The 115343-nt window shown below is 57.1% G+C and carries 103 protein-coding genes, 12 tRNA genes and 1 other RNA gene (2 of these 116 cut by a window edge); 60 read left to right on the top strand and 56 right to left on the bottom strand.

The features are described from left to right. The 7 genes from G9X48_RS10160 to G9X48_RS10130 all read left to right on the top strand — a co-directional run. A protein-coding gene (locus G9X48_RS10160; RefSeq protein ID WP_088275491.1) for an ABC transporter substrate-binding protein crosses the window boundary here: on the top strand, positions 1-792 show its 3' portion. The gene continues 474 nt to the left of window position 1, outside the view; the window shows 792 of its 1266 coding nt (coding positions 475-1266); its start codon lies beyond the left edge, outside the window; its stop codon occupies positions 790-792. Between the two features lie 217 nt (positions 793-1009). Then, positions 1010-1960 carry a sugar ABC transporter permease gene (locus G9X48_RS10155; RefSeq protein WP_014729339.1) on the top strand — a complete coding sequence of 317 codons (951 nt, stop codon included), beginning with the start codon at positions 1010-1012 and terminating at the stop codon, positions 1958-1960. Further along, on the top strand, positions 1960-2805 hold the full coding sequence (locus tag G9X48_RS10150; protein ID WP_097641197.1) for a carbohydrate ABC transporter permease: 846 nt from the start codon (positions 1960-1962) through the stop codon (positions 2803-2805). Before G9X48_RS10155 ends, G9X48_RS10150 begins: the two co-directional genes overlap by 1 nt. A gap of 3 nt (positions 2806-2808) precedes the next feature. Then, complete coding sequence (gene ugpC, locus G9X48_RS10145) at positions 2809-3924, top strand: sn-glycerol-3-phosphate ABC transporter ATP-binding protein UgpC (protein ID WP_007865553.1); 1116 nt, start codon at positions 2809-2811, stop codon at positions 3922-3924. Positions 3925-3933: 9 nt separating this feature from the next. Continuing rightward, a complete protein-coding gene (locus G9X48_RS10140; RefSeq protein WP_038881233.1) occupies positions 3934-5589 on the top strand; it encodes an alpha-glucosidase in 1656 nt (551 codons plus the stop codon). Then, positions 5589-7265 carry an alpha-glucosidase gene (locus tag G9X48_RS10135; RefSeq protein WP_097641198.1) on the top strand — a complete coding sequence of 559 codons (1677 nt, stop codon included), beginning with the start codon at positions 5589-5591 and terminating at the stop codon, positions 7263-7265. The genes G9X48_RS10140 and G9X48_RS10135 overlap by 1 nt, the downstream gene beginning before the upstream one ends. An 82-nt stretch (positions 7266-7347) precedes the next feature. After that, entirely contained in the window at positions 7348-7632 is a 285-nt protein-coding gene (locus G9X48_RS10130) for a hypothetical protein (RefSeq protein ID WP_007848204.1), read from the top strand. Positions 7633-7650: 18 nt separating this feature from the next. Here G9X48_RS10130 and rna read toward each other — a convergent pair whose 3' ends face one another. After that, entirely contained in the window at positions 7651-8457 is an 807-nt protein-coding gene (rna, locus tag G9X48_RS10125) for a ribonuclease I (protein ID WP_007897571.1), read from the bottom strand. Positions 8458-8564: 107 nt separating this feature from the next. Continuing rightward, the gene (dcuC, locus tag G9X48_RS10120) at positions 8565-9926 is read right to left on the bottom strand and encodes an anaerobic C4-dicarboxylate transporter DcuC (RefSeq protein ID WP_105629526.1); all 1362 of its coding nucleotides are present in this window, start codon (positions 9924-9926) and stop codon (positions 8565-8567) included. Between the two features lie 459 nt (positions 9927-10385). Here dcuC and pagP point away from each other — a divergent pair, with 459 nt between their 5' ends. Together pagP and cspE are read left to right on the top strand one after the other, a co-directional pair. Continuing rightward, positions 10386-10964: a lipid IV(A) palmitoyltransferase PagP gene (pagP, locus tag G9X48_RS10115; protein WP_004387216.1), complete on the top strand. Its 579-nt coding sequence runs from the start codon at positions 10386-10388 to the stop codon at positions 10962-10964. Positions 10965-11154: 190 nt separating this feature from the next. Beyond that, positions 11155-11364, top strand: coding sequence for a transcription antiterminator/RNA stability regulator CspE (gene cspE / locus G9X48_RS10110; RefSeq protein WP_002439184.1), 210 nt, complete (start codon positions 11155-11157; stop codon positions 11362-11364). A gap of 229 nt (positions 11365-11593) precedes the next feature. Here cspE and crcB read toward each other — a convergent pair whose 3' ends face one another. Further along, positions 11594-11977, bottom strand: coding sequence for a fluoride efflux transporter CrcB (crcB, locus tag G9X48_RS10105; protein ID WP_004387215.1), 384 nt, complete (start codon positions 11975-11977; stop codon positions 11594-11596). A gap of 82 nt (positions 11978-12059) precedes the next feature. Between crcB and G9X48_RS10100 the strand changes: the two genes are divergently transcribed. Then, complete coding sequence (locus G9X48_RS10100; RefSeq protein WP_105629527.1) at positions 12060-12848, top strand: deaminated glutathione amidase; 789 nt, start codon at positions 12060-12062, stop codon at positions 12846-12848. 126 nt (positions 12849-12974) lie between these two features. Then, on the top strand, positions 12975-13178 hold the full coding sequence (tatE, locus tag G9X48_RS10095) for a twin-arginine translocase subunit TatE (protein WP_007865585.1): 204 nt from the start codon (positions 12975-12977) through the stop codon (positions 13176-13178). A gap of 89 nt (positions 13179-13267) precedes the next feature. On the opposite strand, the gene lipA is transcribed toward tatE, so the two are convergent. From lipA to leuS, 14 genes are all read right to left on the bottom strand, one after another. Beyond that, complete coding sequence (lipA, locus tag G9X48_RS10090) at positions 13268-14233, bottom strand: lipoyl synthase (RefSeq protein ID WP_004387213.1); 966 nt, start codon at positions 14231-14233, stop codon at positions 13268-13270. 190 nt (positions 14234-14423) lie between these two features. After that, positions 14424-15419 (bottom strand): YbeF family transcriptional regulator, encoded by a 996-nt coding sequence (locus G9X48_RS10085; RefSeq protein WP_105536325.1) that lies wholly within the window; start codon positions 15417-15419, stop codon positions 14424-14426. Between the two features lie 320 nt (positions 15420-15739). Further along, a complete protein-coding gene (lipB, locus tag G9X48_RS10080; protein WP_097641202.1) occupies positions 15740-16381 on the bottom strand; it encodes a lipoyl(octanoyl) transferase LipB in 642 nt (213 codons plus the stop codon). 78 nt (positions 16382-16459) lie between these two features. Continuing rightward, a complete protein-coding gene (gene ybeD, locus G9X48_RS10075; protein WP_004387210.1) occupies positions 16460-16723 on the bottom strand; it encodes a DUF493 family protein YbeD in 264 nt (87 codons plus the stop codon). Positions 16724-16828: 105 nt separating this feature from the next. After that, positions 16829-18043, bottom strand: coding sequence for a D-alanyl-D-alanine carboxypeptidase DacA (gene dacA / locus G9X48_RS10070; protein ID WP_004387209.1), 1215 nt, complete (start codon positions 18041-18043; stop codon positions 16829-16831). A gap of 144 nt (positions 18044-18187) precedes the next feature. Continuing rightward, a complete protein-coding gene (rlpA, locus tag G9X48_RS10065; RefSeq protein WP_007902785.1) occupies positions 18188-19369 on the bottom strand; it encodes an endolytic peptidoglycan transglycosylase RlpA in 1182 nt (393 codons plus the stop codon). A 10-nt stretch (positions 19370-19379) separates the two neighbouring features. Continuing rightward, complete coding sequence (gene mrdB / locus G9X48_RS10060) at positions 19380-20492, bottom strand: peptidoglycan glycosyltransferase MrdB (RefSeq protein WP_007848231.1); 1113 nt, start codon at positions 20490-20492, stop codon at positions 19380-19382. Position 20493: 1 nt separating this feature from the next. Continuing rightward, a complete protein-coding gene (mrdA, locus tag G9X48_RS10055) occupies positions 20494-22395 on the bottom strand; it encodes a peptidoglycan DD-transpeptidase MrdA (protein ID WP_004387206.1) in 1902 nt (633 codons plus the stop codon). Positions 22396-22420: 25 nt separating this feature from the next. Continuing rightward, positions 22421-22888, bottom strand: a complete 468-nt coding sequence (rlmH, locus tag G9X48_RS10050; protein WP_085045870.1) for a 23S rRNA (pseudouridine(1915)-N(3))-methyltransferase RlmH — start codon at positions 22886-22888, stop codon at positions 22421-22423. Between the two features lie 3 nt (positions 22889-22891). Beyond that, complete coding sequence (gene rsfS, locus G9X48_RS10045) at positions 22892-23209, bottom strand: ribosome silencing factor (protein ID WP_004387204.1); 318 nt, start codon at positions 23207-23209, stop codon at positions 22892-22894. A gap of 303 nt (positions 23210-23512) precedes the next feature. Next, positions 23513-24172, bottom strand: a complete 660-nt coding sequence (gene nadD, locus G9X48_RS10040; RefSeq protein WP_007865657.1) for a nicotinate-nucleotide adenylyltransferase — start codon at positions 24170-24172, stop codon at positions 23513-23515. Next, the gene (gene holA, locus G9X48_RS10035) at positions 24165-25196 is read right to left on the bottom strand and encodes a DNA polymerase III subunit delta (protein WP_007900527.1); all 1032 of its coding nucleotides are present in this window, start codon (positions 25194-25196) and stop codon (positions 24165-24167) included. Before holA ends, nadD begins: the two co-directional genes overlap by 8 nt. After that, entirely contained in the window at positions 25196-25792 is a 597-nt protein-coding gene (gene lptE, locus G9X48_RS10030) for an LPS assembly lipoprotein LptE (RefSeq protein ID WP_041460574.1), read from the bottom strand. Before lptE ends, holA begins: the two co-directional genes overlap by 1 nt. A gap of 14 nt (positions 25793-25806) precedes the next feature. Continuing rightward, entirely contained in the window at positions 25807-28389 is a 2583-nt protein-coding gene (gene leuS, locus G9X48_RS10025) for a leucine--tRNA ligase (RefSeq protein WP_007848251.1), read from the bottom strand. Between the two features lie 227 nt (positions 28390-28616). Here leuS and G9X48_RS10020 point away from each other — a divergent pair, with 227 nt between their 5' ends. Beyond that, positions 28617-29099, top strand: coding sequence for a zinc ribbon-containing protein (locus G9X48_RS10020; protein ID WP_004387200.1), 483 nt, complete (start codon positions 28617-28619; stop codon positions 29097-29099). Between the two features lie 45 nt (positions 29100-29144). Here G9X48_RS10020 and G9X48_RS10015 read toward each other — a convergent pair whose 3' ends face one another. The 9 genes from G9X48_RS10015 to miaB form a co-directional block, all read right to left on the bottom strand. Then, positions 29145-29870, bottom strand: coding sequence for an amino acid ABC transporter ATP-binding protein (locus G9X48_RS10015; RefSeq protein ID WP_007848253.1), 726 nt, complete (start codon positions 29868-29870; stop codon positions 29145-29147). Then, positions 29870-30544 (bottom strand): glutamate/aspartate ABC transporter permease GltK, encoded by a 675-nt coding sequence (gene gltK, locus G9X48_RS10010; RefSeq protein WP_004387196.1) that lies wholly within the window; start codon positions 30542-30544, stop codon positions 29870-29872. The genes G9X48_RS10015 and gltK overlap by 1 nt, the downstream gene beginning before the upstream one ends. After that, positions 30544-31284: an amino acid ABC transporter permease gene (locus G9X48_RS10005; RefSeq protein WP_007781806.1), complete on the bottom strand. Its 741-nt coding sequence runs from the start codon at positions 31282-31284 to the stop codon at positions 30544-30546. The genes gltK and G9X48_RS10005 overlap by 1 nt, the downstream gene beginning before the upstream one ends. A gap of 162 nt (positions 31285-31446) precedes the next feature. After that, positions 31447-32352 carry an amino acid ABC transporter substrate-binding protein gene (locus G9X48_RS10000; protein WP_007900523.1) on the bottom strand — a complete coding sequence of 302 codons (906 nt, stop codon included), beginning with the start codon at positions 32350-32352 and terminating at the stop codon, positions 31447-31449. 361 nt (positions 32353-32713) lie between these two features. Next, positions 32714-34255 (bottom strand): apolipoprotein N-acyltransferase, encoded by a 1542-nt coding sequence (gene lnt / locus G9X48_RS09995; RefSeq protein WP_097641203.1) that lies wholly within the window; start codon positions 34253-34255, stop codon positions 32714-32716. A gap of 4 nt (positions 34256-34259) precedes the next feature. Continuing rightward, positions 34260-35135 (bottom strand): CNNM family magnesium/cobalt transport protein CorC, encoded by an 876-nt coding sequence (gene corC, locus G9X48_RS09990; protein WP_004387191.1) that lies wholly within the window; start codon positions 35133-35135, stop codon positions 34260-34262. Positions 35136-35237: 102 nt separating this feature from the next. Then, entirely contained in the window at positions 35238-35705 is a 468-nt protein-coding gene (gene ybeY / locus G9X48_RS09985) for an rRNA maturation RNase YbeY (RefSeq protein WP_097641204.1), read from the bottom strand. Beyond that, positions 35702-36763, bottom strand: coding sequence for a PhoH family protein (locus G9X48_RS09980; protein ID WP_038864133.1), 1062 nt, complete (start codon positions 36761-36763; stop codon positions 35702-35704). The genes ybeY and G9X48_RS09980 overlap by 4 nt, the downstream gene beginning before the upstream one ends. A gap of 204 nt (positions 36764-36967) precedes the next feature. Beyond that, the gene (gene miaB / locus G9X48_RS09975; protein ID WP_004387188.1) at positions 36968-38392 is read right to left on the bottom strand and encodes a tRNA (N6-isopentenyl adenosine(37)-C2)-methylthiotransferase MiaB; all 1425 of its coding nucleotides are present in this window, start codon (positions 38390-38392) and stop codon (positions 36968-36970) included. A 139-nt stretch (positions 38393-38531) separates the two neighbouring features. Here miaB and ubiF point away from each other — a divergent pair, with 139 nt between their 5' ends. Continuing rightward, positions 38532-39713, top strand: a complete 1182-nt coding sequence (gene ubiF, locus G9X48_RS09970; RefSeq protein WP_231081357.1) for a 3-demethoxyubiquinol 3-hydroxylase — start codon at positions 38532-38534, stop codon at positions 39711-39713. Positions 39714-39936: 223 nt separating this feature from the next. Here ubiF and G9X48_RS09965 read toward each other — a convergent pair. The 12 genes from G9X48_RS09965 to nagB form a co-directional block, all read right to left on the bottom strand. Continuing rightward, a tRNA-Gln gene (locus tag G9X48_RS09965) sits at positions 39937-40011 on the bottom strand. A gap of 91 nt (positions 40012-40102) precedes the next feature. Beyond that, positions 40103-40177: transfer RNA gene (locus G9X48_RS09960), tRNA-Gln, on the bottom strand. Positions 40178-40239: 62 nt separating this feature from the next. Beyond that, positions 40240-40316: transfer RNA gene (locus tag G9X48_RS09955), tRNA-Met, on the bottom strand. Positions 40317-40346: 30 nt separating this feature from the next. After that, positions 40347-40421 (bottom strand) — tRNA-Gln (locus tag G9X48_RS09950). A gap of 36 nt (positions 40422-40457) precedes the next feature. Next, a tRNA-Gln gene (locus G9X48_RS09945) sits at positions 40458-40532 on the bottom strand. Positions 40533-40554: 22 nt separating this feature from the next. Beyond that, a tRNA-Leu gene (locus tag G9X48_RS09940) sits at positions 40555-40639 on the bottom strand. 8 nt (positions 40640-40647) lie between these two features. Then, positions 40648-40724 (bottom strand) — tRNA-Met (locus tag G9X48_RS09935). A 247-nt stretch (positions 40725-40971) separates the two neighbouring features. Then, positions 40972-42636: an asparagine synthase B gene (asnB, locus tag G9X48_RS09930; RefSeq protein ID WP_007900511.1), complete on the bottom strand. Its 1665-nt coding sequence runs from the start codon at positions 42634-42636 to the stop codon at positions 40972-40974. A 296-nt stretch (positions 42637-42932) separates the two neighbouring features. After that, positions 42933-43685: an HAD-IIA family hydrolase gene (locus G9X48_RS09925; protein WP_004387185.1), complete on the bottom strand. Its 753-nt coding sequence runs from the start codon at positions 43683-43685 to the stop codon at positions 42933-42935. A 62-nt stretch (positions 43686-43747) separates the two neighbouring features. Beyond that, positions 43748-44968 (bottom strand): N-acetylglucosamine repressor, encoded by a 1221-nt coding sequence (locus G9X48_RS09920; RefSeq protein WP_004387184.1) that lies wholly within the window; start codon positions 44966-44968, stop codon positions 43748-43750. Between the two features lie 8 nt (positions 44969-44976). Next, positions 44977-46125, bottom strand: a complete 1149-nt coding sequence (nagA, locus tag G9X48_RS09915; RefSeq protein WP_004387183.1) for an N-acetylglucosamine-6-phosphate deacetylase — start codon at positions 46123-46125, stop codon at positions 44977-44979. A 21-nt stretch (positions 46126-46146) separates the two neighbouring features. Next, on the bottom strand, positions 46147-46947 hold the full coding sequence (nagB, locus tag G9X48_RS09910; RefSeq protein ID WP_097570207.1) for a glucosamine-6-phosphate deaminase: 801 nt from the start codon (positions 46945-46947) through the stop codon (positions 46147-46149). Between the two features lie 317 nt (positions 46948-47264). Here nagB and nagE point away from each other — a divergent pair, with 317 nt between their 5' ends. The 5 genes from nagE to G9X48_RS09885 all read left to right on the top strand — a co-directional run bounded on the left by nagE (position 47265) and on the right by G9X48_RS09885 (position 56153). Further along, positions 47265-49289, top strand: coding sequence for an N-acetylglucosamine-specific PTS transporter subunit IIBC (gene nagE, locus G9X48_RS09905; protein WP_097641206.1), 2025 nt, complete (start codon positions 47265-47267; stop codon positions 49287-49289). Between the two features lie 128 nt (positions 49290-49417). After that, positions 49418-49834, top strand: coding sequence for a lipoprotein (locus G9X48_RS09900; protein ID WP_085046864.1), 417 nt, complete (start codon positions 49418-49420; stop codon positions 49832-49834). Between the two features lie 106 nt (positions 49835-49940). Further along, the gene (gene glnS / locus G9X48_RS09895; protein WP_004387180.1) at positions 49941-51608 is read left to right on the top strand and encodes a glutamine--tRNA ligase; all 1668 of its coding nucleotides are present in this window, start codon (positions 49941-49943) and stop codon (positions 51606-51608) included. Between the two features lie 442 nt (positions 51609-52050). Next, positions 52051-53445: a chitoporin gene (gene chiP / locus G9X48_RS09890; RefSeq protein ID WP_007900502.1), complete on the top strand. Its 1395-nt coding sequence runs from the start codon at positions 52051-52053 to the stop codon at positions 53443-53445. Positions 53446-53501: 56 nt separating this feature from the next. After that, on the top strand, positions 53502-56153 hold the full coding sequence (locus tag G9X48_RS09885) for a beta-N-acetylhexosaminidase (RefSeq protein ID WP_097641207.1): 2652 nt from the start codon (positions 53502-53504) through the stop codon (positions 56151-56153). A gap of 50 nt (positions 56154-56203) precedes the next feature. Here the strand turns inward: G9X48_RS09885 and G9X48_RS09880 are convergent, their stop codons facing one another. The 5 genes from G9X48_RS09880 to ybfF all read right to left on the bottom strand — a co-directional run bounded on the left by G9X48_RS09880 (position 56204) and on the right by ybfF (position 59750). Then, on the bottom strand, positions 56204-56815 hold the full coding sequence (locus tag G9X48_RS09880) for a helix-turn-helix domain-containing protein (protein WP_007865711.1): 612 nt from the start codon (positions 56813-56815) through the stop codon (positions 56204-56206). A gap of 322 nt (positions 56816-57137) precedes the next feature. Further along, positions 57138-57590, bottom strand: coding sequence for a ferric iron uptake transcriptional regulator (gene fur / locus G9X48_RS09875; protein WP_004387176.1), 453 nt, complete (start codon positions 57588-57590; stop codon positions 57138-57140). Positions 57591-57880: 290 nt separating this feature from the next. Then, entirely contained in the window at positions 57881-58411 is a 531-nt protein-coding gene (fldA, locus tag G9X48_RS09870; RefSeq protein WP_004387175.1) for a flavodoxin FldA, read from the bottom strand. Positions 58412-58572: 161 nt separating this feature from the next. Next, a complete protein-coding gene (gene ybfE / locus G9X48_RS09865; RefSeq protein WP_004387174.1) occupies positions 58573-58854 on the bottom strand; it encodes a LexA regulated protein in 282 nt (93 codons plus the stop codon). A gap of 128 nt (positions 58855-58982) precedes the next feature. Further along, the gene (gene ybfF / locus G9X48_RS09860) at positions 58983-59750 is read right to left on the bottom strand and encodes an esterase (protein ID WP_097564527.1); all 768 of its coding nucleotides are present in this window, start codon (positions 59748-59750) and stop codon (positions 58983-58985) included. A gap of 183 nt (positions 59751-59933) precedes the next feature. Between ybfF and seqA the strand changes: the two genes are divergently transcribed. Together seqA and pgm are read left to right on the top strand one after the other, a co-directional pair. After that, entirely contained in the window at positions 59934-60485 is a 552-nt protein-coding gene (gene seqA / locus G9X48_RS09855; protein WP_004387172.1) for a replication initiation negative regulator SeqA, read from the top strand. A gap of 24 nt (positions 60486-60509) precedes the next feature. Then, entirely contained in the window at positions 60510-62150 is a 1641-nt protein-coding gene (gene pgm / locus G9X48_RS09850) for a phosphoglucomutase (alpha-D-glucose-1,6-bisphosphate-dependent) (RefSeq protein ID WP_097641208.1), read from the top strand. A 75-nt stretch (positions 62151-62225) separates the two neighbouring features. Here the strand turns inward: pgm and potE are convergent, their stop codons facing one another. The 9 genes from potE to kdpF form a co-directional block, all read right to left on the bottom strand. Continuing rightward, positions 62226-63539 (bottom strand): putrescine-ornithine antiporter, encoded by a 1314-nt coding sequence (gene potE, locus G9X48_RS09845; protein ID WP_015386890.1) that lies wholly within the window; start codon positions 63537-63539, stop codon positions 62226-62228. Beyond that, positions 63539-65734, bottom strand: coding sequence for an ornithine decarboxylase SpeF (gene speF, locus G9X48_RS09840; protein WP_097641209.1), 2196 nt, complete (start codon positions 65732-65734; stop codon positions 63539-63541). Before speF ends, potE begins: the two co-directional genes overlap by 1 nt. Positions 65735-66001: 267 nt before the next feature. Next, the gene (speFL, locus tag G9X48_RS09835; protein WP_015386889.1) at positions 66002-66106 is read right to left on the bottom strand and encodes a leader peptide SpeFL; all 105 of its coding nucleotides are present in this window, start codon (positions 66104-66106) and stop codon (positions 66002-66004) included. 322 nt (positions 66107-66428) lie between these two features. After that, the gene (gene kdpE / locus G9X48_RS09830) at positions 66429-67106 is read right to left on the bottom strand and encodes a two-component system response regulator KdpE (protein ID WP_004387168.1); all 678 of its coding nucleotides are present in this window, start codon (positions 67104-67106) and stop codon (positions 66429-66431) included. Next, positions 67103-69787 (bottom strand): two-component system sensor histidine kinase KdpD, encoded by a 2685-nt coding sequence (gene kdpD / locus G9X48_RS09825; RefSeq protein ID WP_097641210.1) that lies wholly within the window; start codon positions 69785-69787, stop codon positions 67103-67105. Before kdpD ends, kdpE begins: the two co-directional genes overlap by 4 nt. A 9-nt stretch (positions 69788-69796) precedes the next feature. Beyond that, on the bottom strand, positions 69797-70369 hold the full coding sequence (kdpC, locus tag G9X48_RS09820; protein ID WP_097641211.1) for a potassium-transporting ATPase subunit KdpC: 573 nt from the start codon (positions 70367-70369) through the stop codon (positions 69797-69799). Between the two features lie 11 nt (positions 70370-70380). Next, positions 70381-72429, bottom strand: coding sequence for a potassium-transporting ATPase subunit KdpB (gene kdpB / locus G9X48_RS09815; RefSeq protein ID WP_004387166.1), 2049 nt, complete (start codon positions 72427-72429; stop codon positions 70381-70383). Positions 72430-72449: 20 nt separating this feature from the next. Beyond that, entirely contained in the window at positions 72450-74132 is a 1683-nt protein-coding gene (gene kdpA, locus G9X48_RS09810) for a potassium-transporting ATPase subunit KdpA (RefSeq protein ID WP_097641212.1), read from the bottom strand. Next, on the bottom strand, positions 74132-74221 hold the full coding sequence (gene kdpF, locus G9X48_RS21465; RefSeq protein WP_015386886.1) for a K(+)-transporting ATPase subunit F: 90 nt from the start codon (positions 74219-74221) through the stop codon (positions 74132-74134). Before kdpF ends, kdpA begins: the two co-directional genes overlap by 1 nt. Before the next feature lie 315 nt (positions 74222-74536). Between kdpF and G9X48_RS09800 the strand changes: the two genes are divergently transcribed. The 7 genes from G9X48_RS09800 to pxpA all read left to right on the top strand — a co-directional run bounded on the left by G9X48_RS09800 (position 74537) and on the right by pxpA (position 80361). Then, positions 74537-74743, top strand: a complete 207-nt coding sequence (locus G9X48_RS09800) for a YbfA family protein (protein WP_004387164.1) — start codon at positions 74537-74539, stop codon at positions 74741-74743. A 149-nt stretch (positions 74744-74892) separates the two neighbouring features. Beyond that, complete coding sequence (locus tag G9X48_RS09795) at positions 74893-75846, top strand: DUF523 and DUF1722 domain-containing protein (protein ID WP_007781887.1); 954 nt, start codon at positions 74893-74895, stop codon at positions 75844-75846. A 12-nt stretch (positions 75847-75858) separates the two neighbouring features. Next, positions 75859-77280 carry a deoxyribodipyrimidine photo-lyase gene (gene phrB, locus G9X48_RS09790; protein WP_097641213.1) on the top strand — a complete coding sequence of 474 codons (1422 nt, stop codon included), beginning with the start codon at positions 75859-75861 and terminating at the stop codon, positions 77278-77280. Positions 77281-77290: 10 nt separating this feature from the next. After that, positions 77291-78034, top strand: a complete 744-nt coding sequence (locus G9X48_RS09785; RefSeq protein WP_014729309.1) for a type 2 GTP cyclohydrolase I — start codon at positions 77291-77293, stop codon at positions 78032-78034. Between the two features lie 20 nt (positions 78035-78054). Beyond that, on the top strand, positions 78055-78711 hold the full coding sequence (gene pxpB / locus G9X48_RS09780) for a 5-oxoprolinase subunit PxpB (protein WP_007900468.1): 657 nt from the start codon (positions 78055-78057) through the stop codon (positions 78709-78711). Then, positions 78705-79637 carry a 5-oxoprolinase subunit PxpC gene (pxpC, locus tag G9X48_RS09775; RefSeq protein ID WP_097582105.1) on the top strand — a complete coding sequence of 311 codons (933 nt, stop codon included), beginning with the start codon at positions 78705-78707 and terminating at the stop codon, positions 79635-79637. The genes pxpB and pxpC overlap by 7 nt, the downstream gene beginning before the upstream one ends. Continuing rightward, positions 79627-80361: a 5-oxoprolinase subunit PxpA gene (gene pxpA / locus G9X48_RS09770; protein WP_097641218.1), complete on the top strand. Its 735-nt coding sequence runs from the start codon at positions 79627-79629 to the stop codon at positions 80359-80361. The genes pxpC and pxpA overlap by 11 nt, the downstream gene beginning before the upstream one ends. A 1-nt stretch (position 80362) precedes the next feature. On the opposite strand, the gene G9X48_RS09765 is transcribed toward pxpA, so the two are convergent. Further along, a complete protein-coding gene (locus tag G9X48_RS09765; protein WP_004386658.1) occupies positions 80363-80911 on the bottom strand; it encodes a winged helix DNA-binding protein in 549 nt (182 codons plus the stop codon). A 244-nt stretch (positions 80912-81155) separates the two neighbouring features. Between G9X48_RS09765 and G9X48_RS09760 the strand changes: the two genes are divergently transcribed. The 4 genes from G9X48_RS09760 (at position 81156) to nei (ending at position 84773) form a co-directional block, all read left to right on the top strand. Beyond that, positions 81156-81878 carry a DUF969 domain-containing protein gene (locus G9X48_RS09760; RefSeq protein WP_004386657.1) on the top strand — a complete coding sequence of 241 codons (723 nt, stop codon included), beginning with the start codon at positions 81156-81158 and terminating at the stop codon, positions 81876-81878. Then, positions 81875-82861: a DUF979 domain-containing protein gene (locus G9X48_RS09755; protein ID WP_015386883.1), complete on the top strand. Its 987-nt coding sequence runs from the start codon at positions 81875-81877 to the stop codon at positions 82859-82861. Before G9X48_RS09760 ends, G9X48_RS09755 begins: the two co-directional genes overlap by 4 nt. Before the next feature lie 19 nt (positions 82862-82880). Beyond that, positions 82881-83876, top strand: coding sequence for a DUF2891 domain-containing protein (locus G9X48_RS09750; protein WP_097641214.1), 996 nt, complete (start codon positions 82881-82883; stop codon positions 83874-83876). A gap of 105 nt (positions 83877-83981) precedes the next feature. Beyond that, entirely contained in the window at positions 83982-84773 is a 792-nt protein-coding gene (nei, locus tag G9X48_RS09745) for an endonuclease VIII (RefSeq protein WP_097641215.1), read from the top strand. A 254-nt stretch (positions 84774-85027) separates the two neighbouring features. Here nei and G9X48_RS09740 read toward each other — a convergent pair whose 3' ends face one another. Further along, a complete protein-coding gene (locus G9X48_RS09740; protein ID WP_004387835.1) occupies positions 85028-86314 on the bottom strand; it encodes a citrate synthase in 1287 nt (428 codons plus the stop codon). Positions 86315-86967: 653 nt separating this feature from the next. On the opposite strand from G9X48_RS09740, the gene sdhC reads away from it, so the two are divergent. The 8 genes from sdhC (at position 86968) to sucD (ending at position 96839) form a co-directional block, all read left to right on the top strand. Further along, a complete protein-coding gene (gene sdhC / locus G9X48_RS09735; protein WP_004387834.1) occupies positions 86968-87357 on the top strand; it encodes a succinate dehydrogenase cytochrome b556 subunit in 390 nt (129 codons plus the stop codon). Continuing rightward, the gene (gene sdhD, locus G9X48_RS09730) at positions 87351-87698 is read left to right on the top strand and encodes a succinate dehydrogenase membrane anchor subunit (RefSeq protein ID WP_012125336.1); all 348 of its coding nucleotides are present in this window, start codon (positions 87351-87353) and stop codon (positions 87696-87698) included. Before sdhC ends, sdhD begins: the two co-directional genes overlap by 7 nt. Further along, positions 87699-89465, top strand: a complete 1767-nt coding sequence (sdhA, locus tag G9X48_RS09725; protein WP_007781922.1) for a succinate dehydrogenase flavoprotein subunit — start codon at positions 87699-87701, stop codon at positions 89463-89465. It begins immediately after the preceding gene. A 15-nt stretch (positions 89466-89480) separates the two neighbouring features. Beyond that, positions 89481-90197 carry a succinate dehydrogenase iron-sulfur subunit gene (locus tag G9X48_RS09720; RefSeq protein WP_004387831.1) on the top strand — a complete coding sequence of 239 codons (717 nt, stop codon included), beginning with the start codon at positions 89481-89483 and terminating at the stop codon, positions 90195-90197. A gap of 450 nt (positions 90198-90647) precedes the next feature. Beyond that, positions 90648-93455, top strand: coding sequence for a 2-oxoglutarate dehydrogenase E1 component (gene sucA / locus G9X48_RS09715; protein WP_007848384.1), 2808 nt, complete (start codon positions 90648-90650; stop codon positions 93453-93455). A gap of 14 nt (positions 93456-93469) precedes the next feature. Next, complete coding sequence (gene odhB, locus G9X48_RS09710) at positions 93470-94693, top strand: 2-oxoglutarate dehydrogenase complex dihydrolipoyllysine-residue succinyltransferase (RefSeq protein ID WP_007900435.1); 1224 nt, start codon at positions 93470-93472, stop codon at positions 94691-94693. A 110-nt stretch (positions 94694-94803) separates the two neighbouring features. Continuing rightward, positions 94804-95970, top strand: coding sequence for an ADP-forming succinate--CoA ligase subunit beta (gene sucC / locus G9X48_RS09705; RefSeq protein WP_004385341.1), 1167 nt, complete (start codon positions 94804-94806; stop codon positions 95968-95970). Beyond that, positions 95970-96839: a succinate--CoA ligase subunit alpha gene (gene sucD / locus G9X48_RS09700; protein ID WP_004385340.1), complete on the top strand. Its 870-nt coding sequence runs from the start codon at positions 95970-95972 to the stop codon at positions 96837-96839. Before sucC ends, sucD begins: the two co-directional genes overlap by 1 nt. An 81-nt stretch (positions 96840-96920) precedes the next feature. Here sucD and G9X48_RS09695 read toward each other — a convergent pair whose 3' ends face one another. Beyond that, the gene (locus G9X48_RS09695; protein WP_097640663.1) at positions 96921-97637 is read right to left on the bottom strand and encodes a GntR family transcriptional regulator; all 717 of its coding nucleotides are present in this window, start codon (positions 97635-97637) and stop codon (positions 96921-96923) included. Between the two features lie 181 nt (positions 97638-97818). On the opposite strand from G9X48_RS09695, the gene mngA reads away from it, so the two are divergent. From mngA to pnuC, 21 genes are all read left to right on the top strand, one after another. Beyond that, entirely contained in the window at positions 97819-99735 is a 1917-nt protein-coding gene (gene mngA, locus G9X48_RS09690) for a PTS 2-O-a-mannosyl-D-glycerate transporter subunit IIABC (RefSeq protein ID WP_097640664.1), read from the top strand. A 24-nt stretch (positions 99736-99759) separates the two neighbouring features. After that, positions 99760-102402: a mannosylglycerate hydrolase gene (mngB, locus tag G9X48_RS09685; RefSeq protein ID WP_097640665.1), complete on the top strand. Its 2643-nt coding sequence runs from the start codon at positions 99760-99762 to the stop codon at positions 102400-102402. A 683-nt stretch (positions 102403-103085) separates the two neighbouring features. Further along, complete coding sequence (gene cydA, locus G9X48_RS09680) at positions 103086-104654, top strand: cytochrome ubiquinol oxidase subunit I (RefSeq protein ID WP_004387907.1); 1569 nt, start codon at positions 103086-103088, stop codon at positions 104652-104654. Positions 104655-104669: 15 nt separating this feature from the next. Further along, on the top strand, positions 104670-105809 hold the full coding sequence (cydB, locus tag G9X48_RS09675; RefSeq protein ID WP_007848415.1) for a cytochrome d ubiquinol oxidase subunit II: 1140 nt from the start codon (positions 104670-104672) through the stop codon (positions 105807-105809). Between the two features lie 13 nt (positions 105810-105822). Further along, positions 105823-105936, top strand: coding sequence for a cytochrome bd-I oxidase subunit CydX (gene cydX, locus G9X48_RS09670; protein ID WP_004387905.1), 114 nt, complete (start codon positions 105823-105825; stop codon positions 105934-105936). Then, positions 105936-106229: a cyd operon protein YbgE gene (gene ybgE / locus G9X48_RS09665; protein WP_004387904.1), complete on the top strand. Its 294-nt coding sequence runs from the start codon at positions 105936-105938 to the stop codon at positions 106227-106229. Before cydX ends, ybgE begins: the two co-directional genes overlap by 1 nt. A 133-nt stretch (positions 106230-106362) precedes the next feature. Next, positions 106363-106767 carry a tol-pal system-associated acyl-CoA thioesterase gene (ybgC, locus tag G9X48_RS09660; protein WP_004387903.1) on the top strand — a complete coding sequence of 135 codons (405 nt, stop codon included), beginning with the start codon at positions 106363-106365 and terminating at the stop codon, positions 106765-106767. Then, positions 106764-107462, top strand: coding sequence for a Tol-Pal system protein TolQ (gene tolQ / locus G9X48_RS09655; RefSeq protein ID WP_004387902.1), 699 nt, complete (start codon positions 106764-106766; stop codon positions 107460-107462). The genes ybgC and tolQ overlap by 4 nt, the downstream gene beginning before the upstream one ends. Before the next feature lie 3 nt (positions 107463-107465). Continuing rightward, positions 107466-107894: a colicin uptake protein TolR gene (tolR, locus tag G9X48_RS09650; protein WP_004387901.1), complete on the top strand. Its 429-nt coding sequence runs from the start codon at positions 107466-107468 to the stop codon at positions 107892-107894. Between the two features lie 39 nt (positions 107895-107933). Then, complete coding sequence (gene tolA / locus G9X48_RS09645) at positions 107934-109202, top strand: cell envelope integrity protein TolA (RefSeq protein WP_032990131.1); 1269 nt, start codon at positions 107934-107936, stop codon at positions 109200-109202. 124 nt (positions 109203-109326) lie between these two features. Then, complete coding sequence (gene tolB, locus G9X48_RS09640; protein ID WP_004386752.1) at positions 109327-110619, top strand: Tol-Pal system beta propeller repeat protein TolB; 1293 nt, start codon at positions 109327-109329, stop codon at positions 110617-110619. 34 nt (positions 110620-110653) lie between these two features. Then, positions 110654-111172, top strand: coding sequence for a peptidoglycan-associated lipoprotein Pal (gene pal, locus G9X48_RS09635; protein ID WP_004386751.1), 519 nt, complete (start codon positions 110654-110656; stop codon positions 111170-111172). Between the two features lie 9 nt (positions 111173-111181). Continuing rightward, the gene (gene cpoB / locus G9X48_RS09630) at positions 111182-111979 is read left to right on the top strand and encodes a cell division protein CpoB (protein ID WP_097640666.1); all 798 of its coding nucleotides are present in this window, start codon (positions 111182-111184) and stop codon (positions 111977-111979) included. A gap of 164 nt (positions 111980-112143) precedes the next feature. Continuing rightward, positions 112144-112219: transfer RNA gene (locus G9X48_RS09625), tRNA-Lys, on the top strand. A 107-nt stretch (positions 112220-112326) separates the two neighbouring features. Next, positions 112327-112402 (top strand) — tRNA-Val (locus G9X48_RS09620). Positions 112403-112405: 3 nt separating this feature from the next. After that, a tRNA-Lys gene (locus tag G9X48_RS09615) sits at positions 112406-112481 on the top strand. 78 nt (positions 112482-112559) lie between these two features. Further along, positions 112560-112635: transfer RNA gene (locus G9X48_RS09610), tRNA-Lys, on the top strand. A 96-nt stretch (positions 112636-112731) separates the two neighbouring features. Beyond that, a tRNA-Lys gene (locus G9X48_RS09605) sits at positions 112732-112807 on the top strand. 32 nt (positions 112808-112839) lie between these two features. After that, a non-coding RNA gene (locus G9X48_RS09600) (RtT sRNA) lies at positions 112840-112969 on the top strand. 260 nt (positions 112970-113229) lie between these two features. Further along, positions 113230-114291: a quinolinate synthase NadA gene (gene nadA / locus G9X48_RS09595; protein ID WP_004386749.1), complete on the top strand. Its 1062-nt coding sequence runs from the start codon at positions 113230-113232 to the stop codon at positions 114289-114291. Between the two features lie 21 nt (positions 114292-114312). Next, a complete protein-coding gene (gene pnuC, locus G9X48_RS09590; protein ID WP_007888558.1) occupies positions 114313-115032 on the top strand; it encodes a nicotinamide riboside transporter PnuC in 720 nt (239 codons plus the stop codon). On the opposite strand, the gene zitB is transcribed toward pnuC, so the two are convergent. Continuing rightward, positions 115029-115343, bottom strand: the 3' portion of a protein-coding gene (zitB, locus tag G9X48_RS09585) for a CDF family zinc transporter ZitB (protein WP_012125322.1). Its footprint extends 648 nt past the window's final position; the window shows 315 of its 963 coding nt (coding positions 649-963); its start codon lies off the right edge, out of view; its stop codon occupies positions 115029-115031. The genes pnuC and zitB overlap by 4 nt on opposite strands.

The following is a 115343-nucleotide window of genomic DNA, read 5'->3' as shown; positions in this document are numbered from 1 at the left end:
GAAATGACGCGCATCGCCACGAAAATTCAGGCCGAAGAGCGCAAAGCGGGGCATAAAAACTTTTGGGGATACATCTTCCAGGGCAAATCTTATGAAGGGCTGACCTGTAACGCGCTGGAGTGGATCGACTCATACGGCGGCGGCACGTTTGTCGATGAAAAAGGGAACGTGACCATTAATAACCCGAAAGCGGCGCAGGCGCTGGATATGGCGCGCGGCTGGATGGGCAAGATTACGCCGAAGGGCGTGCTGGGCTACAAAGAGGAAGAGTCGCGCACCGTGTTCCAGAACGGTGACGCGCTGTTTATGCGCAACTGGCCCTATGTCTGGCAGCTGTCACAGGCCGATGACAGCCCGCTCAAAGGCAAAGTGGGCGTGATGCAGCTTCCCGCCGGGCCGGAAGGGCGTCAGGCGACGACGCTCGGCGGCTGGCAGTGGTCGATTAACGCCAATACAAAAAACCCGGAGGCCGCCATCGCGCTGCTGAAAATCTTAAGCGATGACGATTCGCAAATCACACGCCTGAAAATGCTCGGCCATGCGCCGACCCGCGTTGCGCTCTATGAGAACAAAGATGTGCTGGCCGTTGCGCCGGAGCTGACGCAGTTCCGCGATATTTTCGCCCAGGCGGTGCCACGCCCGGCGACGGTGACCAAAGCGCAGTATCCGCGCGTGTCGAATGCCATTTTCAACGTGACGTTTAGCGTGCTGAACGGCAAAGAGGATGGCAAGAAAGCGACGGAAGATTTGCAAAAGCGTCTGACCCGCGCGAAGGGGACTGGCTGGCGGTAAGCGCTGGATGACATTGTGGCTGGCGGGTGCCTCCTGGCAATAACAAACCTGGCCCCTATGGCGGGTGCGCTTTGCTTACCCGCCCTACGAACTCGAAACAGGTTTTTGTAGGGCGGGTAAGCGGAGCGCACCCGCCGTGCGGCGTTAATCCCGAGACTCGCTCGTCGGGGGGAAGGGCAACATCATCGTGTCCGTCAACATACTCAACGGAGCGCCTATGAAATCCGATAGCCTTACGCCGCCGTCTCCCCGGCGGCATAACGCCTCCTGGCATCAGCGCCGTCGGCGCGTGGCGTGGGGGCTGGTGCTGCCCTCGCTGCTCCTGCTGGCGCTGGCGGCGGGCTGGCCGCTGGTTCGCACCATCTGGTTTAGCTTCACCAACGCCATGCTCGACGCGCCTCAGGATTACCAGATGGTGGGTATCGCGAACTACTTTGCGCGCAAGGATGGTGTGAGCATCGGCGTGCTAAGCGACCCGCTCTGGTGGCAGGCGGTCGGCAACACACTCTGGTTCACGTTCACCTCGGTGGCGCTGGAGCTGCTGCTCGGTATGCTGCTGGCGCTGCTGATGAACGAGAAATTCCGCGGGCAGGGGCTGGTGCGCACCGCCATTCTCATCCCGTGGGCGATCCCGACGATTGTCAGCGCCAAAATGTGGGGCTGGATGTTCCACGATCAGTACGGCGTGGTGAACGATCTGCTCGGCAAAATCGGCCTGCCGTCGCATCTCGCGTGGATTGCCGAGCCGTCGCTTTCCATGTGGGCGGTGGTGATCGCCGACGTCTGGAAAACCACGCCGTTTATGGCGCTGATGCTGCTGGCGGCGCTACAGCTGATTCCGGCAGATCTTTACGAGGCCGCGAAAGTGGACGGCGCCAGCCCCTGGCAGCGCTTTAAGCGCATCACGCTGCCGCTGATTATGCCCGCGCTGGTGGTGGCACTGATTTTCCGCGTGATGGATTCGATGCGTATCTTCGATCTCATCTATGTGCTGACCTCCAACAGCGAAGCGACGATGTCGATTTCCGGCTACGCCCGCGAACAGATCGTCTCTTATCAGGACATGGGCATGGGCTCCGCGGCCTCGGTGCTGGTCTTTATGATGGTGGCGGGCATCGCGGCCTGCTTTATCCGCGTCGCGCGCTTAAACGACAAGGAGAAAAGCTGATGAAAACCACGCGCTGGCAACGCAGGATGGGGCATAAAGCGGTGATTTATATCGGCGCGCTGATGGCCTGTCTGTTCTGCGTTTTTCCTTTCTATTACGCCATTATCAGCTCGCTGCGCGCGGGCCAGGAGCTGTTTACGCCCGCCTATTTCCCGAACAGCTGGCACTGGGATAACTATGTGGTCGCGCTGGTAGATAACGGCATCGCCCGCAGTCTGCTGAACTCGGTGCTGGTGGCGGTGGTGACAGTGGGGCTGTGTCTGCTGGTGTCGGTGACGGCCGCCTTTGCGCTGGCGCGCGTGCCGTTTCGCGGGCGTCGCGTACTGCTTTTTACCATTCTCTGCGTCTCGATGTTTCCGCAGGTGGCGGTGCTGACGGGCATGTTTGAACTGGTGCGCTTTCTCGGGCTTTACGATTCGCTCGGCGCGCTGGTTATCTCCTACACCACATTTTCGCTGCCGTTCACCGTCTGGGTGCTGACGACGTTTATGAAGTCGATTCCGGTGGAGCTGGAAGAGGCGGCGATCGTTGATGGCGCGAAAACGGGCACCATTATTCGCCGTGTCTTTGCGCCGGTGTTGGCGCCTGCGCTGGTGACCACCGGGTTGCTGGCGTTTATCGGCGCCTGGAATGAATTCATGTTCGCGCTGACGTTTATTATTTCCGGCGACAAACGCACCGTACCGGTCGCCATCAGCATGTTCAGCGGCGCGTCGAGCTACGAGCTGCCCTGGGGCAGCATTATGGCCGCGTCGGTGGTGGTGACGCTGCCCATTATTGTTCTGGTGCTTATCTTCCAGAAACGCATCGTCAGCGGGCTGACCAGCGGGGCGATTAAGGGGTAAATCATGGCGCAACTTCGTTTAGAGAAAGTCCAGAAACGCTACGGCACCCATGCCGAAGTGATTAAGCCGCTCGATTTACAGATCAACAGCGGCGAATTTGTGGTGGTGGTTGGCCCGTCCGGCTGCGGCAAATCGACGCTGCTGCGCCTGGTGGCGGGGCTTGAGGAGATAACCGACGGCGATATGTATATCGATGACCTGCGGGTTAACGACGATTCGCCATCCGAGCGCGGCATCGGCATGGTGTTTCAGTCCTATGCGCTCTATCCGCATATGACGGTCTACCAGAATATGGCGTTTGCGCTTGAAATGGCGAAGGTGCCCGAGAAGGAGATTGACGAGCGGGTGCGCGAAAGCGCGCGGATTTTACAGCTGGAGCATCTGCTGGATCGCCGCCCGAAAGATCTCTCCGGCGGCCAGCGCCAGCGCGTGGCCATAGGCCGCGCGATTGTGCGCGAGCCGAGCCTGTTTCTCTTCGACGAACCGCTCTCTAACCTCGACGCCTCGCTGCGCGTGCAGATGCGCATGGAGATAGCGGCGCTACACAGGCGTATTCACGCCACCATTCTGTATGTGACCCACGATCAGGTGGAGGCGATGACGCTCGCCGACCGCATCGTTGTGTTAAACCAGGGCCAGATTGAACAGGTCGGTACACCGCTTGAGCTTTACGACACCCCGGCCAACGTGTTTGTCGCGCAGTTTATCGGCTCGCCGAAAATGAACCTGATCCCCGGCAAAATGCTCCGCGTGATGGAGCACGCCTGCGAGGTGGAGCTGGAAAACGGCCTGCGCCTGACGCTGCCGGTGCAGGCCGCCGCCGGGCAGGAGGGCGACACGGTGCAGCTTGGCATTCGTCCGGAGCACGTGGAGGTCATGGCGCTTGCGAAAGCGGACGTGGAGGGCGAAGTGTTATTCGTTGAGCATATGGGCAATGAAACCCTGGTTTATGTGAACGGCGGTTATGGCGCAGAACCGCTGGTCATGCGCCATACTGAGAGGCTGGAAGTCCGGCCGGAGCATCATCTGGGGCTGAAACTGCCAGTGGAACACTGTTACCTTTTTGACAGCGCGGGCAACGCGTTTGCGCGCTTAAGCGGCCCGAAAACCCAGCATTAAGGGAGCGTGATGAAAGCAATCGACAAGAAGTGGTGGCACAACGCGGTGGTCTATCAGATCTACCCGCGCAGCTTTATGGACGCCAACGGCGACGGCGTGGGCGATCTGGCAGGCATTATCAGCAAGCTCGACTATCTGCAACAGCTTGGCATCAACCTTATCTGGCTCTCGCCGGTCTACAAATCGCCGATGGACGACAATGGCTACGATATCTCCGACTACGACGATATCGCCGCGGAGTTCGGCACGATGGCGGAAATGGAACAGCTGATTCAGGAAGCGAAGGCGCGTGATATCTATATCCTGATGGATCTGGTGGTGAACCATACCTCTGACGAGCATCCGTGGTTTATCGAGGCGAAAAAGGGCAAAGATAACCCGTACCGCGATTTCTATATCTGGCGCAAACCGGCGCCGGACGGCGGCCCGCCGAATGACTACCGCTCGCATTTTGGCGGCAGCGGCTGGGCGTATGACGAGGCGAGCGGCGAATATTATCTGCACCAGTTTTCGGTGCGCCAGCCGGATCTCAACTGGGAAAACCCGCGCGTGCAGGAGGAGATCCACGCGATGATGAACCGCTGGCTGGATAAGGGCATCGGCGGTTTCCGCATGGACGTTATCGATTTAATCGGCAAAGAGGTCGACCGGCAGATCATGGCGAACGGCAAACATCTGCATGTGCTGCTGCGCCAGATGAACGAGGCGACGTTCGGCCCGCGCGATTCGCTGACCGTGGGCGAAGCCTGGAGCGCCACGCCGGAAGACGCGCTGCTCTACAGCGACCCGGAACGCCGGGAACTCTCGATGGTGTTTCAGTTTGAACATATTAAACAGACCTGGGATGAAAAAGCCGGCAAGTGGCGCAGCAGACCGTTCGAACTGCCGCGCTTTAAGGCGGTGATTGATAAGTGGCAGACGGCGCTGGCCGACCGCGGCTGGAACTCGCTGTTCTGGAGTAATCATGACCTGCCGCGCGCGGTGTCGAAATTTGGTAATGACGGCGAGTTTCGTGAGGTCTCGGCGAAAATGCTCGCCACCGCGCTCCACTGCCTGCGCGGCACGCCCTATATTTATCAGGGCGAGGAAATCGGTATGACCAACGTGCGTTACTCCACCATTGAAGAGTATCGCGACATCGAGAGCCTCAATTTTTACCGGGAACTCATCGCAGGCGGCCTGACGCATGACGAGATGATGACCGGTATCTACGCCAACGGCCGCGACAACGCCCGCACGCCGATGCAGTGGGATGACAGCCCGAATGGCGGTTTTACCACTGGCATGCCGTGGCTTGGTGTTAACCCCAATTACCGCGAGATTAACGTGGCGCAGGCGCTGGCCGAGCCTGACTCTATTCTCTGGCACTATCAAAAGCTGGTGGCGCTGCGTAAACAGTATCCGATTCTGGTGTATGGCGATTATCAGATGCTCTTTGCCGAGCACCCGGAAGTGTTCGCCTGGGTGCGCCGCTACGAGGGCGACACGCTGCTGGTGATAAATAACTTTTTTGGCAACGCCATTACGTTGCCCATTCCGGAAGCGATGCAGGCGTGGCACGGCGAATGCCTTATCAGTAACTATGCGCCGCGTGACCAGCTGGCTGTGAGCCTGGAGCTGCAACCTTATGAATCTTTTGCGCTGTTAATTCATCAGGAGGGGTAATGAGTGAAGCACCGACGCAGGTAAAAGGCCGCTGGTGGAAAGAGGCAACGGCCTACCAGATTTATCCGCGCAGCTTTAAAGACAGCAACGGCGACGGCATTGGCGATCTCAACGGGATTATCGAAAAGCTCGATTACCTGAAAGATTTAGGTATCGATCTTATCTGGATCTGCCCGATGTACCCGTCGCCCAACGACGATAACGGTTATGACATCAGCGACTATCAGGGGATCATGGCGGAATTTGGCACGATGGCCGATTTCGACCGGCTGCTGGAGGGCGTGCATCAGCGCGGCATGCGGCTGATCCTCGACCTGGTGGTGAACCATACGTCCGACGAACATCCGTGGTTTCTTGAATCGCGCTCCTCAAAGGATAACCCCAAACGCGACTGGTATATCTGGCGCGACGGCAAAAACGGGGCGGAGCCGAATAACTGGGAATCGATTTTCAGCGGCTCGGCCTGGAAGCGGGATGACGTGACCGGCCAGTATTTCATGCACCTGTTCAGCAGCCGTCAGCCCGATCTCAACTGGGAAAATCATGAGATGCGCGCCGCCGTCTACGACATGATGCGCTGGTGGCTGGATAAGGGCATTGACGGGTTTCGCATCGACGCCATCGCGCATATGAAAAAGGAGCCGACGTTAAGCGACGTGCCGAACCCCGAAAAACTGCCCTACGCGCCGTCGATGGTGTCGCACCTCAATTACGACGGTCTGCTCGATTATGTGGACGATATCTGTCGCAATGTCTTTAACCACTACGACATCGTCACGGTGGGCGAGATGAACGGGCTGGACGCCGCCCACGCGGAAGAGTGGGTGGGCGAAAACCGCGGGCGGCTCAATATGGTGTTTCAGTTCGAGCATGTCCGGCTCTGGGAGCCGCAGGCGGGACTGCGCCCGACGCCCGCCGTGCTGCGCAACATTTTCACCGCCTGGCAGCAGGCGCTGGAGGGCAAAGGCTGGAACGCGCTCTATGTGGAAAACCACGATGTGACGCGCGTGGTCTCGCGCTGGGGCGATACCGAGCATCACTGGCGCGAAAGCGCGACCTGCATCGCGGCGATGTATTTTCTGATGCAGGGCACGCCGTTTATCTATCAGGGCCAGGAGATCGGCATGACCAATACGCGCTTTGCGAGCCTGGACGATTTTGACGACGTCTCGGCCCATAACAAAGCGCGCGATTTGCGGGATCAGGGAATGCGCGAGGAGGAGATTGTCGAATTCCTGACGCGCACCGGGCGCGATAACTCCCGCACGCCGATGCAGTGGGACGCGTCGCCGTATGCAGGCTTCAGCACCCATGAGCCCTGGCTGAAGGTGAACCCGAATTACGAGATGATCAACGTCGAAAGCCAGCAGCACGATCCGCATTCGGTGCTCAATTTTTACCGGCGGATGATCCACCTGCGAAAACGCGAGCCGGCGCTGATTTACGGGCGCTACGAGACGGTGCTTGACGATCACGAGCAGATCTACGCCTACCGCCGCGTGCTGGGTGATGAACAACTGGTGGTGCTGTGTAACTTCTCCGGCAAAGCGGCGGAATGGGACGCCGCAGCGCTGTCGCTCAACGGCGCGTTCTGCGTGCTGGCGAACCTTGACGAGACGCAGGAGCCGCACCGGTTACGCGCCTGGGAGACACGGGTTTATAAACTGACGTCGTGAAGCGTCAAAACCTGTGACGTAACAGTCTTTTTTGCGAGACAGATCGCGCCACAATGGCGCGATTTTTTTTACATGGACGCAAATGATGATTCGTAAAACAGGTATAGCAGCGCTGGCGCTGCTCGCCGTGTGGTATGCGGCACCCGCCATGGCGGCGCTCAGCGACGATCAAGTTAAAGAACAAATTATCCAGGAATCGATAGACAATTATTCCGGCAACTGTCCGTGCCCCTATAACGCGATGCGTAATGGCCGTGCCTGCGGCGGGCGCAGCGCCTGGAGCCGGGCCGGAGGGTATTCACCCATCTGCTATAAACGTGAGGTGACGGTGGAGATGATCCGCGAATGGCGCGAGCGCAACGAGTGATTGCGCCCGCGTAGTTGATCAGTATCCGACGTTATCGAGAATAAAATTTTTACCGCAATTACCCGGATGCGGCTGCGGCGCAAAAGAATCGGCGGTGAGCGGCTCGTTGATCTTCGCGGCATTCAGTGAAATCTGCATCTCGGTGAGGTAAGCCGGATTGCCGTTACAGGTGAGTTTCACCGCCCGCACGTTCTGGCGGCCAAACGCTTTAGCGACGGCGGTATCGAACGCCTGGCGGCTGACCGCTTTACCGTAGTTAGCGGCAAGAAACGCGCCGACTGGGCTCTGCTTCACTTCGTTGTTCATACGCACCATCGTGCCGAAATAGGCGTCCGGGTCGAATCCGAAGCAGACGCCATGCTTGGCGTATTCATAACGCTCAAGGCAGGAGTCACCGCCAGCGCCCGGCATGGTCTCGCTGAGCTTCTCGGCAGTCTCCAGCGACAGGCCGGTTTCCGCCGCCTGGCATTTTTTATCGGCGCGGGCGAGCGGCATATTCGGGATGGGGCGGGTGGCGCAGCCAAAACGCATCCAGCGTTTTTCATCGACGCCGCGTAAAGCGATGGATTTCGGCAGCCCCGGCCACAGACCATGCACCGTCAGGTAATTGCGTTTATCGTCTTCTTCTTTTTGCAGCGCGCACTCGGCAGGCTCATCGCGCTGCCGCTCATGCATGCTCTGGCAAAAGCCGGTTTGCCATGAGAGCGCCAGCACGTAGCGATCGAAATCGCCATACTGCTTCGCTTCCAGCGGCTGCGCGCTCGCAGTCGTCGCCGCCATCGCCAGCAGCGCGCCTGCGGCGAGTAAAACTTTCCTGTTAACCATAGTATGGGTCCGAAATCGACGGGATAAATCACAAGGGTGTGTCATTTAACCATAAAAAAAGCGCCACGAGGGCGCTTTTCGGACAGATTCCGCTTAAGGACAGCAGATTATGCCGCAACCAGCAGTTGCGTCGCCAGGATCACGACGATTAATCCAACCAGCACCGGCACCGAGGTGCGTTTAACGACTTCAAACGGTGAGATTTTCGCCATCCCGGCGACCGCCACCACCACGCCGGAAACCGGCGAAATGGTGCGTCCCAGGTTGGACGCCTGCAGCATCGGGATCGTCAGATAGGCCGGATTCACCCCGGCGCTGTGCGCGAGTTTTGGGATCATCTCCACGAAAGCGTAAAACGGCGCGTTGCCGGAGCCGGTCGTCATCGCTGCAAGCATGGTGAGTGTGACCAACACCAGCAACAGGATAATGCTGGCCGAGCCAAACGAGGTGGCGATAGAGATAAGGCTCTCGATAAAGCCTATCGCGCTGAGCCCCTGAGCGAAAACGCCGGCGGCCACCAGCAGGATCACCACGCCTGCAAACGCGTCCGCCATGCCGCGGTACGCCACTTCCAGCCCGGCAAACACCGTTTTACTGTTAAAGCTGCGGATAAATTCAATCACGGCGGTCAGCACCATGCAGATCACCAGAATGGTGATGATATGCAGTTGCGGCCCCCATTTGCCGTCGAAAATCAGCACGCCAATGATTGGGCTGAACGGCAGAATCGCGTAAAAAGCGGGCGCGCTGGTGGTGATTTCTTTTACCTCCAGCGTTTCGTGATAGATGTGCTCTTTTTTATCCAGAAAGCGCTGCCAGAAGAAGTGGGCGACAGCCATGCAGATAATGGCCGCGATGGAAATCGGCAGTGTGGTTTTAAACGCAAAATTGATGAGCGGCATTTCAGAGGCCTGCGCGGCCAGCACCACATCGCCAGAGGTTGGGGAGAGAATAATCGCCGCCGGAGAGGCGCAGATGGCCGCTGCCGCGCCGCGGCTGATACCGACGTTGACCATGACCGGGAACAGCGTCGCCATCAGCAACACGCCAAGGCCGGTCGCGGACGAGACGGCAAGCGACATCAGGCAGGCGACGAAATAGGCGGCAATCATCAGTAAATAAGGTGAATTGATATAACGCAGCGGGCGGGAGGCGAGTTTGACCACCATATCGTTGGCACCGGTATGCGTCATATACGCCGCGAAACCACACAGCATCATAATCATCATGCCGAGATCGCCGCCGCGGCTCATCAGCAGAATTTTAATATATTCAAAAATATCGCTGATAGCGTAACCGGTACTCGTTTCTTTCGCGGGCAATATGGCGTGACCCATTAGCGCGCTAATCATTAACAGGGTAATACCGCCAACAAAAAGTACGCCCGTGGCGGAATAACCTTTAATGATATAACGCGCGACCCCCACAATAACCACGGCTCCCGTGAGGAGTTCCAGAATTGTTCCCATAATTGCCTCTGTTAAGCGACTGCAAAAATAACCTGCGACGTCAGGCGCGTGGCGCAGGCAAGCTGTGGGGGAATGTGCCTGAATTACTCTGAGCGTTATCTGATACACATCAATAAACCTTCTGCTTACCAGAAAGATGAAATTCAGATAAATAAATCTATTTTAAATTAATGGCTTGCATGGAAGCGCCATACTGTTAGTGCAAAGAGAATGGTGTGAAAGCGCAGGATGGACGGAATTTACGTTAGGGGGCGGCACAGGGCGTGGTTATTGACGCGCATTATTTCGCAAGAGGGGTTAATACGTTTTCAGCGCGGTGGGACAGGGGAGAAGCGTCTGAAAAAAACGCCTGACAGAGGCGTGCGGGCGCGCTTTAGGAATTAACTGGCAGTCGGTTAAGTCTTCATTGAGGCAGGATCGCCCAGAATATGACTTCATACTAACAGTGGTAATTAAGACGTGACCGTAGTTAACAAATCCTTTCTGACAATCCTTATCTTTTTCTGCCAGATATTATTTCCCCTGAATGCCTCGGCGCTGGAAGCGCCACGCACCGTAAAAGCGTGGGCTTCTGTGCTTGGCGATAATATCGCCGAAACCTGGAACGAGCCGCAGCATGTCGATCTCTATGTGCCGGCCATCACCTGGCATGCGCGGTTCGCGTATGACAAAGAGAAAACCGATCGCTATAACGAACGTCCGTGGGGCGCGGGTATGGGTAAATCGCGCTGGGATGAAAAAGGCAACTGGCATGGCCTGTATGTGATGGCGTTTAAAGATTCCTACAACAAATGGGAGCCTATCGCCGGTTACGGCTGGGAAGCGACGTGGCGCCCGCTGCCTGACGACGCGTTCCATGTGGGGCTGGGTTATACCGTGGGCGTAACAGCGCGTGATAACTGGGACTATATCCCGATTCCGCTGGTGCTGCCGCTGGCGTCGGTGGGTTACGGACCGGCGACATTCCAGATGACGTACATCCCCGGCACCTACAACAACGGAAACGTTTACTTCGCCTGGCTGCGCTTGCAGTTTTAAGCACAAAATATTTTCTGACATAAGAAAATGCGCTAAGCCAGAGAAGACAAGGCTCGCAAGCCCAACGGCAAAAAAAGTTCGCGACTTTTATCACTTTTTCTAAAAGTTCGACTGGACAAAAGCCACCACAATTGATGTACTGATATCCGACACAGCATTTGTGTCGATTTTTCATGTAAAGGTAATTTTGATGTCTAAGATTAAAGGTAACGTTAAGTGGTTTAATGAATCCAAAGGATTCGGTTTCATTACTCCGGAAGATGGCAGCAAAGACGTGTTCGTACACTTCTCTGCGATCCAGAGCAATGGTTTCAAAACTCTGGCTGAAGGTCAGCGTGTAGAGTTCGAAATCACTAACGGTGCCAAAGGCCCTTCTGCTGCTAACGTAATCGCTCTGTAATTACATACAGCAAGAATTTCAAAACCCGCTGATTCAGCGGGTTTTTTTATGCCTGTCGTTTTACTTTTTCTCAGTAAAACAGAAAGCTTTTCAGAAAAAAGGCGACGACCAGAATACTGAACAACACGGCCAGACCGCTCATCATTTGCGCTTTCATAAGCCCCTCCCGACACAGACGACAGGCCGATAGTGGCAGAGAAAAATTAAGCTAACATTAACGAGGCGTCGCTTAGCGCACGCTGAGGGAAGAAAAAAGCCAGAATGCGAGCGCCGTCATCATAAACGAGCCAAACAGATTTAGCGCCATGTTCAGCCCCGCCCAGCCGATGCGCCCTTCCTGCAGTAAAAACACCACTTCTGCAGAGAAAGTCGAGAAAGTCGTCAGGCCACCGCACAGGCCGGTGGTGATAAGCAGCTTCCACATCGGGTCCAGATGCGTCATACGGTTAAACCACGCCAGCCCCGCGCCGATGATAAACGCTCCGGCAAGGTTGGCAGTCAGCGTACCAACGGGAATCGCGTGATGCACAGGGTTCAGACGCAGACCAAGCCACCAGCGCAATACGCTGCCGGTGCCGCCGCCGAGAAATACTGCGAGCATGATTTTCAACATGGGCGTTTGTCATAATGTTATTTGCAAGGCGAATAGTTTACCGTCAGCACAGGCACGCTGGCTACCGTAAGGGGGATGTGACATGAAAGTAGCGGTTGGACAGTTTGCAGTGACGCCTGACGCGCAACAGAACGCGCAAACCTGTGTGGAGCTGATGGCGAATGCCGCCAGTCAGAATGCCGCATTGCTGGTGCTTCCGGAGGCGCTGCTGGCGCGTAGCGACAGCGACCCGGATATGTCGGTAAAATCGGCCCAGCCGCTCAATGGCGATTACGTGCAGCGGTTGCGCGAGGAGAGCGCCAGAAACCGTCTGACAACGCTTCTGACGATTCATACTCCCACCCGTGAGGGCCGGGCGGCGAATACGCTCATCGCGCTGCGCGGCGGCGAGATTATCGCGCAGTATCAGAAGATCCATCTGTATGACGCCTTCGCGATGCAGGAGTCGCGGCTGGTGGACGCGGGCAGCGCGCTGCCGCCGTTGATTGAGGTGGAAGGCATGAAGGTCGGGCTGATGACGTGCTATGACTTACGCTTCCCGGAGATGGCGCTGAGCCTGGCGCTTGCGGGCGCAGAGATACTGGCGCTCCCGGCCGCGTGGGTGTGCGGGCCGCTCAAAGAGCATCACTGGGCCACGCTGCTCGCAGCTCGCGCGCTGGACACCACCTGCTATATGGTGGCGAGCGGCGAGTGCGGCAACCGTAATATTGGTCAGAGCCGCGTCGTGGATCCGCTCGGCGTGACGATTGCGGCGGCGGGTGAATGCCCGGATCTCATTTTTGCTGAGATTTCAGCGCATCGCGTAGAGCAGGTTCGCGAACAGCTGCCGGTGCTCAAAAATCGCCGTTTCGCTGCCCCGCAATTATTTTGATGTTTTTTTATCCAGCGCTTGATTCATCTCGTTACAGATTGCTATTGTGTGTCGGGCTTAAATGACCGTTAATAAGTGCGGTCTTTGACATCGCCGTCTGGCGCCAGATTTTCTAAGAAGGTAAGTATGGGTGAAATTAGTATTACCAAACTGCTCGTGATCGCCGCACTGGTTGTTCTGCTGTTTGGTACCAAAAAACTGCGTACGCTTGGGGGAGACCTGGGTGCTGCGATTAAAGGCTTCAAGAAAGCGATGAACGACGACGACACTGGCGCGAAAACGCCTGCGGCGTCCGAAGCGCCGGCAGAACGCCTTTCTCATAAAGAATAATTTCCGGCCCTTGCGGCATAAAAAAACCGGCTCATCAGAGGCCGGTTTTTTTGTGGGCGATGCTGCGATCGTAACAAGCTGTTACGTGTTTATTTGACTTCTTCGCCTTTTGCCTGGAGATCGGCATGATAAGAAGAGCGAACGAACGGGCCGCAGGCGGCGTGGGTAAAGCCCATCGCCATCGCTTCCGCTTTCATCTCTTCAAACTCGTCCGGGCTTACGTAGCGCTGCACCGGCAGGTGGTGACGGCTCGGTTGCAGGTACTGGCCGAGCGTCAGCATGGTCACGCCGTGCGCACGCAGATCGCGCATTACCTCGATGATTTCCGCATTGGTCTCGCCCAGGCCAACCATCAGACCGGATTTAGTCGGGATCTCCGGGTGCGCTTCTTTAAAGCGCTCCAGCAGCTTCAGCGACCAGTTATAATCCGCGCCCGGACGCACCTGACGATAAAGACGCGGCACGTTTTCCAGGTTGTGGTTGAACACATCCGGCGGCGTGGCGGTCAGGATCTCCAGCGCTCTGTCCATACGACCACGGAAATCAGGTACCAGCGTCTCGATTTTGATAGACGGGCTCTTTTCGCGAATAGCCGTAATGCAGTCAGCAAAATGCTGAGCACCGCCATCACGCAGGTCGTCGCGATCCACCGAGGTGATAACCACGTAGCGCAGCGCCATATCGGCGATGGTTTGCGCCAGCTTCTGCGGCTCGTTGGCGTCCGGGGCAACCGGGCGACCGTGGGCCACGTCGCAGAACGGGCAGCGACGGGTACAGATAGCGCCGAGGATCATAAAGGTCGCGGTGCCGTGGTTGAAACACTCCGCAAGGTTCGGGCAGGAGGCCTCTTCACAGACAGAGTGGAGGCCATTTTTGCGCATCGCCGCTTTGATACCCTGGATGCGGGTAGAGTCGGCAGGGAGTTTGATTTTCATCCACTCCGGCTTTCTTAACAAAGCCTCCCGCTCTGTCGCCACATTCTTAACCGGGATAAGGGCCATTTTATCGGCATCGCGGTATTTCACACCGCGTTCCATCACAATGGGTTTACTCATAGCGTGCGTGTTCCAGTTGCGGATAACGAAGGAAAGCGTTTAAATTCAAGCTTGTGTTGTATTTATCAACTATTTTTGAATTAACGGCACGCAGTATAACATTACTGACACACAGAATCAGCCTGAGGGCACCCGAAACGACAAAGAATTTGTAAAATAGTTGTTATTTGGTGCCCTTAAGCCGCTGCTCTTATGAAGGCGACGCACCAGCCGACACGGCGTGGTGATTAAATCCCTCCACTATCGCTTCAATCACATTTTGCACGACAGGATCACGCAGGCTGAATTTATTGTAATGTAATGAAATGTCGATGGTTTCTTTTATAACGACATCGCTTTCCACTTCAATAAGTCCAAAGCTGTCTTTAAATAACGTGAATATTCGTGCGGGCATAAAGCCGATTAAATCGCTGCTGCCGATGATAGACGCAATCGTCACCATATTGTAACTACTAAACGAAACGTTTCGATCTGGCAGTAGCGTATTAATTTGCTTGCGCACGCCGTTCACCATTCCGCCCGGCAGCATAATGAAAGTGTGCTCCCATTGTTGTAAATCGTCAGACGTGACCGGCTTGCCGGTACGAGAGCACGGATGCCCGCGACGACACACGACCGCGACGCGATCTTTAAAGAGCAGGTGAGAGCTAAGGGTTCGCGAGGACCACGAGCCACTGTCGACCACCAGATCGGTCTGGAACTGGCTCAACTGGGTTTCGGTGTCCTGCAGGGGGACATTACGAATTTGCAGGTGCGGGTTTACTGCACGGATCTGCTGGTAAATCTGCGGGATCACCAGTGCGCCCAGCGAGGCGGACGTAGCGATGGTAATCGTGCGCTGCTTTTCGTGCTCGCCCTGTAAATCCAGCGCGCCGAGAATAGATTCCAGTCCCTGACTGATATATTCATGCATATGAGTCGCATAAGCAGTCGGCGTTACTCCTTGTCCTTTGCGAATAAACAACGGATCGGGAAATATCAGGCGCAGTTTCTGAATAGACTGGCTGATAGCCGATGGCGTCAGGTTCAGTACTCTTGCCGCGTTTACAATGCCTTTATGCACGTATACGGCTTCGAAAATCGTCAGTAGATTTAGATCGATATTTCGCAGAGTCTGGAATATTTGCGGTCTACTGTCATCTTCCTGTTTGGCTGAAGGTTTTTCAGGGGGATGGTTCAATTCCACGCTACGCTCCAACTGTATAGATAAATCAAATAATAGAGAGGTTCTATTTATAATAACTGTGAACAGGTCCCTTAGCCGACAATAAAACGCTCCGGGGATCATACCCGCATAAAGTGAACAGGACTTTACATGGACGGCATAGGGGCGGGTGGCGTTTTCAGATAAATCCCGCTTATCTTCTCGTGCCGTTAATCCATTGATGAGATTAAGGAAAATCTATTCAGGCGCAGAGAAAATAAATAATCCGTTATGGAATGTAAAGCGGCAAATTGCATAACGATTAAAGGCCGCCACAAGAAGGGCGGCGAACAAGGAAAGTCTTAAGCGCTGATATATTCCGCCGGGGGATTATTAAGTAGCGCTAAAAAGTGATGCACCAGTCGGGGTTGTACCGCTTCGAGGTTTGCGCCAGCAGAAAGGGCGCTAACCTGCGTCATTTCCATTCCGGCGTACCCGCAAGGATTAATTCGTAAAAACGGACGTAAATCCATATTAATATTAAGTGCAAGCCCGTGAAACGAGCAGCCTTTACGAATACGCAGCCCCAGCGAACAGATTTTTTTACCGTCGACATAAACGCCAGGCGCGTCTGGCCGAGGGTAGGCGTTAATATCCCACTCTGCAAGCGTATTAACCACGGTCTGTTCCAGCAGCGTGACCAACTCACGCACGCCGAGCTTACGGCGTCTGAGATCCAGCATTATATACATGACCTGCTGTCCGGGCCCGTGATACGTCACCTGACCGCCGCGATCGCTCTGGATGACGGGGATGTCGCCCGGCATCAGCACATGCTCTGCCTTGCCGGCCTGCCCCTGTGTAAAAACCGGGGTATGCTCGACCAGCCAGATCTCATCCGGGGTGGTTTCAGCGCGTTCGTCGGTAAACTGATGCATTGCCTGCGAAACGGGTTCATACGGTTGAAGCCCGAGCTGGCGAACGATGATTTTTTCCTGAAGCAAAACGGCGTCTCCGAAGAGAGAAGGTGCGGGGAGTATATCACGAAGAGACGTTACCCGGACGCGGCCGGGTAACGGGGATCACAGTACCATACGCACGATGTCGATATCACCGAGTTCTTCATAGAGCGTTTCCACCTGCTCGATATGCGTCGCGTTGATAGTGATAGAAACGGAGTGGTAATTACCTTTGCTGCTCGGTTTGACCTGCGGCGTGTAGTCGCCAGGAGCGTGGCGCTGCACTACCTCGACGACCAGATCGACCAACTCAGGCTTCGCCAGGCCCATCACTTTGTAAGTAAAGGGGGTCGGGAACTCAAGCAGTTCGTTAAGTTTGGTTTTCATGTCAGCTCCAGCGTTACGTCAAAAAATAATAACTCCCGCCGAAGCGGGAGTTGCATTGATGCTTAGTATATGGGGATGAAAGTCAGGCTTTCAAGTGGTCAGTAATTAACCAAACCAGTGGTGGAACATCAGCTTGATGTAATCGATGATGCGACCAAAGAAATTGCCTTCCTGAATCTCTTCCAGCACGACCAGCGGGCGCTGCTCGATGGTTTTACCGTCCAGCTGGAAGTTAATGGTGCCGACCACCTGGTTTTTCGCGAGCGGCGCGTGCAGCTCGGAAGTGTTCAGCACGTAGCTCGCTTTCAGATCTTTCATGCGACCGCGCGGGATGGTCAGATAGATATCTTTATCCACGCCCAACGAGGCGCGGTCGTTATCGCCAAACCACGCCGGCTCAGACGCAAACTCTTTCCCGGCTTTCAGTGGGTTCACGGTTTCGAAGAAGCGGAAGCCCCAGGTAAGCAGTTTTTTACTTTCGGCTTCGCGGCCTTTGAACGTGCGACCGCCCATCACGGCGGAGATAAGGCGCATCTGGCCTTCGGTAGCGGACGCGACCAGGTTATAGCCCGCTTTATCAGTGTGGCCGGTTTTAATGCCGTCCACGTTCAGGCTGTTATCCCACAGCAAGCCGTTACGGTTGGTCTGGCGGATGCCGTTAAAAGTGAACTCTTTCTCTTTATAAATAGAGTATTCGTTCGGCACGTCGCGGATCAGCGCCTGGCCAATCAGCGCCATGTCGCGCGCCGAGCTGTACTGGCCATCCGCATCAAGACCATGTACGGTCTGGAAATGGGTATTTTTCAGGCCAAGCGCGGTGACGTAGCTGTTCATCAGGCCCACAAACGCGTCCTGGCTGCCCGCCACGTAATCGGCCATCGCCACGCAGGCGTCGTTACCGGACTGCAGGTTAATGCCGCGGATCAGCTGCGAGACCGGCACCTGCATACCTGGCTTCAGGAACATCAGGGATGAGCCTTTAAAGACCGGGTTGCCGGTGGCCCAGGCGTCATTGCCGATAGTCACCAGATCGGACTCTTTAAATTTACCTGCTTTCATCGCCTGACCGATGACGTAGCTGGTCATCATTTTGGTCAGGCTCGCCGGATCGCGGCGCGCGTCAGCGTTCTGCTCCGCCAGCACTTTCCCTGAGTTGTAATCGATGAGGATGTAAGCTTCCGCGTCGATCTGCGGCACGCCTGGGATCATCGTTTTGATATTGAGGTCGTCGGCATGGGCGGCGGTGGAAAGGGCTGCGACAGAAAGCGCCGTGGTAACGGCGAGACGCTGCATAAAACGAACGGAGAAAGTGGTCTTCATGGTCTGAACAACGACATCCGTGATGAGTGAAAAAAAGTGCCTTACTATAGCAAATGCCTTATGGGCTGGCATCCGACTTTGCGCATGACTTTGTTAACGGTCTTTACCGTAACTGACAAAGCGGCAGGCCAGCCCGGCCTGCAATTATTGGGCGACAGTAATGAACGATTGTACCTGGGCTTCGCTCTGCAAACGCTGCTGGAGCGAGGCTGCCTGCGTTTTGCTGGCGAACGGCCCTAACTGAACGCGATAGACCGCGCCGTTCTGGCTGACGCGTCCTGGCACGGAAAACTGCTGGCTCAGCTTTTGCTGCCACTGCGCGGCGCGCGCGCTGTCGCTGACGGCTCCAACCTGGACGACGTAATTACCAGCCGCACTCGCAGGGGCGCTGGCGGCGGGTGCAACGCTACCCTGCACGGAGCCTGGCGCGGTTACCGGCGCGTTACGGGTAGCTGGCGCGGCAAGCTGTGCGGGTTCAGATGCGGGTTGCGCGGCGGTACTGTCAGTGGTCGGCTGTGCCGTGGCGGCAGGCGGTGTCGCTTCCGGCGTTGCGCTTTCCAGCACGCCCGAGGCCAGCGTCGTCGGCGCGCCTAAAAAGCCGCCGCTTTTCACCGGCGCGCCGGTGGCGTCATCGCTTTGCAGCGTATCGTTGCTCACCGGGCGAATATCGCCCTGCGGCGCGGCAGGCTGGGGGGCAGAAGAGACGCTGCCGAGGCCGCCGCTTAAATCCGGACGTGCCGGGAGCGCATACGTCTGTTTCGCGACCGTCGTACAGGCCATGCCTGGCCCGGAGAGCGAACCATCCGGCGCGACAATAATCGGGTCGATACGTACTTTGGTGTTGTTTGAGGTATTCAGACGATCCGCCGCCGCGCGGGAGAGCGAAATCACGCGGTCGTTGCCGTAAGGGCCGCGGTCGTTAATACGCACGACAATCATGCGGCCGTTGGCGAGGTTAGTAATGCGCGCGTAGCTCGGCACCGGCAGGGTGGGATGCGCGGCGGTGAGCTGCATCGGGTCGAACGGTTCGCCCGAGGCGGTCAGGTTGCTGTCTGGCTCCGCGTCATAGATAGCGGCAAGGCCCGCCTGGCTGAAGCGCGAGAGATCCTGAACGATGGTGTAACGCTTACCGTCACGCTCATAATCGCTGTTTACGGAAGGATTCAGCTGTTCGTAGCGAGGCTCCGCGCCGCTTATCTCAACGACGGGGCCGTTGCAGACCGGCTGCTGTGGCGCTACGCTCGCCTGTTGTTGCCCTTCGTTATTGACGCCGCAGGCGGTTAATAACCCTGCGGCGATGCAGACGCCAATCCACTGCTTACGCATTGCGAACCTCTTATACGCTCTTCGACAACATTTTCCTGTGGGTATGGATCGACATGACGATGCCAAACCCTGCCATGAGTACAATGAGGGCGGAGCCCCCGTAGCTGACCAGCGGCAGCGGAACGCCCACCACCGGTAAGATACCACTCACCATACCAATATTCACAAACACATAAACGAACAGAATCAGCATCAGGCCGCCGGCCATGACGCGCCCGAAAGTCGTCTGGGCGCGCGCGGCAATCCACAGCCCGCGCATAATCAGCAGGACATAGAGCGCCAGCAGCACCAGTACGCCAACAAGCCCCAGTTCTTCAGCAAGAACCGCGAAGATAAAGTCGGTATGGCGTTCCGGCAGGAATTCCAGCTGCGACTGGGTGCCATGCAGCCAGCCCTTGCCACGCAGGCCGCCTGAGCCAATGGCGATTTTCGACTGAATAATATGATAGCCCGCGCCCAGCGGATCGCTCTCCGGATCCAGCAGCATCATGACGCGCTGGCGCTGATAGTCATGCATCAGGAAGAACCAGAGAATGGGGATAAACGCCGCGATAAGCACCACCGCGATGCCGATCACACGCCAGCTTAAGCCGGAGAGGAACAGCACAAACAGGCCGGAGGCGGCGATAAGAATCGAGGTGCCGAGGTCAGGCTGCGCGGCCACCAGCAGCGTCGGCATGAAAATCAGCACCAGCGCGATACCGGTGTTTTTAAGCGTTGGCGGGCAGACGTCGCGGTTAATAAAGCGCGCCACCATCAGCGGGACGGCGATTTTGGCGATTTCCGAGGGCTGGAAACGCACCACGCCGAGATCGAGCCAGCGCTGCGCCCCTTTGGATATCGCCCCGAAGGCATCTACCGCCACCAGTAAAATGATACAGACGATGTACAGATAGGGCGCCCAGCCTTCATAGACGCGCGGCGGGATCTGCGCCAGCACGATCATAATCACCAGGCCCATCATAATCTGGCCGATTTTGCGCTCCATCATGCCGATATCCTGGCCGCTGGCGCTCCAGATTACCATCGCGCTGTAGAAGCAGAGCGCCAGGATTATCAGCATCAAGGTTGGGTCGAGGTGGATTTTATCCCACAGCGACTTTTTATTCGGATTGTCGGTCATCTTATCGATCCTCCGCCGCCGCTGTGGCGGGGTTTTCCGTCGGCAGTTCGGTGTTATTGTCCCCGAGCATAATGTGGTCGAGGATTTGACGCATGATGGTCCCCACCGCCGGGCCCGCGCCGCCGTTTTCCAGGATCATCGCCACCGCCACCTGCGGGTTATCGTAAGGCGCGAAGGCGGTCATCAGCTTGTGGTCGCGCAGACGTTCAGCAATGCGGTGCGCATTATAGGTTTCGTTGGCTTTCAGCCCGAAGACCTGCGCAGTACCGGATTTCGCGGCGATTTTATACGGCGCGCCAGCGAAATATTTGTGGCCGGTGCCGTTGGCGCGGTTGGCGACGCCATACATGCCGTCTTTGGCGATTTCCCAGTAGCCTGAATGAATATCGCCGACCGGCGGCTGTTCCGGCTGTTTCCACGGCACTTTCTGACCGTTCACCACCGTCGTCATCAGCAGGTGCGGCACTTTGACTACGCCGTCGTTTATCAGGATCATCATGGCTTTGTTCATCTGTACCGGCGTGGCGGTCCAGTAGCCCTGGCCGATCCCGACCGGAATAGTGTCGCCCTGATACCACGGTTTTTTGAAGCGTTTCATCTTCCATTCGCGCGTCGGCATGTTGCCGGAGCGCTCCTCGGAGAGATCGATACCCGTCAGGCTGCCGTAGCCGAACTTGCGCATCCACTCAGAAAGCCGGTCGATGCCCATGTCGTAAGCGACCTGATAGAAGAAGGTATCTGCAGATTCTTCCAGTGATTTCGTGACGTTAAGCCGCCCGTGGCCCCATTTTTTCCAGTCGCGGTAGCGCTTCTCAGAGCCTGGCAGTTGCCACCAGCCGGGGTCGAACAGCGACGTGTTGCGGTTAATAACGCCCGCGCTTAACGCGGAAACCGCCACATACGGCTTCACGGTAGATGCCGGCGGGTAGACGCCCTGCGTGGCGCGGTTAATCAGCGGCGTGTTCGGATCGTTAAGCAAGCCGGAGTAATCTTTGCTTGAGATACCATCCACGAACAGGTTCGGGTTGTAGCTTGGCATCGACACCATCGCCAGAATACCGCCGGTACGCGGATCGGTGACAACCACCGCGGCGCGGCTGCCCTGAAGCAGCGTTTCGATATAGGTTTGAAGCTTGAGATCGAGCGTCAGGTAGATGTCGTGGCCCGCCTGCGGCGGCACTTCTTTCAGCTGGCGAATGACGCGCCCGCGGTTGTTAACTTCAACCTCTTCATAACCGGTCTGGCCATGCAGGACATCTTCGTAGTAACGCTCAATGCCGAGCTTGCCGATATCGTGCGTGGCGGCGTAGTTGGCGAGCTTGCCGTCTTTATCGAGGCGTTCGACGTCTTTATCGTTAATCTTCGAGACGTAGCCGATAACGTGCGTCAGCGCCGCGCCGTAAGGGTAATAGCGACGCTTATAGCCTTTGACTTCCACGCCGGGGAAGCGGTACTGATTCACGGCAAAGCGCGCCACCTGTACTTCCGTCAGGTTGGTTTTTACGGGAATCGACGTAAAGCGGTGCGAGCGCGCGCGCTCTTTTTTGAAGTTGGCGATGTCGTCATCGTTGAGATCGACCACCGAGCGCAGCGCCTCCAGCGTATCCTGCACGCTGTCTACCTTCTCAGGCATCATTTCTATCTGGTAGATGGTGCGGTTCAGGGCGAGCGGCGTGCCGTTGCGATCGTAGATAATCCCGCGGCTTGGCGGGATCGGCACCAGTTTGATGCGGTTTTCGTTGGATCGGGTCTGATAGTCGTTAAAACGCAGGATCTGTAAGTGATAGAGGTTGACGATCAGAATCCCGGTCAGCACCAGGATGCCGGCAAAAGCGACCAGCGCCCGACGCACAAAGAGCGCTGACTCAGCCGTATAATCGCGAAAGGAATCCTTGAGTTTCATCCGCTGCTTAACTTACCTGTGGTGGTTATTCACGATGATACGGGTGATTAGTGGTAATACTCCAGGCGCGGTAGAGACTCTCCGCGACAATCACACGTACCAGCGGATGGGGCAGGGTGAGCGCGGAAAGCGACCAGCTCTGTTCCGCCGCCGCTTTGCAGGCATCGGAAAGCCCTTCCGGCCCGCCGATAAGCAGGCTCACATCGCGGCCGTCTTGCTTCCAGCGCTCAAGCTCGCGGGCCAGCTGCGGCGTATCCCACGGGCGCCCCGGAATATCGAGCGTGACGATGCGGTTTTTCCCCGCCGCTGCCAGCATCATTTCGCCTTCTTTATCCAGAATGCGTTTGATGTCAGCGTTTTTGCCACGCTTCCCCGCCGGGATCTCAATGAGCTCAAACGGCATATCTTTAGGGAAGCGGCGCAGATATTCGCTGAAACCTGTCTGCACCCATTCGGGCATTTTTGTGCCAACGGCGACCAGCTGAAGCTTCACGCCTTAACCCCAGAGCTTTTCCAGCTCATACAGGTGACGGCTCTCTTCCTGCATGACGTGCACAATCACATCGCCGAGATCGACGACGATCCAGTCGGCGGCGTTTTCGCCTTCTACGCCGAGCGGCATCATGCCCGCCTTGCGGGACTCCTGAACAACATGATCGGCGATAGACATCACGTGACGGCTGGAGGTGCCGGTGCAGATAATCATACAATCTGTAATGCTGGATTTGCCCTTAACATCAATGGCGATGATATCCTGGCCTTTAAGATCGTCGATTTTATCAATGACAAAATCCTGGAGTGCTTTACCCTGCAAGTTTTCCCCCTGGGAATATGAACCACAGATGACGCCGTATGCGCCATCGGATAATCGATACGAGTACAGCGCCGCGTAATGCGGGCGGGCTGCGCTCAGAAGTGGGCTATCATCCCACCGCAGGCAAGAGTTTGCATCGCCATTTTTGTAAAACAATTTCAGAAAGGCGGCTTGCGGCGGGAAATATCTGGCAGCGGAGGATAACAGTATCGCCCGTTGTGTCAATGCCTGTGCCACAATCGGTTCAGCATGCGTCAGCAGAAGCGCGCCACGGGACGTATGAGTTCATTATCTTTCTTTATATTACGCCGGACGATAAAGCGCGTGCCGCTGGATGTACGCCAGTACCGCAGGCGGCAGCAGGTCGTCGCACGATTGATGGCTGGCAAGACGCGCGCGGATGTCCGTCGCGGAAATCGGGTAGAGCGGGGTGTCCGCAAGATAGATTTTCCCGGCGGGCTCGCGGTGAAGCTCATCGACATGGCGGGCGAGGCGAGGCGCTAACCAGCGCTGATCTTCGTCGGTTTTCATCTCAACCGGATAGCCAGGACGACGACAGACCAGCAGGTGGCAGCACGCCAGCAGCGCCTCGTAGTTATGCCATGTGCGCAGCGTCAGCAGAGAATCCTGGCCGATGATAAACGCCAGCGGCGCGTCCGGGCCTGCCTCAAGGCGCAACTGCGCCATCGTTTCGCTGGTCCAGGAGGGCGTGGCGCGCTGCAGCTCACGGGTATCCAGGCGAAACAGCGGATGACCGGCAATCGCCAGCTCCACCATCGCTTTACGCTGAAGGCTGCTGGCGCCAGGCTGCGGGCGATGCGGCGGCACATTATTTGGCAGTATCGTCACCTGCGTCAGTTTCACTTCTCTGGCGAGCGCTTCTACGGCGCGCAGATGACCGTAATGAATGGGGTCGAACGTACCGCCATACCAGGCCTGAAGTGCAGGGATGCGGTCAGTCATCGATAAACACTCCGGCCAGCGCTTTATGGCACAGCACCAGCGAGAGGCTTTCCAGCTCCGGCCAGACATTCTGACCATAATCCTGTTTGAGCGTGATCTCGCACTGTGTCAGCAGGCGCACCGCCTGCCAGAGCCTGTCGTCGCTCAGGCGCGAGAGCGCCTCGCTGATAAGCGCGCGACGGTTCTGCCAGACGCGATGTTGATCGAAGAGCGCGCGCAGCGGTGTGTTTGCCGACTGGCGTTTGAGCGTGACCAGCGTCAACAGCTCGCGCTGTAAAGTGCGCAGCAGAATCACCGGCTCGGCACCTTCCTGCCGTAACTGCTGAAGAATATGCAGCGCGCGTTTGCTTTTCCCCGCCAGCAGGGCATCAACCCAGTGGAACGGCGTAAAATGCGCGGCGTCGTTAACCGCCTGTTCAACGCGCGGCAGCGTCAGTTTGCCATCCGGCCAGATAAGCGACAGCCGCTCCAGCGCCTGGGCAAGCGCCAGCAGGTTGCCTTCGTAGCAGTAGCACAGCAGCTGACAGGCGGCGTCATCGAGTTGCAGATTCATCTGCTTGGCCCGGTTTGCGACCCAGCGCGGCAGTTGCGCCTGCTCCGGCGTCTGGCAGGTTATCTGCACGGCGCGGTCGGAGAGGGCCGTTATCCAGGCAGCGTTTTCCTGGGCTTTTGTAAGCTTATTGCCGCGCACGATCAGCAGCAGATCGTCATGCAGCAGGCTGACCAGCGTGGCGAGCTGTTCGTTAATGGCCGCGTTAGGGCCGTTCTCCGGCAGCGCCAGCAAAAGCGTCTGGCGACTTGCGAACAGACTCATCGCCTGACAGAGCGAGAAAATCGCCTGCCAGTCGGTGCTGACATCAATAATAAAGCGGTGATGCTCCTCAAATCCGTGGGCCTGCGCCTGCTGATGAATGGCGTCCTGGCTTTCTTGGAGCAGCAACGGGTCGTTGCCGAGCACTAAATAGGCCGCGCGCAGCCCTTCGTTGAGCTGCGCGCGGAGTTGTTCAGGGTAAAGCCGTAGCATTACTGAACGGGGAGCGTGGTGGAAACGCGACCGCTGTCTGGCGTCGCTGCACTGGAGGGCGCGCTGGTCACCTGCGACGCATCGCGGGTTTGCGACTCATCGCGTGCGTGAACCGCCACCAGTTTGCGGATCAACTGTTCAGCGGCTTTGTCATACATCTCCTGAACGATGATACTGCGTTCAGCCGACTTCGCCAGCGCCGTCAGCGGGTTATCAAAGAACGAGCGATACACGCGGGCGTTGATCGGATAGATATCATGGCCCGGGATCAGCACGGTGGCGTTAACTGTCATCACCATCTGATACTCCGCGGTACGACCGTTCTGGAAGACCGAAGCGGTATCCTGAGAAATGCTCGAGCTGCCGATACGCAGCGACGGAATATCCTGACGAACCGAGCTCGCCTCGACAATCTCGACGCCATTCAGACGCAGCTGGTTACGCACCGCGCGCGTCAGTGGGCCGTTCGGATCGCCGGAATTAAGGATCAATGTATGCATTTGCTCCGGCACCTGCGTGGTATTGCGCAGATGCCAGCCGCAACCGGCGGTGAGCATCACCGCCAGGCCTACAAACAGAGTAATCAGATGTCGCACGCTTCCTCCTGCGCTTAGCCCACAACCAGGTTAAGCAGTTTACCCGGTACGTAAATCACTTTACGCACGGTCACGCCGGCGAGGTATTTCGCCACCAGATGTTCCTGAGCGGCGCGCTCGCGCACCTGCTCTTCGGTCGCGTCAGCCGCCACGGTGATTTTACCGCGCACTTTACCGTTGACCTGAACGACGACCAGCGTCGTATCTTCCACCATCGCGCTGTCGTCAGCCTGCGGCCACGGCGCGTTGTCGATATCGCCTTCGCCTTTCAGCTCCTGCCAGAGCGTAAAGCTGACGTGCGGGGTGAACGGGTTGAGCATACGCACCACGGCCAGCAGCGCTTCACGCATTAAGGCACGATCCTGCTCGCCTTCCTGCGGCGCTTTCGCCAGTTTGTTCATCAGTTCCATGATGGCGGCGATAGCGGTGTTAAAGGTCTGACGGCGGCCGATATCATCGGATACTTTCGCGATGGTTTTATGAACGTCGCGACGCAGCGCTTTCTGATCGTCGTTCAGCGCATCGACATTCAGCGCTGGCGCGTCACCGAGCGACGTGTGCTCGTACACCAGACGCCAGACGCGCTTCAGGAAGCGGTTTGCGCCTTCCACGCCGGACTCCTGCCATTCGAGCGTCATATCCGCCGGAGAGGCGAACATCATGAACAGACGCACGGTATCCGCACCGTAACGCTCAACCATCTCCTGCGGGTCGATGCCGTTGTTTTTGGACTTCGACATTTTGCTCATGCCGGTATACACCAGCTCATGGCCCGCGGCGTCGCTCGCTTTCACGATGCGGCCTTTTTCGTCGCGTTCGACGATGGCGTCTTTCGGGGAAACCCAGTTACGTTCGCCATTCGCGCCCACGTAGTAGAACGCGTCCGCCAGCACCATTCCCTGACACAGCAGCTGTTTCGCCGGTTCGTCAGAGTTCACCATGCCCGCGTCACGCATCAGCTTGTGGAAGAAGCGGAAGTAGAGGAGGTGCATGATGGCGTGTTCGATGCCGCCGATATAAATATCGACCGGCAGCCAGTAGTTGGCGGCTTTTTCGTCCAGCATACCTTCTTTGTACTGCGGGCAGGTGTAGCGCGCGTAGTACCAGGAGGATTCCATGAAGGTGTCGAAGGTGTCGGTTTCACGCAGCGCAGGCTGACCGTTAACGGTGGTTTTCGCCCATTCCGGGTCTGCTTTAATCGGGCTGGTGATACCGTCCATGACCACATCTTCCGGCAGGATAACCGGCAGTTGATCGGCAGGCGTCGGCATAACGGTGCCGTCTTCCAGGGTCACCATCGGGATTGGCGCGCCCCAGTAACGCTGGCGGGAAACCCCCCAGTCGCGCAGGCGATAGTTCACTTTGCGCTCGCCCACGCCTTTCGCGGCGAGTTTGTCGGCAATGGCGTTAAAGGCGGCTTCAAAATCAAGACCGTCAAACTCACCAGAGTTGAACAGCACGCCTTTTTCAGTGAGCGCTTGTTCGCTCAGATCCGGCGCGGTGCCTTCTGCGGTCAGGATAACCGGCTTAATCGGCAGGCTGTATTTGGTCGCGAATTCATAGTCGCGCTGGTCGTGGCCCGGAACGGCCATAACCGCGCCGGTGCCATATTCCATCAGCACGAAGTTCGCCGCCCATACCGGGATAGCTTCGCCGGTCAGCGGGTGAATCGCTTTCAGGCCCGTATCGACGCCTTTTTTCTCCATCGTCGCCATATCGGCTTCAGCAACTTTGGTGTTGCGGCATTCGGCAATGAAATCGCCCAGCGCCGGGTTAGCGGCTGCCGCGGCCTGCGCCAGCGGATGACCCGCCGCCACGGCCAGATAGGTGACGCCCATAAAGGTGTCCGGACGGGTGGTATAAACCGTCAGCTTTTCGTCGCTGTTCTGGACGTCAAAGGTGATTTCCACACCTTCAGAGCGACCAATCCAGTTACGCTGCATGGTTTTAACGGTATCCGGCCAGTGATCGAGCTTATCGAGATCGTTTAACAGCTCGTCGGCATAGGCGGTGATTTTAATAAACCACTGCGGGATCTCTTTACGCTCGACTTTGGTGTCGCAGCGCCAGCAGCAGCCGTCGATAACCTGTTCGTTGGCAAGCACGGTCTGGTCGTTCGGGCACCAGTTCACCGCAGAGGTTTTCTTATACACCAGGCCTTTTTTGTAGAGCTCGGTGAAGAACTGCTGTTCCCAGCGGTAATATTCCGGCGTACAGGTCGCCAGCTCGCGGCTCCAGTCATAGCCGAAGCCCAGCATTTTGAGCTGGTTCTTCATGTAGTTGATGTTGTCATAAGTCCACGGGGCCGGCGCGGTGTTGTTTTTCACCGCCGCACCTTCCGCCGGCAGGCCGAAGGCGTCCCAGCCGATGGGCTGCAGCACGTTTTTACCGAGCATACGCTGGTAGCGCGCAATCACATCGCCGATGGTGTAGTTACGAACGTGGCCCATGTGTAGTCGGCCAGAAGGATAGGGAAGCATCGACAGGCAGTAATACTTCTCTTTGCTCTCGTCTTCGGTCACTTCAAATGTGCGCTTCTCTTCCCAGTGAAGCTGTACTTTGGATTCTATCTCTTCCGGGCGATATTGCTCTTGCATGGCAGCCAGTAGTCCTGTTTTCAATACAGCTACAAATGTAGCCTTAACGTGTGTTATTTCAGATCCGCATAGCATAGCCGATTAGACCGCCGCACAACAGCCTTTCAGCGGAGGGGGCGCGAATAAGGAAATACAGGCTTTTACACGGCGCTGTGCGCTGGCTGACAAAGCGCTGCGGGATTAACGTCTACAATAAGAAGAGGTTACCCATTCAGGAGGAAAAGGCGATGAACAAGGTTGCGCAATATTACCGTGAACTGGTGGCCTCGCTCACCGAACGCGTCCGCAACGGGGAGCGGGATATCGATGCGCTGGTGGAGAGTGCAAGACGGCATATTGCCCGCACCGGCGAACTTACCCGCACGGAAGAAGAGGAAGTCACCCGCGCGGTGCGACGCGATCTGGAAGAGTTCGCCCGCAGCTATAAGGAAAGCCAGGAAGAACTGACAGACAGCGTCTTTTTCCGGGTAATCAAAGAGAGTGTCTGGCAGGAGCTGGCGGATATTACCGATAAAACCCAGCTGGAGTGGCGCGAAGTGTTCCAGGATCTCAACCATCACGGTGTTTATCACAGCGGCGAGGTAGTGGGCCTTGGCAACCTGGTGTGCGAAAACTGCCATCACCATCTGGCCTTTTACACCCCGGAAGTGCTGCCGGTTTGCCCGAAATGCGGCCATAACCAGTTCCAGCGTCGGCCGTTTGAGCCTTAATAAAACAACGCGCGGGCCGAAGCCCGCGCATTATTTTGGCAGTAATTAGTGAAGGATTTTCGCGAGAAAGTCTTTCGCACGTTCTGACTTCGGGTTTGCGAAGAACTCTTCTTTTGGCGAATCTTCCACAATTTTGCCTTCATCCATAAAGATAACGCGGTGCGCCACTTTACGCGCAAAGCCCATCTCGTGCGTTACCACCATCATCGTCATCCCTTCCTGCGCCAGTTCAACCATCACGTCCAGCACTTCGTTGATCATTTCCGGATCGAGCGCGGAGGTGGGTTCGTCAAACAGCATCGCGACCGGGTCCATGCAGAGTGCGCGGGCAATCGCCACACGCTGCTGCTGGCCGCCGGAAAGCTGCGCCGGATATTTATTGGCGTGCGCGGATAGCCCGACGCGCTCCAGCAGTTTCAGCCCTTTTTCACGGGCGGCGGCTTTGTCGCGCTTGAGCACTTTGACCTGCGCGAGCGTCAGGTTTTCGATAATAGAGAGGTGCGGGAACAGCTCGAAGTGCTGGAACACCATGCCGACGTGTGAGCGAAGCTGCGCCAGATTGGTTTTTCTGTCGTTAACCTTCGTGCCGTTGACGACAATTTCGCCCTGCTGAACGGGTTCAAGGCCGTTGACGGTTTTAATCAGCGTCGATTTGCCGGAGCCGGAAGGGCCGCACACCACCACGACTTCGCCTTTTTTCACCGCCGTGGAGCAGTCGGTAAGCACCTGAAAGTGACCATACCATTTTGAAACGTTTTTCAGGGTAATCATTATACCGTCCTTTTCTTCAGCCAGCTGACCAACAGCGATGCACTTAAACTAATGACAAAATAAACGGCGCCTGCAAACAGGATCATCTCCACCTGAGTGCCGTCGCGCTCGCCGATAGTGGACGCGGTGCGGAAGAAATCCGCAAGGCTAAGCACATAAACGAGCGAGGTATCCTGAAAGAGCACGATGCCCTGAGTGAGCAACAGCGGCACCATGGCGCGAAACGCCTGCGGCAGGATAATTAGCTTCATGGATTGCCAGTGCGTCATCCCGAGCGCCAGCGCGGCACTCGACTGGCCGCGGGAGATGCTCTGAATACCGGCGCGGATAATCTCCGAATAATAGGCGGCTTCAAACATCGAGAACGCCACCATCGCGGAGATCAGACGGATATCGGTTTTCGGCGAAATCCCCAGCACGTCCTGTAACAGCCCCGGCACAATCAGGTAAAACCACAGCAGCACCATGACCAGCGGAATAGAACGAAACACGTTCACGTAGGCGGTGGCAAACCAGGCCAGTGGCTTAAACGCCGAAAGCCGCATCACGGCAAGCAACGTGCCCCAGACGATGCCGAAGATAACGGCAGTGACGGTGATTTTTAAGGTAATGACCAGGCCCGCCAGCAGATAAGGCATGGAGGGAACAATGGAGCTCCAGTCAAATTCGTACATTATTTGCTCCCCATGTTGCCCGGCAGGCGAACCTTACGTTCCACCAGATTCATCACCAGCATAATGACCGCGTTGATAAAAACATAAGCGAGGGTGATGGCCGTAAAAGACTCCCAGGCGTGCGCGGAGTAGTCGAGCAGCTTGCCAGCCTGCGCCGCCATATCCACCAGACCGATGGTTGAAGCGATGGCCGAGTTTTTCACCAGGTTCATCATCTCTGAGGTCATTGGTGGCACAATCACGCGGTAGGCGTTGGGCAGCAGCACATAGCGGTAGGTTTGCGGCAGCGTCAGCCCCATCGCGAGACCGGCGTTTTTCTGGCCGCGCGGCAGCGACTGGATAGCGGCGCGCACCTGCTCGCAGACGCGGGCGGCCGTAAAAAGCCCGAGGCAGATCATTGAGGAGAGGAAAAACTGCACGTTCGGATCGAGCTCCGCTTTAAACCACATGCCGAGATTTTCCGGCAGCAATTCCGGCACGACCAGATACCAGGTAAAGAACTGGACGATCAGCGGAACGTTACGGAAAAGCTCGACGTAGCAGGTGCCGATGCCGGAGAGAAAACGGTTCGGTACGGTGCGCAGAATGCCGAACAGGGAGCCAACGAGGAAGGCGATTATCCAGGCGCTTATCGACAGCGCGACGGTCACCTGGAAGCCACTCCATAGCCAGCCTAAATAGGTGGTGTTGCCGAACGGCGCATCCTGCAGAAAGATGCCCCAGTTCCAGTCTATAGACATAACGTACTCCGAAAAAAAAGAAGGGTAGCAGCGCTACCCCCTAAGATTGATGAGAAGCCTCTTTGTTCGCGCCGGTTGGGGAACGGCCAACCGACGTATAGTCTGTCCGGGCTTGCTTCTTCAATCATGAGGGCAGGGTGACCCGCCCCTTAATGGTTGTAATTAGTTAAGCGCTTTATCGTTAGGCTCTTTGAACAGGGCTTTCATGTCGTCAGAAAGCTCAAAGTTCAGGTTAAGGTTTTTCGGTGGGATCGGGTTTTTAAACCATTTATCAAACCACTTTTCCGCGTCGCCAGAGGTCTGTGCTTTGGCGATGGTCTCGTCTACCAGCTTTTTGAAAGACTCGTCGCCTTTACGCAGCATGCAGCCATAGGCTTCTTTAGACTGCGGCGTGCCGACGATTTCCCAGTTATCCGGTTTCTTCGCCTTCGCGCGCTCGCCAGCCAGCAGGGCATCATCCATCATAAACGCCACCGCGCGGCCGCTTTCCAGGGTACGGAAGGAGTCGCCGTGATCTTTGGCGCTGATGATGCGCATGTCCATTTTCTTCTCGTCGTTCAGCTTATGCAGCAGCACTTCTGACGTCGTGCCGGAAGTTACAACGACCGCTTTGCCTTTCAGATCCGGGAAATCTTTAATCGGGCCGCCTTTTTTCACCAGCAGGCGAGTACCTACGACGAAAATGGTGTCAGAGAAAGCCGCCTGTTTCTGGCGCTCCAGGTTGTTGGTGGTGGAGCCGCATTCGAAATCAAAGGTGCCGTTTTGCAGCAGCGGGATACGGTTCTGCGAGGTAATGGGGATCATTTTGACCTGCAGATCCGGCTTGTTGAGCTGTTTCTTCACGGCTTCAACGATAGCGTTGGAGTAATCCTGCGAATAGCCGACCACTTTTTGCTGGTTGTCGTAATAGGAGAAAGGAACTGAGGATTCGCGATGGCCGACAACAATAACGCCGTTCGCTTTGATTTTATCCAGCGTGCTTTGACCGCCGCTTGCGTCTTCCGCATGGGCCAGACCTGCGCTCAGACCCATTACCAGCATTGCTGCGGTCAGTTTACGTAACTGCATATCCAACTCCTTTATCGCGGCGCCAGAAACGCCATTGATACCCAATTGTGAATGTGTGTTGTTATATCCTGCCGTCCCGCCAGCAGCGTTAGTACCGTGTTGGTACCATTTAGCCTGGCTGGATGTAAATAATTTGCTGTGAATTTGTTTATTTTTGCGAAGCGCGCCGCACCAATGAGAGGCAAAAATGCGGTGTTGCACTAAAGTGGTGCCGCAAAAGATCGCTGCTGGTGCATCTAACGCGCCTGCGTCGCCCGATTAGGCGTTTCAGCTAAATCATTGGGTTAACTAAAGCAAAGGGTGTGCCAGAAAAGGAAAAGGCCAGCATAGCTGACCTTTTTAGGGGAAATGGAGCGGTAATTTACGAACGTCTGCGTCTGCCGAGGCTCATCAGCACGGAGACGAAACCACCCAGCGCAACGATTATCCAGATAATCGCGTTGCCAAAACGGGCATACGGCGTCAGCCCGCTGGTGGGCGTAACGGAGGCATTTAACACCTCGCGGGTGAACTGCGGGATGATCGACTGAACATTACCGTTAGCGTCAATGACCGCCGTCACGCCGTTATTGGTGCTGCGAAGCAGCGGACGCGCCAGCTCCAGCGCACGCATACGCGCCATCTGAAAGTGCTGCCACGGGCCGATAGAGTGGCCAAACCAGGCGTCGTTCGAGATAGTCAGCAGGAAGTCAGTATCCGGGCGGAAGTTATCGCGCACCTGTTCGCCGAGAATAATTTCATAGCAGATCGCCGCCGTGAGCTTCATGCCGTGCGCCTGTAACTGCGGCTGCATATACGGGCCGCGGCTGAAAGAGGACATCGGCAGATCGAAGAACGGCGCGAGCGGGCGCAGAATCGATTCCAGCGGCACGAACTCGCCAAACGGCACCAGATGGTTTTTATGGTAGCGGTTGGCGGAGTTGTAGCTGTATGGCGTACCGGCACCGAGCGTAATGATGGTGTTGTAGGTGTCGTAACGGTTTTTCTCGTTAAGACGCGCATCCACCACGCCGGTAATCAGCGTCGCGTCGTTATCGCGAAGCACAGTGTCCAGATCGTGCAGGAACGGTTGCTGATTGCTCTCTAAATCGGGAATGGCGGATTCCGGCCAGATAATCAACCCGGCTTTACCGAGCTGCTCGCGCGTGGCGTTAAAGTAAATCCGCAGCGTGTTCATCAACTCGCGCTCATCCCATTTCATCGACTGCGGAATATTGCCCTGCACCAGCGCGACGTTTATTGCGCGTTCGGCATGCGGCTGATACCACTGGATATAGCGCAGCGGGAAGGGCAGCGCGAACAGCACGAGCGCGCAAACGGCAGGCTTCCAGGCGCGATGCACGATCGCCAGCACCAGCAGGCCGCTCACTGCCATCAGTAAAAAGGTGATGGCTTCAACGCCCATCACTGGCGCCAGGCCTTTCAGCGGGCCGTCTATCTGGCTGTAGCCAAACTGCAGCCACGGGAAGCCGGTCAGCACCCAGCCGCGTAAAAACTCGGTGAGATGCCAGAAGACGGGCGCGGCAATCGCAAGGCGCAGCCAGCTGGTTTTCGGCCACAGGCGCGAGAGGACGCCTGCGAAAAGACCGGTATAGAGTGAAAGATACGCGGCAAGCAGGACGACCAGCGCCACGTTGACCGGCCCCGGCATGCCGCCGAACTGGGCGATGCTGACATAGACCCAGTTCACGCCGCTGCCAAACAGGCCAAGCCCCCAGAAGAAACCAATCCAGGCGCTTTGCATCGGGCGACGATTAAGCGTAAGCCCCTGTAAGCCCATCAGCGAAATAAGGGCGGCGGGCCAGAAATCGTAAGGGGAAAAGGCCAGCGTTCCGCTGGCACCAAAAAGCAGCGCCAGCAGCAGACGCACGCGCTGGCGTTCAATCATTGAGGCAAGAGCCATTCCATTAGTCTTCCAGTTTAGGCTGCGGCGAGTTTTCCGGCATTCTGACGTGGACCTGGATAATACGACGGCTGTCCGCCATGGCAACTTTAAACTGGTAACCATCGATGTCGATGGTTTCTCCGCGCGCAGGCAGATGACCGAACGCCTGCATCACCAGACCGCCGATGGTGTCGACTTCTTCATCGCTGAACTGGGTGCCGAAGGTATCGTTAAAATCTTCAATGGACGCCAGTGCGCGCACGGTCCAGGTGTGGCGGCTGAGCTGACGGAAATCGATATCTTCTTCGTCGTCGTATTCATCTTCGATTTCGCCGACGATGAGCTCAAGAATATCTTCGATAGTCACAAGCCCGGATACGCCGCCGAATTCATCAATCACGATAGCCATGTGATAACGCTGGGAGCGGAACTCTTTCAGCATCCGGTCAACCCGTTTGCTTTCCGGCACGACAACCGCCGGGCGCAGCACTTTATCCATGCTGAAGGCTTCGGCATCGCTGCGCATAAACGGCAGCAGATCCTTGGCCATCAGGATCCCTTCAATGTGATCTTTATCTTCGCTGATCACCGGGAAACGTGAATGCGCCGATTCGATAATGACGTCAAGACATTCATCAAGGCTCTGGTTGCGTTTCAGGGTGACCATCTGGGAGCGGGGGATCATGATGTCGCGCACGCGCTGGTCGGCGATATCCATTACCCCTTCAAGCATGTCGCGCGTATCCTGGTCGATAAGCTCGTTCTGCTCGGAATCACGGATAAGCTCTAGCAGTTCGTCACGGTTTTTGGGTTCACCGTGGAACAGCTGGCTTAAGAGGAGGGAGAAAAATCCCTTTTTGTTAAGTGAGTCGCTACTGTGTGAGTTGTCGTCGCTCATGGCGTTAATTCAGGGTTCTCATGTTGGTTTATGTCTCGCTCGTGGCGGAAAACTCACGCCACGGCGGTAGAAATCACTGGCGGCAGCGGGCTGCCGCACAGATTACGCTTTCTCGGCAATGTACGGATCGTCAAAGCCCAGGGCAAGCATTATCTCGGTTTCGATGCCTTCCATCTCTTCGGCTTCGTCATCCTCAATATGGTCATAGCCCAGAAGATGCAGACTGCCGTGCACCACCATATGCGCCCAGTGGGCTTCCAGCGGCTTTTCCTGTTCCCGCGCTTCGCGCTCGACCACCTGACGACAGATGATCAAATCGCCAAGCAGCGGCATGTCGATGCCGGGCGGCGCTTCGAACGGGAACGACAGCACGTTGGTCGGTTTATCTTTTCCGCGATAAGTCAGGTTTAAATCATGGCTTTCCGCTTCATCCACCAGACGCACCGTGACTTCTGATTCTTCCTGAAACTGCGGCACAACGGCATTCAGCCATGTCTGAAACTGCGCCTCGTCCGGTAATCCCGTGGTGTCTTCGCAGGCAATCTGCAAATCAAGAATGACCTGACTCATTTGCTCTCCTGCGTGCCCGCGGCCAGCGCCTGGGCTTCACGTTTACGTTCCGCGGCCTGTTCGGCTTTGCGTTTCTGGTCAGCCTCTTCCCACGCTTCATAGGCGGTGACGATGCGCGCGACAACCGGATGGCGCACCACGTCTTCGCTGTGGAAGAAGTTAAAGCTGATCTCTTCGACTTCCGAAAGCACTTCAATGGCGTGACGCAGGCCGGACTTCAGGTTTCGCGGCAGGTCAATCTGCGTGACGTCGCCGGTGATCACCGCTTTGGAGTTAAAGCCGATACGGGTCAGGAACATTTTCATCTGTTCGATGGTGGTGTTCTGGCTCTCATCGAGAATAATAAACGCGTCGTTAAGCGTACGGCCGCGCATGTAAGCCAGCGGCGCGACTTCAATCACGTTGCGCTCCATCAGTTTTTCCACACGCTCAAAGCCGAGCATCTCAAAGAGTGCGTCATACAGCGGGCGCAAATATGGGTCCACTTTCTGGCTGAGATCGCCTGGCAGGAAGCCGAGTTTTTCACCGGCTTCCACGGCCGGACGGGTCAGCAGAATACGGCGAATTTCCTGGCGCTCCAGCGCGTCCACGGCGGCCGCGACCGCAAGATACGTTTTACCCGTACCGGCAGGGCCGATACCGAAGGTGATGTCGTGGTCGAGAATATTCGCGATGTACTGCGCCTGGTTTGGCGTGCGCGGTTTAATCACGCCGCGTTTGGTCTTGATATTGACCGCTTTGCCATACTCCGGCACGCTTTCGGCGCTCTGCTCAAGCACGCGAAATTCTTTAATGGCCAGATGAATTTGTTCCGGCTCGATCTCTTTGATTTCGCCACGCATCGGGGCGGTATCGACGTACAGATGGCGCAGAATATCCGCCGCCGCGCTGACGCAAATCGTGCGGCCGGTCAGTTTAAAATGGTTGTCGCGACGGGCGATTTCGATGCCGAGGCGGCGTTCAAGCTGTTTGATGTTGTCATCAAAGGGTCCACAGAGGCTAAGCAGACGGGCATTGTCTGCCGGTTCCAGCGTAAATTCACGAGTTTCGATATTCAAACTTGTCCTCTTGGTCACTCAGGGCCAGTTAAGGTGAGTAAAAATGCCTGCTGATTTTCTCAGGGCCTGAGAGAAATTATTCACGGCGAGGGAAAAAGGCGCAAGCGACAACCCGGATATTTGGGTGACGCCTTCAGAATACAAGCACGGATGGTGTAAAAATAAGCGTATGCCGCGCCAGGGCGGCATACGTGAGAGAGCAGATTATGGCTGGAAAATCCCGACGCCGAGTTCGTTTTCTTTGCGGGTGCGGGCGATGATCGATTCCGGCGATTCCACCACGCGCAGGCCCATCTCGTCTTCGGTGCGGATAACCTTGCCGCGCAGCGAATTCGGGAACACTTCCGTGATTTCCACATCGACGAATTTACCCACCATATCCGGCGAGCCCTCGAAGTTCACCACGCGGTTGTTTTCGGTACGCCCGGAAAGCTCCATGATGCTCTTACGCGACGTGCCTTCCACCAGAATGCGCTGGGTTGTGCCGAGCATACGGCGGCTCCACGCCATCGCCTGCTGGTTGATGCGCTCCTGAAGGATGTACAGACGCTGTTTTTTCTCCTCTTCCGGCACGTCATCCACCATGTCGGCGGCAGGCGTACCCGGACGCGCGGAGAAAATAAAGCTGTAGCTCATGTCGAAATTCACCTCGGCAATCAGCTTCATGGTCTGTTCGAAATCCTGCTGGGTTTCGCCAGGGAAGCCGACGATGAAGTCGGAGCTAATCTGAATATCCGGACGCGCGGCGCGCAGCTTGCGGATAATGGCTTTATATTCCAGCGCCGTGTGGGTGCGTCCCATCATGTTCAGTACGCGGTCGGAGCCGCTCTGTACCGGCAGATGCAGGAAGCTCACCAGCTCCGGCGTGTCGCGATAGACTTCGATGATGTCATCGGTAAATTCAATCGGGTGGCTGGTGGTGAAGCGGATGCGGTCAATGCCGTCAATCGCCGCGACCAGACGCAGCAAGTCGGCAAACGTGCCGGTAGTGCCGTCGTAGTTTTCGCCGCGCCAGGCGTTCACGTTCTGGCCGAGCAGGTTAACTTCACGCACTCCCTGGGCGGCGAGCTGGGCGATTTCCAGCACGATGTCGTCGCTCGGACGGCTCACTTCTTCACCGCGGGTATACGGAACCACGCAGTAGGTGCAGTATTTATTGCAGCCTTCCATGATGGAAACGAACGCCGTCGGGCCTTCCGCGCGCGGCTCAGGCAGGCGATCGAATTTTTCGATTTCCGGGAAGCTGATGTCCACAACCGGGCTGCGCGTGCCTTTTACCTGGTTGATCATTTCCGGCAGGCGGTGCAGGGTCTGAGGCCCGAAAATGATGTCAACGTAGCGGGCGCGATCGCGAATATGGTCACCTTCCTGAGACGCTACACAGCCGCCCACGCCGATAATCACATCCGGGTTCTTTTCCTTTAACGTTTTCCAGCGACCTAACTGATGGAAAACCTTCTCCTGTGCCTTCTCGCGGATTGAGCAGGTATTCAGCAGCAGAATATCTGCTTCTTCCGCCACGTCGGTCAGCGTAAAGCCGTGCGTGGTTTCCAGCAGATCGGCCATCTTCGATGAATCGTATTCATTCATCTGACAGCCCCAGGTTTTGATATGGAGTTTTTTTGTCATTGACTTGCCATTGCTCAGTTAAAGCCACTCATTTTGGCCGCGTATTGTAATGCTTTGACGGGTTCGTGACCAGTGGCGAGGCAAAGACGTCAGGCGGCGAAAAATCCGGTAAACTGAAGGGAGATTGCTTAAGGATGAAATGACCATGACAAATCAACCAATTGAAGTCGTCGTTGTCGGCGGGGGCATGGTGGGTGCCGCCGCCGCGCTTGGGCTTGCGCAAAATGGCTTTCAGGTCGCCGTCGTGGAACATGCCGCGCCGCCGCCGTTTTCACCGCAAAACCCGCCGGACGTGCGGATCTCGTCGATCAGTTGCGCGTCGGTGGATCTGCTGCGCGGGCTGGGCGTCTGGCAGCGCGTGCTTGAGATGCGCGCGCATCCTTATCGTCGCCTCGAAACCTGGGAGTGGAACGAGGCGCGGGTTGAATTCAGCGCCGATGAACTGCAACTGCCGGAGCTGGGCTATATGGTAGAAAACAGCGTGCTGCAACGCGCGCTGTGGGAGGCGCTGGAGGCGCATCCGGCGGTGCAACTGCTGTGCCCGGCGACGCTCACGCAGATGACGCCAGTGCAAAATGGGTATCAGCTCACTCTCACTAATGGCGACACCTTACAGGCGCGCCTGGTGATCGGTGCGGACGGTGCCAGCTCGCAAGTGCGTAAATGGGCAGGCATCGGCGTTAACGCCTGGCAGTATCAGCAGTCATGCCTGTTGATTAGCGTGGAATGCGAGCAGTCGCCCGGCGACAGCACCTGGCAGCACTTTACCCCGAGTGGGCCGCATGCGTTTTTACCGCTGTTTGATAACCGTGCGTCGCTCGTCTGGTATGACCGCCCGGCACGTGTTCGTCAGCTTCAGGCGATGACCATGACACAGCTTGGTCGAGAGATTGCCGCCGCATTTCCTGCCCGGCTTGGCCGCGTGACGCCGGTCGCCTGCGGCGCGTTTCCGCTGGTGCGTCGCCATGCGCTGCGTTATGTGCTGCCGGGCGTCGCGCTGATTGGTGACGCCGCGCATACCATTCATCCGCTGGCGGGGCAGGGGGTGAATCTCGGCTATCGCGATGTGGACGCGCTGCTGAAAGTGGTGATAGATGCCCGCAATGCGGCGGAAGACTGGGCTTCCGGCGCGGTGCTTAAGCGCTATCAGCGTCGTCGTATGCCGGATAACCTGCTGATGCAAAGCGGTATGGATCTGTTCCATGCCGGGTTTACTGCGAAACTGAAACCGCTGCGCGTGCTGCGCAACCTTGGGCTTATCGCCGCCCAGCGCTCAGGCGTGCTGAAACGCCAGGCGCTGCGGTATGCGCTCGGTTTATGACGCCTTAGTTACAACATGCTTTAAGGTGCATTAAGGGTTGATAACCGGGGCGTTGTCGTCGTTGTCGCCTTACAGTGAAAATTTGCTTATTTAAGAAGCCTGCCTGTGCAGGCTTTTTTATGGGGATTGCGTGTCTGAATGGCAACGTGACTTTGTTGCACGTATAGACAGAAAGAGGAAACGCCGAAAAGAAAAAAGCCTGCGAGAGCAGGCTTTTAAAGAGTGGCTGGGGTGCAGGGATTCGAACCCCGGAATGGCGGAATCAGAATCCGCTGCCTTACCGCTTGGCGACACCCCAACAAAATGTTGGTGCTGAATTGTCAGTTAAAGGAAGAAATAAAGAACCTTTAACCAGCGCGTTTAGCTTCTTGCCAACCGCTTCTTCAAAGTGGCTGGGGTGCAGGGATTCGAACCCCGGAATGGCGGAATCAGAATCCGCTGCCTTACCGCTTGGCGACACCCCAAGAAACTCTTGCGAATTTTACTTCGCGCTATCCCGCATAAAAAATGCAAGACGCTTTAAATATGGTGGCTACGACGGGAATCGAACCTGTGACCCCAGCATTATGAGTGCTGTGCTCTAACCAGCTGAGCTACGTAGCCAAAGTGTACTGCTTTACCAGACATAACGACTGGCTGGGGTACCTGGATTCGAACCAGGGGATGCCGGTATCAAAAACCGGTGCCTTACCGCTTGGCGATACCCCAACGACTGCTGCGTAAAACGCAAAAGTCGAAGAAATATGGCTGGGGTACCTGGATTCGAACCAGGGAATGCCGGTATCAAAAACCGGTGCCTTACCGCTTGGCGATACCCCATCCGTGCAACGCAATTACGAAGTGGTGCGGGAGGCGAGACTTGAACTCGCACACCTTGCGGCGCCAGAACCTAAATCTGGTGCGTCTACCAATTTCGCCACTCCCGCAAAAAAGATGGTGGCTACGACGGGAATCGAACCTGTGACCCCATCATTATGAGTGATGTGCTCTAACCAGCTGAGCTACGTAGCCATCTTTTTTCGCGTTACCTTATCGGCGTTGCGGGGCGCATTATGCGTATTGGGCCTGGAAGCGTCAACACCTTTTTTGGCGAAAATCGACGTAAAGTGACTGTTTGACTAGCTTGCGAACAGCTTGATGCAATATTCGGCGATTCCAGGCGAATTATCCACTAATTCAATAGAAACAGCGTCCCTGGCCGCGCATCTTTACACCCATAAAAAACGGGCCCGAAGGCCCGTTATTCGTTTGGCAGCGCTTACTTGTAAGCAGACTGGTGTACGCCCACCGCGCGGCCTGACGGATCGTTCATGGTTTTAAACGCTTCGTCCCATTCGATGGCTTTCGCAGAAGAGCAGGCGACAGACGGGCCGCCAGGCACGCACTCCGCCGCACTCGGGACCGGGAACAGCTCTTCGAAAATTTCGCGGTAGAGATAGGCTTCTTTCGAGGCTGGCGTATTGTACGGGAAGCGGAAGCGCGCAGTTTCCAGTTGCTGATCGGAAACCTGTTTTGCCGCCACTTCTTTCAGCGTATCAATCCAGCTGTAGCCCACGCCGTCGGAGAACTGCTCTTTCTGACGCCACGCCACGCTCGCCGGCAGATAAGACTCGAAACATTCACGCAGAATATGTTTTTCCATCTTGCCGTTGCCGCACATTTTATCCTGCGGGTTAATGCGCATCGCCACATCAAGGAATTTCTTATCGAGGAACGGCACACGCGCCTCAACGCCCCAGGCTGACATCGCTTTGTTGGCACGCGCGCAGTCAAACATATGCAGCGCCTGCAGCTTGCGAACGGTTTCTTCGTGCAGCTCTTTCGCGTTCGGCGCTTTGTGGAAGTAGAGATAGCCGCCGAACACTTCGTCTGAACCTTCGCCGGAAAGCACCATTTTAATGCCCATCGCTTTGATTTTACGGGACATCAAATACATCGGCGTTGACGCGCGAATCGTGGTCACGTCATAGGTTTCGATGTGGTAAATCACATCGCGGATCGCATCCAGGCCTTCCTGCACGGTAAAGTGAATTTCATGATGTACCGTGCCGAGATGGTTGGCCACTTCCTGCGCGGCTTTCAGATCCGGTGAACCTTCAAGACCTACGGCAAACGAGTGCAGTTGCGGCCACCAGGCTTCGGAGCGTTCCTGATCTTCCACGCGGCGCGCTGCGAATTTCTTGGTAATGGCCGAAATAATGGAAGAATCGAGACCGCCAGAGAGCAGCACGCCGTAAGGCACGTCAGACATCAGGTGGCTTTTGACCGCATCTTCCAGCGCCTGGCGCAGCTCAGCTTTGTCCGTCACGTTATCTTTTACCGCGTCATACTCAAACCAGTCGCGCTGATAGTACTGGCGAATTTCGCCATCCTGGCTCCAGAGATAGCTGCCCGCTGGGAACTCTTTAATGGTGCGACACACCGGCACCAGCGATTTCATTTCTGAAGCGACATAAAAGTTGCCGTGCTCATCGTGACCCATATAGAGCGGAATGATGCCGATATGGTCACGGCCAATCAGGTATGCGTCTTTTTCGCTGTCATAGAGCACAAAAGCGAACATGCCCTGCAGTTCGTCCAGAAATTCCGGCCCTTTTTCTTTATACAGCGCCAGGATGACTTCGCAGTCAGAGCCGGTCTGGAACTGGAAACGATCGCCATATTCCGCGCGCAGCGCCTGGTGGTTGTAGATTTCACCGTTAACGGCCAGCACGTGCGTTTTTTCAGTGTTGTAGAGCGGCTGCGCGCCTGCGTTGACGTCCACGATGGAAAGACGCTCATGCGCGAGAATAGCTTTGTCGCTGGCGAACACGCCGGACCAGTCCGGGCCGCGGTGGCGCATCAGGCGCGACAGCTCAAGCGCTTTTTTACGCAGTTCGACCGCGTCGGTTTTGATATCCAGCACACCAAAAATAGAACACATAGAGAACTCCGTTAACCCTGGCGGTAATGTTGTGTTGTCTGTCTGCGAGGCGTTGCGGTTTATGCAATTTTTTCGCTTCGGCCTCTGTCGTTGTTTAAGAAAATGCCGCAAAGCGTGCAGGTTGTGCAAGCGTTTTAGCGTTCAAACCATAAATAGTTCAATGAGCGTTAGCGATAATTTAAAAATGGTCAGTAAAGCAGGGCAGTTTTTAGCGAATCGGCAAAAAAAGAGCGCTTTTGTTAAACGAGGGTTTGTCTGAAGGGAAAAAAAACGGCCATCGTTAATGGCCGTCAGGTTCAGATTACGTCGATTTCAGCGACGGAGGGGTAGATCCAGCTTGGCCGGAACGGCATGGCGTCAATGTCATTTATCGTCGATACGCCCGACAGCACCAGAATCGTCTCCAGGCCTGCCTGGAAACCGGCCAGAATATCGGTGCGCAGATTATCGCCGACGATTACGGTATGTTCGGAGTGGGCCTGCATTTTGTTGAGCGCTGCGCGGATTATCCAGGGGCTTGGCTTGCCGACATAAAACGGCTTACGCCCGGAAATTTTCTCAATGCCCGCGCACAGCGCGCCGCAGGCCGGGTAAAAACCGCGCCCATGAGTGTCCGGGTTAGTGGCGATAAAGCGCGCGCCGTTGGCGACAAAAAAGGCGGCCTTATGCATCATCTCCCAGTTATAGGAGCGGGTTTCGCCCACGATAACGAAATCGGGGTTGATATCGGTAATGGTAAAGCCAGCTTTATAAAGCTCGTGAATTAATGCCCCTTCGCCGACGACATAGGCCTTTTTACCTTCCTGACGACGCAGAAAATCGGCGGTGGCCATCGCGGAGGTGTAAAACACGCTGTCCGGCACGTCGATCCCGGCGGAGGCAAAGCGGTTGGCCAGATCCTGGCCCGTCTGTGACGGGTAGTTGGTCAGCAGAACCAGCGGAAACCCTTTCTCAAGAATGCGGGTCAGAAATTCGCTGGCGCCGGGCACCGCAACGTTATCGTGCATCAGCACGCCATCGATATCGCAAATTACGTTCTGAATGGTCATGGACTACTCTGGCTCAGGGAACAGAAAGGCGTAACTATAGCGCAAATCGCTACGGTCACTCGTTAACTTTCCAGCAAACGCTGTAATAACAATCCGTTAAGCATGGCGCGTTTTACCAGGGCAAACGCGCCGATAGCCGAGCGGTGATCGAGTTGCGAAGGCACGACCGGCAGATTTTTACGAAATGCTTTCAGCGATTGCGTGTTGATACAGCTTTCGATAGCAGGCAGCAGCACTTTCTGCGCTTCAACGATTTCACCGGCGATCACCACTTTTTGTGGGTTAAACAGGTTGATAGCGATGGCGATAGTTTTACCGAGCTGACGACCGACGCGCTCGATAACTTCGCAGGCCAGCGCATCGCCCCGGTTCGCGGCTTTGCAAATCGCTTTGATATTGCACTCATCGGGCGTCAGGCGGCTCTGATAGCCCTGTTCAAGCAGCTGGCGCACGCGCTGTTCAATTGCGGCGTTAGCAGCGACGGTTTCAAGGCACCCGAAATTGCCGCAGTGACAGCGCTCGCCAAGCGGATCGACCTGAATATGGCCAATCTCGCCGACGTTGCCGTTACGGCCAATGAATATGCGGCCGTTCGAGATAATGCCCGCGCCGGTGCCGCGGTGAACGCGCACCAGAATGGAATCTTCACAGTCGCGCGTTGCACCGAAATAGTGCTCCGCCAGCGCCAGGCTGCGGATATCGTGACCGACAAAACAGGCGACGTTAAAGCGCTTTTGCAGCGCGTCCACCAGCGGCCAGTTTTCCACATTGATATGCGGCATATAGCGAATAACGCCGCTTTCCGGATCGACCAGACCCGGCAGGATCACCGACACGGCGATAAGCTCGCGGATTTTACGCTGCCAGGTGTCAATAAACTGCGCAATGGTGTTCAGGAGCGCATGTTCCAGCGTTTCCTGGGTGCGTTCGGGCAGCGGAAAATGTTCTTCGGCCAGCACTTTACTGCTGAGATCGAACAGCGTCAGCGTGGCATCATGGCGGCCAAGGCGCACGCCAACGGCCTGGAAATGCCGGGTTTCGGTAACGATGGAGATTGCGCGGCGGCCTCCTGTCGAGGCCTGCTGATCGACTTCTTTAATCAGACCGCGCTCAATAAGCTGGCGGGTAATTTTGGTGACGCTGGCGGGCGCAAGCTGGCTCTGTTCGGCTATCTGAATGCGCGATATCGGCCCCTGCTGGTCGATAAGACGGTAAACCGCCGCGCTGTTAAGCTGTTTTACGAGATCAACGTTGCCAATTTGAGCCTGTCCGCCAGTCGTCATGCCTTTATTTACTCAGTAACGACCTCGTTACCATTAACGATGGTCTTGATGATTTTATAGTCGCGGGTAAAGGCGGTAAGGTTCGCCACTTTGCCCGCTTCAATGCTGCCAAGCCGGTGCGCCACACCCATGGCGCGAGCCGGATAAAGCGTCGCCATACGCAGCGCTTCGTCCAGCGCGATATTGACATGCTCAACCAGGTTGCGCACGCCTTCGATCATGGTCAGCGCCGAGCCGCTCAGGGTGCCGTTTTCATCCACGCACAGGCCGTTGCGGTAGTATATTGTTTTGCCAGCAAAAATGAACTCATCAATATTGGCACCTGCAGGCGCCGTCGCGTCCGTCACCAGACACAGCTTGTCGCCTTTCACTTTTTTCGCCAGACGCACGTTGGCGAAATCGACATGCAGGCCGTCAGCGATAATGCCGCACCAGACATCCGGCTCGTCAAAAATAGCGCCCGTCAGCCCCGGCTCGCGACCAGTAATATAAGGCATGGCGTTGAACAGATGCGTGGCGAAACGAATACCCGCGCGGAAGCCTTTTTTCGCTTCCTTAAGCGTCGCGTTGGAGTGCCCGGCGGAAACCACAATGCCGGCAGCGGTCAGTTTTTCGATAACGTCCGGCGCGACGCGTTCCGGCGCGAGGGTGATTTTAGTAATGACGTCGGCGTTTTCGCACAGGAAATCGACCAGCTCTGCGTCCGGCTGGCGCACGTAATCCGGGTTATGCGTGCCTTTTTTAACGATATTCAGCCACGGGCCTTCAAGATGCAGGCCCAGCGCCTGGTTCTGATGACGCGACAGGTATTCGCGCATCACGCGCACGCCCTGTTTCATCAGCGCGTCGCTACAGGTAATGAGTGTTGGCAGATAGCTGGTGCAGCCCGATTTCTCGTTGGCTTTTTGCATGATTTCCAGCGTTTCAATCGATACCGCTTCAGCGGTGTCGTTAAACTGCACGCCGCCGCAGCCGTTGAGCTGCACGTCGATAAAACCGGGGGCGATAATGGCGCCGCCCATGTCGCGCTGCTCGATACCTGCCGGCAATTCAGCCAGCGGGCAGAGGCGCTCAATCAGGCCATCGGCGATGATAATCGCGTGGTCATCCAGAATGTCGTGGCCGGTGTAAATCCGGCCGTGGGTTAATGCGTACATAATGCCCCCGGTAACCAGTCCTTAAAGATCTTTGATATTTTCAGCTTCGAGCTCGGTGAAGTACTTCAGCGTTTTCACTTTCAGTTCCATTGTGGAAGGCTCATCGCACACGATAACCGCTTTCGGGTGCAGCTGCAGACAGCTAATCGTCCACATATGGTTGACGTTGCCTTCAACCGCCGCCTGCAGCGCCTGCGCCTTAACGTGGCCCAGCACCAGAATCATCACTTCCTGCGCGTCCAGCAGCGTGCCGACGCCCACGGTGAGCGCGTATTTTGGCACCTGATTCACATCGCCGCCAAAGAAACGCGAATTCGCCACACGGGTGTCGTGCGTCAGGGTTTTGATACGCGTGCGGGAAGCCAGAGAAGATGCGGGCTCGTTAAACGCGATATGACCATCGTTACCGACGCCGCCCATAAACAGATGAATTTTGCCGTAAGCGCGAATTTTTTCTTCATAGCGGCGGCATTCTGCGTCAATATCCGGCGCGTTGCCATCCAGCAGGTTGATATTTTCTTCGGTAATATCAACGTGGTCGAAGAAATTGCGGTACATGAAGCTGTGATAGCTTTCCGGGTGATCTTTCGGCAGGCCAACATATTCATCCATGTTAAAGGTCACAACATGTTTGAAACTGACCTGGCCTGCTTTATGCATCTCAATCAGCGCCTTGTACGCTTCAAGCGGGGTGCCGCCAGTCGGCAGACCAAGAACGAAAGGGCGGTCAGCGGTGGGATTGAAATCGTTAATGCGCTTAACAATATGGCGGGCGGCCCATTTGCCTACCTGCTGCGGCGTAGCCAGCGGAATCAGTCTCATTGTTCACCTCGGAAGTTAGAAAACAGGAGCGGATTAAACGACGCACAGTGTAAGGGTATACCCGTTCGCTGAAAGCGGAAGTAATCCGTCTCGATTTTTTGAATGATAAAATAAGTTTTCGACTCAGGCCATAGGAAAGGAAGCGAAATAACAATATTTGGTGATAAAAATCACAGAAAAGACGCGTTTAATTTGCGAGGCGAATTAATTTTGCAGACACTCAGGGTTGATGCAAAGTGTCGCCGCGTTTCAGAGTTAGTAGCACAATAAAAACACTGCTTAGCTGGAGCCTCATCGGGGTCTCATAGGGGGAAAAAGTGAGTATTTTAGGTTATTTACAACGAGTAGGCCGGGCGCTGATGGTGCCTGTGGCTACGCTGCCTGCGGCAGCCATTCTGATGGGGGTCGGTTACTGGCTTGACCCGACCGGCTGGGGCGGCAGCAATGCGCTTGCGGCTTTCTTCATTCAGTCCGGTTCCGCAATCATCGACAACATGGGCGTGCTGTTTGCGGTCGGCGTCGCATACGGTATGTCAAAAGATAAAGACGGCGCTGCGGCGCTGGCGGGGTTTGTCGGGTTCCTGGTGCTGACGACGCTCTGCTCGCCAGCGGCTGTCGCCATGATTATGAAGATCCCGGCCGATCAGGTGCCTGCCGCCTTCGGTAAAATCAAAAACCAGTTCGTGGGCATTATGGTGGGGATTATTGCCGCCGAACTGTACAACCGCTTTAGCGCCGTTGAGCTGCCGAAAGCGCTGTCCTTCTTCAGCGGCCGCCGTCTGGTCCCGATTCTGACGTCTTTCGTGATGATTGTTGTGGCATTCATCATGATGTACATCTGGCCGGTCGTGTTTGGCGGTCTCGTTGACTTTGGCGAGCAGATCCAGAAGCTCGGTTCAGTCGGCGCGGGCGTTTACGCATTCTTTAACCGTCTGCTGATCCCGGTGGGCCTGCATCACGCCCTGAACTCCGTGTTCTGGTTCGATGTGGCAGGCATTAACGATATCCCGAATTTCCTGGGCGGCGCGCAGTCTATCGAATCCGGTAAAGCCGTGGTCGGTATCACTGGCCGTTATCAGGCGGGCTTCTTCCCGATTATGATGTTCGGCCTGCCGGGCGCGGCGCTGGCGATTTACCACTGCGCGCGTCCTGAAAATAAAGCCAAAGTGCTGGGGATTATGATGGCGGGCGCTTTCGCCGCATTCTTTACCGGCATTACCGAACCGCTGGAATTCTCCTTTATGTTCGTGGCACCGGTGCTGTATGTCATTCACGCGGTATTGACGGGGATCTCCGTATTTATCGCGGCGACGATGCACTGGATTGCCGGTTTCGGCTTCAGCGCGGGGCTGGTGGATATGGTGCTGTCGTCACGTAACCCGCTGGCGACGCACTGGTACATGCTGATTCCGCAGGGTCTGGTCTTCTTTGTCATCTATTACGTGGTGTTCCGCTTTACTATCACTAAATTCAACCTGATGACGCCTGGCCGTGAGCTGGCCGTGGCGGGCAGCGAAGCAGACGGTGTGGACGTTAACGTCAGCGACGAGAAAGATCTCGACGCAGCAGGCCTTGCGCGTCAATACATCGCGGCGGTGGGCGGCTCCGATAACCTGACGGGTATCGATGCCTGCATCACGCGTCTGCGTCTGAACGTGAAAGATTCCGCGCTGGTGGATGAAGCGATGGCTAAGCGCCTTGGCGCGACGGGCGTGATTCGCCTTAACAAAACCAGCGTGCAAATCATTGTCGGCTTCGTGGCGGAAAAAATCGCCAACGCGATGAAAACGACCGGTCATGTCGATGCCTCTGCGCCGAAAGCGCAGACCGCGGCGCCTGTCGCACCGGCTGTGAAGCCGCAGGCGGTCGCTAATGCCAGAACCATCTCTGCGCTGGTGTCGCCGGTGACAGGCGAAGTGGTCGCGCTCGACGAGGTGCCGGATGAAGCCTTCGCCAGCAAAGCGGTTGGCGATGGCGTCGCCATCAAGCCCACCGATAAGCTGGTGGTGGCACCAGCGGCCGGGACTATCGTGAAAATCTTCAACACCAACCATGCGTTCTGCCTGGAAACCGAGAACGGCGCAGAGATCGTGGTGCACATGGGGATTGATACCGTCGCGCTGAACGGCCAGGGCTTTAAACGCCTGGTGGAAGAGGGCGCGCAGGTGACGGCGGGCCAGCCGGTACTGGAGCTGGATCTGGACTTCCTGAACGCCAACGCGCGCTCAATGGTCAGCCCGGTGGTGTGCAGCAACATTGACGATTTCGGCGGTCTGGTTATCCAGGCGCAGGGCGCGGTGGTCGCAGGCCAGAGCGCGCTGTATGAAATTAAAGGCAAGTAATCGCTTCTGAGTCGTTATGCCTGAACGGCGGGGGAACACTCCCGCCGTTTTTTTTGCCTTTTTTTGGGGCTGGCGCGCACCGCGTAACGCCATGTAGGGTAGCGGTCACTGAGATTAAGGAGAATCAGATGCGTCAGGTTATTTTTGTCCTTTTCGCCGCCGTGCTGTTAAGTGGCTGCATCCCGCGCTACGCGACCCACCGGCCCGCGCTTGACGTCGATATACAGAACGAGCAGGGCGAGCCCATTCCTCATGCCACGTTCTGGCTGCAAACGCACCGCATGCCGCCGGGCTATTACCCGCCGCCGGAGAAATTCACCGCAGATAATAACGGCCATGTTTCCGTCTCGCGCGTTTCGGAGTGGGAAAACATGATCTTCTTTCTCCACGGCACGATGATCTATTCCTGGAGCTGGTGCGTTGAGGCGCCAGGCTACCTGCCGCGTGAAGGGACTGTCGAGTCCTTAAGGCCACAAGTCAAATTACTCAAAGCCAGAACGCCCGAGCGTTGTCGACTGGCGCAGTATGCTGAAGCCCGCCAGTAACATGCGGTGCTGCGCGGCGGGATTTTCTGTAACTAAAGGTTGTTTCCCGCCTCTGCTTATAAGATCATACGCCGTTAAACGATGTTGACGCTTTGAGGAATATGCGATGAGTGAGGCAGAAGCCCGCCCGACTAACTTTATTCGCCAGATTATCGATGAAGATCTGGCGTCTGGAAAACACACCACGATTTGCACCCGCTTTCCGCCGGAGCCGAATGGCTATCTGCACATCGGCCACGCGAAATCTATCTGCCTGAACTTCGGCATCGCGCAGGACTACCACGGCCAGTGCAACCTCCGCTTTGACGACACCAACCCGGTCAAAGAAGATCTGGAATTTGTCGAGTCGATTAAAAATGACGTGCAATGGCTGGGTTTCCACTGGTCTGGCGACGTGCGCTACTCCTCTGACTATTTCGATCAGCTTTATAACTATGCAGTTGAGCTTATCAACAAAGGCCTGGCCTACGTTGACGAACTGTCGCCGGAGCAGATCCGCGAATACCGCGGCACGCTGACCGCGCCTGGCAAAAACAGCCCGTTCCGCGATCGCAGCGTGGAAGAAAACCTGGCGCTGTTCGAGAAAATGCGTGCCGGTGGGTTTGAAGAAGGCAAAGCGTGCCTGCGCGCGAAAATCGATATGGCCTCGCCGTTTATCGTGATGCGTGACCCGGTGCTGTACCGCATTAAGTTCGCCGAGCATCACCAGACCGGCAACAAGTGGTGCATCTACCCGATGTACGACTTTACCCACTGCATCTCCGATGCGCTGGAAGGCATCACCCATTCGCTCTGTACGCTGGAGTTCCAGGACAACCGCCGTCTGTATGACTGGGTACTGGATAACATCACCATTCCGGTTCACCCGCGCCAGTATGAATTCTCGCGCCTGAATCTGGAATATACGGTGATGTCCAAGCGTAAGCTGAACCTGCTGGTCACCGATAAGCACGTCGAAGGCTGGGACGACCCGCGTATGCCGACGATTTCCGGCCTGCGCCGCCGCGGTTATACCGCCGCGTCCATCCGTGAATTCTGCAAGCGTATCGGTGTGACCAAGCAGGATAACACCGTGGAAATGGCGGCGCTGGAAGCCTGTATTCGCGAAGATCTCAACGAGAATGCGCCGCGCGCGATGGCGGTTATCGATCCGGTGAAACTGGTTATCGAAAACTACCCGCAGGGCCACAGCGAAATGGTGTCGATGCCTAACCATCCGAACAAACCGGAAATGGGCAACCGCGACGTACCGTTTAGCGGCGAAATCTGGATCGATCGCGCGGATTTCCGTGAAGAAGCCAACAAGCAGTACAAGCGTCTGGTGCTCGGTAAAGAAGTGCGTCTGCGCAACGCGTATGTGATTAAAGCCGAGCGCGTGGAGAAAGACGACGCGGGTGAAATCACCACTATCTACTGCACCTACGATGCCGAAACGCTGAGTAAAGATCCGGCGGACGGTCGCAAGGTCAAAGGCGTGATCCACTGGGTCAGCGCGGCGCATGCGCTGCCGGTTGAAATTCGTCTCTATGACCGTCTGTTCAGCGTGCCAAACCCGGGGGCGGCGGAAGATTTCCTCACGACCATCAACAAAGACTCGCTGGTCATCAAGCAGGGTTACGCGGAGCCGGGCCTGAAAAACGCTGAAGCGGGTAAAGCCTGGCAGTTTGAGCGTGAAGGTTATTTCTGCCTCGACAGCCGCCATGCAAACGGTGACAAACTGGTGTTCAACCGCACCGTTGGCCTGCGCGATACCTGGGCTAAAATCGGCGAGTAATACCTTGCCTGTTACAAGACGCCGCCTCTGCGCGGCGTTTTTTTTGCCTTTCTATTCAATGCGTTAACAGGATTTAAATATTCGCGACGCGAATTAATCTACATGTTTTTCGTTAAACGCAAGCCCGTCATAAAACCTCATGTTGCTATTTTCATCTGCTGATGTGCATGAAATCGCTTTCATTTTATAGCTTTAACTGATTCCTCTTCTTTTATCCGCATTAAAAGCTGTCTTCTGAAAATGTTTCAAAATGAAAATTATTTTGTGCACTGTGTCATAAAGCCACGAAAATTCAGGGGATTTAGATTGATAATTCGCGTCGCGAAAAATAGTCTTGAGGGGCTGTTTCGGGGGTTCTCCTTCAGCACTTTTATTTTTTTATTTCATTCGTTTTATGCGCCATATGCGCTGCGAATTTTTTTACGTCAAAGAGGAATTTCACATGCGTTCGTTGAGATACAAACGTAGTGGCGTCGCGCTGGCTGTCGCCAGCGTTACCGCACTGGGTGGCCTGTGTAGCCCGCCCGTTCACGCCGCAGGCTTTATTGATGACTCTACATTAACCGGCGGCATCTATTACTGGCAGCGCGAGCGCGACCGTAAAGATGTCGTTGAAGACAAATATAAAACCAACCTCTCACACTCCACCTGGAACGCGAACCTGGATTTCCAGTCAGGGTTTGCCGCCGATATGTTTGGGCTCGACATCGCCGCATTCACGGCCATCGAAATGGCGGAAAACGGCGACAGTGGGCACCCGAATGAAATCGCGTTCTCCGCAAGTAACAAAGCCTACGACGAAGACTGGTCCGGCGATAAAAGCGGCATCAGCCTTTATAAAGCCGCCGGTAAATTTAAATATGGCCCGCTCTGGGCGAGGGCTGGCTGGTTGCAGCCCACCGGTCAGACGCTGCTGGCGCCGCACTGGAGCTTTATGCCCGGTACGTATCAAGGGGCTGAAGCGGGCGCGAATTTTGACTACGGCGAGGCGGGCGCGCTGAGCTTCTCGTACATGTGGACCAACGAATATAAATCGCCGTGGCATCTGGAGATGGACAAGTTCTACCAGAACGACAGAACCACCCGCGTGGATTATCTCCACTCCATCGGCGCGAAATACGATTTTAAAAACTCGCTGGTGCTCGAAGCGGCTTTTGGCCAGGCGGAAGGGTATATCGATCAATACTTCGCGAAAGCGAGCTACAACTTCCCGCTTGCGGGCAATCCTCTTTCAACCAGTTATCAGTTCTATGGCGCGCGTGACAAAGCCAGTAACGGCAGCGTCAATGATATTTATGACGGCACCGCGTGGCTCCAGGCGCTGACATTTGGCTATAAAATTGGCCAGGTCGATCTGCGTCTGGAAGGTACCTGGGTGAGCGCTGAAGGGCAGCAGGGCTATTTTCTGCAGCGCATGACGCCCACTTATGCGTCTTCCAACGGACGGCTGGATATCTGGTGGGATAACCGCTCCGATTTTAACGCCGATGGCGAAAAAGCTGTGTTCTTCGGCGCGATGTATGACCTGAAAAACTGGAACCTGCCTGGGTTTGCGCTGGGCGCGTCATACGTTTATGCCTGGGATGCGAAACCCTCTACGCTGCCGACCACTGACGGCTATTACGATCCCAACTACCGCCTCAAAGAATCCGCTTACAGCCTCGATGCGGTTTACACCCTGCAGGATGGCCGTGCCAAAGGCACAATGTTTAAGCTGCATTTCACCCAATACGACAACCATTCCGACATCCCAAGCTACGGCGGCGGTTACGGCAACATCTTCCAGGACGAGCGCGACGTGAAATTTATCGTCACGGCGCCGTTCACGATTTTCTGATTGCGCAGGGGCGCGCAGATGCGCCTTCCATCAAGGGCAGTGAAAAGGAGAAGTCGATGAAAAAGTTACAGGTCAGTATGTTAGCAGGAGCGGTGATGGGGCTTTTCACCGGTGCCAACGCACAGGCGTCAACGACAGATAGCATCAGCCAGTTTGGGATTAATTACACCATTACTGACAACCAGGCCGCGCAGCACGGTACAGACTGCGCCGCGCTTGGCGCTGACTGGGCGTCATGCAATAAAGCCGTCATCACGCTGACCAACCCGGGCGACGCGGTGACCGACAAAAACTGGACTATCTGGTTTCACAGCATTCGCCAGATCCTCAAAGTCGATAACGATCAGTTTAAAGTGACCCACGTGATGGGCGATCTCCACAAGCTTGAGCCGACGGACAAATTCACCGGCTTCCCGGCGAAAGCCTCGGTGGAAATCCCGATTATCAATGAATACTGGCAACTCTTTATCACCGACGTGCTACCGCGCTGGTATGTCACGGTGGACGACGGCGCGCCGAAGGTTATCACCAGTACCGATACCGAAACGCTGACGGATTTTGTCAGCCCGCTGAACGATCAGTGGAGGCGCACGCCGGATGATAAAAATATCCTGATGACCGCCGAAGCGCGGTTTGATAAAAACAGCGATGTCAAAACACTGAACGCAGAGCGCCTGCGCGGGCAGATCGTGCCCACGCCGCGGCACGTCAAAGTACACGGGCAAAATGTTTCTCTCGAAAAAGGCGTTCAGCTCGATATTGCCGCGCTGGAGAAACCCGCACAGGAGGCGATTTTCGCCCGTTTCGCGCTGCTCGGTATAAAAACTGATGCAGGCTACCCGGTACGCACAGCCATTGCCAGCCACGCCTTTAGTGGTAAAGAGGCGGTATCCGGCGCATATCAACTGCATATTGGCCAAAAAGAGACGACGATTACCGGTTATGACCGCGCGGGCGTCTTTTACGGGCTGCAATCGCTGCTGTCGCTGATCCCGGCTGAGGGCGCGAAGCAAATCGCCACGCTCGATGCGCAGGACGCGCCGCGTTTTGATTATCGCGGCATTCAACTCGATGTGGGACGCAACTTCCACACTAAAGCCGCTGTGCTGCGCCTGCTTGACCAGATGGCGGCCTATAAGCTCAATAAATTCCACTTTCATTTGAGCGATGATGAAGGCTGGCGTATTGAAATACCGGGCTTGCCGGAACTGACCGATGTAGGGGCGAAGCGCTGTCACGATCTCAGCGAAAAAACCTGCCTGCTGCCGCAGCTCGGCTCCGGGCCAGATACGAACAACAACGGCAGCGGCTACTTCACCCGCGCGGATTATATTGAGATTGTGAAATATGCCGCCGCGCGCCAGATAGAAGTGATCCCGGAAATCGACATGCCCGCACATGCCCGCGCGGCGGTGATTGCGATGGAAGCGCGTTACGACAGGCTGCAGAAAGCGGGTAAAACCGAAGAGGCGAACCAGTATCGCCTGCTCGACCCGAAAGATACGTCCGTTACCACTGGCGTGCAGTACTACAACCGCACCGGCTATCTCAATCCGTGCCTCGACTCCTCGCGCCGCTTTGTCGATAAAGTGATTGGCGAGATCCAGCAGATGCATAAAGAGGCCGGACAGCCGCTCACCACCTGGCATTTTGGCGGCGATGAGGCGAAAAATATCTATCTCGGCGCGGGTTATACGGATAAAGCGAAACCGGAGGCCGGGAAGGGGATTATCGACCAGAGCCGTCAGGACAAGCCCTGGGCGCGCTCGCCGGTGTGTCAGAAAATGGTGCAAGACGGTGTCGTCGCTGATGTCGAGCACCTCTCCAGCTATTTTGGCGTGGAAGTAAGCAAACTGGTCAAAGCGCACGGCATCGACACCATGCAGGCGTGGCAGGACGGGCTTAAGGATGCGAAAGACGCCAGCGCGTTCGCCACCTCGCACGTTAACGTCAACTTCTGGGACACGCTCTACTGGGGCGGTTTCGATACAGCGAACGACTGGGCGAATAAAGGTTTCCGCGTGGTGGTTTCTAACCCCGATTACGTCTACCTCGATTTCCCGAATGAAGTGAATCCGGCGGAGAGCGGCTATTACTGGGGCACACGCTTTAGCGACGAACGTAAGATTTTCAGCTTCGCGCCGGATAACCTCCCGCAAAACGCCGAGACATCCGTCGATCGCGACGGCAACGCGTTCAGCGCTAAGTCGGACAAACCCTGGCCAGGCGCGTATGGACTCTCGGCGCAGCTCTGGAGCGAAGTGGTGCGCACCGATAAACAAATGGAGTACATGATCTACCCGCGTCTGTTAGCTGTAGCTGAACGCGCCTGGCATCGCGCGGCCTGGGAGCAGGATTATCAGGCTGGTCGCGAATATAAAGGCGGCGAAACCCATCAGGTGGATGTAAAAGCGCTGCATGATGACTGGACGCGCTTTGCGAACCTGGCGGGCAGCCGTGAGCTGCCGAAGCTTGAAAAAGCGGGCGTACAATTCCGCCTGCCTGTGCCGGGCGCGCGGATTCACGACGGCGTGTTGCAGATGAACGTCAGTCTGCCAGGTGTCGCGATAGAATACTCCACTGATGGCGGCGCGCACTGGCAGCGCTATGATGATGCGAAGCCACCACGCGTGACGGGGGCCGTACAGGTACGAAGCGTCAGCAGCGACGGTAAACGTTACAGCCGTGTGGATAACGTACAGCCCTAACGCAATAAAAAGCCAGCCTCCGGGCTGGCTTTCTTATGAGCGCGCGCGCTCTACAGCGATTCAGGCAGATGGTGAACTGCAACCAGTTTGCCTTTGCTTATCTCAATATTTTTCGCACCACGCAACTGAGAAAGGGTTTTCATCACCATGCTGCGGGAAAGATTGGTTTTTTTAACGATATAATCGGCCACGTTAATCCGGTTACGCATGAACTCATCCATTGTCGCGAGACAATCGATATTCGCTTTAATCATGCTGTAGCTGTTTCGTCCCATCATAATTTCTTCGCGATAGCAAAGCATATTAATAAACCATGAGGACAAAATAAGCAGATGTAACTGGCAGTGATTTTTCTCAATTTCCTGAATGAAATAATCAAAAGGAATTAACTGGTAATGGCATTCGGAATCCGCCTGTAATTTGGCGAATTGAGTTTTGCCTAAATTCCTCGCCAGCCCCAGCACAGAGGGTGCGCTGCTTTTTTCCAGCAACAGCCTGTCACTCTGGCGCATCAGAGAGAACTGACCGCCACGAATGATGCAGATCTCCCCGTCCCGAAGCGGGATCAGCGTATTTTTCTCTGCACGAGACCAGTTGCCGTAGCTATTAAAAATATCCGCAATACGGTAAATCTCAGCAAGCGGTTTAGGGGGTAAGACCATGTTGGTTACCTTAATAAAATAAAATTAAATCGTTGCTGTATCTTAATGGATGCTTTTTTATGGCTGCAATAAGGGGCAGAGAACAGAAAAGGAAAAACAGGGATGATCTCATCTCTAACCGATTGAGTGATAAAGATATTTATCTTTTCTGAATTTCGATTTAAAAAAATATATGTGGTTTAATTAAGCATTGTGCGCTGTATTAAAACACTCCAGTTTTCAAATTTTATCTAAAAAAATACATCTATATTTTTGTTAAAGGGGTTTCAGGCAATAAAAAGGCCGACAAATGTCGGCCTGGGATAATGCAGTATAGCGAGCGTTATTTCCCGCCAGCCTCGTGGGCGTGTTCATTTTCGCGGCAGTCGCCATCGGCGCAGTGACCGTACAGATAGAGGCTGTGGTTGGTCAGGCGGATGCCGTGGCGCGTGGCGATTTCACGCTGACGCGCTTCAATAGAATCATCACTGAATTCGATCACTTTGCCGCAATCGAGGCAAATCAGGTGATCGTGATGATGCTGTTGCGTCAGCTCGAAAACGGATTTACCGCCTTCAAAGTTGTGACGAGTGACGATGCCGGCATCGTCGAACTGGTTAAGTACGCGATAGACCGTGGCAAGGCCAATCTCTTCACCCATGTCAATCAGACGCTTATAGAGGTCTTCCGCACTGACATGATGATTGACCGGTTCCTGCAGCACTTCGAGGATTTTTAATCGAGGAAGCGTGACTTTCAGGCCGGCCTTCTTTAATGCGGTATTGTTGTCAGTCATGCGGAATCTGTCCTGTTGCTTAACGACTCGCTCCGGAAGGGAGCGATACATCGGATACGCCGAAGATGAATGCGTCTCATTATAGAACTGACATGCCTAAATGAAAACCGCAAGCGTCCGGCAAAAAAGGGCTTAAAAATCGTGGGCCAGCCAGCGTTTTTCACGTGGAGAGCCTGATAATTAAGAAAGCCATTGTACAGCGTAGTGAGGGAAAGTTAAAAATTTGTAGCAATTATTTTCATTGCTTTTATCTATCAAACGGCGCGGAACGGTGCCCGCGCCGCTTATCATCAGGCGTTGATGATTTCCTGCAGATGCAGCTCTTCGGACACCTGTTTGACCCATTTTTCAACGCGTTCCGCGGTCAGCTCCGGCTGGCGGTCTTCGTCAATCGCGAGACCAACGAAGTGGTCGTCATCAGCGAGGCCTTTAGAAGCTTCAAAGTGGTAACCTTCGGTCGGCCAGTGGCCAACAATGGTCGCACCGCGCGGCTCGATGATGTCGCGAATGGTGCCCAGCGCGTCGCAGAAATATTCTGCGTAATCTTCCTGGTCGCCGCAGCCGAAAAGCGCCACCAGCTTGCCGTTAAAGTCAATTTCTTCGAGCGTCGGGAAGAAATCGTCCCAGTCGCACTGCGCTTCGCCGTAGTACCAGGTCGGGATGCCAAGCAGAAGAATATCGAATGCTTCCAGATCCTCTTTGCTGCTTTTAGCAATGTCATGCACTTCAGCAACGTCAGTCCCGAGCTGTTTCTGGATAATTTTTGCGATATTTTCGGTATTGCCGGTGTCGCTGCCGAAAAAGATGCCTACGATTGCCATAAGAAGAATAACCTCTTGAATCTAAATGTGATGATGCTGGCATAACGCCCACAGATAGGGCAATCATAGCAGAACAGAAGAAGGTGCGGAAACGCTATCAGGCGCCGGGTGCACTCTCTGCTACATTGCCCGGTCCTTTTGGGTAAAATTCAGACCAGACCTTACTCCTGCAAGGCTTTCAGCTGCGCAAGCAGCATCGCTTCTATCAGCTCGCTGCGGCTAATATTGCGCGCCTGCGCGAGATGGTTCAGCGCGTCTACCGCGTCGGCGTTCAGCTTCAGCTCCACGCGCTTAAGCCCGCGAACTTTGTCACGCTTAAGCTGGTTGCGCTTATTGATGCGCAGCTGTTCGTCGCGCGACAGCGGATTGGTTTTCGGTCTGCCCGGACGGCGTTCATCCGCGAAGAGATCGAGCGTTGTGCGGTCCGTTTGTTCTTTTGCCATGGTATGAGTATAGACAGGGGAAACAGGCTGCCGTGGCGGAGCCCGGCGGTATTTCAGCGCGCCATCATACATCAGGGAGCGAAGCGCGCCAACGCATCCGGCGCGCGACGGCGCCGGTCGGTCTGTTTTTAATCAGTTTCCAGAAAACGACGAATCGCGCGCAGCACCGCCTGCGGTTTTTCGGCATGCACCCAGTGACCTGCGCCCGCAATCACATGCGCGCGGGCTTTGGGGAACTGAGAAAGCAACGCCTCGCGGTGCGTCTCTTCCACATAAGGCGACGCGCCGCCGCGAATGAACAGCGCCGGGCCGTGCCAGGCAGGCACTGTTTCCCAGCCGACGATATGCGAATACTGGCTCCACAGCACCGGCACATTAAAGCGCCACTCGCCATCGACAAACGATTTCAGCAGAAACTGCACCACGCCTTCCTCGCGGATATGCTGGCGCATAATCTCCGCCGCCTGCTGGCGTGAGGTAACGCCCGCGTCGCTCACCGCGTTCACCGCATTGAATATTTCATCGTGACGGCGTACCTGATAATCCACCGGCGCGATATCAATCGCCACCAGCTTTTCAATGCGATCTGGCGCGAGGGCGGTCACCGCCATTGCCGCTTTGCCGCCCATTGAATGACCAATAAGAATCACCTTATTCAGCCCCAGCGCATCCAGCGTTTCGAGAATATCCTGCGCCATCGCCGGATAATCCATCGTCTCGCTGCGCCCGGAAAGCCCGTGGTTTCGCAAATCAACCTGCACAACGTCATGATCGGCCACCAGATCGCGGGCCAGTACGCCCAGGTTATCCAGGCTGCCAAACAGCCCGTGAATTAACACAATCGGTGTATTTTGAGTCGGTTGTTGCGCAGATTGCGTACGGGTATTTAATTTCATGGCAAAGTTCTTTTTTGGCGACTGACAGGTTAGGTTATCATGTTGACCATTCTGCCGCCCGGCTGCAAGGTTCCAGTTAATTCCGACTTTTGCGGCCTTCCTGGTTTGACGCTATCCGCTGTTGGGTTTTAACTTTATACTCCCAACGACTTGTATTCAGAAAAGATATCGCACTGGATTAAGATGAAAACGATTGAAGTTGATGACGAGCTGTATCGCTACATTGCCAGCCACACCCTGCATATTGGCGAAAGCGCGTCCGACATTTTACGGCGCATGTTGAAATTTTCCGCCTCCTCGCCATTAGCCGCTACACCCGCCAAAGCAGAGACTCCCGCCCCTGTTGCGCCCGCCGCTGAGCCTGAAAAGCCAGTGAACCCGGCGCGCGACCGCGTGCGAGCCATGCGTGAGCTATTGTTGTCGGATGAATACGCCGAACAAAAACGCGCGGTCAATCGTTTTATGCTGGTGCTGTCTACACTCTATTCACTGGATGCAAACGCATTTGCCGAAGCGACCGAGTCGTTACACGGCCGTACCCGCGTCTATTTCGCCGGTGACGAGCAAACGCTGCTGCAAAGTGGCAACCAGACGAAACCTCGCCACGTGCCGGGCACACCGTACTGGGTGATTACGAATACGAATACAGGCCGCAAATGCAGCATGATCGAACACATCATGCAGACCATGCAGTTCCCGGCGGAATTGATTGAGAAGGTTTGCGGCACCATTTAACTCTTGCGTCAGAAGGACCAGGCCATGGCAGTCAATAACCGTGCGGGACAGCCTGCACAACAGAGTGATTTAATCAACGTCGCCCAGCTCACCGCGCAGTACTACGTGCTGACGCCGGAAGTGGGTAATGCGGAACACGCGGTCAAGTTCGGTACGTCCGGCCACCGTGGGAGCGCCGCGCGCCACAGCTTTAACGAGCCGCACATTCTGGCGATAGCCCAGGCGATCGCCGAAGAGCGTACGAAAAACGGCATCACCGGGCCGTGCTATGTCGGTAAAGATACGCACGCGCTCTCCGAGCCTGCGATTATCTCCGTGCTGGAAGTGCTGGCCGCCAACGGCGTCGATATCATCGTGCAAGAGAACAACGGTTATACGCCGACGCCTGCGGTTTCGAATGCCATTCTTGAGCATAACAAACGCGGCGGCGCGCAGGCCGATGGCATCGTCATCACCCCGTCGCACAACCCACCGGACGATGGCGGCATCAAATACAACCCGCCTAACGGCGGCCCGGCAGACACCAACGTCACCAAAGTGGTCGAAAACCGTGCCAACGAACTGCTGGCGAACGGCCTGAAAGAGGTGAAGCGCATCTCTCTGGACGAGGCCTGGGCGAGCGGCCGCATTCAGGAAAAAGACCTGGTGCAGCCGTTTATCGAGGGGCTTGCAGAAATCGTCGATATGGCCGCTATCCAGAAAGCGGGCCTGAAGCTCGGCGTCGACCCGCTCGGCGGCTCCGGTATCGAATACTGGAAGCGCATCGCGGAGCACTACAAGCTCAATCTCACCATCGTTAACGATCAGGTGGATCAGACTTTCCGCTTTATGCACCTCGATAAAGACGGCGCAATCCGCATGGACTGCTCGTCGGAATCGGCGATGGCCGGTCTGCTGGCGCTGCGTGATAAGTTCGACCTGGCGTTCGCGAACGACCCGGACTACGACCGTCACGGTATCGTCACGCCTGCGGGCCTGATGAACCCGAACCACTATCTGGCGGTGGCGATCAACTACCTGTTCCAGCATCGTCCGCAGTGGGGCCAGGATGTGGCCGTTGGCAAAACGCTGGTCTCCTCCGCGATGATTGATCGCGTGGTGGACGCGCTGGGCCGTAAGCTCGTGGAAGTGCCGGTTGGCTTTAAGTGGTTTGTTGACGGTCTCTACGACGGCAGCTTCGGCTTTGGCGGCGAAGAGAGCGCGGGCGCGTCTTTCCTGCGCTTTGACGGCACGCCGTGGTCCACTGATAAAGACGGCATCATCATGTGCCTGCTGGCGGCGGAAATCACCGCCGTAACCGGTAAAAACCCGCAGCAGCACTATGACGAACTGGCCGCGCGTTTCGGCGCGCCGAGCTATAACCGTCTCCAGGCCTCCGCGACCTCCGCGCAGAAAGCGGCGCTCTCGAAGCTCTCTCCGGAAATGGTCAGCGCCAGTACGCTGGCAGGCGACCCCATCACCGCGCGTCTGACTGCCGCTCCGGGCAACGGTGCGGCTATCGGCGGCCTGAAAGTGATGACCGAGAACGGCTGGTTCGCGGCGCGTCCTTCCGGCACCGAAGACGCGTACAAGATCTACTGCGAAAGCTTCCTCGGTGAAGAACACCGCAAGCAGATCGAGAAAGAAGCGGTGGAAATCGTCAGCGAAGTGCTGAAAAACGCCTAAATGCGCTCCTGAACAGGAGACGCGAAAAACGGCAACCTTCGGGTTGCCGTTTTGTTTTCATCGTCATGCCGCTCATTAACTGTGTTTATTGGTCAGCTCAAAGCGCGGCGACACCAGCCCGTACAGCGTCCAGCCCATAAAGGTGACTATCGCGCCATACAGCATCGCCTCCTCGCCTGACGAGTAGAGCGCGTAGAAGCTGTAAATCGCCCCGAGCAGCGCCACCAGATTCGCCGGTTTCGCCTTACGTGGCGGCACTTTCGCCACCTGCTGAATAATCACCAGCGCCGCCATCGACAGAATATAGGGGATGATATTCGTCACCACCGCCAGATTCACCAGCACGTTAAACTGCTTGTTAAGCGAAGGGCTGATGGTCATCAGCGACAGCCCGCTCTGGATAATCACAATCGTCAGCATCCCTTTGACCGGCGCTTCCGCGCGGCTCAGGTGGGAAAAGACTTTCGGGAAATAGCCCTCATCGGCGGAGGAGCGGAACACCTGGGCAATGGTGAACTGCCAGCCGAGCAGCGAGCCGCAGCAGGACATCACCATCAGCGCCATAATGATTTTCCCGACGCCCGGCGTAAACATCTGCGCGAACGCCAGCCCGAACGGCGCGGTGGAGTGGGCCAGATCCAGGTTCGGCACAATGCCCGCAATCACATTGGTCGAGACGATATAAATCACCGCCGCGCCCAGCGTGCCGCCGAGCACCGCGATCGGCACGTTGCGCTCCGGGTTTTCCACCACTTCCGTATTGGCGCAGGCCGATTCCAGTCCCAGGAAGGCCCACAGCGTCATGGCGATTGACGATCCGACCGCATCGAAAAACGGCACGTGATGCGGGTTCCACGAGGCGGCATACAGTGTCGGGCTGAACCAGAACCAGCCGATGACCGACAGCCCGACCACCGGAATGATCACCCCCCAGACGGTCACGCTGCTGAGCTTGCCGGTAATACGCGCGCCGCCGAAATTAGCGACGGTGCAGATCCACAGCACGCCGATAGTGGCGATCCCGGTTTGCACCGGCGTTAAGGCCGCGCCGAACAGCTCGCTGCCGTAGCCGACCGCTGAAATAGCGATGGCCACGTTCGCGATAAGCAGCGACACCCCGTAGGTGTAGTTCGCCATAAAGTTGCCGGATTTGCCGAAGGCGTATTCCGCATAGCCGCCCATGCCGCCCGATTTACGGCTGTACATCCCGCATTTGGCAAACGCCCAGGCGAGCGCTGTCGAGCCGACGGCGGTCACAAGCCACGAGATAATCGAAATCGTCCCCACTTCGGCGAGTTTGGTCGGCAGCATGATAATACCGGAGCCCATCATGTTGACCATGGTCAGGATAGTCAGCGGCACAACGCCCATTTTGTTGGATTTGCTCATCATAACGCTCCTTCTGTACGGGGTTGCGAGGCAGGGTTTTCACTGACCACGTAACACCAGACCTGACGGCGACCATCGCAGGTTTCGACATAGACGCCCTGCAACTCCGGCGCGAAGCCCGGCAGCAGGTTGATCCCTTCTTCCAGCGCCTGAAAATAATGCAGCGCCGCGCCGCCCCAGATTTCGCCGGGCACCACGCACAGCACGCCGGGCGGGTAGGGGAGCGCGCCCTCCGCCGCGATACGCCCTTCGGCCTGTTCAAGCCGTACCAGTTCAATATTGCCGCGAATAAACGCCTGGTGGGCCGCCTGCGGACTCATGGCGACGCGCGGGAAATGCGCTTTACGGAACATCTCTTTTTGCAGCTGTTTAACGTTACGGCTGGCGTAAAAGTCGTGCATCTCCTGGCAGAGCTGGCGCAGCGTATAGCCTTCGTAGCGCGCCTGGTGCTGTTTAAAGAGCGAGGGCAGCACGTCGACGAGCGGCGCGTCGCGCTCCAGCAGCGCTTCAAAGCGCGCCAGTTGCGCCACCAGCTGTTGCAGCTTGCTCATCTCCTCGGCGGGCGTCAGCAGGAACAGAATCGAGTTGAGATCGCATTTCTCCGGGATGACGTGGTTTTCACGCAGGTAGCTTGCGAGCACGGCGGCGGGTACGCCGAAAGCCTCATACTCGCCGGTTTCGGTGTTAATCCCCGGCGTGGTGAGCAGCAGCTTGCACGGATCGACGAAGTACTGGTGCGGCGCGTAGCCCTCAAAAGCGTGCCAGCGCTCGCCGGGCTCGAAGTGGAAAAAGCGCAAATCAGCGGCTATCTCCGCCGTCTCATAGCTCTGCCACGGGCGGCCATCAACGGTCGTCGGAACAAACGGGCGAATGGCGCGGCAGCTTTCAAAAATCATCTTGCGGGCGTCAATGCCATGTTCCACGCAGCGCATCCACATCCGGCGTCCGGCCTCGCCCTCGTGCATCCGCGCGTTAATGTCCAGGGCCGCGAAGAGCGGATAAAACGGGCTGGTGGAGGCGTGCATCATGAAGGCGTTATTCATGCGCTTATGCGACACATAACGCGGTTGCCCTTTGATATGGCTGTCTTTTTTATGGATTTGCGAGGTCTGCGAAAACCCGGCCTGCTGTTTATGCACCGACTGCGTGACGAGAATGCCCGGATCGTTTTCATTAAGCGTCAGCAGCAGCGGCGAGCAAGGGGCCATCATCGGAATAAACTGCTCATAGCCGACCCACGCGGAATCAAAAAGCAGGTAGTCGCACAGCGGCCCGAGCGTATCCACGACCTGACGGGCGTTATAAATCGTGCCGTCATAGGTGCCGAGCTGGATAACCGCCAGGCGGAACGGGCGCTTTTCTGCGGCCCGCGCAGGAGCCACTTCCCGCACCCGCTCGCGCAGGTAGCGCTCCTCGAAACAATGCGCGTCGATCCCGCCGATAAACCCGTACGGGTTACGCGCGGTTTCCAGATAGACCGGCGTCGCGCCCGCCTGCAACAGCGCGCCGTGATGGTTCGATTTATGGTTATTACGGTCAAACAGCACCAGATCGCCCGGTGCCAGCAGCGCATTAAGCACCACTTTATTGGCCGAAGAAGTGCCGTTCAGCACAAAGTAGGTTTTATCGGCGTTAAACACCGCTGCGGCGTGCTGCTGCGCGAGGCAGGGCGCGCCTTCGTGGATTAACAAATCCCCCATCGCCACGTCAGCGTTGCACAGATCGGCGCGAAACAGCGTATCGCCGAAGAAACTGACGAACTGATTCCCCGCGGGGTGGCGGCGGAAAAAATCACCGCCCTGATGGCCTGGGCAGTCAAACGCGCTGTTGCCCTGGCTGACGTAATCCACCAGCGCGCGAAAGAACGGCGGGCGCAGCGCGGTTTCATATTTCTGTGCGGCGGCCTCAAGCTGGCGACCATAGTGTTCGCGGTACGTTTCACTGTCTTCGAAGACGCCCGCAACGCGTGGCAAATACTCCGCCGGCACCCGCTCTTCAGGCTGGCATACCACAAACACCGGAATACCAAATCCGGTCATTTCTATTTCATCGATAAGACCCAGGTAAATATCGCTGACGGTCATCACCGCCGCGGCGATATCAATATAGTCAGATTCGTGAATATTTATCGTCGTGCGGTCTGTTGAAAAACAGTCCGGGCATAAACGACTGACGCCAATTTTTAATGCTTGCATGATGTTTCCTTATTTCAGGCAAAGCAACCCCGCCACTTTTCCTCGCGGAAAATTGCTCAAGATAAATGTCGGGCAACATATTCCCGCTGCCTCTAAAAGGCAGTAGAGAAGATTTGCTCTTTTTAGGCCAGACAACCCCCACCCGACGTTATGCCGGTATTACAAAGGGTTGTGGCAAAAGCGCGCACGCATTCCCAGGCAGTTACCTGTTAATGAACAGCGTTAGGCTCTTTCTCAGGAATAAGCGGCGCGCAGCAGCGCAATACGCTAGCGGGCGTTAAAAAGGTGGAAGTCAAAGCAGTTGCGGTGGGCGAACATCATAATATGGGTCGTCCGCCTGATATGTGGCATAAACCGATTATTATTTTCCATGTGATTATTACCTTTCAGTAATTGAAAGCGTAGTCATTTTATCCAGGATAAGAGGTTAATCTGTGAAAAGGATCAACAAAAATGCGCTGAACCAGAAATAAATAGTCGTCATTTATGCATAATGTAGAGTAGATCGCTGTCGGTTGTAAAGATGTAAGTCTCTGGTTAATAAATGGTGTTCATTTTATTTGGGCAGAAAACCCTTCTTATTTCGATGAAACAGAAAATAAAAAATGAATAAAAATAAGGGAGGAGTGAAAAGCTATTCAGAATAAAAAGCGGGGATATTTAAAACCGCGCCAGGCGTGACGCGGCGTCAGCGTTAAAGCATAAACCGGTAGCCGATGCCGGTTTCAGTCAACAGATGGCGCGGGCGCGCCGGATCGCTTTCGAGCTTCTGGCGCAGATGGCCCATATAGATACGCAGATAATGGCTGTGCTCGACCGCGTTCGGCCCCCACACCTGGCTTAACAGCTGTCGCTGGGTCAGTACCTTGCCGGGATTATTCAGCAGCACGCCCAGCAGGCGAAACTCAATTGGCGTCAGGTGGATCTCCTCAGTGCCGCGCGTGATGCGTCTTGCGGCCAGATCGACTGTAATGTCGGAAAAGCGCACCACCGGATCGCTCTGGCTTGCGCTCCCGTGGCGGCGCAGGGCCACGCGCAGCCGCGCCTGAAGCTCGCCGATGCCGAACGGCTTCGCGAGAAAATCATCCGCACCGGCATCGAGCGCCGCGATTTTGTCCTGCTCGTCGCTGCGCGCCGACAGGACAATCACTGGCGTCTGGCTCCACTGCCGATAGTCGCGGATAAAATCGATGCCGTCGCCGTCCGGCAGCCCGAGATCGAGGATCACCAGATCGGGCTTGCGGGTGGCGGCTTCAATCAGCCCGCGCTGGAGGGTTTCGGCGTCATAGACGCGCAGCCCTTCGCTCTCAAGCGCGGTGCGCAGAAAGCGGCGGATCTCTTTTTCATCTTCGACTATCAGAACGCTAATCACATGACCTCGTGGATATCCAGTTCCGGGGGCGTTTCGTTAGGCAGCAGCACATGAAAACTCGCGCCGCCTTCCGGGCGGTTACGCGCGTAAATCTCGCCGCCGTGCACCTCGACAATCGCCTGACAAATGGCAAGCCCCAGACCGACGCCGGGGATAGCGGATTCTTTATTGCCGCGAGCGAATTTAGCAAAGATAGCCTGTTCCTGACCAGCCGGAATACCAGGGCCTTTATCCCAGACTTCCAGATCGAGCCGGTCGTCGCGCCAGCTCGTGCGCACGCCTGTCTGCGCCCGTGGCCCTGCGTATTTGGCGGCGTTCTCCAGAAGGTTAATCAGCACGCGCTCAAACAGCGGCCCGTCAACATGGATGAGGGTGAGCGGATCGCTAAGGCTGAGTTCGATATGCCGCCCACCGAGACCCGGCTCCAGCATCTTGAGCGCGCTGCCCACCACTTCTTCCACCGTCAGCCACTCTTTGCGCAGGTTAAAGCCGCCCGACTGAATGCGCGCCATATCCAGCAGATTATTCACAAGCCTTGTGGTGTTCAGTACATGCTGGCGGATTTCGCTCGCCTGCGGCGCATGCTTCGAGCCTTCGGCAGCCAGATCGAGCGTCAGGATCTCCGCCTGGCCGAACAGCACCGTCAGCGGCGTGCGCAGGTCATGAGAGAGTGCCGCCAGCAATGAATTGCGTAGCTGTTCGCGCTCGCTGGCGAGCCGCGCCTGCCCTTCGCTTTCGGTCAGAAAGAGCCGATCAAGAGCACTTGCCACCAGTAACGTGAACGTTTCCAGCAGCCGCTGCTGTTCGGGGATCATCAACTGGCGCAGGTTACCGGGCTCGACAATGACCAGCCCGAGCGTTTTCCCGGCGGTGCGCAGCGGCAAAATTTGATACGGCACGCCGGGCAGGGTGTCGGTGCCCGCGCCGGCAGGCAAGCCTTTATCGAAGCTCCAGCGGGCAATGGCTTCATCCCACGGGGTGATTTCCGCGAGCGGTTGCGGCGCTTGCAGTTTGCCGTGTTCGTCCGGCAGCAGCAGCAGGCCGCGGGCGTGAAAGGTGGAGGCGATAAACTGCTGGCTGGTGGCTGCGATATCGCGCGCGCTGCGGCCCACCGCCAGCGCTTTGGACATCTCATAAAGATGGCGGGTGCGCTGCTCGCGATAGCGCGCGATGCGCGCCTGGTAGCGCACGCCCGCGGTCAGGTTGCCGATAATCAGCCCGACGCTCAGCATCACCGCGAAGGTCAGCAGATACTGGACGTCAGAGACCGCCAGCGTGCCGCGCGGCGCGATAAAAAAGAGATCAAAGCTCACCACGTTGATGACTGTCGCCACCACCGACGGCCAGCGGCCATAAAACAGCGCCACCAGCACCACGCCCAGCAGATAGACCATCACCAGGTTGGCGGCGTCAAACGCGATAAGCCACTGGTGCGCCACCAGCGTAATCAGCGCGCAGAGCGCTACCGCCACCGCGCAGCCGCGCAACTGTACCCGCCATTTCTCCATAAACGGGCGGTTATCGGCGGCTTTGGCGGTGGCAGGCGTCGGCTTGTCGTCCAGCGCGACAATCAGTAAATCGAGCTCCGGCGCGTGGCGCGCGAGCCGCTCGGCGAACGTATCCTGGCTCCACCAGCGGCGTTTATTGCGCCGCCCGATGACGATTTTGCCGAGGTTATGCTCGCGGGCGTAGCGCAGCACGGCTTTCTCCTCGACCGGGTCGGCGAGGGTGGCGGTTTCCGCGCCCAACTCCTGGGCGAGATGCAGGGCGCTCAGAATCGCGCGGCGTGATGTTTCCGGTAGCCGGTGCAGGCGCGGCGTCTCCACATACACCGCATGCCAGACGCTGCCGAGCCGCGCCGCCAGACGCGCGGCGGTGCGCACCAGTTTTTCGTTGCCCGCGCCCTGGCCGATGCACAGCAGGATGGCGTCGCGCGTGTGCCACACTTTCTCCTGGCCCTGGCGGTCGCGCCAGGCGCGCATCTGGTCGTCCACGCGGTCGGCGGTACGGCGCAGCGCCAGCTCGCGCAGCGCGATAAGATTGCCTTTGCGAAAGAAATGCTCGATGGCGCGCTCTGCCTGGCCTGCGATGTACACTTTGCCTTCATGCAACCGCTGGCGCAGGTCGTCCGGCGGCAGATCCACCAGCACGATTTCATCGGCCGCATCGAAAATCGGGTCGGGCACGGTTTCGCGCACCTGAATGCCGGTGACGCCGCCCACCACGTCGTTGAGGCTCTCCAGATGCTGCACGTTCACGGTGGTAAAGACGTCGATGCCCGCGTCGAGCAGCTCATCGACATCCTGCCAGCGCTTCGGGTGGCGCGAGCCGGGCGCGTTGCTGTGCGCCAGCTCGTCCATCAGGATCAGGGCCGGGTTACGGGCAAGCGCCGCGTCGAGATCGAACTCCTGCACCACGCGGCCCCGGTGATGAATACGCTTAAGGGGCTGGATAGCCAGCCCCTCAAGTAACGCCGCGGTCTCCTGGCGGCCGTGGGTTTCCACCACGCCCACCAGGATATCGAGCCCCTGCGCCCGCAGGCGCTGAGCCTCCTGCAACATGGCGTAGGTTTTCCCTACGCCTGCGCAGGCCCCGAAGAAGATTTTGAGTTTTCCGCGCGTCCGGCCCTGCGTCTGTATCAGCAGGCGGTCCGGGTCGGGGCGCATCGGCTCTTCGGTCATGAGGGTTCCTTACGGTTGCAGGGCGTCCAGCGCCATATTCAGTTTCAGCACGTTAACCACCGGCTGGCCGAGAAAGCCCGCGAGAGGGGCGTCGGTGTTTTCACGGATAAGGCGTCCCACTTCCGCTTCAGAAATGCCGCGGGCCTGCGCCACGCGCGGGGCCTGCCAGAAGGCGGCGTCAGGCGTTATGCCGTAATCAAGACCGCTCGCGGAGGCGGTGACCAGCTCCACCGGCACCGCCGCGCGGGCGTCCGGGTTGGCGGCGCGCAGCGCCTGTACGCGCGCCTGGACCTCTTTATCCAGCGCCGGGTTGCTGGCGGCAAGGTTACTGCCGCCGGAAGCCATTGGATTATAAGGCGCTTCGGCCGTCGCGGAAGGGCGGCCCTGGAAATATTTCGCCTCGCTGAACGCCTGGCCAATCAGGCGCGAGCCGCGCACCTCGTCATTCTGGCGGATAAGCGAGCCTTCCGCCTGGTCCTTAAACCACCACTGGCCGAGCACCGTGGTCGCCAGCGGATAGACGCCGCCGGTGAGTATCGTCAGGAAAACCAGCAGGGTGAGTGCGGGACGTAACATAGCCATAATGATTCCTTTTAAACCAGACCAAATAGCGTTAACAGCAGGTCGATGAGCTTGATGCCGATAAACGGCACCACCAGCCCGCCCAGACCGTAAATCCACAGGTTGCGGCGCAGCATCGCCGCCGCCGCGAGCGGCTTGTAGCTCACGCCTTTCAGCGCCAGCGGGATCAGAAAGACGATGATCAGCGCGTTAAAAATAACGGCGCTGAGAATAGCCGAGGCAGGGGAGTGCAGATGCATCACGTTCAGCGCGTTAAGCTGCGGGTAGGTCGCCGCGAACGCCGCCGGGATAATGGCGAAATATTTCGCCACGTCGTTGGCGATGCTGAATGTCGTCAGCGAGCCGCGCGTCATCAGCATCTGTTTGCCGATGTGCACCACTTCGATGAGCTTGGTGGGGTTAGAGTCGAGATCCACCATGTTGCCCGCTTCTTTCGCCGCCTGGGTGCCGGAGTTCATCGCCACCGCCACATCGGCCTGCGCCAGCGCCGGGGCGTCGTTGGTGCCGTCGCCGGTCATCGCCACCAGCCGTCCTTCGGCCTGGTACTGGCGGATCAGCGCCAGTTTCGCTTCCGGCGTCGCTTCGGAGAGAAAATCGTCCACGCCCGCTTCGGCGGCGATGGCGGCCGCCGTCAGCCGATTATCGCCGGTGATCATCACCGTCTTGATGCCCATTTTGCGCAGCTGCGCGAAGCGCTCTTTAATGCCGCCTTTGACGATATCTTTCAGCGCGATAACGCCGAGCACCTGCGCGCCTTCGGCCACGACCAGCGGAGTACCGCCGGTGCGCGCCACGCCTTCCACGAGCGTGTCGACCTGCGCCGGGAACTGGCCGCCGTTGGCTTCCACGTGGCGGCGAATGGCGTCCACCGAGCCTTTACGGATCATCCGGTCCTGCACGTTGATGCCGCTCATGCGCGTCTGGGCGGTGAAGGGCACAAAGGTAGCCTGCAAATGCTGTACGTCGCGCTCGCGCAGGTTAAAGCGCTGCTTCGCCAGCACCACAATGCTGCGGCCTTCCGGGGTTTCATCCGCAAGCGAGGCTAACTGGGCGGCGTCAGCCAGCGTTTTTTCATCCACGCCGGGGGCGGGCAGGAAGTCAGACGCCTGACGGTTGCCGAGCGTGATGGTGCCGGTTTTATCCAGCAGCAGTACGTCCACATCGCCTGCGGCTTCCACCGCGCGGCCGCTGGTGGCGATAACGTTCGCGCCAAGCATCCGGCTCATGCCCGCCACGCCGATGGCGGAGAGCAGCCCGCCGATAGTGGTCGGGATCAGGCACACCAGCAGCGCCACCAGCACCGTCACGCTGACCGCCGTACCGCCGTATTGCGAGAACGGGTAGAGCGTGGCGGTCGCCAGCAGAAAGACAATCGTCAGCGCCACCAGCAGAATGGTCAGCGCGATTTCGTTCGGCGTTTTGCGGCGCTCGGCGCTCTCGACCATCGCAATCATACGATCGAGGAACGTCTCGCCGGGGTTGACGCTGCACTGGATAACCAGCCAGTCGGAGAGAATACGCGTGCCGCCGGTTACCGAGGCGAAATCGCCGCCCGATTCACGGATAACCGGCGCGGATTCGCCGGTAATGGCGCTCTCATCCACCGACGCGCCGCCTTCGATAACTTCGCCGTCGCACGGGATAATATCGCCTGCTTCCACCAGCACGATATCGCCTTTGCGCAGGTCAGCGGCGGGGATGTGATCCATCTGGGCGTCGTGATGCGGCGCACGCAGTTTGCGGGCGAACGCGGTCTTTTTTACACCCTTGAGGCTGTTGGCCTGGGCTTTGCTGCGGCCTTCGGCCAGCGCTTCGGCGAAATTCGCGAACAGCACCGTAAACCACAGCCACAGGCTGATGGCAGCGGTAAACAGCGCCTCGCCAGGCAGTTTTCCGGCGGCGATCGCCAGGGCGATCAGCGTGGTCAGCAGGCTGCCGACCCAGACGATAAACATGACCGGGTTGCGCCACTGGGCGCGCGGACTCAGTTTTTTAAGAGCATCGAAAAGCGCCTGACGAACCAGCGAGGATTCAAACAGGGCCAGTTGCTTGCGACTCATGGATAGCGACTCCGCAATGGTCATTTCACAAGAGAAAGATGTTCCGCGACCGGGCCTAAGGCGAGGGCGGGGATAAACGTCAGGGCGCCCACCAGCAGCACCGTACCCGTCAGCAGGCCGATAAACAGCGCGCCGTGGGTGGGCAGCGTGCCGGGGCTGGCGGGCTGCGCTTTTTTGGCGGCGAGCGAGCCGGCTATCGCCATCACCGGGATAATCACCAGGAAGCGGCCAAACCACATGCAGAACGCCAGCAGCAGGTTCCAGAACGGCGTGTTGGCGCTAAGGCCGCCGAAGGCGCTGCCGTTGTTATTGGCGGCGGACGACACCGCGTAGAGCACTTCGCTGAAGCCGTGAATGCCGGGGTTGAACATGCCCGCCCGGCCCGTATCGGTCATCATGGCGAGCGCGGTGCCGAGCAGCACCAGCGCAGGCGTCACCAGAATCGCCAGCGCGGTCATTTTCATCTCGCGCACGTCGATTTTCTTACCGAGGTATTCCGGCGTGCGGCCAATCATCAGGCCCGCGATAAACACGCCCAGCAGCACGAACAGCAGCATCCCGTACAGCCCGGAGCCGACGCCGCCGAAGACCACTTCGCCAATCTGCATCAGCCACATCGGGATCATGCCGCCGAGCGCGGTAAAGGAGTCATGCATGGCGTTTACCGCGCCGCAGGAGGCTGCCGTGGTGACGACCGCAAACAGGCTGCTCGCGAGAATGCCAAAGCGGCTCTCTTTGCCTTCCATATTGGCGGCGCTGTCGGCACCGAGCGTCAGGAAGTGCGGGTTGCCGGTGGTTTCAGCCCACATCACCAGCGCCACGCAGACCACGAAAATCACCGTCATGGTCCAGAGAATGGCGCGGCCCTGGCGCGCGTCGCCCACCGCATCGCCAAAGGCGAAGCAGAGCGCCGCCGGGATCAGGAAAATAGCCATCATCTGCACGACATTGGTGAGCGCGGTCGGGTTCTCAAAGGGGTGCGAGGAGTTGGCGTTAAAGAAGCCGCCGCCGTTGGTGCCAAGCATTTTGATCGCCTCCTGCGACGCCACCGGCCCCATCGGCAGCATCTGCCGCGCGCCTTCCAGCGTGGTGAACGGCTGGTAGGCAGAGAAATTCTGAATCGCGCCTTGCTGAATAAAAAACAGGGCGATAATCAGCGAAATGGGCATCAGCACCCACAGCGTGACGCGAGTGAGATCCTGCCAGGCGTTGCCAAGCGTGGTCGCCGACTGGCGCGCAAAGGCGCGGATCAGCGCGAACGCCACCGCAATACCGGTCGCCGCCGAGAGGAAATTCTGCACCGCGAGGCCCGCCATCTGGCTGAAATAGCTGACGGTGCTTTCACCCGCGTACGACTGCCAGTTGGTATTGGCGACGAAACTCACCGCGGTATTGAGCGCCAGATGCCAGGACATTCCCGGCAGGTGTTGCGGATTCAGCGGCAGCACGCCCTGGCACATCAGGATGGCGAACAGCAGCGCCAGACCGAGCGTGTTAAACACCAGAATAGCCAGCAGATAGCGCTTCCAGTCCATCTCTTCCTGACGAATGCCGAGCACGGCCCAGAGCGCGCGCTCCACGCCGCCCACGCCAGGCAGGGGTTCGCCGTTAATCAGTCGGGCCAGCAGGCTGCCCAGCGGTTTCGCCAGCGCCATCAGCACCAGCAGGAAACTGGCGATAAGTAAAAATGCGGACGCCGCCATCAGAACGCCTCCGCATTAATCAGGGCATACACCAGATAGCCCAGTAACAGGAAAACCAGCACGATGCCGGTTATCAGGCCTGCACTCACAATCCACCTCCAGTGGGGTTTTTTGAATATGTGCAGAGGGTAGGGATTCGGGCGTAAAGGTTTCGCAAAAATCGCGAAGCGGGGTGTAAAAAAAATATAAAAATGGCAAAAGCCATGATTTAACTGCGGGTTAGTATTTGTTTAACCGTTTTGTAACTTATTTACGATATCAATTGTAAAGATGGTAAGAATTCACCCTAAAAGCTGGTCGGATGAGTAGTAAAATTACAGGCAAAGCGATACAATTTTAACCAGCTCACAAAATCCGGTTTCCGGCCTTGATTGCCGGGCAAGTTAAGTAAGGGGGAAAAACCTATGTCTTTATATAAAAAATATCCTGCGCATCAGGTCTTCCTGCGTCGCGCGTTAGTGCTCCTGGTCGGCATTGCGGCCCTGCCGGTGATGCTGTTCTGGAAAGACCGTTCGCGTTTTTACAGCTATCTGCATCGCGTGTGGTCGAAAACCAGCGATCAGCCGGTCTGGATGGCGCAGGCGGAACAAACTGCCAGCTATTTCTACTGATTCGCGCGACTCCCTGAAAAACCGCTCATAAAGAGCGGTTTTTTTATGCCTGCGATACGCCGCGCCGCTGCGTTTTTCGCTGTCATCAGACTGGTGTTAACAGGCCGCCTCTGGCTACACTGAGAGTGTATAAAAATGAGGATGGCCGAATGAGTATAAAAATCCCTGTTGGCATTAGCGCCTGTCTTTTAGGGGAAAATGTGCGTTTTGACGGCGGCCATAAACGGCTTGCCTTTGCAGTGGAAGAGCTGGCTCCCTGGGTGAAATATGAGCCTGTCTGCCCGGAGATGGCGGTCGGCCTGCCGGTGCCGCGCCCGGCGCTGCGCCTGGTGAAAACCGACGACGGCCTGGCGCTGCGCTTTAGCGATAAGCGCGAAGGGGATTTAACCGCCGAGATGCAAACCTTTTCGCGCGAGCGCGTCAGCCGTCTCGATCACCTGTGCGGCTATATCGTCTGCGCCAAATCGCCAAGCTGCGGCATGGAGCGCGTGCGCGTCTACGATGCGGACGGCAAAAACAACCGTAAAGCCGGTCGCGGCATTTATACCGAAATTCTGATGAACGCGCTGCCGTGGCTGCCGGTGGAAGAGGACGGACGTTTGCACGATCCGGCCATTCGCGAAAACTTCGTTGAGCGCATCTACACGCTGCATGAGCTTCACGCGCTGCGCGCCGAAGGGCTGACGCGCGGTAATCTCATCGCCTTTCACAGCCGCTACAAACTGCTGCTGCTGGCGCATTCGCAGCCGCTCTACCGCGAGCTGGGGCGCTTTGTGGCCGCTATCGACCAGTGGGATTCGCTGGAAGCGTTTTTTGACGAATACCGTCTGCGTCTGATGACGCTGCTCTCCATTCATGCAACCCGCCGCAACCACACCAACGTGCTGATGCACGTGCAGGGGTATTTTCGCAACCAGCTCAACGGACGTCAGCGCCAGGAGCTTTCCGCGCTTATCGACCGCTACCGCCAGGGCACGCAGCCGCTGCTGGCGCCGGTGACGCTGCTTAAGCACTACATGGCGGAATACCCTGACGCTTATCTTGATCAACAACGCTACTTCGAGCCGTACCCGGAAGCGCTGCGCCTGCGCTATGGCCGTTAAACAAGGAGTGTTATGACCACGCATCTGGTCTGGTTTCGCGCGGATCTGCGCGTCAACGACAATCTGGCGCTCGCCGCCGCCTGCCGTGACCCCGACGCGCGGGTCATCGGCCTGTTTATCGCGACCCCGCAGCAGTGGCGCGATCACACCCTCGCGCCGCGTCAGGCGGCGTTTATTCACCAGAATCTGGAAGCCCTGCAACAGGCGCTGGCGAAGCGTGGCATTGCGCTGTTTACGCGCGAGGTGCCCGATTTCGCCGCCGCCGTGGACGCGCTGGCCGCGTTTTGCGATGAGCAGCAGGTTTCCGCGCTCTTTTATAACTATCAGTATGAGCTGAACGAAGCCCGGCGCGACGCCGCCGTTGAGCGCAGGCTGGAGGGCCGCGTTGCCTGCCAGGGCTTTGACGACAGCGTGATGCTGCCGCCCGGAAGCGTCGTCACCGGCAACGGCGAAATGTATAAAGTGTTCACGCCTTACAGCCGGGCGTTTTTACGCCGTCTCGGCGAAGGATTACCGCCCTGCGTCAGCGCGCCGAAGCCGCGTAACGGCGGCGCGTTAACCGACGTGCCTGCGCTTGCGCCGTTCGATTACCCCTGTGAGACGCCGGACGCGCTGCTGTTCCCGGCGGGCGAAGAGGCCGCGCTTAAACGTCTGCGGGAGTTTTGCCAGACGGCCGCGGGCGACTACCCGGAAAAGCGCGATTTCCCGGCGATTCGCGGCACCAGTTTATTGTCGGCGTATCTCGCCATCGGCGTGCTGTCGCCGCGCCAGTGCCTGCATCGTCTGTTAACCGAACACCCGCGCGCGCTGGAAGGCGGCAGCGGGGCGGTGTGGCTGAACGAGCTTATCTGGCGCGAATTTTACCGACACCTTATCGTCGCCTGGCCGCACCTGTGCCGCCATCAGCCGTTTATCGACTGGACGGCGCGGGTGGCGTGGCAGCAGAACGACGCCCATTTTCAGGCGTGGTGCGAAGGCAACACGGGGTATCCCATTGTCGATGCCGCCATGCGCCAGATGAATGCCACCGGCTGGATGCATAACCGCCTGCGGATGATCACCGCGAGCTTTCTGGTCAAAGACTTACTGGTCGACTGGCGGCGCGGTGAACGCTATTTTATGTCGCAATTGATTGACGGCGATTTTGCCGCCAATAACGGCGGCTGGCAGTGGGCGGCCTCCACCGGCACCGACGCCGCGCCCTATTTCCGCATCTTTAACCCCACCACGCAGGGGCAGCGGTTTGACGCTGAGGGCGAGTTTATCCGCCGCTGGGTGCCGGAACTGAGCCATATTCCCGGCAAGGCGGTGCATGAGCCGCATCTGTGGGCGAAGAAAAACGGCAAGGCGCTGCGTTATCCGCAGCCCATCGTCGATCACAAACAGGCGCGCGTCGCGACGCTCGCGGCGTATGAAGCGGCCCGCAAGGAATAAGAGAGAGACCATGAAAAACAGCGAACTGGAACAACTGATCAACGACAAACTCAATAGCGCGACGTTCAGCGACTACGCCCCGAACGGCTTGCAGGTTGAGGGCCGCGACGAGGTGCGCAAAATCGTCACCGGCGTTACCGCAAGCCAGGCGCTGCTCGACGAAGCGGTGCGCCTGGAAGCCGACGCGGTGATCGTCCACCACGGCTATTTCTGGAAAGGCGAATCGCCGGTGGTGCGCGGCATGAAGCGCAACCGCCTGAAAACGCTGCTCACTAACGATATCAATCTCTACGGCTGGCATTTGCCGCTCGACGCGCATCCGCAGCTTGGCAATAACGTCCAGCTCGCGCAGCTGCTCGGCATTGACGTGAAGGGCGAAATCGAGCCGCTGGTGCCGTGGGGCGAGCTGTCGATGGCGGTATCAGGCCCGGAGTTCGCCTCCTGGCTTGAAGCGCGTCTGGGCCGCCGCCCGCTGTGGTGCGGCGATACCGGGCCTGATCTGATTAAGCGCGTCGCCTGGTGTACCGGTGGCGGACAGAGCTTTATCGACAGCGCGGCGCGTTTCGGCGTGGACGCCTTCATCACCGGCGAAGTGTCTGAGCAGACCATCCACTCGGCGCGCGAGCAGTCGCTGCACTTCTACGCGGCAGGCCACCACGCCACCGAGCGCGGCGGCATTCGCGCGCTCAGCGAGTGGCTGAACGAAACCACCGATCTGGACGTGACCTTTATCGATATCCCGAACCCGGCTTAACCAACACAAGAGAGGAAAACGTGCAGCGAGCCCGTTGTTATCTGTTAGGCGAAAGCGCCGTGGTACTGGAGCTGGAGCCGCCCGTCACGCTTGCCAGCCAGCAGCGCATCTGGGGGCTGGTGCAGCGCCTCGCGGACGTGCCCGCCGTGGTAGAAGTCATTCCCGGCATGAATAACATTACCGTGATGCTGCGCGAGCCGGGCACGATGGCGCTGGATGCTATTGAGCGGCTGCAACGCTGGTGGGAGGAGAGCGAGGCGATCATTCCCGAAGCGCGGCGCATTGAAATCCCGGTGGTGTACGGCAAAGACGCCGGGCCGGATCTGTCGGTGGTCGCACACCACGCCGGGCTGAGTGAGAAACAGGTGGTGGAGATGCATGCGCAGGTCGACTACGTGGTCTATTTCATCGGCTTTCAGCCAGGCTTTCCGTATCTCGGCGGGCTGGCACCGGAGCTTGCCACGCCGCGCCGCGCGGAGCCGCGTCTTCAGGTACCCGCAGGCTCGGTCGGCATCGGCGGCAGCCAGACGGGCATCTATCCGCTGCCTACGCCTGGCGGCTGGCAGATTATCGGCCACACCTCGCGCGCGCTGTTTGATCCGCACAGTAACCCGCCGGGCCTGCTCGCGCCGGGCGACACCGTGCGCTTTGTGCCGCAAAAGGAGGGCGTATGCTGAAGATTATTCGCGCGGGCATTCACGCAACTATTCAGGATGGCGGCCGTTTTGGGCTGCGCCAGTACGGCGTGAGCCAGTGCGGCGCGCTGGATGGCCCGTCGCTGCATATCGCCAACCTGCTGGTGGGTAATGATCCTGATGCGGCGGCGCTGGAGATAACGCTCGGCCAGTGCGTGGTGGAGTTCACCGAAGACACCTGGTTTGCGCTCACCGGCGCGGGCTGCGACGCGACGCTTAACGAACGCGCCGTCTGGACCGGCTGGCGGCTGCTTGCCCGCGCGGGCGAGCGCCTGAGCCTCAGGCTGCCGCGCCGCGGTATGCGCAGTTATCTGGCGCTGGCGGGCGGTTTCGACGTGCCGGAAGTCATGGGCTCGCGCAGTACCGATGTGAAAGCGGGCCTCGGGGGTTTTGAAGGACGCCCCCTGCGCGACGGCGACGTGCTGCCAGTGAATCCGCCCACGCGTCACTTCCGCGAGGCGCGCGGCGTGAAGCAACTGCTGTGGGGCAACCGCATTCGCGCGCTGCCGGGGCCGGAGTACCACGAATTCAGCGAGGCGTCGAAAGAAGCCTTCTGGCGCACGCCGTGGCAGCTAAGCCCGCAGAGTAACCGCATGGGTTACCGGCTGCATGGTCACGTGCTGGAGCGCACCACCAAACGCGATCTGGTGTCTCACGGTCTGCTGCCGGGCGTGGTGCAGGTGCCGCACGGTGGCCAGCCCATCGTGCTGATGAATGACGCCCAGACCACCGGCGGCTATCCGCGCATCGCGTGCGTCATCGACGCCGATCGCTATAACCTCGCGCAGCTGCGCCTCGGCGAGCCGATTCACTTCGTGCCGTGCTCCATCGAAGAGGCGCTGGAAGCGCGCAGCGACCGGGCGCGTTATCTGCAACAACTGGCATGGCGGCTTAATGATGAAGATTGATCTCAACGCCGATCTCGGCGAGGGCTGCGGCAACGACGCGCTACTGATGCCGCTGATTAGCTCGGCCAATATCGCCTGCGGCTTCCACGCGGGCGATGCGCAGACCATGCGCGAGAGCGTGCGGCTGGCGCTGGCGCACGGCGTGGCGATGGGCGCGCATCCGGGGTTCGCGGATCGTGAAAACTTTGGGCGCACGGCGATGCAGCTGCCGCCAGAGACGATTTACGCCGAGACGCTTTATCAGGTCGGCGCGCTCGCGGCTATCGCCCGCGCCGAAGGCGGCAGGCTGGCGCATGTAAAGCCGCACGGCATGCTCTATAACCAGGCCGCGAAAGACGCCGCGCTTGCCGACGCCATCGCGCAGGCGGTGAAGGATTTCGATGCGTCGCTGATTCTGGTGGGGCTGGCGGGCAGCGAGCTTATCCGCGCGGGCGCGCGTTATCGGCTCGCCACGCGCGAAGAAGTCTTCGCCGATCGCGGTTATCTGGCCGACGGTGCGCTGGTGCCGCGCAGCGAGCCGGGCGCGTTGATTGAGGATGACGACGAGGCGGTGTCGCGCACGCTGATGATGGTGCAGGAAGGGCGGGTGCGCAGCCGCGACGGCGCGTGGGCGACAGTCAATGCCCAGACGGTCTGCCTGCATGGTGACGGCGCGCACGCGCTGGCGTTCGCGCGCCGGTTACGCGAGGCGTTCGACGCGCGCCAGATTCAGGTCAGCGCGTAACTCAGAGCGATGCCGCCGCCCGCGCGGCGGTGTCGTAAAGCGAGGCAATCGTGCGCAGCAATTGCGCTGTTTCGCCAATCGCCGCGCCCGGTATGCCGCTCTCGACCTGAATCGCGATAAGACACGCCTCGCGCACGTCGCGGTATTTCATACACAGCGCTTTACCTTCCTCTGTCGTCGAAAAATAGAGCTCTTTACCTACCTTTTCACTGGTGACATACCCGGCTTTGACCAGCTTTTTCAGTGCGTAGGTCACGATGTGCGTGTCTTCCACGTTGAGCACAAAGCAGATATCCGCGAGCTTTTTCTTGCGGTTGCGGTGGTTGACGTGATGCAACAGCGAGACATCAAACGCGCCCATATCCGGCTCGCCTGCCGCCGTCATGCAGCGCACCATCCATTTGTTAAAGGCGTTGCTGGTCATGATCAGCGCGTACTCCAGCTCCGATAATTCCGCGCAACGCTCCGACACCAGATGGCGGGACGACACAATGCGCCCGTCAGCAATATCGTCGTTATCAGTTGATACAACCGCTTTTTTCCGGCTCATGGCGTCCCTTACGCTTTTGGGGGTATTGGCAAAAACTATAAAACGTCACCGACAAAATAAAAACATTTTATTGATAAATTGTTTACATAATTTCACCGTTCAGATATAGCTTTTTGGTCAGGTTCTGCACGTTCACAGCGCCTCTCACACAACAACGTTCGCCGCAATGCCCACGCTTCGCCACTGGCGAAGGAGCAGAATAGCCTTCGGCGTGCAACGCTCACTTTGGAAAGGGTAACAATGTATGGACGGTTCCTCTCTGTTGCCGCTCATCGGTATTCCGGTGGTGGTTATCGGTTTCGCGCTGCGTTTTAACCCGCTGCTGGTGGTGGTGGTCGCCGGGCTGACGACCGGGCTTACCGTCGGCATGGATTTCGGCATGCTGCTGGAAACCTTCGGTGAAAAGTTCGTTAACAGCCGCTCGCTCGCGACCTTCATTCTGATCCTGCCGGTGATTGGCCTGCTGGAGTATTACGGCCTGAAAGAGCGCGCCCAGGCGTGGGTGGCGAAAATCGCCAGCGCCACCTCGGCGCGTATTCTGATGCTCTATTTCGTGGTGCGTGAAGGCACCGCGGCGCTTGGGCTGATGTCGCTTGGCGGCCACGCCCAGACCGTGCGTCCGCTGCTGGCGCCGATGGCGGAAGGCGCGGCGCTCAATGAATATGGCGAGCTGCCTGCGCACATCCGCGACAAAATCAAAGCCCACGCCGCTGCCTGCGACAATATCGCGGTGTTTTTCGGTGAAGATATTTTTATCGCCTTCGGCGCGGTGCTGCTGATTGACGCGTTCCTGAAAGAGAACGGCATTCCCGGTATCGAGCCGCTGCATATCGGCCTGTGGGCCATTCCGACCGCGATTGCGGCGCTGATTATTCATATGGCGCGCCTGCTGCGCTTAGACGCCAGCATTCGCCGCGAGGTGTTGGCCTGGCGCGCAGAGCAGGGCAATCAGGAGGCCGCGCAATGAGTACGTTGCTGACCATTAACCGCGTCTACTACCTGATAGGCTTTATCGTCATGCTGCTGGTGGTGATGACGCTTCGCGATCGCGGTAATCCGAAACGCTTTACCACCGCGCTGTTCTGGTTCCTGTTCGGCGGGATTTTTCTCTTCGGCGATCTGCTGGTGCAGGGGCTGGGCCGCTCGCTGGCCTACCGCATTATCGGCGGCGCGGTGATTGTTATCGCGCTGCTGGCGGGCTTTGGGCTGGTCGGGAAGGGGCACTATAAAATGTCCACCGAGGAGGAGCGCGAGGCGTCGTCTCGCCGTCTGGGTAACTGGCTGTTTCTGCCGGCGTTGCTTATCCCGGTGGTGACGGTGATTGGCACGCTGTTTTTAAAAGGCGTCTCGGTGGGCGGCGTGTTCCTGCTGGATCAAAAACAGCTGACGCTCGCCGCGCTGTGCGTGGCGTGTGTCGCGGCGCTGCTGGTGGGCTGGTGGCTCACGCGCGGCACGCCGCTGCATGCGATTCGCCAGTCGCGCCGACTGGTGGATACCATCGGCTGGGCGGTGATTTTGCCGCAGATGCTGGCGATGCTCGGCGGGGTGTTTGTCGCCGCCGATACCGGCACGGCGGTGCAGCGCGTGGTGAGTCTGTTCGTCGATCCGGAAAACCGCTTCATGCTGGTGGTTATCTACTGCATCGGCATGGCGCTTTTCACGATGATCATGGGCAACGCGTTTGCGGCGTTCCCGGTGCTGAGCGCGGGCATCGCGCTGCCATTGTTGATTAACCATCACCACGGCGACCCGGCACCGCTGCTGGCTATCGGTATGTATGCAGGCTACTGCGGCACGCTGATGACGCCGATGGCGGCGAATTTTAATATCGTTCCCGCCGCGCTGCTGGAGCTGAAAGACAAATATCAGGTGATAAAAATTCAGATCCCGACGGCGTTGACGCTGCTGGTGGTGAACGTTTTCCTGATGTATTTCATCGTATTTCGCTAAGGCCCACTAAGGAGCTGTTATGACACTGACACAACCCCAGGCCGACGCCTTTGCCCGGATGCCTCTGACCTATCTGCGACAGGAGTATCCGAACCACATCATGCATTTGATGAATGATGACGCCGACGCGCTGCCGCCGCGCGAGCTGCACCCGATTTTCTACGGCTGCTTTGACTGGCATTCGGCGGTGCATGGCTACTGGCTGCTGCTGCGCTGCCTGCGCCGCTATCCGACGCTGTCGTGCCGCGAAGAGATCATCGCGCTGTTCGATGAACACATCACGCCTGCGAATGTGGCGCGCGAAGTGGCGTATTTTACCGCGCCGTTCCGCGCCTCGTTTGAGCGCCCGTATGGCTACGGTTGGCTGCTGGCGCTCGCCCGGGAGTTGCACGAATCCGACCTGCCGCAGGCCGCGCGCTGGCATGAAATACTGGCGCCGCTGACCCAGGATATCCGTGCGCGCCTTATCGATTACCTCAGCAAGCTGACGTACCCGATTCGCGTCGGCACCCATTACAACACGGCGTTTGCGCTCGCCCTCGGCCTGGATTACGCCCGCGCGCTTGGTGATAAGACGCTTGAGCGCGCCATTACTGACGCGACGACACGCTTTTATCAGGCCGACACCGACTACCCGGCACACTACGAGCCGGGCGGCGATGAATATCTCTCCGGCGCGCTCACCGAAGCGCTGCTGATGAGTAAAACGGCGGACAATTTCCCGGCCTGGTTTGACGCGTATCTGCCGGATATCGGCAACGTGGCGGCGCTGATGCACCCGGCAATGGTGAGCGATCGCGCCGACCCGAAAATCGCCCACCTCGACGGGCTTAACTTAAGCCGCGCCTGGTGTATGAAGCATATCGCCGCGGCGCTCCCGGAAGATCACCCTGCGCAGATGGCGCTGCAGGAGGCGGTGCAGCGCCATCTCGCGGCAAGCGTTGAGCATGTGGTCGGCAGCCACTACAGCGGCGGCCACTGGCTGGCAAGCTTTGCGCTGCTGGCGCTGGAGTAAGCTGTTAACCGCCGCTTTTTTGCGGCGGTTGCCTGTTTCTCTTCGCCCGTGCTGCTACAGTTTATCCTTACGTTTTAATGCTTAAGTAACCTGAAAGGATGAACGATGCCGGAAGGACCGGAGATCCGCCGCGCGGCGGACAAGCTTGAAGCGGCAGTCGCGGGCAAACCGCTAACCCGTGTCTGGTTTGCGTTTCCTGAATTAAAACCGTTTGAAGCGCAACTGACCGGCGCGCGGGTTGAGCGTTTTGAAACCCGCGGCAAAGCGCTGCTGACGCATTTTTCCTGTGGGCTGACGCTCTACAGCCACAACCAGCTGTATGGCGTCTGGCGCGTGGTGAAAGCGGGTGAAACGCCGCAAACGACGCGAAGCCTGCGCGTGCGGCTTGAAACCGAAGACGCCGCGGTGCTGCTTTACAGCGCCTCGGAAATTGAGATGCTGGATGCCGACGGCGTGGCGGCGCACGCGTTTTTGCAGCGCGTCGGGCCTGATGTGCTGGATATGTCGCTGACGGTGGAGCAGGTGAAAGAACGGCTCCTGAGCCCGCGTTTTCACCGCCGTCAGTTCAGCGGGCTGCTGCTGGACCAGGCGTTTCTCGCGGGGCTTGGCAATTATTTGCGTGTGGAGATCCTCTGGCAGGCGCAGCTTGCGCCGCGCCACAAGGCAATAGAGCTGAATAATACGCAGCTTGATGCGCTGGCCCGCGCGTGTCTTGAGATCCCCCGGCTGTCTTATCAAACGCGCGGCACGGTGGATGAGAATAAGCATCACGGCGCGCTGTTTCGCTTCGAGGTGTTTCACCGCGCCGGGAAAAAATGCCGCCGCTGCGGGGGAATTATCGAGAAGACGACGCTGTCGTCGCGGCCGTTTTACTGGTGTCCAGGGTGCCAGGCGTAGGGGATGCGTGGACCAGGGAAATGGCGGGTGCGCGTTGCTTACCCGCCCTACGTAAAATATAGATGGGTTGTGGCGGGTGCGCTGCGCTTACCCACTCTACAAAATCTGGCGGGTGCGCGTTGCTTACCCGCCCTACGTTAAATACAAAAACGGTTGTTCGGTGTAGGGCGGGTAAGCGCAGCGCACCCGCCGCCAAAACGCCCATAAAAAAACGCGCCCGAAGGCGCGTTTTTCAGATTAACCGCAGCGTCAAATTAACGTTTGGTCAGGTCAGATTTGAAATCACGCTGCTCGTAGCCGGTGTACAGCTGACGCGGACGCGCGATCTTCATGCCTTCGCTGTGCATCTCGTTCCAGTGCGCAATCCAGCCCACGGTACGCGCCATCGCGAAAATAACGGTAAACATGGAAGACGGAATGCCCATCGCTTTCAGGATGATGCCGGAGTAGAAATCCACGTTCGGGTAGAGTTTCTTCTCGATGAAATACGGATCGTTCAGCGCGATGTTTTCCAGCTCCATCGCCACTTCCAGCAGATCGTCTTTGGTGCCCAGCTCTTTCAGCACTTCGTGGCAGGTTTCGCGCATTACGGTGGCGCGCGGGTCATAGTTTTTATAAACGCGATGACCAAAGCCCATCAGGCGGAAAGAGTCGTTTTTGTCTTTCGCGCGGCGCACGAATTCCGGAATGTGCTCAACGGTGCTGATCTCTTCCAGCATCTTGAGCGCGGCTTCGTTAGCGCCACCGTGCGCCGGTCCCCACAGGGAGGCGATGCCCGCGGCGATACATGCGAACGGGTTCGCGCCGGAGGAGCCTGCGGTACGCACGGTAGAGGTTGACGCGTTCTGCTCATGATCCGCGTGCAGGATCAGAATGCGATCCATCGCGCGCTCCAGCACCGGGTTGACCTCGTAAGGCTCGCACGGGGTGGAGAACATCATATTCAGGAAGTTGCCGGAGTAGGAGAGATCGTTACGCGGATAAACAAACGGCTGGCCGATCGAATACTTGTAACACATCGCCGCCACGGTCGGCATTTTAGAGAGCAGACGGAATGCCGCGATTTCACGGTGACGCGGGTTATTGACGTCCAGCGAGTCGTGGTAGAACGCCGCCAGCGCGCCGGTCACACCGCATAGTACGGCCATCGGATGCGAGTCGCGACGGAAACCGTGGAACAGACGCGTGATCTGCTCATGGATCATGGTGTGGCGGGTGACGGTGGTTCTGAATTCGTCATACTGCTCCTGGGTCGGCTTCTCGCCGTAGAGCAGGATGTAACATACTTCGAGATAGTTAGATTCGGTGGCTAACTGATCGATAGGGAAACCGCGGTGCAGCAGGATACCTTCGTCACCATCGATAAAGGTGATTTTGGACTCGCAGGATGCGGTGGAAGTAAAGCCGGGGTCGAACGTGAAAACACCTTTAGAACCAAGACTACGGATATCGATTACATCCTGACCGAGCGTGCCTTTTAGCACATCCAGTTCGATAGCACCATCACCGTTATAGGTTAGGTTTGCTTTTTTATCAGCCATTTACGGTCTCCTTAGCGCCTGTTGCTTGCGACGGTTAACCGCCGATTTACCTCCAGCCAGCAGGGGGACAGTTGCCAGTTTGTTGTGTGGCGCGCAGCTCTGTTTCAGAGGGGAAACCAGGGTACAGAGCGATGGGCGGCTTGCAGGCAACCATTCAAACCTGGGTGAAACAACAGTAAATCAGGGTGTTAGCCGTCAGTATTTGTCAAACCTGTTTATCACTAATACCGGGCTAAATTACTGCGGTCAATACTGGCACACTGTTACATAACTTATTGTCAGGTGAAAGCATGACCCCATAACTTTTGCGAATTATATGCATTTCCTGGTGATGTTTGTAACTAATTTGTTTAACATTTGTCAAATCAGATGATTAAAATTTAAAATAATGTTGTTATCGTGATCCTGGTCACTGTTCCGACCAAAAGCGGCCAAAGAATTTGTAGGTTAATTGTAATGATATTGTGAACATCCTATACTGCCGCCAGGTCTCCGGAACACCTTGCAACCGCGAGCCACCCAGCGTAGTAACGCGTCATGCAGCCTTTGGAAGCGGTGATTTTGCATGACGCGGAGTTATAGAAAAATGACGCTGCTTGACCCGCCTGCAGACCGGAGGAAGGACACAATAAGAACAGCATGTGGGCGCATTCATGATAAAAAAGGTGAATAAACAACGACCTGTCAACCTGGATCTGACAACGATCCGGTTTCCTGTCACCGCGATTGCTTCTATCCTCCACCGCGTTTCCGGCGTGATTACCTTTGTCGCCGTCGGCATTCTGCTGTGGTTGTTAGGACTCTCTCTCTCGTCTCAAGAAGGCTTTCTGACTGCGTCCAACATCATGGACAGCTTCTTCGTAAAATTCATCCTGTGGGGCATTCTGACAGCGCTGGCTTACCACGTTGTTGGCGGCGTTCGCCACATGCTGATGGATTTCGGCTATCTTGAAGAAACCTTCGCAGCAGGCCAACGCTCCGCTAAGTTCGCTTTTATTATCACTGTCGTGCTTTCAATTCTCGCAGGAGTCCTCGTATGGTAAGCAACGCCTCCGCATTAGGACGCAACGGCGTACATGACTTCATCCTGGTTCGCGCCACCTCCATCGTAATGACGCTGTATATCATTTATATGATCGGTTTCTTCGCGATGAACGGCGACCTGACATATGAAGTCTGGACTGGTTTCTTCTCATCCACCTTCACCAAAGTGTTCACCCTGCTGACGCTGATTTCGATTCTCGTCCATACCTGGATTGGGATGTGGCAGGTGCTGACCGACTACGTAAAACATCTGGCGCTGCGTCTGTTTTTGCAGCTCGCGATTGTTGTCGCGCTGGTGGTTTACGTGATTTATGGATTTGTTGTGGTGTGGGGTGTGTAAATGAATTTGCCAGTCAGAGAATTTGATGCCGTTGTTATTGGCGCAGGCGGTGCAGGTATGCGCGCGGCGCTGCAGATTTCCCAGAGCGGCCAGACCTGTGCGCTGCTCTCCAAGGTGTTCCCGACCCGTTCTCACACCGTATCCGCCCAGGGCGGTATTACCGTTGCGCTTGGCAATTCCCATGAAGATAACTGGGAATGGCACATGTATGACACGGTAAAAGGTTCCGACTATATCGGCGACCAGGACGCGATTGAATATATGTGTAAAACCGGCCCGGAAGCGATTCTGGAGCTTGAGCACATGGGGCTGCCGTTCTCCCGTCTTGATGACGGCCGTATTTATCAGCGCCCGTTCGGCGGCCAGTCGAAAAACTTCGGCGGCGAGCAGGCGGCGCGCACCGCGGCGGCGGCGGACCGTACCGGTCACGCGCTGCTGCATACGCTGTATCAGCAGAACCTCAAAAACCACACCACCATTTTTTCTGAGTGGTATGCGCTGGATCTGGTGAAAAACCAGGATGGCGCGGTGGTGGGTTGCACCGCACTGTGCATTGAAACCGGCGAAGTGGTCTACTTCAAAGCCCGCGCGACCGTGCTGGCGACCGGCGGCGCAGGCCGTATTTATCAGTCTACCACCAACGCCCACATCAACACCGGCGACGGTGTCGGCATGGCGCTGCGCGCTGGCGTGCCGGTACAGGACATGGAAATGTGGCAGTTCCACCCGACCGGCATCGCCGGCGCGGGCGTACTCGTCACCGAAGGGTGCCGCGGCGAAGGCGGTTACCTGCTGAACAAACATGGCGAGCGCTTTATGGAGCGTTACGCGCCGAACGCGAAAGATCTGGCGGGCCGCGACGTCGTGGCTCGCTCTATCATGATCGAAATCCGCGAAGGCCGCGGCTGCGACGGCCCGTGGGGCCCGCACGCCAAGCTGAAGCTCGACCATCTCGGTAAAGAAGTCCTGGAATCCCGCCTGCCGGGCATTCTGGAACTCTCCCGTACCTTTGCTCACGTTGACCCGGTTAAAGAGCCGATCCCGGTTATCCCGACCTGCCACTACATGATGGGCGGTATTCCGACCAAAGTGACCGGCCAGGCGCTGACCGTGAACGAGAAGGGCGAAGACGTGGTGATCCCGGGCCTGTTCGCCGTTGGCGAAATCGCCTGCGTATCGGTACACGGCGCCAACCGTCTGGGCGGCAACTCGCTGCTTGACCTGGTGGTGTTTGGCCGCGCGGCGGGCCTGCATTTGCAGGAATCCATCGCCGAGCAGGGCCAGCTTCGCGACGCCAGCGACTCCGACGTGGAGTTCTCGCTGGAGCGCCTCAACCGCTGGAACAACAACCGCAGCGGCGAAGATCCGGTCGAAATCCGCAAAGCGCTGCAGGAATGTATGCAGCATAACTTCTCGGTATTCCGCGAAGGCGACGCGATGGCCAAAGGGCTTGAGCAGCTGAAAGCTATCCGCGAGCGCCTGAAAAACGCCCGTCTGGACGACACCTCCAGCGAGTTCAACACCCAGCGCGTCGAATGCCTTGAGCTGGACAACCTGATGGAAACCGCTTACGCCACCGCCGTATCGGCGAACTTCCGTACCGAGAGCCGTGGCGCGCACAGCCGCTTCGACTACCCGGACCGCGACGACGAAAACTGGCTGTGCCACAGCCTCTATTTGCCGCAAACCGAGAGCATGACGCGTCGCGAAGTGAATATGCAGCCTAAGCTGCGCCCGGCTTTCCCGCCGAAAGTGCGTACTTATTAAGAGCGGAGCAATGTGATGAAACTCGAGTTTTCCATTTATCGCTATAACCCGGATGTCGACGACGCGCCGCGCATGCAGGATTACACCCTGGAGCAGGAAGAAGGGCGCGACATGATGCTGCTCGACGCCCTGATGCTGCTGAAAGAGAAGGACCCGAGCCTCTCTTTCCGCCGCTCCTGCCGTGAAGGCGTCTGCGGCTCCGATGGCCTGAACATGAACGGCAAAAACGGCCTCGCCTGTATTACGCCGGTCTCAAGCCTGGGCGCGGGCAAGCAGAAAATCGTTATCCGTCCGTTGCCTGGCCTGCCGGTTATCCGCGACCTGGTAGTGGACATGGGACAGTTCTACGCCCAATATGAGAAGATTAAGCCTTACTTGTTGAATAATGGGCAGAATCCGCCAGCGCGTGAACATTTGCAGATGCCGGAGCAACGCGAGAAGCTCGACGGGCTGTACGAGTGCATTCTGTGCGCCTGCTGCTCCACGTCGTGCCCGTCGTTCTGGTGGAACCCGGACAAGTTCATCGGCCCGGCAGGCCTGCTGGCCGCGTACCGTTTCCTTATCGACAGCCGCGATACCGAAACCAATGCGCGCCTGGATGGCCTGAGCGATGCGTTCAGCGTGTTCCGTTGCCATAGCATCATGAACTGCGTGAGCGTCTGTCCGAAAGGGTTAAACCCGACGCGCGCCATCGGCCATATTAAGTCGATGTTGTTGCAGCGCAGCGCGTAAGTAAGTGTTGCGGTAGTGGCGGGTGCGCTTACGCTTACCCGCCCTACATATCAGTGTCCCTCTCCCTGAAGGGAGAGGGAAAAGCAGGAAACCTTTAAAAACCGCCATACAGAGAAAGGTCACTACTATTTTCTGTGCGATAACGTGGTGGCGGGTGCGCTTGCGCTTATCCGCCCTACGAAATCCGCTATGGAGAAATAGGTAACCGAGATTTTCTGAGCGAGACAAGGCGCGGCTGAACGAGTCCCCAGGAGCATAGTGAACTATGTGACTGGGGTGAGAGAAAGACGCAACGCCGTCGCAGCCAGAAAAGCGAGAGTTACAGACGGTTTTTAAAGGTTCCTTCGCGGGCCCGCACTAAACAAGAGCTCGCAGGTGAACCCCGGCACGTACAACACTGTACGTGGTAGTTTCTACGGCGAAATAAGCAGACATGCTTAAGGGATCACGATGCAGAACGGCGCAATGAAAGCCTGGCTGGACTCTTCTTACCTCTCTGGCTCTAACCAGAGCTGGATAGAACAGCTCTATGAAGACTTCTTAACCGATCCTGATTCAGTGGACGCCCACTGGCGCTCTATGTTCCAGCAACTGCCTGGCACCGGCGCGAAACCGGATCAATTCCATTCAAAAACGCGTGATTATTTCCGTCGTCTGGCGAAGGATGCCTCACGTTACTCTTCCTCGATTTCCGACCCTGACACGAATGCGAAGCAGGTTAAAGTCCTGCAGCTTATTAACGCCTATCGCTTCCGTGGCCACCAGCACGCGAATCTCGATCCGCTGGGCCTGTGGCAGCAGGAGCGCGTCGCGGATCTGGACCCTGCGTTCCACGATCTGACCGAAGCCGATTTCCAGGAAACCTTTAACGTAGGCTCTTTTGCACTCGGCAAAGAGACCATGAAGCTCGGCGACCTCATCGAGGCGCTTAAGCAGACTTACTGCGGCTCCATCGGCGCGGAATACATGCATATCACCTCGACGGAAGAGAAACGCTGGATCCAGCAGCGTATCGAATCGGTCGCGGGCCACGCGGGCTTTAGCGCGGACGAGAAAAAACGCTTCTTAAGCGAACTGACCGCCGCCGAAGGCCTGGAGCGTTATCTGGGCGCGAAATTCCCTGGCGCGAAACGCTTCTCGCTGGAAGGCGGCGATGCGTTAATCCCGATGCTCAAAGAGATGATCCGCCACGCCGGTAAAAGCGGCACGCGCGAAGTGGTGCTGGGTATGGCGCACCGCGGTCGTCTGAACGTGCTCATCAACGTGCTCGGTAAAAAACCGCAGGATCTGTTTGACGAATTCGCCGGTAAACATAAAGAACACCTCGGCACCGGCGATGTGAAATATCACATGGGCTTCTCGTCGGATATCGAAACCGAAGGCGGCCTGGTCCACCTGGCGCTGGCGTTTAACCCGTCGCACCTGGAGATTGTCAGCCCGGTGGTGATGGGCTCGGTGCGCGCGCGTCTCGACCGTCTGGACGAGCCGAGCAGCAACAAAGTGCTGCCGATCACCATTCACGGCGACGCAGCGGTTGCCGGGCAGGGCGTGGTTCAGGAAACCCTGAACATGTCCAAAGCGCGCGGCTACGAAGTGGGCGGTACGGTCCGTATCGTTATCAACAACCAGGTAGGCTTCACCACCTCTAACCCGCTTGACGCCCGTTCCACCCCGTACTGCACCGACATCGGCAAAATGGTCATGGCACCGATTTTCCACGTCAACGCAGACGACCCGGAAGCGGTTGCGTTTGTGACCCGCCTGGCGCTGGATTTCCGTAACACCTTTAAGCGCGACGTGTTTATTGATCTGGTGTGCTACCGCCGTCACGGCCATAACGAAGCCGATGAGCCGAGCGCCACCCAGCCGCTGATGTATCAGAAAATCAAAAAACACCCGACCCCGCGCAAAATCTACGCCGACAAGCTGGAGCAGGAAGGCGTGGCGAAACTCGAAGACGCGACCGAAATGGTCAATCTCTACCGCGACGCGCTGGATGCCGGCGAGTGCGTGGTGAAAGAGTGGCGTCCGATGAATATGCACTCCTTTACCTGGTCGCCGTATCTCAACCACGAATGGGACGAAAGCTACCCGAACAAAGTGGAGATGAAGCGTCTGCAGGAACTGGCGAAGCGCATCAGCACCGTGCCGGACGGCATCGAGATGCAGTCGCGCGTGGCGAAAATCTACGGCGACCGTCAGCTGATGGCGAACGGCGAGAAGCCGTTCGACTGGGGCGGCGCGGAAACGCTGGCCTATGCGACGCTGGTCGATGAAGGCATTCCGGTGCGCCTGTCCGGTGAAGACTCTGGCCGTGGCACCTTCTTCCACCGTCACGCCGTGGTGCATAACCAGGCCAACGGTTCTACCTGGGTGCCGCTGCAACACATCCATAACGGCCAGGGCCAGTTCAAAGTCTGGGACTCCGTGTTGTCTGAAGAAGCGGTACTGGCGTTTGAATATGGCTATGCGACTGCAGAGCCGCGCACGCTGACCATCTGGGAAGCGCAGTTTGGCGACTTCGCCAACGGCGCGCAGGTGGTTATCGACCAGTTCATCAGCTCCGGCGAGCAGAAATGGGGCCGTATGTGTGGCCTGGTGATGCTGCTGCCGCACGGCTACGAAGGCCAGGGGCCGGAACACTCCTCCGCGCGTCTGGAGCGTTATCTGCAGCTCTGCGCCGAGCAGAACATGCAGGTGTGCGTGCCGTCGACCCCGGCGCAGGTTTATCACATGCTGCGCCGCCAGGCGCTGCGCGGTATGCGCCGTCCGCTGGTGGTGATGTCACCGAAATCGCTGCTGCGTCACCCGCTGGCGGTATCAAGCCTTGAAGAGCTGGCCAACGGCGCCTTCCTGCCGGCTATCGGTGAGGTAGACGAGCTTGATCCGCAGGGCGTGAAACGCGTCGTGCTCTGTTCTGGTAAGGTTTATTACGACCTGCTGGAACAGCGTCGTAAGAATGATCAGAAGGATGTGGCGATTGTCCGTATCGAACAGCTCTACCCGTTCCCGCACCACGCCGTGCAGGAAGCGCTGAAGCCGTTCGCGCACGTGCATGATTTCGTCTGGTGCCAGGAAGAGCCGCTCAACCAGGGCGCCTGGTATTGCAGCCAGCACCACCTTCGTGAAGTGATTCCGTTTGGCTCTGCATTACGTTATGCAGGCCGCCCGGCCTCCGCCTCGCCGGCGGTAGGGTATATGTCCGTTCACCAGAAACAGCAACAAGATCTGGTTAATGACGCGCTGAACGTCAATTAATTAAAGGATAAATAATGAGTAGCGTAGATATTCTTGTTCCCGACCTGCCTGAATCCGTTGCTGACGCAACCGTCGCCACCTGGCATAAAAAGCCGGGCGACGCGGTGAAACGCGATGAAGTGCTGGTAGAAATCGAAACTGACAAAGTGGTACTGGAAGTACCGGCGTCGGCTGACGGCGTTCTGGATGCGGTACTGGAAGACGAAGGCAGCACCGTCACCTCTCGCCAGATCCTGGGCCGCCTGCGCGAAGGCAACAGCGCGGGCAAAGAGAGCAGCGCCAAACCGGAAGCGAAAGAATCTACCCCGGCGCAGCGCCAGCAGGCGTCTCTCGAAGAACAAAATAACGACGCGCTGAGCCCGGCTATCCGCCGTCTGCTCGCCGAACACAACCTGGACGCGGCCGCCATCAAAGGCACCGGCGTCGGTGGCCGTCTGACCCGTGAAGATGTGGAAAAACATCTGGCGAAAGCGAACGGCAGCGAATCTGCAAAAGCGCCGGAACAAGCCGCCGCCGCGCCGCAGCCGCAGCTCGGCTCCCGCAGTGAAAAACGCGTGCCGATGACCCGCCTGCGCAAACGCGTGGCCGAGCGTCTGCTGGAAGCGAAAAACTCCACCGCGATGCTGACCACGTTCAACGAAGTGAACATGAAGCCGATTATGGATCTGCGTAAGCAGTACGGCGACGCCTTCGAAAAACGTCACGGTATCCGTCTGGGCTTTATGTCCTTCTACGTGAAAGCGGTCGTTGAAGCGCTCAAACGCTTCCCGGAAGTGAACGCCTCCATCGATGGCGACGACGTGGTGTACCACAACTATTTCGACGTCAGCATGGCGGTCTCTACGCCGCGCGGCCTGGTGACCCCGGTTCTGCGTGATGTGGACGTGCTGGGCATGGCGGACATCGAGAAGAAAATCAAAGAGCTGGCGGTCAAAGGCCGTGACGGCAAACTGACCGTAGAAGACCTGACCGGCGGTAACTTCACCATTACCAACGGAGGCGTTTTCGGCTCGCTGATGTCCACGCCTATCATCAACCCGCCGCAGAGCGCGATCCTCGGCATGCACGCCATTAAAGATCGCCCGATGGCGGTGGACGGCAAGGTTGAGATCCTGCCGATGATGTACCTGGCACTCTCCTACGATCACCGTCTGATCGACGGCCGTGAATCGGTAGGTTTCCTGGTGACCATTAAAGAGTTGCTGGAAGATCCGACTCGTCTGCTGCTGGACGTGTAGTTTCACAAGGGCGGCCCGACCGCCCTCAGGTAGTGTTTATGGTCGCGCCGCGAGGCGCGGCAATTTCGAACTCCGAGCGTGAATGCGCTTTTTCTTGATGGACTGAAGAGATGAACTTACACGAATATCAGGCGAAACAGCTGTTTGCCAGATCAGGCCTGCCGACGCCGGTAGGTTATGCCTGCTCGACTCCGCGTGAAGCAGAAGAAGCCGCCTCTAAAATCGGCTCCGGCCCGTGGGTAGTGAAATGCCAGGTGCACGCAGGCGGCCGCGGTAAAGCGGGCGGTGTAAAAGTCGTTAAGAGCAAAGAAGAGATTCGCGCCTTTGCCGAGCACTGGCTGGGCAAACGCCTGGTGACCTATCAAACGGACGCGAACGGCCAGCCGGTTAACCAGATCCTGGTGGAAGCGGCGACCGATATCGCGAAAGAACTCTACCTCGGCGCGGTGGTTGACCGTGGCTCCCGTCGCGTGGTGTTCATGGCCTCTACCGAAGGCGGCGTGGAAATCGAAAAAGTGGCGGAAGAAACCCCGCACCTGATCCACAAAGTCGCTATCGATCCGCTGACCGGCCCGATGCCGTATCAGGGACGCGAGCTGGCCTTCAAACTGGGCCTTGAAGGGAAACTGGTTCAGCAGTTCACCAAAGTGTTTATGGGGCTGGCGAACATTTTCCTGGAGCGCGACCTGGCACTTATCGAAATCAACCCGCTGGTTATCACCTCTCAGGGCGACCTGATCTGCCTCGACGGCAAACTGGGCGCTGACGGCAACGCACTGTTCCGCCAGCCGGATCTGCGTGAAATGCGCGACCAGTCTCAGGAAGATCCGCGCGAAGCGCAGGCCGCGCAGTGGGAGCTGAACTACGTGGCGCTGGACGGCAACATCGGTTGCATGGTGAACGGCGCGGGCCTCGCGATGGGCACTATGGATATCGTGAAGCTGCACGGCGGCGAACCGGCGAACTTCCTGGACGTGGGCGGCGGCGCGACCAAAGAGCGTGTGACCGAAGCGTTCAAAATCATTCTGTCTGACGACAAAGTGAAAGCCGTACTGGTTAACATCTTCGGCGGTATCGTGCGCTGCGATCTGATTGCCGACGGCATCATCGGCGCGGTGGCGGAAGTGGGCGTGAACGTTCCGGTTGTCGTGCGTCTTGAAGGCAACAACGCCGAGCTGGGCGCGAAGAAACTGGCCGACAGCGGCCTGAATATTATTGCAGCGAAAAGTCTGACGGATGCAGCTCAGCAGGTTGTTGCTGCTGTGGAGGGGAAATAATGTCCATTCTGATCGATAAAAACACCAAAGTTATCTGCCAGGGCTTTACCGGCAGCCAGGGGACATTCCACTCCGAACAGGCTATCGCTTACGGCACCCAGATGGTTGGCGGCGTAACGCCAGGTAAAGGCGGCACCACGCACCTCGGCCTGCCGGTGTTTAACACCGTGCGCGAAGCGGTAGAGGCGACCGGCGCGACCGCGTCCGTTATCTACGTTCCGGCACCGTTCTGCAAAGACTCCATTCTGGAAGCCATCGACGCAGGCATTAAGCTCATCATCACCATTACTGAAGGCATCCCGACGCTGGATATGCTGACGGTGAAAGTGAAGCTGGATGAAGCCGGCGTGCGCATGATCGGGCCGAACTGCCCGGGCGTTATCACCCCAGGCGAGTGCAAAATCGGCATCATGCCGGGCCACATCCACCAGCCTGGCCGCGTGGGCATCGTTTCCCGCTCCGGCACCCTGACCTACGAAGCGGTTAAACAGACCACCGATTACGGTTTTGGTCAGTCGACCTGCGTGGGTATCGGCGGCGACCCGATCCCGGGCTCTAACTTCATCGATATCCTGAAGCTGTTCCAGGAAGATCCGCAGACCGAAGCGATCGTGATGATCGGCGAGATCGGCGGCAGCGCGGAAGAAGAAGCGGCGGCGTATATTAAAGATCACGTCACCAAACCGGTAGTGGGCTACATCGCAGGCGTAACCGCGCCGAAAGGCAAGCGTATGGGCCACGCGGGCGCGATTATCGCAGGCGGCAAAGGCACGGCGGATGAGAAATTCGCGGCGCTGGAAGCGGCAGGCGTGAAAACCGTGCGCAGCCTGGCGGACATCGGCGACGCGCTGAAAACCATTCTGAAGTAAATGTCTTACCTCGTGGGTGGGAGGCTAAACCACCCGATAATAAGATTCGACATGGTTGGCTACTCGTAAGGGTAGCCTTTTTTATTGCCGGCGGCGCGCCACCAGCGTGAACTGGTAGTCGTCGCTTTTAAAGACGTTACGGCTGTATTCAAATACCTGGCCGTCGCGCAGGTAACCCCGTGAGCGCTTCTCAAGCGTGGGCTGCGCCGGGTCGATGCCAAGCGCCTGCACCACTTCGGCATCGGGCATGACCGGCAGGATCTCCTGTTCGCTGCGGTCAATAACGAGCTTTTTCACCTGCTCGATGTAGTGATATTTCGACTGCTCCATCACCTCCCAGGTGAGATCGGTAAAAAGCCGCACCGGCATCCACGTCTCCTCCAGAATCACCGGCTTTTGCTTGATAAAGCGCACCCGTTTCACGTGCCACACTTTATCGGCGGTGGTGAGCTGAAGCCGCGTCGCCAGCGTCTCATCGGGGCGGATCACCTCAAACAGCAGCACTTCGCTGCGGGTCTCTGCTTGTCTGTCCGTCAGCTTTTCCTGAAAGCCGGTGAGCTGGTAGATGTCATAGCGCACGCGCTCTTCTTTCACATAGGTGCCGCTGCCCTGAACGCTCTCCACAATCTGCTCGCTGATGAGCTGTTTCAGTGCCTGGCGCACCGTCACGCGGCTGACGCCAAACTGTGCCTGCAGCGCCGATTCCGTCGGCAGCGCGTCGCCGGGTTTCAGCATGCCTGCGCTGATTTGCTCGCGCAGGGTATCGGCTATCTGGCGATATTTGGGTTTGGCGGCCACAGCGTCTCCTGTTTCGTCGTCCTGGTATTTTCTGATTATGCCCGTAATGTATTATCTGTAAATAAAACAAATTAAATACAAATTATCGGTAATATGAAAATGATCCCATAAAGGTGTGGTTATTGCTGGCAGGATCGGAAGCCTTGCTGGCGAAAGCTGGCGTCATTCCATGGAGGTAATGATGAATCTCAGGGCATTAACGGATCCGGGGCTTATCCAGATCCAGGCGCCGTTTACCACGCGCGATGAGGCGATCGTCGCACTCGCCGGTCTGCTGGCGGCGCAGGGCAAGCTGCATGACCACACCGCGTTTGTAAACGAGGTTATGCAGCGCGAAGCGCTGGGGCCGACGGCGCTCGGCGAAGGGCTGGCGGTGCCGCACGGGAAATGCGCGGCGGTCAGGGAGGCCGCGTTTGCCGTGGCGACGCTGCGCGAACCCGTCGCCTGGCAGGGTGTGGAGGGCGATGAACCGGTACGGCTCATTTTTCTGCTGGCTGTCCCCGCGGCGCAAGCGGGCACCACGCATATTCAACTGCTGACGGAACTCACCACGCTGCTGGTGGACGATGCGGTGCGCGAGGCGGCCATAAACGCGCCTTCAGCGGAGGCGTTGCTCGCCATTCTCGAAGCGCGTCCGCTGCCGCCTCCGGTTGCCGTTGAGGATGCAGACCAGCCGGTGGTCGTCTGCGTGACGGCGTGCCCGGCGGGGATCGCGCACACTTATATGGCGGCGGAGTATCTGGAGCGTGCAGGGCGGCGGCTCGGCATCACCGTATATACTGAAAAGCAGGGCGCGAATGGCATTGAAGGGCGGCTGACGGCGGCACAAATCGCCACGGCGCAGGGCGTGATTTTCGCCGCCGATGTTGCCGTGAAAGACGCGGAGCGTTTCGCCGGGCGGGCGGTGCTCAGCGTGCCGGTGGCGGCCCCCATTAAACAGGCGGAAAGCCTGCTGCGTCAGGCGCTGGCGCAGCAATCATCCGGTAACCCGCAACCTCCTGCGGCGGCGGGCATCGGTACGCAGTGGAAAACCGCGGTTAAGCAGGCATTGCTGAATGGCATTTCGTTTGCGGTGCCGCTGATTGTCGCAGGCGGCACGGTGCTCGCGGTCGCGGTGCTGCTGGCGCAGCTTTTCGATCTTCAGGCGTTGTTTGAGCACGAAAACTCCTGGCTGTGGCTGTGGCGTAAACTCGGTGGCGGTTTGCTCGGCACGCTGATGTTGCCGGTGCTGGCGGCCTTCACCGCGTTTTCCCTTGCCGATAAACCCGCGCTGGCGCCGGGGTTTGCCGCCGGGCTTGCCGCTAACATGATTGGCGCCGGGTTTATCGGCGCGGTGGCAGGCGGGCTGCTGGCAGGCGGACTGATGCAACTGATTAAAACGTATCTGCGCCTGAACAGCCGGTTTAACGGTTTTCTGACATTTTACGTTTATCCGGTGGTCGGCACGCTCGCGACAGGCAGCCTGATGCTGTTTGTCATCGGCGAGCCGGTCGCCTGGATTAACAATACGCTGACCGCCTGGCTGAACGGCCTTTCCGGCTCTAACGCGCTGCTGCTGGGCGCCGTCATCGGCTTTATGTGCTCATTCGATTTGGGCGGCCCGGTGAACAAAGCCGCCTATGCGTTTTGCCTCGGCGCGATGGCAAACGGCGTGCTCGCCCCTTACGCCATGTTTGCTTCGGTGAAGATGGTGTCTGCTTTTACCGTAACGGCGTCCACGCTGCTGGCACCTGGCCTCTTTAAAACCTTTGAAAAAGATCTCGGCAAATCCACCTGGCTGCTGGGCCTGGCGGGCATTACCGAAGGCGCTATCCCGATGGCGATTGAAGATCCGCTGCGGGTGATTGGCGCGTTTGTCACGGGCTCTATGGTGACGGGGGCCATCGTCGGTAGCCTGCACATCGGGCTTGCCACGCCGGGCGCGGGAATTTTCTCGCTGTTTTTGCTCAGCGACGGCGGGCTGGGACGGTTTATAGCCGCTGCTGGCTGGTTTGGCGCGGCGCTTATCGGCAGCGCCATCTCGACACTCGTTTTAATCCTCTGGCGTCGCCATGCCGTTAAGGCAGGCCGCTATCTCCCCGACGGCACGTTGCCGTAAGCATTCACTTTCAAGGATGACCTTATGAACGCTGTATCACGAGTCCATATCACGCCCCACATGCACTGGGACCGCGAATGGTATTTCACCACGGAAGCCTCACGGATTTTGCTGGTCAACAACATGGAAGAGATCCTGACGCGCCTCGAACAGGACGCGGACTATCTCTTTTACGTGCTCGACGGCCAGACGGCAGTGCTGGAGGATTATTTCGCCGTGAAGCCGCAGTACCGTGAACGCGTCCGCGCGCTGGTCGCTGCGGGCAAGTTGATTATCGGCCCCTGGTATACCCAGACCGATACGACAATCGTCGCGGGGGAGTCGATTGCCCGCAATCTCCTTTACGGATTGCGCGACTGCCGCCCGTTCGGCGAGCCGATGAAAATCGGCTATCTGCCCGATTCGTTCGGCATGTCCGGCCAGTTGCCGCATATTTATAACCAGTTCGGCATTACGCGCGCCATGTTCTGGCGCGGCTGCTCGCCTCGTCACGGCAGCGATAAAACGGAATTTCTCTGGCAGAGTGCGGATGGCAGCGTAGTAACGACGCAGGTGCTGCCGCTGGGCTATGCCATTGGTAAGTACTTACCCGAGGATGAAACGGCGCTGCGTAAGCGGCTCGACCCGTGCTTTGCGGTACTGGAAAGGGCCTCGCTGACGAAAGAAATCCTGCTGCCGAACGGCCATGACCAGATGCCGCTTCAGCAGAACATTTTCGCGGTGATGGAAAAACTACGGAAAATCTACCCGCAGCGCGAATTTGTGATGAGCCGGTTCGAAACGGTGTTTGAGCATATCGACGCCATGCGCGATCGCCTGCCGACGCTGAAAGGCGAGTTCATTGATGGTAAGACGATGCGCGTTCATCGCACCATTGGCTCCACGCGAATGGACATTAAAATCGCCCATGCGCGCATCGAAAACAGTATCATCAATCTGCTGGAGCCGCTCGCCGCTATCGCCTGGTCGCTCGGGTTTGAGTACCATCACGGGCTGTTTGAAAAGATGTGGAAGGAGATTTTAAAAAACCACGCGCACGACAGCATCGGCTGCTGCTGCAGCGACGTGGTACACCGCGAAATCATGAGCCGCTTTAGCCTCGCCCAGGATATGGCGGATAACCTGCTGACGTTTTATATGCGCAAAATCGCTGACAGCATGCCTGCCTGTGACGGCGACACACTGACGCTGTTTAATATGATGCCGCACCCGCGTCATGAGGTGGTTAACACCACCGTGCGGTTGCGCGGCCAGCGCTTTGCTCTGTGGGACGATCGGGGCGAGCCGGTGGCGTATTTCATCCGCGCGGCTCGCGCGCTCGATCCGGGCCTGGTGGACCGGCAGCTGGTGCATTACGGCCACGATGAGCCGTTTATGGAGTATGACATTCAGCTCTGCCAGCCGCTGCCCGCGATGGGCTATACCCGGCTACGTCTTGAGCCTGGCGTGGCGGGGCTGCTGTGCCAGTCGCCGCTGCAAAAAGCTTCGCTGCTCGAAAACCGTTTCTGGCGGATTAGCGTTAATGCCAGCGGCACCGTGCAGCTTGAAGATAAGCAGCGCGGCCTGACCTATGACCGGGTGTTTGAGCTGGAAGAGAGTTCTGATGATGGCGACGAGTATGACTATTCACCTGCCCGCGAGGAGTGGGTGCTGCGTTCCGGCGCACAGGCGGCGACACACCAAATCATCCACGAAGCCTGGCAAAGCCACGCCATTATCAATCTGTCCATGCCCGTGCCGGTAAATCTGGCGGCGCGCGCTGCCCGTAAGTGTGACGGGCGGCTTGACGCACAGTTGCGTATCACGCTTTCGCATGACAGCCCGCGGATTGATGTAGCGGTGACGCTGAACAACCAGGCGGATGACCACCGCGTGCGGCTGCTTATCCCGACACCGTTCGCCTGCGAGCAGGTGCTTACCGACATTCCCTTCGGCAGCCTGTATCGCCCGGTTATGGACGAGGCGATGACGCGCTGGGAAGAAGAGGGGTGGGAAGAAGCGCCGGTGCCGGTATGGAATTTCCTGAACTACGCCGCGCTCGAACAGCAGGGGCAGGGGATAGCGCTTTTTACCGAAGGGTTGCGCGAGGTGGAGATTGTCGGCGAGCGGCACGACACCTTTGCATTGACGCTTTTGCGTGGCGTCAGTGCGCTCGGCAAAGCCGATTTGGCGCTCCGTCCTGGCCGTCCTTCCGGCATTCATCTGCCGACGCCGGATTCGCAAATGCGCGGCGAGTTTTCTTGCCGGCTGAGCCTGTGGCCGTATCAGGGCGATGCGCTCACGGCAGGCGTGGCGCAGCAGGCGCGCACCTGGCTTACCCCCGTACAGTGCTATAACAAAATTCCCTGGGATGCGATGAAGCTGAATCCGTCCGGAATAACCACGCCGTGCCGGTATAGCCTCCTGCAGATGACAACGGGCGGTGCACAACTCAGCGCGCTGAAAAAAGCAGAAGATCGCGAGGCGCTGATCGTGCGCATTTATAACCCGTCCTGTGTGACAACGAGCGAGGCGCAGGTCACGTTCAGTGCCTCGCTTCAGGCCTGGCAGCAAACGGGTATGGATGAAGCGCCGCGTGCGGATAATATTCTCCCGAATGGCCACACCGGCGAGCTGAAACCATGCGAATCCCGGACCTTCAGCGCCACAGTCTGTCGCCCTGTTTAAGCCATTTTCTTGACGCCGTCGCCTGTACTTTACGGGCGGCGGCTTTTTTATTTTCAAAAAAAACAGTGCCGTTTTTATGCGGCTAAAGGGGAAATGGTAAATAAGTTGTGAAATAAAATTATCAATCCTGATCTCATGAATTCTTTTTGGCTGCCGATATTAACAAGGAAGTGTGATTAATATCTCATGTCAGGATTGACTAAAATAACGTGGGTTTATTATTGGTAGCGCTTTTATAACCCGCGCTACGTTAAAAAAATACTTATCGTTAACATTATTTTCACTTAACCCATTCGGGGTGAAACATAATTAACAATAGGTACAAAAACTGATTTTAATCAAAGTTTTTAGCTTGAAAAAAATCTGGAGAAGGCGCTAAATTGCGGTCGATCAATCTGGTGTTTACACGGCGTTTTGGGTATAAATTGATCGCCGTCGTAAAACGCAAATAAAGGGATGGGTAAATCTATTTATTATCCCTGGATTGCAGCGTAAAATATTCGCCGAATCAATTTGGAATTCTTTTAACTTATTTGTAACCTTTCGCCATTACTTTTTCACAAATACACGCAGTGATTTAAGCAAGGCTGACGGGAGCAAATGTCATTGGTATTGGGGCATGCGTTGTGGCGCTTTAAAAAGTGTCACGCTCGAAGTCTTCATGCGAGGAGCAAGGAGTCAAGATGTTAGATATAGTCGAACTGTCGCGCTTACAGTTTGCCTTGACCGCGATGTACCACTTCCTTTTTGTGCCGCTGACGCTCGGTATGGCGTTCCTGCTGGCCATTATGGAAACGGTCTACGTCCTCTCTGGTAAACAAATCTATAAAGACATGACCAAGTTCTGGGGCAAGTTGTTTGGTATCAACTTCGCACTGGGCGTGGCGACCGGCTTGACCATGGAGTTCCAGTTCGGGACTAACTGGTCTTACTATTCACACTATGTAGGCGATATCTTCGGTGCCCCGCTGGCTATCGAAGGCCTGATGGCATTCTTCCTTGAATCAACGTTCGTCGGCCTGTTCTTCTTCGGCTGGGATCGCCTGAGCAAAGTGCAGCACATGGCCGTTACCTGGCTGGTGGCGCTGGGCTCCAACCTCTCCGCATTGTGGATTCTGGTAGCGAACGGCTGGATGCAGAACCCGATCGCGTCTGATTTCAACTTCGAAACCATGCGTATGGAGATGGTGAGCTTCTCTGAGCTAGTGCTGAACCCGGTTGCGCAGGTGAAATTCGTTCACACGGTGGCCGCAGGCTACTGCACCGGCGCGATGTTCATTCTGGGTATCAGCGCGTGGTACATGCTGAAAGGCCGCGATTTCGCCTTCGCTAAACGCTCTTTCGCTATCGCGGCGAGCTTCGGCATGGCGGCGGTGCTTTCCGTTATCGTGCTGGGTGACGAATCTGGTTACGAAATGGGCGACGTGCAGAAAACCAAACTGGCCGCTATCGAAGCCGAGTGGGAAACCCAGCCGGCACCGGCCGCGTTTACGCTGTTTGGTATCCCGGATCAGAAAACCCAGGAAAACCGCTTCGCGATTCAAATCCCTTACGCGCTTGGCATTATCGCCACCCGCTCTGTGGATACGCCGGTGATTGGTCTTAAAGATCTGCTGGTGCAGCACGAAGCGCGCATCCGTAACGGGATGAAAGCGTACGCGCTGCTGGAACAACTGCGTTCCGGCTCGAACGACCAGGCGCTTCGCGATGAGTTTAACAGCGTGAAGAAAGACCTCGGTTATGGCCTGCTGCTGAAGCGTTATACCGATAACGTGGCTGAAGCGACCGAAGCGCAGATCCAAAAAGCGACGCAGGATTCTATTCCGAGCGTGGCGCCGCTGTACTTCTCGTTCCGTATCATGGTGCTGTGCGGCATCCTGATGCTGCTGATTATCGGCGCGTCGTTCTGGTCGGTTATTCGCAACCGTATCGGCGATAAAAAATGGCTCCTGCGCGCGGCGTTTTACGGCATTCCGCTGCCGTGGATCGCGGTGGAATCGGGCTGGTTTGTGGCGGAATATGGCCGTCAGCCGTGGGCTATCGGTGAAGTCCTGCCGACCGCGGTGGCGCACTCTAACCTGTCTGCAGGCGACATCCTCTTCTCGATGGTGCTTATCTGCGGCTTGTATACGCTCTTCCTGGTGGCAGAACTGTTCCTGATGTTCAAATTCGCCCGCCTGGGGCCGAGCAGCCTGAAAACGGGTCGCTACCACTTCGAGCAGTCCACTGTGGCTTCTCAGCCGGCACGCTAAGCGAGGAGACGTAAAATGATCGATTATGAAGTACTACGTTTGGTCTGGTGGCTGCTGGTTGGCATTCTGCTGATTGGTTTTGCGGTTACCGATGGTTTTGATATGGGGGTCGGCATGCTGACCCGCATCCTGGGACGCACCGATACCGAGCGCCGCGTGATGATTAACTCCATCGCGCCGCACTGGGACGGCAACCAGGTATGGCTTATTACCGCAGGCGGCGCGCTGTTCGCGGCCTGGCCGCTGGTGTATGCCGCCGCGTTCTCTGGTTTTTATGTCGCGATGATCCTGGTGCTCGCCTCGCTGTTCTTCCGTCCGGTCGGCTTTGACTACCGCTCGAAAATTGAAGATATGCGCTGGCGTAATATGTGGGACTGGGGCGTGTTCGCCGGTAGCTTCGTGCCGCCGCTGGTGATTGGCGTGGCGTTCGGTAACCTTCTGCAGGGCGTGCCGTTCCACTTTGATAAATATCAGGGCATGTTCTACACCGGTAACTTCTTCCAGCTGCTGAACCCGTTTGGCTTGCTGGCAGGTGTTGTGAGCGTGGCGATGATCCTGACGCAGGGCGCGACTTATCTGCAGATGCGTACCACCGGTGAGCTGCACCTGCGTTCCCGCACCACCGCGCAGATCTCAGCCCTGGTGATGATGGTCTGCTTCGTGCTGGCGGGCGTCTGGGTGATGTACGGTATTGACGGTTATGTGGTGACATCCGCTATCGATCCGCGTGCAGCCTCTAACCCGATGAATAAAGAAGTGGTTCGTCAGGCGGGTGCCTGGTTTGCTAACTTTAACAACATGCCGGCTCTGTGGGCGATCCCTGCGCTGGGCGTCGTGCTGCCGCTGCTGACCGTGCTGGCGTCGCGTCTGGAGAAAGGCGCGTGGGCGTTTGTGTTCTCTTCACTGACGCTCGCCTGCGTTATCCTGACTGCCGGTATCGCGATGTTCCCGTTCATCATGCCGTCCAGCACTATGCTGAACGCCAGCCTGACGATGTGGGACGCGACCTCAAGCCAGCTGACGCTGACCGTAATGACCTATGTCGCCGCGGTGTTCGTACCGATTATTTTGCTCTACACCACCTGGTGTTACTGGAAAATGTTTGGTCGTATCACCAAAGAACATATCGAAAGCAACACGCATTCTCTGTACTAATAAGGAGCTGACTATGTGGTATTTCGCCTGGATTCTCGGAACGCTTCTGGCCTGTGCTTTCGGGATCATTACCGCGCTGGCGCTGGAACATGTCGAAGCGACCAAAGCCGGTAAAGTCGAGTCGTGATGAAACGCCTCATTACCGCGCTTTACGCGCTGATGGATAAGAGCCCGCTAAGGGCTCTTTCCTTAATCATGGCGCTGGTGCTCGCGGGTTGCATCTTCTGGGACCCGTCGCGCTTCGCGGCGAAGACCAGCGGTCTTGAAATCTGGCAGGGCTTGTTCCTGATGTGGGCCGTCTGCGCGGGTGTGATTCACGGCGTGGGTTTTCGTCTGCGCGCTGTCCACTGGCAAGGCATTTTCTGTCCGCTGATCGCCTTTCTGGTGATGCTGGCCGGGTTGATTTTTTTCTTCGCCTGAACGCGGCAACATCAGTGATTCTATGGGCTTTCAGGAGCCCATAAATATTTACTCTCCGTTTACTTCTCCCCATTCCCAACCCACATTCACTTGCGTATAGTAGCAGCGTTTATTTGCATTACCGGGATGTAGAGTGAGCACAACGCTGTTTCGATGGCCGGTTCGTGTCTATTACGAAGACACCGACGCCGGTGGTGTGGTTTATCACGCCAGTTACGTCGCCTTTTATGAAAGAGCACGCACAGAGATGCTGCGCCACCACCACTTTAGTCAGCAAGATTTACTGGCGGAGCGAGTAGCCTTTGTGGTTCGCAGGATGTCGCTTGAATATCTTGCGCCTGCCCGACTCGACGATATGCTCGAAGTCCAGACCGAAATTACAACGCTGCGTGGCACCTCCATGGTGTTCAGGCAACGGATTGTTAACGCGGAAAACCAGCTCCTCAATGAAGCCGAGGTGCTGATTGTCTGCGTTGATCCACTCTTAATGAAGCCTCGTGCGCTTCCCAAGTCTATTGTCGCGGAGTTCAAGCAGTGACTGACATGAATATCCTTGATTTGTTCCTGAAGGCAAGTCTTCTGGTCAAACTTATCATGTTGATTTTGATTGGTTTTTCAATCGCGTCCTGGGCCATCATCATTCAGCGAACGCGCATCCTCAATGCCGCGTCGCGTGAAGCGGAAGCCTTTGAAGATAAATTCTGGTCGGGCATTGAGCTCTCTCGCCTGTATCAGGAGAGCCAGGGGCGTCGCGAAAACCTCTCCGGCTCCGAGCAGATCTTCTACGCGGGTTTTAAAGAGTTCGCTCGTCTGCATCGCGCTAACAGCCATGCGCCGGAAGCGATTGTCGAAGGGGCGTCGCGCGCGATGCGTATTTCGATGAATCGCGAGCTTGAAACCCTCGAAACACATATCCCGTTCCTCGGCACCGTAGGTTCCATCAGCCCGTACATCGGTCTGTTCGGCACCGTGTGGGGGATCATGCACGCCTTTATCGCGCTGGGCGCGGTGAAGCAGGCGACGTTGCAAATGGTGGCGCCGGGTATCGCGGAAGCGCTTATCGCGACGGCAATTGGTCTGTTCGCCGCAATCCCGGCGGTAATGGCCTACAACCGTCTGAACCAGCGCGTGAACAAGCTGGAGCTGAATTACGACAACTTTATGGAAGAGTTCACGGCTATCCTGCATCGCCAGGCTTTCACCAGCACCAGCACCGAAAGCAACAAGGGGTAAGTCATGGCCAGAACACGTGGACGTGGTCGTCGTGATCTGAAATCTGAAATCAACATTGTCCCGCTGCTGGACGTGCTGCTGGTGCTGTTGCTGATTTTTATGGCGACAGCGCCCATCATCACCCAGAGCGTGGAAGTGGATTTGCCGGACGCCACGGATTCCCAGACCGTCAGCAGCAATGACAACCCGCCGGTGATTATTGAAGTCTCCGGCGTGGGTCAGTACAGCGTGGTGGTGGAAAAAGATCGTATGGATCAACTGCCTGCTGAGCAAATTGTTGCCGAGGCGCAGCGTCGCCTGCAGGAAAATCCAAAAACGGTCTTTTTAATCGGTGGCGCCAAAGAGGTTCCTTACGACGAGATTATTAAAGCGCTGAACCTGTTACATCAGGCTGGCGTGAAATCTGTCGGCTTGATGACGCAGCCTATCTGATCCACCGCCTGACAGGGCTATAAGTTTTGGAAACCGAGAGTGGCAAAGGCAACCGAACAAAACGATAAGCTGAAACGCGCGATCATCATTTCCGTAGTGCTGCATGTATTGCTCATTGCACTGCTGATCTGGAGTTCGTTCGATGAGCATATCAATGAAGACGCGGCGGGCGGCGGCGGCGGATCGGCTATCGACGCCGTGATGGTCGATCCCGGTGCGGTAGTGCAGCAGTACAACCGCCAGCAGCAACAGCAGGCAAGCGCTAAACAAGCCGCCGAGCAGCGTGAGAAACAGGCGCAGCAGCAGGCGGAGGAACTGCGCGAGAAACAGGCCGCCGAACAAGAACGCCTGAAAAAGCTTGAGCAGGAGCGCCTTGAGGCGCAGGAGAAAGCGCAGCAGCAGGCGGAACAGCAGAAACAGGCTGAAGAAGCCGCGAAACGCGCGCAGGAACAGCAAAAGCAGGCGGAAGAGGCGGCAGCCAAAGCCGCAGCAGACGCGAAAGCGAAAGCTGACGCCCAGGCGAAAGCCGCAGAAGAAGCGGCGAAGAAAGCCGCTGCCGACGCGCAGAAAAAAGCGCAGGAGGAGGCCGCTAAAGCCGCCGCTGCCGCGAAGAAAGCGCAGGAAGAGGCAGAGAAAAAAGCGGCTGCCGATGCGGCGAAAAAAGCCCAGCAGGACGCCGAGAAGAAAGCTGCCGCTGAGGCTGCTAAGAAGGCGGCAGCCGAAAAAGCGGCAGCAGAAAAAGCCGCTGCGGCAGAGAAAGCCGCCGCTGAGAAGAAAGCGGCGGCTGAAAAAGCAGCCGCGGAAAAAGCTGCTGCAGAGAAAGCCGCTGCTGATAAGAAAGCGGCCGCCGAAAAAGCGGCGGCGAAGAAAGCCGCAGCTGCGAAAGCCGCTGCAGAGAAAGCGGCCGCGGCGGAAGGCGTCGACGATCTGCTTGGCGATCTCAGCTCAGGTAAGAATGCGCCGAAAACCGGCGGCGGGGCGAAAGGCAGTAATGCAGCGCCGGCGGGAAGCGGTAATAGTAAGAACAACGGTGCCAGCGGCGCTGAAATCAATGGCTACGCCTCGCAGATAAAGTCGGCCATTGAAAGCAAGTTCTACGATGCGTCATCGTATTCAGGCAAAACCTGTACGCTGCGTATTAAACTTGCACCGGATGGCTTACTGCTGGATATCCAGTCGGAAGGGGGCGATCCTGCGCTTTGCCAGGCAGCCATTTCCGCCGCCCGACAGGCGAAGATTCCTAAACCGCCGAGCCAGGCTGTTTATGAAGTCTTTAAAAACGCGCCGTTGCTTTTCAAACCGCAGTGATTTCCGGTAAAACCGGGCTTCACTGTCCGGTTTAAGCCGGTGTGTGATGTGGTTGTCTATCTTTGAGTTTGTTAACATTCTGCTAAATTATCGTGGGCTTTGACGTCCAGATAAGGGAGATATGATGAAGCAGGCATTACGTTTAGCATTTAGTTTTCTGATGCTGTGGGCAGCGGTGCTGCACGCAGAAGTACGCATCGAGATAACCCAGGGGGTTGACTCGGCGCGTCCGATTGGGGTGGTGCCGTTCAAGTGGGCAGGCCCGGGTGCTGCGCCTGAAGATATCGGCGGTATCGTGGCGGCGGATCTGCGCAACAGCGGTAAATTCAATCCGCTCGATCGCTCTCGTCTGCCGCAGCAGCCTGCGACGGCACAGGAAGTTCAGCCAGCGGCCTGGTCTGCGCTTGGTATCGACGCGGTCGTGGTTGGGCAGGTGACGCCGAACGGCGACGGCAGCTATACCGTCGCGTATCAACTGGTTGATACCGGCGGTGCGCCGGGCACCGTGCTTGCTCAGAACTCCTACAAAGTGAACAAGCAGTGGCTGCGTTATGCCGGCCATACTGCGAGCGACGAAGTGTTTGAGAAGCTGACCGGCATCAAAGGCGCTTTCCGCACCCGTATCGCTTATGTAGTTCAGACCAACGGCGGTCAGTTCCCGTATGAACTGCGCGTCTCTGACTACGACGGTTACAACCAGTTCGTTGTACACCGTTCGCCGCAGCCGCTGATGTCTCCGGCATGGTCGCCGGATGGCAGCAAACTCGCTTACGTGACCTTTGAAAGCGGTCGTTCTGCGCTGGTTATCCAGACGCTGGCAAACGGCGCTGTGCGTCAGGTTGCGTCGTTCCCGCGCCACAACGGTGCGCCGGCGTTCTCCCCAGATGGCAGCAAACTGGCTTTCGCCCTCTCTAAAACCGGCAGTCTGAACCTGTACGTGATGGATATCGGCTCTGGCCAGATCCGTCAGGTGACCGACGGACGTAGCAACAACACCGAGCCGACATGGTATCCGGACAGCCAGACGCTGGCCTATACCTCTGACCAGGCTGGTCGTCCGCAGGTGTATAAAGTGAACATTAACGGCGGTGCGCCGCAGCGTGTGACCTGGGAAGGCTCTCAGAACCAGGACGCTGACATCAGCTCCGACGGTAAATTTATGGTGATGGTGAGCTCCAATGGCGGCGCTCAGAACATCGCTAAACTGGATCTGGCAACGGGTGGCGTACAGACGCTGTCGTCAACGTTCCTGGATGAAACGCCAAGTCTGGCACCTAACGGCACTATGGTTATCTACAGCTCTTCTCAGGGGATGGGATCCGTGCTGAACCTGGTTTCTACAGATGGGCGTTTCAAAGCGCGTCTTCCGGCAACTGATGGACAGGTAAAATCGCCTGCCTGGTCGCCGTATCTGTAATAATAATTAATTGATTACTAAAGGAATCAAAGAAATGCAACTGAATAAAGTGCTGAAAGGGCTGATGATCGCTCTGCCTGTTATGGCAATCGCAGCGTGTTCTTCTAACAAGAACGCCAGCAATGACCAGAGCGGCGAAGGCATGCTGGGTGCCGGCACTGGTATGAACGGCAACGGCGGCAACATGTCTTCTGAAGAGCAGGCGCGTCTGCAGATGCAGCAGCTGCAGCAGAACAACATCGTTTACTTCGATCTGGACAAGTACGACATCCGTTCTGACTTCGCTGCAATGCTGGATGCGCACGCTAACTTCCTGCGTAGCAACCCGTCTTACAAAGTGACTGTTGAAGGTCACGCGGATGAGCGCGGCACCCCGGAGTACAACATCTCCCTGGGCGAGCGTCGTGCTAACGCTGTTAAGATGTACCTGCAGGGTAAAGGCGTTTCTGCTGACCAGATCTCCATCGTTTCTTACGGTAAAGAAAAACCTGCAGTACTGGGTCACGACGAAGCGGCATATGCCAAAAACCGTCGCGCCGTACTGGTTTACTAAGAGAATTGCATGATCAGTAACTTCAGACATCACCTGTTGGGTCTGTCGTTACTGGTTGGCGTAGCGGCCCCCTGGGCCGCTAATGCCCAGGCGCCAATCAGTGATGTCGGCTCAGGCTCGGTCGAAGACCGTGTCGTTCAACTCGAGCGTATTTCCAACGCTCACAGTCAGCTTTTAACCCAGCTTCAGCAGCAGCTCTCCGATAACCAGTCCGATATTGATTCCCTGCGCGGTCAGATTCAGGAAAATCAGTATCAGCTTAACCAGATTGTGGAACGTCAAAAGCAGATTTTGCTGCAGATGGACAGTCTGACTAATGGCAATGGCGGAGCGGCAGCGGCGCAGGGCGGCGATCAGGCGCAAAACGGCGCGGCGCAAGCCACACCGGATGCGAATGCCTCCGCGCCCGCAGCCAGCGCACCGACGCAAAGCGGGGATGCCAATACCGATTACAACGCAGCTATCGCGCTGGTGCAGGATAAATCCCGTCAGGAGGAAGCCATCACCGCGTTTTCCAATTTCATTAAGCAATACCCGGATTCCACTTACCAGCCGAACGCCCATTACTGGCTCGGCCAGCTGAATTACAACAAAGGTAAGAAGGATGACGCGGCGTATTACTTTGCCTCGGTGGTGAAGAACTATCCTAAATCACCGAAAGCGGCAGATGCGATGTATAAGGTCGGCGTAATCATGCAGGATAAAGGCGACACCGCGAAAGCGAAGGCCGTTTATCAGCAGGTTATCTCCAAATACCCTGGCACCGACGGTGCAAAACAGGCGCAAAAACGCCTGAATGCGATGTAATGCATGCGGCTTGACCAGATACCGTATTATTTCTGGTCTTGCCGCATGAAACGTAAGCAGTTAAGTGATCTGCCTCGAAATTTTTGTTGCGTCAGAATCTTAAATCAGTAATATATGCCGCCGTTGCCACGGGATACGAAACAAACCCGCGGTGGCAAAAATGTGGGTCGTTAGCTCAGTTGGTAGAGCAGTTGACTTTTAATCAATTGGTCGCAGGTTCGAATCCTGCACGACCCACCACTCGCTCAGGTGGTTTAAATGAGCGATATCGTGAAGGCAACGTTGCAACGCTTCGTTAGTGTTATCCCCTCCACGACTGACCACACGCAGTAAACCAGCGTAGTATCGGGTGATTAGCTCAGCTGGGAGAGCACCTCCCTTACAAGGAGGGGGTCGGCGGTTCGATCCCGTCATCACCCACCACTCGGGTCGTTAGCTCAGTTGGTAGAGCAGTTGACTTTTAATCAATTGGTCGCAGGTTCGAATCCTGCACGACCCACCAACGCTTCATGTGAAAACATGCGCGAACAGCCAACGCTTTTGTTGGTAAAGCAGTAAATCTTTCAGATAACACCCGAATGGGTCGTTAGCTCAGTTGGTAGAGCAGTTGACTTTTAATCAATTGGTCGCAGGTTCGAATCCTGCACGACCCACCATTCAAAGCGTGGGTGTTAAAGACAGGTGTGAAGGATAATGCTGCAAAGCAGCAAACATCTTCCACTACCTCCCTCTGAAAGAAGCAGTTCCCGAAAGGGTCGTTAGCTCAGTTGGTAGAGCAGTTGACTTTTAATCAATTGGTCGCAGGTTCGAATCCTGCACGACCCACCAGTGTAAAAAGGCGCCCTAAAGGCGCCTTTTTGCTTATCTGTATGCCAGAAAGATTCGAACCTGCAGCAGGTTCGGGCCGAGCCATTTATGGCGAGGCAACGGAGCCGCTTGCGGCGACGGCCCGAAGGGCGAGCGAAGCGAGTCATCCTGCACGACCCACCAGTGTAAAAAGGCGCCCTAAAGGTGCCTTTTTGCTTTTCAGACGTAACCTCATCCGCACACTGCAAAATGCTTCCCGCCATACGCTTGCTCATCTCTTCCATCCGATGATGCGTCACGCGCACCCCACGCCACCTTTTCCTGTGACTTTTGCCGTGCAATCCGCTATCTTGTTTAGCATATAAAACAAATGAAGCTGCCAGGTGGCTTTCAACGGCTCGGTTAAGCGGCTTTAGTTAAGTGCAAAAAACGAGATGGTGCAAATGAGTGTAATGTTCGATCCCGAAGCCGCAATTTATCCGTTCCCGCCAAAGCCCGTGCCGCTGAGTGCGGATGAGAAAGCCATTTACCGCGAAAAAATTAAGCGTCTCCTTAAGGAGCGCAACGCGGTCATGGTGGCGCACTACTACACCGACCCGGAAATTCAGGCGCTGGCCGAAGAGACGGGCGGCTGTATTTCTGATTCACTTGAGATGGCGCGTTTCGGCGCGAATCACCCTGCCACTACGTTGCTGGTCGCTGGCGTGCGCTTTATGGGCGAAACCGCCAAAATCTTAAGCCCTGAAAAAACCATTCTGATGCCGACGCTACAGGCAGAGTGCTCGCTGGATCTCGGGTGCCCGGAAGAGGAATTCGCTGCGTTTTGCGACAGCCATCCGGACCGCACCGTCGTGGTTTACGCCAATACCTCGGCGGCGGTTAAAGCACGCGCCGACTGGGTCGTGACCTCCAGCATCGCCGTAGAGCTGATTGAGCATCTTGATAGTCTCGGCGAGAAAATTATCTGGGCGCCGGACCGGCATCTGGGGCGTTATGTTCAGAAACAGACGGGTGCCGATGTGCTCTGCTGGCAGGGTGCCTGCATTGTGCATGATGAGTTTAAGACGCAGGCGCTGGCGCGTATGAAGGCGCTTTATCCGGATGCCGCCGTGTTGGTACACCCGGAGTCGCCGCAGGCGATTGTCGATATGGCTGATGCCGTAGGCTCCACCAGTCAGTTGATTAACGCCGCGAAAACGCTGCCGCATCCGCAGCTGATTGTGGCGACCGATCGCGGCATCTTTTACAAAATGCAGCAAGCCTGCCCGGAAAAAACGCTGCTTGAGGCGCCGACCGCAGGCGAGGGCGCGACCTGCCGCAGCTGCGCGCACTGTCCGTGGATGGCGATGAATGGCCTTCAGGCTATCGCTGAGGCGCTCGAGCATGGCGGTACGGCTCATGAGATTCATGTTGACGCCCGCCTGCGAGAAGCCGCGTTAACGCCGCTTAACCGCATGCTGGATTTTGCGGCTACACTTCGTCTTTCGGTTAAAGGAAACGCGTAAGAATTTACGCTTCGGGGAGATATGGATTTTTTTAGCGTACAAAACATTCTGGTACATATTCCGCTCGGCGAAGGCGGATACTCATTATCATGGATTGAAGCCATCGGCACGCTCGCGGGCCTGCTGTGCATCTGGCTGGCGAGCCTTGAGAAAATCGTTAACTATGTGTTCGGTTTAATTAACGTCACGCTGTTTGCGATTATTTTCTTCCAGATCCAGCTCTATGCGAGTCTGCTGCTACAGGTCTTTTTCTTTGTAGCGAATATTTACGGCTGGTACGCGTGGTCGCGCCAGAGCAGCGACAACCAAGCGGCGTTGCATATTCGCTGGCTGCCACGCCCGAAAGCGTTTGGCTGGCTGGCGGTCTGCGTGGTGGCGATTGGTCTGATGACGGTCTGGATTGACCCGGTGTTTGCGTTCCTGACGCGTATCGCGGTTCAGGTCATGCAGGCACTTGGGCTTAACGTGGCTATGCCGCAGCTTCAGCCGGACGCCTTCCCGTTCTGGGATTCCTGTATGACGGTTCTGTCCGTAGTGGCGATGATCCTGATGACCCGTAAATATGTCGAAAACTGGCTGCTGTGGGTCATCATTAACGTCATCAGCGTGGTGATTTTCGCGCGCCAGGGCGTTTATGCGATGTCGCTGGAGTATCTGATCCTGACGTTTATTGCGCTCAACGGCAGCCGGATGTGGATCAAAGCGGCGCACGAGCGGGGCTCGCGCGCGCTGTCTCATTAATGCGAATGGCCGTGGGCGTGCGGTGTCGCGTCCCCGGCATTTAAATCACAGTCTTTAACGCTGCATGACTGATACTCAAGCTGTACCGTCGCATGGGCTATCTGATAGTGGTGTCGCAGATAGTCGTGAATGCTCGCCATCAGGGCGTCATGATCGTGCGGCGGGATCACCTGTACATGCAGCGTCATCACCGGTTTTTCCCCTACCAGCCACAGGTGCACATGATGTACGTCGCGCGCCTCCGGAATTTCACGTACCAGTCTGCGACGCAGTTGATCGACATCCACCGCGCGGGGCGCGCCTTCCAGCAA

Origin of the sequence: Cronobacter sp. HA18006, from assembly GCF_011605445.1 — a bacterium.
Lineage (GTDB): Bacteria > Pseudomonadota > Gammaproteobacteria > Enterobacterales > Enterobacteriaceae > Cronobacter > Cronobacter sakazakii.
This window is presented reverse-complemented; position numbering and strand designations above follow the sequence as displayed.

What these genes read in the sequence shown, in the direction of transcription:
- G9X48_RS10155 (WP_014729339.1), top strand. Translation starts at nt 1,010, where the DNA reads ATGAAATCCGATAGCCTTACGCCGCCGTCTCCCCGGCGGCATAACGCC.
- G9X48_RS10150 (WP_097641197.1), top strand. Translation starts at nt 1,960, where the DNA reads ATGAAAACCACGCGCTGGCAACGCAGGATGGGGCATAAAGCGGTGATT.
- ugpC (WP_007865553.1), top strand. Translation starts at nt 2,809, where the DNA reads ATGGCGCAACTTCGTTTAGAGAAAGTCCAGAAACGCTACGGCACCCAT.
- G9X48_RS10140 (WP_038881233.1), top strand. Translation starts at nt 3,934, where the DNA reads ATGAAAGCAATCGACAAGAAGTGGTGGCACAACGCGGTGGTCTATCAG.
- G9X48_RS10135 (WP_097641198.1), top strand. Translation starts at nt 5,589, where the DNA reads ATGAGTGAAGCACCGACGCAGGTAAAAGGCCGCTGGTGGAAAGAGGCA.
- G9X48_RS10130 (WP_007848204.1), top strand. Translation starts at nt 7,348, where the DNA reads ATGATGATTCGTAAAACAGGTATAGCAGCGCTGGCGCTGCTCGCCGTG.
- rna (WP_007897571.1), bottom strand. Translation starts at nt 8,457, where the DNA reads ATGGTTAACAGGAAAGTTTTACTCGCCGCAGGCGCGCTGCTGGCGATG.
- dcuC (WP_105629526.1), bottom strand. Translation starts at nt 9,926, where the DNA reads ATGGGAACAATTCTGGAACTCCTCACGGGAGCCGTGGTTATTGTGGGG.
- cspE (WP_002439184.1), top strand. Translation starts at nt 11,155, where the DNA reads ATGTCTAAGATTAAAGGTAACGTTAAGTGGTTTAATGAATCCAAAGGA.
- crcB (WP_004387215.1), bottom strand. Translation starts at nt 11,977, where the DNA reads ATGTTGAAAATCATGCTCGCAGTATTTCTCGGCGGCGGCACCGGCAGC.
- G9X48_RS10100 (WP_105629527.1), top strand. Translation starts at nt 12,060, where the DNA reads ATGAAAGTAGCGGTTGGACAGTTTGCAGTGACGCCTGACGCGCAACAG.
- tatE (WP_007865585.1), top strand. Translation starts at nt 12,975, where the DNA reads ATGGGTGAAATTAGTATTACCAAACTGCTCGTGATCGCCGCACTGGTT.
- lipA (WP_004387213.1), bottom strand. Translation starts at nt 14,233, where the DNA reads ATGAGTAAACCCATTGTGATGGAACGCGGTGTGAAATACCGCGATGCC.
- ybeD (WP_004387210.1), bottom strand. Translation starts at nt 16,723, where the DNA reads ATGAAAACCAAACTTAACGAACTGCTTGAGTTCCCGACCCCCTTTACT.
- dacA (WP_004387209.1), bottom strand. Translation starts at nt 18,043, where the DNA reads ATGAAGACCACTTTCTCCGTTCGTTTTATGCAGCGTCTCGCCGTTACC.
- rlpA (WP_007902785.1), bottom strand. Translation starts at nt 19,369, where the DNA reads ATGCGTAAGCAGTGGATTGGCGTCTGCATCGCCGCAGGGTTATTAACC.
- mrdB (WP_007848231.1), bottom strand. Translation starts at nt 20,492, where the DNA reads ATGACCGACAATCCGAATAAAAAGTCGCTGTGGGATAAAATCCACCTC.
- mrdA (WP_004387206.1), bottom strand. Translation starts at nt 22,395, where the DNA reads ATGAAACTCAAGGATTCCTTTCGCGATTATACGGCTGAGTCAGCGCTC.
- nadD (WP_007865657.1), bottom strand. Translation starts at nt 24,172, where the DNA reads ATGACTGACCGCATCCCTGCACTTCAGGCCTGGTATGGCGGTACGTTC.
- holA (WP_007900527.1), bottom strand. Translation starts at nt 25,196, where the DNA reads ATGCTACGGCTTTACCCTGAACAACTCCGCGCGCAGCTCAACGAAGGG.
- leuS (WP_007848251.1), bottom strand. Translation starts at nt 28,389, where the DNA reads ATGCAAGAGCAATATCGCCCGGAAGAGATAGAATCCAAAGTACAGCTT.
- G9X48_RS10020 (WP_004387200.1), top strand. Translation starts at nt 28,617, where the DNA reads ATGAACAAGGTTGCGCAATATTACCGTGAACTGGTGGCCTCGCTCACC.
- G9X48_RS10015 (WP_007848253.1), bottom strand. Translation starts at nt 29,870, where the DNA reads ATGATTACCCTGAAAAACGTTTCAAAATGGTATGGTCACTTTCAGGTG.
- gltK (WP_004387196.1), bottom strand. Translation starts at nt 30,544, where the DNA reads ATGTACGAATTTGACTGGAGCTCCATTGTTCCCTCCATGCCTTATCTG.
- G9X48_RS10005 (WP_007781806.1), bottom strand. Translation starts at nt 31,284, where the DNA reads ATGTCTATAGACTGGAACTGGGGCATCTTTCTGCAGGATGCGCCGTTC.
- G9X48_RS10000 (WP_007900523.1), bottom strand. Translation starts at nt 32,352, where the DNA reads ATGCAGTTACGTAAACTGACCGCAGCAATGCTGGTAATGGGTCTGAGC.
- lnt (WP_097641203.1), bottom strand. Translation starts at nt 34,255, where the DNA reads ATGGCTCTTGCCTCAATGATTGAACGCCAGCGCGTGCGTCTGCTGCTG.
- corC (WP_004387191.1), bottom strand. Translation starts at nt 35,135, where the DNA reads ATGAGCGACGACAACTCACACAGTAGCGACTCACTTAACAAAAAGGGA.
- ybeY (WP_097641204.1), bottom strand. Translation starts at nt 35,705, where the DNA reads ATGAGTCAGGTCATTCTTGATTTGCAGATTGCCTGCGAAGACACCACG.
- miaB (WP_004387188.1), bottom strand. Translation starts at nt 38,392, where the DNA reads ATGACAAAAAAACTCCATATCAAAACCTGGGGCTGTCAGATGAATGAA.
- ubiF (WP_231081357.1), top strand. Translation starts at nt 38,532, where the DNA reads ATGACCATGACAAATCAACCAATTGAAGTCGTCGTTGTCGGCGGGGGC.
- asnB (WP_007900511.1), bottom strand. Translation starts at nt 42,636, where the DNA reads ATGTGTTCTATTTTTGGTGTGCTGGATATCAAAACCGACGCGGTCGAA.
- G9X48_RS09925 (WP_004387185.1), bottom strand. Translation starts at nt 43,685, where the DNA reads ATGACCATTCAGAACGTAATTTGCGATATCGATGGCGTGCTGATGCAC.
- G9X48_RS09920 (WP_004387184.1), bottom strand. Translation starts at nt 44,968, where the DNA reads ATGACGACTGGCGGACAGGCTCAAATTGGCAACGTTGATCTCGTAAAA.
- nagA (WP_004387183.1), bottom strand. Translation starts at nt 46,125, where the DNA reads ATGTACGCATTAACCCACGGCCGGATTTACACCGGCCACGACATTCTG.
- nagB (WP_097570207.1), bottom strand. Translation starts at nt 46,947, where the DNA reads ATGAGACTGATTCCGCTGGCTACGCCGCAGCAGGTAGGCAAATGGGCC.
- G9X48_RS09900 (WP_085046864.1), top strand. Translation starts at nt 49,418, where the DNA reads ATGCGTCAGGTTATTTTTGTCCTTTTCGCCGCCGTGCTGTTAAGTGGC.
- glnS (WP_004387180.1), top strand. Translation starts at nt 49,941, where the DNA reads ATGAGTGAGGCAGAAGCCCGCCCGACTAACTTTATTCGCCAGATTATC.
- chiP (WP_007900502.1), top strand. Translation starts at nt 52,051, where the DNA reads ATGCGTTCGTTGAGATACAAACGTAGTGGCGTCGCGCTGGCTGTCGCC.
- G9X48_RS09885 (WP_097641207.1), top strand. Translation starts at nt 53,502, where the DNA reads ATGAAAAAGTTACAGGTCAGTATGTTAGCAGGAGCGGTGATGGGGCTT.
- G9X48_RS09880 (WP_007865711.1), bottom strand. Translation starts at nt 56,815, where the DNA reads ATGGTCTTACCCCCTAAACCGCTTGCTGAGATTTACCGTATTGCGGAT.
- fur (WP_004387176.1), bottom strand. Translation starts at nt 57,590, where the DNA reads ATGACTGACAACAATACCGCATTAAAGAAGGCCGGCCTGAAAGTCACG.
- fldA (WP_004387175.1), bottom strand. Translation starts at nt 58,411, where the DNA reads ATGGCAATCGTAGGCATCTTTTTCGGCAGCGACACCGGCAATACCGAA.
- ybfE (WP_004387174.1), bottom strand. Translation starts at nt 58,854, where the DNA reads ATGGCAAAAGAACAAACGGACCGCACAACGCTCGATCTCTTCGCGGAT.
- ybfF (WP_097564527.1), bottom strand. Translation starts at nt 59,750, where the DNA reads ATGAAATTAAATACCCGTACGCAATCTGCGCAACAACCGACTCAAAAT.
- seqA (WP_004387172.1), top strand. Translation starts at nt 59,934, where the DNA reads ATGAAAACGATTGAAGTTGATGACGAGCTGTATCGCTACATTGCCAGC.
- pgm (WP_097641208.1), top strand. Translation starts at nt 60,510, where the DNA reads ATGGCAGTCAATAACCGTGCGGGACAGCCTGCACAACAGAGTGATTTA.
- potE (WP_015386890.1), bottom strand. Translation starts at nt 63,539, where the DNA reads ATGAGCAAATCCAACAAAATGGGCGTTGTGCCGCTGACTATCCTGACC.
- speF (WP_097641209.1), bottom strand. Translation starts at nt 65,734, where the DNA reads ATGCAAGCATTAAAAATTGGCGTCAGTCGTTTATGCCCGGACTGTTTT.
- speFL (WP_015386889.1), bottom strand. Translation starts at nt 66,106, where the DNA reads ATGGAAAATAATAATCGGTTTATGCCACATATCAGGCGGACGACCCAT.
- kdpD (WP_097641210.1), bottom strand. Translation starts at nt 69,787, where the DNA reads ATGACCGAAGAGCCGATGCGCCCCGACCCGGACCGCCTGCTGATACAG.
- kdpC (WP_097641211.1), bottom strand. Translation starts at nt 70,369, where the DNA reads ATGGCTATGTTACGTCCCGCACTCACCCTGCTGGTTTTCCTGACGATA.
- kdpB (WP_004387166.1), bottom strand. Translation starts at nt 72,429, where the DNA reads ATGAGTCGCAAGCAACTGGCCCTGTTTGAATCCTCGCTGGTTCGTCAG.
- kdpA (WP_097641212.1), bottom strand. Translation starts at nt 74,132, where the DNA reads ATGGCGGCGTCCGCATTTTTACTTATCGCCAGTTTCCTGCTGGTGCTG.
- G9X48_RS09800 (WP_004387164.1), top strand. Translation starts at nt 74,537, where the DNA reads ATGTCTTTATATAAAAAATATCCTGCGCATCAGGTCTTCCTGCGTCGC.
- G9X48_RS09795 (WP_007781887.1), top strand. Translation starts at nt 74,893, where the DNA reads ATGAGTATAAAAATCCCTGTTGGCATTAGCGCCTGTCTTTTAGGGGAA.
- phrB (WP_097641213.1), top strand. Translation starts at nt 75,859, where the DNA reads ATGACCACGCATCTGGTCTGGTTTCGCGCGGATCTGCGCGTCAACGAC.
- G9X48_RS09785 (WP_014729309.1), top strand. Translation starts at nt 77,291, where the DNA reads ATGAAAAACAGCGAACTGGAACAACTGATCAACGACAAACTCAATAGC.
- pxpC (WP_097582105.1), top strand. Translation starts at nt 78,705, where the DNA reads ATGCTGAAGATTATTCGCGCGGGCATTCACGCAACTATTCAGGATGGC.
- pxpA (WP_097641218.1), top strand. Translation starts at nt 79,627, where the DNA reads ATGAAGATTGATCTCAACGCCGATCTCGGCGAGGGCTGCGGCAACGAC.
- G9X48_RS09765 (WP_004386658.1), bottom strand. Translation starts at nt 80,911, where the DNA reads ATGAGCCGGAAAAAAGCGGTTGTATCAACTGATAACGACGATATTGCT.
- G9X48_RS09760 (WP_004386657.1), top strand. Translation starts at nt 81,156, where the DNA reads ATGGACGGTTCCTCTCTGTTGCCGCTCATCGGTATTCCGGTGGTGGTT.
- G9X48_RS09755 (WP_015386883.1), top strand. Translation starts at nt 81,875, where the DNA reads ATGAGTACGTTGCTGACCATTAACCGCGTCTACTACCTGATAGGCTTT.
- G9X48_RS09750 (WP_097641214.1), top strand. Translation starts at nt 82,881, where the DNA reads ATGACACTGACACAACCCCAGGCCGACGCCTTTGCCCGGATGCCTCTG.
- nei (WP_097641215.1), top strand. Translation starts at nt 83,982, where the DNA reads ATGCCGGAAGGACCGGAGATCCGCCGCGCGGCGGACAAGCTTGAAGCG.
- G9X48_RS09740 (WP_004387835.1), bottom strand. Translation starts at nt 86,314, where the DNA reads ATGGCTGATAAAAAAGCAAACCTAACCTATAACGGTGATGGTGCTATC.
- sdhC (WP_004387834.1), top strand. Translation starts at nt 86,968, where the DNA reads ATGATAAAAAAGGTGAATAAACAACGACCTGTCAACCTGGATCTGACA.
- sdhD (WP_012125336.1), top strand. Translation starts at nt 87,351, where the DNA reads ATGGTAAGCAACGCCTCCGCATTAGGACGCAACGGCGTACATGACTTC.
- sdhA (WP_007781922.1), top strand. Translation starts at nt 87,699, where the DNA reads ATGAATTTGCCAGTCAGAGAATTTGATGCCGTTGTTATTGGCGCAGGC.
- G9X48_RS09720 (WP_004387831.1), top strand. Translation starts at nt 89,481, where the DNA reads ATGAAACTCGAGTTTTCCATTTATCGCTATAACCCGGATGTCGACGAC.
- sucA (WP_007848384.1), top strand. Translation starts at nt 90,648, where the DNA reads ATGCAGAACGGCGCAATGAAAGCCTGGCTGGACTCTTCTTACCTCTCT.
- odhB (WP_007900435.1), top strand. Translation starts at nt 93,470, where the DNA reads ATGAGTAGCGTAGATATTCTTGTTCCCGACCTGCCTGAATCCGTTGCT.
- sucC (WP_004385341.1), top strand. Translation starts at nt 94,804, where the DNA reads ATGAACTTACACGAATATCAGGCGAAACAGCTGTTTGCCAGATCAGGC.
- sucD (WP_004385340.1), top strand. Translation starts at nt 95,970, where the DNA reads ATGTCCATTCTGATCGATAAAAACACCAAAGTTATCTGCCAGGGCTTT.
- mngA (WP_097640664.1), top strand. Translation starts at nt 97,819, where the DNA reads ATGAATCTCAGGGCATTAACGGATCCGGGGCTTATCCAGATCCAGGCG.
- mngB (WP_097640665.1), top strand. Translation starts at nt 99,760, where the DNA reads ATGAACGCTGTATCACGAGTCCATATCACGCCCCACATGCACTGGGAC.
- cydA (WP_004387907.1), top strand. Translation starts at nt 103,086, where the DNA reads ATGTTAGATATAGTCGAACTGTCGCGCTTACAGTTTGCCTTGACCGCG.
- cydB (WP_007848415.1), top strand. Translation starts at nt 104,670, where the DNA reads ATGATCGATTATGAAGTACTACGTTTGGTCTGGTGGCTGCTGGTTGGC.
- cydX (WP_004387905.1), top strand. Translation starts at nt 105,823, where the DNA reads ATGTGGTATTTCGCCTGGATTCTCGGAACGCTTCTGGCCTGTGCTTTC.
- ybgE (WP_004387904.1), top strand. Translation starts at nt 105,936, where the DNA reads ATGAAACGCCTCATTACCGCGCTTTACGCGCTGATGGATAAGAGCCCG.
- tolR (WP_004387901.1), top strand. Translation starts at nt 107,466, where the DNA reads ATGGCCAGAACACGTGGACGTGGTCGTCGTGATCTGAAATCTGAAATC.
- tolB (WP_004386752.1), top strand. Translation starts at nt 109,327, where the DNA reads ATGAAGCAGGCATTACGTTTAGCATTTAGTTTTCTGATGCTGTGGGCA.
- pal (WP_004386751.1), top strand. Translation starts at nt 110,654, where the DNA reads ATGCAACTGAATAAAGTGCTGAAAGGGCTGATGATCGCTCTGCCTGTT.
- cpoB (WP_097640666.1), top strand. Translation starts at nt 111,182, where the DNA reads ATGATCAGTAACTTCAGACATCACCTGTTGGGTCTGTCGTTACTGGTT.
- nadA (WP_004386749.1), top strand. Translation starts at nt 113,230, where the DNA reads ATGAGTGTAATGTTCGATCCCGAAGCCGCAATTTATCCGTTCCCGCCA.
- pnuC (WP_007888558.1), top strand. Translation starts at nt 114,313, where the DNA reads ATGGATTTTTTTAGCGTACAAAACATTCTGGTACATATTCCGCTCGGC.